The sequence below is a fragment of the Campylobacter gastrosuis genome (assembly GCF_030249845.1).
GTDB classification, from domain to species: Bacteria; Campylobacterota; Campylobacteria; order Campylobacterales; family Campylobacteraceae; genus Campylobacter_A; species Campylobacter_A gastrosuis.
On sequence record NZ_JANURM010000002.1, the window covers coordinates 171597 to 286939 of the forward strand.

Annotated in this window: 117 protein-coding genes, 2 tRNA genes and 7 pseudogenes (2 of these 126 cut by a window edge); 49 read left to right on the top strand and 77 right to left on the bottom strand. The window is 38.1% G+C overall.

Annotated elements, in window-relative coordinates; translation table 11 throughout:
- Positions 1–816, bottom strand: the beginning of a protein-coding gene (locus tag NYG85_RS02805; protein WP_284936960.1) for a flagellar assembly protein A. The gene continues 1092 nt to the left of window position 1, outside the view; 816 of the gene's 1908 nt are visible here — the first part of the coding sequence; the start codon lies at positions 814–816; its stop codon lies beyond the left edge, outside the window.
- A gap of 100 nt (positions 817–916) precedes the next feature.
- Between NYG85_RS02805 and murJ the strand changes: the two genes are divergently transcribed.
- The 12 genes and pseudogenes from murJ (at position 917) to NYG85_RS02860 (ending at position 12469) form a co-directional block, all read left to right on the top strand.
- Positions 917–2317, top strand: a complete 1401-nt coding sequence (gene murJ, locus NYG85_RS02810) for a murein biosynthesis integral membrane protein MurJ (RefSeq protein ID WP_284936961.1) — start codon at positions 917–919, stop codon at positions 2315–2317.
- Positions 2304–3680, top strand: a complete 1377-nt coding sequence (gene cysS, locus NYG85_RS02815; protein ID WP_284936962.1) for a cysteine--tRNA ligase — start codon at positions 2304–2306, stop codon at positions 3678–3680. The genes murJ and cysS overlap by 14 nt, the downstream gene beginning before the upstream one ends.
- A pseudogene (locus NYG85_RS12110) lies at positions 3677–4537 on the top strand (ABC transporter permease); the annotation flags it as partial. The gene cysS and the pseudogene NYG85_RS12110, both read left to right, overlap by 4 nt.
- A gap of 228 nt (positions 4538–4765) precedes the next feature.
- Positions 4766–5189: pseudogene (locus NYG85_RS12115) on the top strand (ATP-binding cassette domain-containing protein); the annotation flags it as partial.
- Between the two features lie 247 nt (positions 5190–5436).
- Complete coding sequence (locus tag NYG85_RS02825; RefSeq protein ID WP_284936964.1) at positions 5437–6528, top strand: quinone-dependent dihydroorotate dehydrogenase; 1092 nt, start codon at positions 5437–5439, stop codon at positions 6526–6528.
- Positions 6506–7753, top strand: a complete 1248-nt coding sequence (locus NYG85_RS02830) for a M16 family metallopeptidase (protein WP_284936965.1) — start codon at positions 6506–6508, stop codon at positions 7751–7753. The genes NYG85_RS02825 and NYG85_RS02830 overlap by 23 nt, the downstream gene beginning before the upstream one ends.
- Positions 7754–7773: 20 nt before the next feature.
- The gene (dapA, locus tag NYG85_RS02835) at positions 7774–8643 is read left to right on the top strand and encodes a 4-hydroxy-tetrahydrodipicolinate synthase (RefSeq protein WP_284937140.1); all 870 of its coding nucleotides are present in this window, start codon (positions 7774–7776) and stop codon (positions 8641–8643) included.
- Entirely contained in the window at positions 8643–9428 is a 786-nt protein-coding gene (locus NYG85_RS02840) for an enoyl-ACP reductase (protein ID WP_284936966.1), read from the top strand. The genes dapA and NYG85_RS02840 overlap by 1 nt, the downstream gene beginning before the upstream one ends.
- A 30-nt stretch (positions 9429–9458) precedes the next feature.
- Positions 9459–9998, top strand: a complete 540-nt coding sequence (gene pgsA, locus NYG85_RS02845) for a CDP-diacylglycerol--glycerol-3-phosphate 3-phosphatidyltransferase (RefSeq protein WP_284936967.1) — start codon at positions 9459–9461, stop codon at positions 9996–9998.
- A gap of 82 nt (positions 9999–10080) precedes the next feature.
- Entirely contained in the window at positions 10081–11040 is a 960-nt protein-coding gene (locus NYG85_RS02850; protein WP_284936968.1) for a methyl-accepting chemotaxis protein, read from the top strand.
- A gap of 282 nt (positions 11041–11322) precedes the next feature.
- Positions 11323–11820: pseudogene (locus NYG85_RS02855) on the top strand (methyl-accepting chemotaxis protein); the annotation flags it as partial.
- 133 nt (positions 11821–11953) lie between these two features.
- Positions 11954–12469: a tyrosine-type recombinase/integrase gene (locus NYG85_RS02860; protein ID WP_349252795.1), complete on the top strand. Its 516-nt coding sequence runs from the start codon at positions 11954–11956 to the stop codon at positions 12467–12469.
- 412 nt (positions 12470–12881) lie between these two features.
- Here the strand turns inward: NYG85_RS02860 and NYG85_RS02865 are convergent.
- The 3 genes from NYG85_RS02865 to NYG85_RS02875 all read right to left on the bottom strand — a co-directional run bounded on the left by NYG85_RS02865 (position 12882) and on the right by NYG85_RS02875 (position 14555).
- A tRNA-Met gene (locus NYG85_RS02865) sits at positions 12882–12956 on the bottom strand.
- Positions 12957–12983: 27 nt separating this feature from the next.
- Positions 12984–13058 (bottom strand) — tRNA-Gln (locus NYG85_RS02870).
- 84 nt (positions 13059–13142) lie between these two features.
- Positions 13143–14555, bottom strand: coding sequence for a Do family serine endopeptidase (locus tag NYG85_RS02875; protein ID WP_284936970.1), 1413 nt, complete (start codon positions 14553–14555; stop codon positions 13143–13145).
- A gap of 174 nt (positions 14556–14729) precedes the next feature.
- Between NYG85_RS02875 and NYG85_RS02880 the strand changes: the two genes are divergently transcribed.
- Genes NYG85_RS02880 through NYG85_RS02890 form a run of 3 tightly spaced genes read left to right on the top strand, consistent with a single transcriptional unit; the run spans position 14730 to position 17611 of the window.
- On the top strand, positions 14730–15602 hold the full coding sequence (locus NYG85_RS02880) for a DnaJ C-terminal domain-containing protein (RefSeq protein ID WP_284936971.1): 873 nt from the start codon (positions 14730–14732) through the stop codon (positions 15600–15602).
- A 3-nt stretch (positions 15603–15605) separates the two neighbouring features.
- A complete protein-coding gene (locus NYG85_RS02885) occupies positions 15606–15977 on the top strand; it encodes a heat shock protein transcriptional repressor HspR (RefSeq protein ID WP_284936972.1) in 372 nt (123 codons plus the stop codon).
- A complete protein-coding gene (locus NYG85_RS02890; protein WP_284936973.1) occupies positions 15977–17611 on the top strand; it encodes a cation:proton antiporter in 1635 nt (544 codons plus the stop codon). Before NYG85_RS02885 ends, NYG85_RS02890 begins: the two co-directional genes overlap by 1 nt.
- Positions 17612–17669: 58 nt before the next feature.
- Here NYG85_RS02890 and acpS read toward each other — a convergent pair whose 3' ends face one another.
- The 12 genes from acpS to NYG85_RS02950 are packed head-to-tail and all read right to left on the bottom strand — an operon-like array spanning position 17670 to position 25728.
- Positions 17670–18020 carry a holo-ACP synthase gene (acpS, locus tag NYG85_RS02895; RefSeq protein ID WP_284936974.1) on the bottom strand — a complete coding sequence of 117 codons (351 nt, stop codon included), beginning with the start codon at positions 18018–18020 and terminating at the stop codon, positions 17670–17672.
- Positions 18017–18553: a flagellar basal body-associated protein FliL gene (gene fliL, locus NYG85_RS02900; RefSeq protein WP_284936975.1), complete on the bottom strand. Its 537-nt coding sequence runs from the start codon at positions 18551–18553 to the stop codon at positions 18017–18019. The genes acpS and fliL overlap by 4 nt, the downstream gene beginning before the upstream one ends.
- Positions 18554–18589: 36 nt before the next feature.
- The gene (gene hemC / locus NYG85_RS02905) at positions 18590–19528 is read right to left on the bottom strand and encodes a hydroxymethylbilane synthase (RefSeq protein ID WP_284936976.1); all 939 of its coding nucleotides are present in this window, start codon (positions 19526–19528) and stop codon (positions 18590–18592) included.
- Positions 19503–19880 (bottom strand): hypothetical protein, encoded by a 378-nt coding sequence (locus NYG85_RS02910; protein ID WP_284936977.1) that lies wholly within the window; start codon positions 19878–19880, stop codon positions 19503–19505. The genes hemC and NYG85_RS02910 overlap by 26 nt, the downstream gene beginning before the upstream one ends.
- The gene (locus NYG85_RS02915) at positions 19843–20241 is read right to left on the bottom strand and encodes an FxsA family protein (protein WP_284936978.1); all 399 of its coding nucleotides are present in this window, start codon (positions 20239–20241) and stop codon (positions 19843–19845) included. The genes NYG85_RS02910 and NYG85_RS02915 overlap by 38 nt, the downstream gene beginning before the upstream one ends.
- Complete coding sequence (locus NYG85_RS02920) at positions 20235–21935, bottom strand: proline--tRNA ligase (RefSeq protein WP_284936979.1); 1701 nt, start codon at positions 21933–21935, stop codon at positions 20235–20237. Before NYG85_RS02920 ends, NYG85_RS02915 begins: the two co-directional genes overlap by 7 nt.
- On the bottom strand, positions 21922–23187 hold the full coding sequence (gene hemA / locus NYG85_RS02925) for a glutamyl-tRNA reductase (RefSeq protein WP_284936980.1): 1266 nt from the start codon (positions 23185–23187) through the stop codon (positions 21922–21924). Before hemA ends, NYG85_RS02920 begins: the two co-directional genes overlap by 14 nt.
- Positions 23187–24074, bottom strand: coding sequence for a polyprenyl synthetase family protein (locus tag NYG85_RS02930; RefSeq protein ID WP_284936981.1), 888 nt, complete (start codon positions 24072–24074; stop codon positions 23187–23189). The genes hemA and NYG85_RS02930 overlap by 1 nt, the downstream gene beginning before the upstream one ends.
- Positions 24075–24081: 7 nt before the next feature.
- A complete protein-coding gene (locus NYG85_RS02935) occupies positions 24082–24504 on the bottom strand; it encodes a hypothetical protein (RefSeq protein WP_284936982.1) in 423 nt (140 codons plus the stop codon).
- Entirely contained in the window at positions 24497–24748 is a 252-nt protein-coding gene (locus NYG85_RS02940; RefSeq protein ID WP_284936983.1) for a DUF2018 family protein, read from the bottom strand. The genes NYG85_RS02935 and NYG85_RS02940 overlap by 8 nt, the downstream gene beginning before the upstream one ends.
- 24 nt (positions 24749–24772) lie before the next feature.
- Positions 24773–25399: an HAD family hydrolase gene (locus NYG85_RS02945; RefSeq protein ID WP_284936984.1), complete on the bottom strand. Its 627-nt coding sequence runs from the start codon at positions 25397–25399 to the stop codon at positions 24773–24775.
- A complete protein-coding gene (locus tag NYG85_RS02950) occupies positions 25396–25728 on the bottom strand; it encodes a hypothetical protein (protein ID WP_284936985.1) in 333 nt (110 codons plus the stop codon). Before NYG85_RS02950 ends, NYG85_RS02945 begins: the two co-directional genes overlap by 4 nt.
- A 141-nt stretch (positions 25729–25869) precedes the next feature.
- On the opposite strand from NYG85_RS02950, the gene NYG85_RS02955 reads away from it, so the two are divergent.
- Together NYG85_RS02955 and NYG85_RS02960 are read left to right on the top strand one after the other, a co-directional pair.
- A complete protein-coding gene (locus tag NYG85_RS02955) occupies positions 25870–27144 on the top strand; it encodes an O-acetylhomoserine aminocarboxypropyltransferase/cysteine synthase family protein (RefSeq protein ID WP_284936986.1) in 1275 nt (424 codons plus the stop codon).
- 1 nt (position 27145) lies between these two features.
- Positions 27146–28663 carry an AbgT family transporter gene (locus tag NYG85_RS02960; RefSeq protein WP_284936987.1) on the top strand — a complete coding sequence of 506 codons (1518 nt, stop codon included), beginning with the start codon at positions 27146–27148 and terminating at the stop codon, positions 28661–28663.
- Here the strand turns inward: NYG85_RS02960 and NYG85_RS02965 are convergent.
- From NYG85_RS02965 to NYG85_RS02995, 7 genes are all read right to left on the bottom strand, one after another.
- Positions 28653–30095, bottom strand: coding sequence for a potassium/proton antiporter (locus tag NYG85_RS02965; protein ID WP_284936988.1), 1443 nt, complete (start codon positions 30093–30095; stop codon positions 28653–28655). The two genes, NYG85_RS02960 and NYG85_RS02965, sit on opposite strands and share 11 nt — an antisense overlap.
- A gap of 11 nt (positions 30096–30106) precedes the next feature.
- On the bottom strand, positions 30107–30541 hold the full coding sequence (locus NYG85_RS02970; RefSeq protein ID WP_284936989.1) for a pyridoxal-5'-phosphate-dependent protein: 435 nt from the start codon (positions 30539–30541) through the stop codon (positions 30107–30109).
- Between the two features lie 22 nt (positions 30542–30563).
- Positions 30564–31805, bottom strand: a complete 1242-nt coding sequence (locus NYG85_RS02975) for an ArsS family sensor histidine kinase (protein ID WP_284936990.1) — start codon at positions 31803–31805, stop codon at positions 30564–30566.
- Positions 31805–32479: a response regulator transcription factor gene (locus NYG85_RS02980; RefSeq protein ID WP_284936991.1), complete on the bottom strand. Its 675-nt coding sequence runs from the start codon at positions 32477–32479 to the stop codon at positions 31805–31807. The genes NYG85_RS02975 and NYG85_RS02980 overlap by 1 nt, the downstream gene beginning before the upstream one ends.
- 35 nt (positions 32480–32514) lie before the next feature.
- A complete protein-coding gene (locus tag NYG85_RS02985) occupies positions 32515–33696 on the bottom strand; it encodes a Cj0814 family flagellar-dependent secreted protein (RefSeq protein ID WP_284936992.1) in 1182 nt (393 codons plus the stop codon).
- Between the two features lie 52 nt (positions 33697–33748).
- Positions 33749–35695 (bottom strand): BCCT family transporter, encoded by a 1947-nt coding sequence (locus NYG85_RS02990; protein WP_284936993.1) that lies wholly within the window; start codon positions 35693–35695, stop codon positions 33749–33751.
- A gap of 66 nt (positions 35696–35761) precedes the next feature.
- The gene (locus NYG85_RS02995) at positions 35762–37735 is read right to left on the bottom strand and encodes a M15 family metallopeptidase (protein WP_284936994.1); all 1974 of its coding nucleotides are present in this window, start codon (positions 37733–37735) and stop codon (positions 35762–35764) included.
- An 82-nt stretch (positions 37736–37817) separates the two neighbouring features.
- Here NYG85_RS02995 and NYG85_RS03000 point away from each other — a divergent pair, with 82 nt between their 5' ends.
- Genes NYG85_RS03000 through NYG85_RS03020 form a run of 5 tightly spaced genes read left to right on the top strand, consistent with a single transcriptional unit; the run spans position 37818 to position 41351 of the window.
- Positions 37818–39137, top strand: a complete 1320-nt coding sequence (locus NYG85_RS03000; RefSeq protein WP_284936995.1) for an ATP-dependent DNA helicase — start codon at positions 37818–37820, stop codon at positions 39135–39137.
- On the top strand, positions 39137–39661 hold the full coding sequence (locus NYG85_RS03005; protein ID WP_284936996.1) for a hypothetical protein: 525 nt from the start codon (positions 39137–39139) through the stop codon (positions 39659–39661). The genes NYG85_RS03000 and NYG85_RS03005 overlap by 1 nt, the downstream gene beginning before the upstream one ends.
- 36 nt (positions 39662–39697) lie before the next feature.
- Entirely contained in the window at positions 39698–40360 is a 663-nt protein-coding gene (locus NYG85_RS03010; RefSeq protein WP_284936997.1) for a CsgG/HfaB family protein, read from the top strand.
- A complete protein-coding gene (locus tag NYG85_RS03015) occupies positions 40357–40698 on the top strand; it encodes a DUF4810 domain-containing protein (RefSeq protein ID WP_284936998.1) in 342 nt (113 codons plus the stop codon). The genes NYG85_RS03010 and NYG85_RS03015 overlap by 4 nt, the downstream gene beginning before the upstream one ends.
- Positions 40695–41351, top strand: coding sequence for a DUF799 domain-containing protein (locus NYG85_RS03020; RefSeq protein WP_284936999.1), 657 nt, complete (start codon positions 40695–40697; stop codon positions 41349–41351). Before NYG85_RS03015 ends, NYG85_RS03020 begins: the two co-directional genes overlap by 4 nt.
- A gap of 2 nt (positions 41352–41353) precedes the next feature.
- Here the strand turns inward: NYG85_RS03020 and lolA are convergent, their stop codons facing one another.
- Positions 41354–41866 carry a LolA-like outer membrane lipoprotein chaperone gene (lolA, locus tag NYG85_RS03025; protein ID WP_284937000.1) on the bottom strand — a complete coding sequence of 171 codons (513 nt, stop codon included), beginning with the start codon at positions 41864–41866 and terminating at the stop codon, positions 41354–41356.
- A 103-nt stretch (positions 41867–41969) separates the two neighbouring features.
- Here lolA and secA point away from each other — a divergent pair, with 103 nt between their 5' ends.
- From secA to NYG85_RS03045, 4 genes are read left to right on the top strand one after another with little or no spacing between them, the layout of a single operon-like run.
- Positions 41970–44546, top strand: coding sequence for a preprotein translocase subunit SecA (gene secA / locus NYG85_RS03030; protein WP_284937001.1), 2577 nt, complete (start codon positions 41970–41972; stop codon positions 44544–44546).
- Positions 44547–44559: 13 nt separating this feature from the next.
- Positions 44560–45756: an ABC transporter permease gene (locus NYG85_RS03035; protein WP_284937002.1), complete on the top strand. Its 1197-nt coding sequence runs from the start codon at positions 44560–44562 to the stop codon at positions 45754–45756.
- Entirely contained in the window at positions 45756–46874 is a 1119-nt protein-coding gene (gene tgt, locus NYG85_RS03040) for a tRNA guanosine(34) transglycosylase Tgt (protein WP_284937003.1), read from the top strand. The genes NYG85_RS03035 and tgt overlap by 1 nt, the downstream gene beginning before the upstream one ends.
- The gene (locus NYG85_RS03045) at positions 46834–47544 is read left to right on the top strand and encodes a metallophosphoesterase (protein WP_284937004.1); all 711 of its coding nucleotides are present in this window, start codon (positions 46834–46836) and stop codon (positions 47542–47544) included. The genes tgt and NYG85_RS03045 overlap by 41 nt, the downstream gene beginning before the upstream one ends.
- Here NYG85_RS03045 and NYG85_RS03050 read toward each other — a convergent pair.
- The 14 genes from NYG85_RS03050 to NYG85_RS03115 form a co-directional block, all read right to left on the bottom strand.
- Positions 47541–49595, bottom strand: a complete 2055-nt coding sequence (locus tag NYG85_RS03050) for a TRAP transporter permease (protein WP_284937005.1) — start codon at positions 49593–49595, stop codon at positions 47541–47543. The genes NYG85_RS03045 and NYG85_RS03050 overlap by 4 nt on opposite strands.
- A gap of 58 nt (positions 49596–49653) precedes the next feature.
- The gene (locus NYG85_RS03055; RefSeq protein WP_284937006.1) at positions 49654–50817 is read right to left on the bottom strand and encodes an NAD(P)/FAD-dependent oxidoreductase; all 1164 of its coding nucleotides are present in this window, start codon (positions 50815–50817) and stop codon (positions 49654–49656) included.
- Positions 50814–51854: a glycoside hydrolase family 3 N-terminal domain-containing protein gene (locus NYG85_RS03060; protein WP_284937007.1), complete on the bottom strand. Its 1041-nt coding sequence runs from the start codon at positions 51852–51854 to the stop codon at positions 50814–50816. The genes NYG85_RS03055 and NYG85_RS03060 overlap by 4 nt, the downstream gene beginning before the upstream one ends.
- Positions 51851–52741 (bottom strand): NAD(P)H-dependent glycerol-3-phosphate dehydrogenase, encoded by an 891-nt coding sequence (locus NYG85_RS03065; RefSeq protein WP_284937008.1) that lies wholly within the window; start codon positions 52739–52741, stop codon positions 51851–51853. The genes NYG85_RS03060 and NYG85_RS03065 overlap by 4 nt, the downstream gene beginning before the upstream one ends.
- A gap of 8 nt (positions 52742–52749) precedes the next feature.
- A complete protein-coding gene (gene gatB, locus NYG85_RS03070) occupies positions 52750–54171 on the bottom strand; it encodes an Asp-tRNA(Asn)/Glu-tRNA(Gln) amidotransferase subunit GatB (RefSeq protein ID WP_284937009.1) in 1422 nt (473 codons plus the stop codon).
- Between the two features lie 85 nt (positions 54172–54256).
- Complete coding sequence (locus NYG85_RS03075; protein WP_284937010.1) at positions 54257–54934, bottom strand: F0F1 ATP synthase subunit A; 678 nt, start codon at positions 54932–54934, stop codon at positions 54257–54259.
- 85 nt (positions 54935–55019) lie between these two features.
- Positions 55020–55775, bottom strand: coding sequence for a TSUP family transporter (locus NYG85_RS03080; protein ID WP_284937011.1), 756 nt, complete (start codon positions 55773–55775; stop codon positions 55020–55022).
- Between the two features lie 191 nt (positions 55776–55966).
- On the bottom strand, positions 55967–56488 hold the full coding sequence (locus tag NYG85_RS03085) for a superoxide dismutase family protein (protein WP_284937012.1): 522 nt from the start codon (positions 56486–56488) through the stop codon (positions 55967–55969).
- Positions 56489–56575: 87 nt separating this feature from the next.
- Positions 56576–57325, bottom strand: a complete 750-nt coding sequence (locus NYG85_RS03090; RefSeq protein ID WP_284937013.1) for a TIGR02757 family protein — start codon at positions 57323–57325, stop codon at positions 56576–56578.
- Positions 57322–59196: a flagellar hook-associated protein FlgK gene (gene flgK / locus NYG85_RS03095; RefSeq protein WP_284937014.1), complete on the bottom strand. Its 1875-nt coding sequence runs from the start codon at positions 59194–59196 to the stop codon at positions 57322–57324. Before flgK ends, NYG85_RS03090 begins: the two co-directional genes overlap by 4 nt.
- Before the next feature lie 3 nt (positions 59197–59199).
- Positions 59200–59619, bottom strand: coding sequence for a flagellar biosynthesis protein FlgN (locus NYG85_RS03100; protein ID WP_284937015.1), 420 nt, complete (start codon positions 59617–59619; stop codon positions 59200–59202).
- A 17-nt stretch (positions 59620–59636) separates the two neighbouring features.
- Complete coding sequence (locus tag NYG85_RS03105; protein ID WP_284937016.1) at positions 59637–59837, bottom strand: flagellar biosynthesis anti-sigma factor FlgM; 201 nt, start codon at positions 59835–59837, stop codon at positions 59637–59639.
- Between the two features lie 54 nt (positions 59838–59891).
- On the bottom strand, positions 59892–60182 hold the full coding sequence (locus NYG85_RS03110; RefSeq protein ID WP_284937017.1) for a rod-binding protein: 291 nt from the start codon (positions 60180–60182) through the stop codon (positions 59892–59894).
- Positions 60182–61231 carry a flagellar basal body P-ring protein FlgI gene (locus NYG85_RS03115; protein WP_284937018.1) on the bottom strand — a complete coding sequence of 350 codons (1050 nt, stop codon included), beginning with the start codon at positions 61229–61231 and terminating at the stop codon, positions 60182–60184. The genes NYG85_RS03110 and NYG85_RS03115 overlap by 1 nt, the downstream gene beginning before the upstream one ends.
- A gap of 133 nt (positions 61232–61364) precedes the next feature.
- On the opposite strand from NYG85_RS03115, the gene yedE reads away from it, so the two are divergent.
- Positions 61365–62579, top strand: a complete 1215-nt coding sequence (gene yedE, locus NYG85_RS03120) for a selenium metabolism membrane protein YedE/FdhT (RefSeq protein WP_284937019.1) — start codon at positions 61365–61367, stop codon at positions 62577–62579.
- A complete protein-coding gene (gene yedF, locus NYG85_RS03125) occupies positions 62572–62802 on the top strand; it encodes a sulfurtransferase-like selenium metabolism protein YedF (RefSeq protein WP_284937020.1) in 231 nt (76 codons plus the stop codon). The genes yedE and yedF overlap by 8 nt, the downstream gene beginning before the upstream one ends.
- 12 nt (positions 62803–62814) lie before the next feature.
- On the opposite strand, the gene rsmD is transcribed toward yedF, so the two are convergent.
- Both rsmD and NYG85_RS03135 read right to left on the bottom strand, forming a co-directional pair.
- Positions 62815–63375 carry a 16S rRNA (guanine(966)-N(2))-methyltransferase RsmD gene (gene rsmD / locus NYG85_RS03130; RefSeq protein ID WP_284937021.1) on the bottom strand — a complete coding sequence of 187 codons (561 nt, stop codon included), beginning with the start codon at positions 63373–63375 and terminating at the stop codon, positions 62815–62817.
- Positions 63372–63707, bottom strand: coding sequence for a hypothetical protein (locus NYG85_RS03135; RefSeq protein WP_284937022.1), 336 nt, complete (start codon positions 63705–63707; stop codon positions 63372–63374). The genes rsmD and NYG85_RS03135 overlap by 4 nt, the downstream gene beginning before the upstream one ends.
- A gap of 102 nt (positions 63708–63809) precedes the next feature.
- Here NYG85_RS03135 and flaG point away from each other — a divergent pair, with 102 nt between their 5' ends.
- Genes flaG through NYG85_RS03160 form a run of 5 tightly spaced genes read left to right on the top strand, consistent with a single transcriptional unit; the run spans position 63810 to position 67497 of the window.
- Positions 63810–64190, top strand: coding sequence for a flagella length regulator FlaG (flaG, locus tag NYG85_RS03140; RefSeq protein WP_284937023.1), 381 nt, complete (start codon positions 63810–63812; stop codon positions 64188–64190).
- Between the two features lie 2 nt (positions 64191–64192).
- Positions 64193–66025: a flagellar filament capping protein FliD gene (gene fliD, locus NYG85_RS03145; RefSeq protein ID WP_284937024.1), complete on the top strand. Its 1833-nt coding sequence runs from the start codon at positions 64193–64195 to the stop codon at positions 66023–66025.
- 8 nt (positions 66026–66033) lie between these two features.
- A complete protein-coding gene (fliS, locus tag NYG85_RS03150; protein ID WP_284937025.1) occupies positions 66034–66411 on the top strand; it encodes a flagellar export chaperone FliS in 378 nt (125 codons plus the stop codon).
- Entirely contained in the window at positions 66401–66628 is a 228-nt protein-coding gene (locus NYG85_RS03155) for a hypothetical protein (RefSeq protein WP_284937026.1), read from the top strand. Before fliS ends, NYG85_RS03155 begins: the two co-directional genes overlap by 11 nt.
- A 50-nt stretch (positions 66629–66678) precedes the next feature.
- Positions 66679–67497 carry an adenylosuccinate lyase gene (locus NYG85_RS03160; protein ID WP_284937027.1) on the top strand — a complete coding sequence of 273 codons (819 nt, stop codon included), beginning with the start codon at positions 66679–66681 and terminating at the stop codon, positions 67495–67497.
- A gap of 23 nt (positions 67498–67520) precedes the next feature.
- On the opposite strand, the gene NYG85_RS03165 is transcribed toward NYG85_RS03160, so the two are convergent.
- Complete coding sequence (locus NYG85_RS03165) at positions 67521–69065, bottom strand: inorganic phosphate transporter (RefSeq protein ID WP_284937028.1); 1545 nt, start codon at positions 69063–69065, stop codon at positions 67521–67523.
- A 91-nt stretch (positions 69066–69156) separates the two neighbouring features.
- Here NYG85_RS03165 and NYG85_RS03170 point away from each other — a divergent pair, with 91 nt between their 5' ends.
- The 5 genes from NYG85_RS03170 to NYG85_RS03190 all read left to right on the top strand — a co-directional run bounded on the left by NYG85_RS03170 (position 69157) and on the right by NYG85_RS03190 (position 73430).
- Positions 69157–70071, top strand: coding sequence for a Ppx/GppA phosphatase family protein (locus NYG85_RS03170; protein ID WP_284937029.1), 915 nt, complete (start codon positions 69157–69159; stop codon positions 70069–70071).
- A gap of 2 nt (positions 70072–70073) precedes the next feature.
- Complete coding sequence (locus tag NYG85_RS03175; protein WP_284937030.1) at positions 70074–70517, top strand: GatB/YqeY domain-containing protein; 444 nt, start codon at positions 70074–70076, stop codon at positions 70515–70517.
- Between the two features lie 3 nt (positions 70518–70520).
- Positions 70521–71135, top strand: coding sequence for a hypothetical protein (locus tag NYG85_RS03180; RefSeq protein WP_284937031.1), 615 nt, complete (start codon positions 70521–70523; stop codon positions 71133–71135).
- A 74-nt stretch (positions 71136–71209) separates the two neighbouring features.
- Positions 71210–72457 (top strand): HsdM family class I SAM-dependent methyltransferase, encoded by a 1248-nt coding sequence (locus NYG85_RS03185; protein WP_284937032.1) that lies wholly within the window; start codon positions 71210–71212, stop codon positions 72455–72457.
- Positions 72438–73430 carry an N-6 DNA methylase gene (locus NYG85_RS03190; RefSeq protein ID WP_284937033.1) on the top strand — a complete coding sequence of 331 codons (993 nt, stop codon included), beginning with the start codon at positions 72438–72440 and terminating at the stop codon, positions 73428–73430. The genes NYG85_RS03185 and NYG85_RS03190 overlap by 20 nt, the downstream gene beginning before the upstream one ends.
- Before the next feature lie 56 nt (positions 73431–73486).
- On the opposite strand, the pseudogene NYG85_RS12120 reads toward NYG85_RS03190, so the two are convergent.
- From NYG85_RS12120 to NYG85_RS12130, 18 genes and pseudogenes are all read right to left on the bottom strand, one after another.
- Positions 73487–74188 (bottom strand): annotated as a pseudogene (locus tag NYG85_RS12120) (methyl-accepting chemotaxis protein); the annotation flags it as partial.
- Between the two features lie 573 nt (positions 74189–74761).
- Positions 74762–75268 (bottom strand): PAS domain-containing protein, encoded by a 507-nt coding sequence (locus tag NYG85_RS03200; protein ID WP_284937035.1) that lies wholly within the window; start codon positions 75266–75268, stop codon positions 74762–74764.
- Positions 75269–75285: 17 nt separating this feature from the next.
- Complete coding sequence (locus NYG85_RS03205; protein WP_284937036.1) at positions 75286–76530, bottom strand: type II secretion system F family protein; 1245 nt, start codon at positions 76528–76530, stop codon at positions 75286–75288.
- Positions 76527–78260 carry a GspE/PulE family protein gene (locus tag NYG85_RS03210; RefSeq protein WP_284937037.1) on the bottom strand — a complete coding sequence of 578 codons (1734 nt, stop codon included), beginning with the start codon at positions 78258–78260 and terminating at the stop codon, positions 76527–76529. The genes NYG85_RS03205 and NYG85_RS03210 overlap by 4 nt, the downstream gene beginning before the upstream one ends.
- Entirely contained in the window at positions 78260–78799 is a 540-nt protein-coding gene (locus tag NYG85_RS03215) for a hypothetical protein (protein ID WP_284937038.1), read from the bottom strand. Before NYG85_RS03215 ends, NYG85_RS03210 begins: the two co-directional genes overlap by 1 nt.
- Entirely contained in the window at positions 78796–79656 is an 861-nt protein-coding gene (locus NYG85_RS03220; protein WP_284937039.1) for a CDC27 family protein, read from the bottom strand. The genes NYG85_RS03215 and NYG85_RS03220 overlap by 4 nt, the downstream gene beginning before the upstream one ends.
- Complete coding sequence (locus NYG85_RS03225) at positions 79649–80464, bottom strand: ATP-binding protein (RefSeq protein WP_284937040.1); 816 nt, start codon at positions 80462–80464, stop codon at positions 79649–79651. The genes NYG85_RS03220 and NYG85_RS03225 overlap by 8 nt, the downstream gene beginning before the upstream one ends.
- On the bottom strand, positions 80457–81938 hold the full coding sequence (gene mshL / locus NYG85_RS03230; RefSeq protein ID WP_284937041.1) for a pilus (MSHA type) biogenesis protein MshL: 1482 nt from the start codon (positions 81936–81938) through the stop codon (positions 80457–80459). Before mshL ends, NYG85_RS03225 begins: the two co-directional genes overlap by 8 nt.
- Positions 81919–82314: a hypothetical protein gene (locus NYG85_RS03235; protein WP_284937042.1), complete on the bottom strand. Its 396-nt coding sequence runs from the start codon at positions 82312–82314 to the stop codon at positions 81919–81921. Before NYG85_RS03235 ends, mshL begins: the two co-directional genes overlap by 20 nt.
- Entirely contained in the window at positions 82314–82967 is a 654-nt protein-coding gene (locus tag NYG85_RS03240) for a type 4a pilus biogenesis protein PilO (RefSeq protein ID WP_284937043.1), read from the bottom strand. The genes NYG85_RS03235 and NYG85_RS03240 overlap by 1 nt, the downstream gene beginning before the upstream one ends.
- On the bottom strand, positions 82967–84502 hold the full coding sequence (locus tag NYG85_RS03245) for a C4-dicarboxylate ABC transporter (RefSeq protein ID WP_284937044.1): 1536 nt from the start codon (positions 84500–84502) through the stop codon (positions 82967–82969). The genes NYG85_RS03240 and NYG85_RS03245 overlap by 1 nt, the downstream gene beginning before the upstream one ends.
- A 50-nt stretch (positions 84503–84552) precedes the next feature.
- Positions 84553–85428 carry a GTPase Era gene (era, locus tag NYG85_RS03250; RefSeq protein WP_284937045.1) on the bottom strand — a complete coding sequence of 292 codons (876 nt, stop codon included), beginning with the start codon at positions 85426–85428 and terminating at the stop codon, positions 84553–84555.
- 9 nt (positions 85429–85437) lie between these two features.
- Entirely contained in the window at positions 85438–86760 is a 1323-nt protein-coding gene (gene hslU, locus NYG85_RS03255) for an ATP-dependent protease ATPase subunit HslU (RefSeq protein ID WP_284937046.1), read from the bottom strand.
- Entirely contained in the window at positions 86760–87302 is a 543-nt protein-coding gene (hslV, locus tag NYG85_RS03260; protein ID WP_284937047.1) for an ATP-dependent protease subunit HslV, read from the bottom strand. The genes hslU and hslV overlap by 1 nt, the downstream gene beginning before the upstream one ends.
- Positions 87302–87751, bottom strand: a complete 450-nt coding sequence (rplI, locus tag NYG85_RS03265) for a 50S ribosomal protein L9 (protein WP_284937048.1) — start codon at positions 87749–87751, stop codon at positions 87302–87304. Before rplI ends, hslV begins: the two co-directional genes overlap by 1 nt.
- An 8-nt stretch (positions 87752–87759) precedes the next feature.
- Entirely contained in the window at positions 87760–88983 is a 1224-nt protein-coding gene (locus NYG85_RS03270) for an argininosuccinate synthase (protein WP_284937049.1), read from the bottom strand.
- Between the two features lie 65 nt (positions 88984–89048).
- Positions 89049–89453 (bottom strand): annotated as a pseudogene (locus NYG85_RS12125) (methyl-accepting chemotaxis protein); the annotation flags it as partial.
- A gap of 411 nt (positions 89454–89864) precedes the next feature.
- Positions 89865–91016: pseudogene (locus tag NYG85_RS12130) on the bottom strand (FIST signal transduction protein); the annotation flags it as partial.
- A 107-nt stretch (positions 91017–91123) separates the two neighbouring features.
- On the opposite strand from NYG85_RS12130, the gene NYG85_RS03280 reads away from it, so the two are divergent.
- The 4 genes from NYG85_RS03280 to NYG85_RS03295 are packed head-to-tail and all read left to right on the top strand — an operon-like array spanning position 91124 to position 93733.
- Complete coding sequence (locus NYG85_RS03280; RefSeq protein WP_034966886.1) at positions 91124–91369, top strand: RNA-binding S4 domain-containing protein; 246 nt, start codon at positions 91124–91126, stop codon at positions 91367–91369.
- On the top strand, positions 91366–91767 hold the full coding sequence (tsaE, locus tag NYG85_RS03285) for a tRNA (adenosine(37)-N6)-threonylcarbamoyltransferase complex ATPase subunit type 1 TsaE (protein ID WP_284937051.1): 402 nt from the start codon (positions 91366–91368) through the stop codon (positions 91765–91767). Before NYG85_RS03280 ends, tsaE begins: the two co-directional genes overlap by 4 nt.
- Positions 91760–92488 carry an LPS export ABC transporter ATP-binding protein gene (gene lptB, locus NYG85_RS03290; RefSeq protein WP_284937052.1) on the top strand — a complete coding sequence of 243 codons (729 nt, stop codon included), beginning with the start codon at positions 91760–91762 and terminating at the stop codon, positions 92486–92488. The genes tsaE and lptB overlap by 8 nt, the downstream gene beginning before the upstream one ends.
- A gap of 3 nt (positions 92489–92491) precedes the next feature.
- Positions 92492–93733, top strand: a complete 1242-nt coding sequence (locus tag NYG85_RS03295) for an RNA polymerase factor sigma-54 (RefSeq protein ID WP_284937053.1) — start codon at positions 92492–92494, stop codon at positions 93731–93733.
- 356 nt (positions 93734–94089) lie between these two features.
- Here the strand turns inward: NYG85_RS03295 and NYG85_RS03300 are convergent, their stop codons facing one another.
- From NYG85_RS03300 to NYG85_RS03315, 4 genes and pseudogenes are all read right to left on the bottom strand, one after another.
- On the bottom strand, positions 94090–95361 hold the full coding sequence (locus tag NYG85_RS03300) for a M20/M25/M40 family metallo-hydrolase (RefSeq protein WP_284937054.1): 1272 nt from the start codon (positions 95359–95361) through the stop codon (positions 94090–94092).
- Positions 95358–95621 carry a heavy-metal-associated domain-containing protein gene (locus NYG85_RS03305; RefSeq protein ID WP_284937055.1) on the bottom strand — a complete coding sequence of 88 codons (264 nt, stop codon included), beginning with the start codon at positions 95619–95621 and terminating at the stop codon, positions 95358–95360. Before NYG85_RS03305 ends, NYG85_RS03300 begins: the two co-directional genes overlap by 4 nt.
- Positions 95614–95934 (bottom strand): aryl sulfotransferase, encoded by a 321-nt coding sequence (locus NYG85_RS03310; protein WP_284937056.1) that lies wholly within the window; start codon positions 95932–95934, stop codon positions 95614–95616. Before NYG85_RS03310 ends, NYG85_RS03305 begins: the two co-directional genes overlap by 8 nt.
- Positions 95931–97005: pseudogene (locus tag NYG85_RS03315) on the bottom strand (transglutaminase family protein). The gene NYG85_RS03310 and the pseudogene NYG85_RS03315 overlap by 4 nt, the downstream one beginning before the upstream one ends.
- Before the next feature lie 102 nt (positions 97006–97107).
- Here NYG85_RS03315 and NYG85_RS03320 point away from each other — a divergent pair.
- From NYG85_RS03320 to NYG85_RS03330, 3 genes are read left to right on the top strand one after another with little or no spacing between them, the layout of a single operon-like run.
- On the top strand, positions 97108–97302 hold the full coding sequence (locus NYG85_RS03320; RefSeq protein WP_284937057.1) for a hypothetical protein: 195 nt from the start codon (positions 97108–97110) through the stop codon (positions 97300–97302).
- Positions 97283–98179 (top strand): tRNA 5-methoxyuridine(34)/uridine 5-oxyacetic acid(34) synthase CmoB, encoded by an 897-nt coding sequence (gene cmoB, locus NYG85_RS03325; RefSeq protein WP_284937058.1) that lies wholly within the window; start codon positions 97283–97285, stop codon positions 98177–98179. Before NYG85_RS03320 ends, cmoB begins: the two co-directional genes overlap by 20 nt.
- Entirely contained in the window at positions 98172–98687 is a 516-nt protein-coding gene (locus tag NYG85_RS03330) for a PaaI family thioesterase (RefSeq protein WP_284937059.1), read from the top strand. Before cmoB ends, NYG85_RS03330 begins: the two co-directional genes overlap by 8 nt.
- 347 nt (positions 98688–99034) lie before the next feature.
- Here the strand turns inward: NYG85_RS03330 and recO are convergent, their stop codons facing one another.
- Genes recO through NYG85_RS03370 form a run of 8 tightly spaced genes read right to left on the bottom strand, consistent with a single transcriptional unit; the run spans position 99035 to position 107212 of the window.
- Positions 99035–99649, bottom strand: a complete 615-nt coding sequence (gene recO, locus NYG85_RS03335; protein ID WP_284937060.1) for a recombination protein RecO — start codon at positions 99647–99649, stop codon at positions 99035–99037.
- Positions 99649–100566, bottom strand: a complete 918-nt coding sequence (locus NYG85_RS03340) for a tRNA dihydrouridine synthase (RefSeq protein WP_284937061.1) — start codon at positions 100564–100566, stop codon at positions 99649–99651. The genes recO and NYG85_RS03340 overlap by 1 nt, the downstream gene beginning before the upstream one ends.
- On the bottom strand, positions 100563–101564 hold the full coding sequence (locus NYG85_RS03345; protein ID WP_284937062.1) for a LapA family protein: 1002 nt from the start codon (positions 101562–101564) through the stop codon (positions 100563–100565). The genes NYG85_RS03340 and NYG85_RS03345 overlap by 4 nt, the downstream gene beginning before the upstream one ends.
- A gap of 9 nt (positions 101565–101573) precedes the next feature.
- Positions 101574–101930: an RNA polymerase-binding protein DksA gene (gene dksA, locus NYG85_RS03350; RefSeq protein WP_284937063.1), complete on the bottom strand. Its 357-nt coding sequence runs from the start codon at positions 101928–101930 to the stop codon at positions 101574–101576.
- 8 nt (positions 101931–101938) lie between these two features.
- Positions 101939–102394 carry a 23S rRNA (pseudouridine(1915)-N(3))-methyltransferase RlmH gene (locus NYG85_RS03355; RefSeq protein WP_284937064.1) on the bottom strand — a complete coding sequence of 152 codons (456 nt, stop codon included), beginning with the start codon at positions 102392–102394 and terminating at the stop codon, positions 101939–101941.
- A 1-nt stretch (position 102395) separates the two neighbouring features.
- Positions 102396–103247 (bottom strand): acetyl-CoA carboxylase, carboxyltransferase subunit beta, encoded by an 852-nt coding sequence (accD, locus tag NYG85_RS03360; RefSeq protein ID WP_284937065.1) that lies wholly within the window; start codon positions 103245–103247, stop codon positions 102396–102398.
- A 46-nt stretch (positions 103248–103293) separates the two neighbouring features.
- On the bottom strand, positions 103294–105150 hold the full coding sequence (locus NYG85_RS03365) for a dynamin family protein (RefSeq protein ID WP_284937066.1): 1857 nt from the start codon (positions 105148–105150) through the stop codon (positions 103294–103296).
- Positions 105143–107212, bottom strand: coding sequence for a dynamin family protein (locus NYG85_RS03370; RefSeq protein WP_284937067.1), 2070 nt, complete (start codon positions 107210–107212; stop codon positions 105143–105145). The genes NYG85_RS03365 and NYG85_RS03370 overlap by 8 nt, the downstream gene beginning before the upstream one ends.
- 88 nt (positions 107213–107300) lie before the next feature.
- Here NYG85_RS03370 and NYG85_RS03375 point away from each other — a divergent pair, with 88 nt between their 5' ends.
- Positions 107301–107510 carry an alkylphosphonate utilization protein gene (locus NYG85_RS03375; protein ID WP_284937068.1) on the top strand — a complete coding sequence of 70 codons (210 nt, stop codon included), beginning with the start codon at positions 107301–107303 and terminating at the stop codon, positions 107508–107510.
- Here NYG85_RS03375 and NYG85_RS03380 read toward each other — a convergent pair.
- From NYG85_RS03380 to NYG85_RS03405, 6 genes are all read right to left on the bottom strand, one after another.
- On the bottom strand, positions 107507–108250 hold the full coding sequence (locus tag NYG85_RS03380; protein ID WP_284937069.1) for an ABC transporter ATP-binding protein: 744 nt from the start codon (positions 108248–108250) through the stop codon (positions 107507–107509). The genes NYG85_RS03375 and NYG85_RS03380 overlap by 4 nt on opposite strands.
- Complete coding sequence (locus NYG85_RS03385) at positions 108247–108972, bottom strand: ABC transporter permease (protein WP_284937070.1); 726 nt, start codon at positions 108970–108972, stop codon at positions 108247–108249. Before NYG85_RS03385 ends, NYG85_RS03380 begins: the two co-directional genes overlap by 4 nt.
- Positions 108969–109919 carry an ABC transporter substrate-binding protein gene (locus tag NYG85_RS03390; protein ID WP_284937071.1) on the bottom strand — a complete coding sequence of 317 codons (951 nt, stop codon included), beginning with the start codon at positions 109917–109919 and terminating at the stop codon, positions 108969–108971. The genes NYG85_RS03385 and NYG85_RS03390 overlap by 4 nt, the downstream gene beginning before the upstream one ends.
- Complete coding sequence (locus NYG85_RS03395; protein ID WP_284937072.1) at positions 109873–110937, bottom strand: acyl-CoA dehydrogenase family protein; 1065 nt, start codon at positions 110935–110937, stop codon at positions 109873–109875. Before NYG85_RS03395 ends, NYG85_RS03390 begins: the two co-directional genes overlap by 47 nt.
- A gap of 10 nt (positions 110938–110947) precedes the next feature.
- Positions 110948–111478: an OsmC family protein gene (locus NYG85_RS03400; RefSeq protein ID WP_284937073.1), complete on the bottom strand. Its 531-nt coding sequence runs from the start codon at positions 111476–111478 to the stop codon at positions 110948–110950.
- A gap of 146 nt (positions 111479–111624) precedes the next feature.
- Complete coding sequence (locus NYG85_RS03405; protein WP_284937074.1) at positions 111625–112731, bottom strand: FtsW/RodA/SpoVE family cell cycle protein; 1107 nt, start codon at positions 112729–112731, stop codon at positions 111625–111627.
- Between the two features lie 53 nt (positions 112732–112784).
- Here NYG85_RS03405 and NYG85_RS03410 point away from each other — a divergent pair, with 53 nt between their 5' ends.
- The 3 genes in view from NYG85_RS03410 to trmB are tightly spaced (each overlapping or abutting the next) and all read left to right on the top strand, a layout consistent with a single transcriptional unit that may run on beyond the window.
- Entirely contained in the window at positions 112785–113759 is a 975-nt protein-coding gene (locus tag NYG85_RS03410) for an RluA family pseudouridine synthase (protein WP_432264839.1), read from the top strand.
- Positions 113689–114894: a fibronectin type III domain-containing protein gene (locus tag NYG85_RS03415; protein WP_284937076.1), complete on the top strand. Its 1206-nt coding sequence runs from the start codon at positions 113689–113691 to the stop codon at positions 114892–114894. The genes NYG85_RS03410 and NYG85_RS03415 overlap by 71 nt, the downstream gene beginning before the upstream one ends.
- Positions 114894–115343 carry the beginning of a tRNA (guanosine(46)-N7)-methyltransferase TrmB gene (gene trmB / locus NYG85_RS03420; RefSeq protein ID WP_284937077.1) on the top strand. Its footprint extends 738 nt past the window's final position, so 450 of the gene's 1188 nt are visible here — the first part of the coding sequence; it begins with the start codon at positions 114894–114896; its stop codon lies beyond the right edge, outside the window. Before NYG85_RS03415 ends, trmB begins: the two co-directional genes overlap by 1 nt.

Consider the following 115343-nt stretch of genomic DNA (forward strand, 5'->3'; position numbering starts at 1 on the left):
CTCTTCACGCTCAATATTTTCAGTGATATTTATCTCTTTTAACGCCTCTTCTTTTGGGTCATTTACCTTTATAAACTCGCCCCTTACGTTTCTACCATTTGAGCCTTGCTTTGATTTTATAAACTCAATAATAATCTCATCAGGCACGACACCGAGCAAAAATCCACGATTTGCGTGGTCAATTCGGTCGTGTTTATCTATATTTTCAAATTTATTTTTGTAGTGAAAAATCATCTTTGAATCAACAGCAGGGCGTGGCTCAATGCCAGTAGCAACGACAAAAGTATAGCTTTGATCAATAATCTCTTTAATCCTTAAAACAGAGGTGATACGCCCTAGCTCGCTCCTAATATCACGCTCTCTAATGCCGACTAAAATTCCAGCTCTAATTAGCTGTTTTGCAATAAATTCATACAAAAACAGCTCATATCCAGGCTCATAAGAAACCTCAGAACTAGGCGAAATGGTGGCTACGATTTTTGTTAAAAGCGAATTAGCACCGACGCTAATTGGCGGTAGTTTTGGCGGTGGCGAAACCCTAATGTCAAAAAACTCAACGCTATAAACCTGCTCAATTTTAAGGCTAGGGTCAAGGTAAAAATCTCTATTTTCAAAAATTTCAAGCTCATCTTTTGAGAGCGTGACTGGCTCGGCGTTTTGCTCGTTTGTGTAAATCGTAACGACATCATAAAGGCGAAAATCTATGAATTTTGCCTCAACGCCACTGCTTTTGCTAAGCTCTTTTATATCAGAAAATGGCGTTTTCGTGTCTGTTTTAATAGCCGAAAAATAGATAACCTCTTGCGTTTCGCTCAATTTTAAACCTTGTTTTTTGTAATAATTCTCGCATTATCTCTAAATTTTCATTAAATTTCGGTTATAATTGCAGTTGTTTTTAAAATTTCAAGGTAATTTAATGTTTATAAAGGGCTTTTTCTCAAACGCCAGTGGTATTTTAGTTTCTCGTGTTTTAGGGCTTTTACGTGATATTTTAACGGCACTCGTGCTTGGTGCTGGGATTTTTAGCGACCTGTTTTTTATCGCCTTTAAAATGCCAAATTTATTTAGGCGAATCTTTGGCGAGGGTGCATTTTCACAGGCTTTTTTACCAAATTTTACAAAAGCAGTCAAAAAATCGCTTTTTAGCGGTGAAATTTTCTTAAAATTTCTGCTATTTATCGGTATTTTAACGCTTCTAGTAAATCTTTTTACTGAGCAGTTTATCGCTATAATTGCAACTGGATTAAGCGAGGCTGACACCAAAAATGCCGTCCCGCTTGTAAGGATAAATTTTTACTACCTAGCCCTAATTTACGCCGTTACATTTTTAGGCACTTTGCTTCAATACAAAGGGCATTTTGCCACGACTGCGTTTTCAACGGCACTTTTAAATTTATCTATGATTTTTTCACTTTTTTTAGCAAATGGGCTAAGCCAAAAAGAGGTGGCGACATATCTTAGCTACGGCGTCGTAATCGGCGGTGTTTTACAGCTTTTAACGCACTTTGTGGCACTAAAAGCAAAAGGGCTAAATCCGCTATTTTTTGGTGGAATTTTTAGCTATTTAAAGGGTAAAAAAACTAGCACAAAGGGCTTTTTTGTAAATTTTTACCACGGGATTTTAGGCTCGTCAGCTATGCAAATTAGCGCGTTTTTAGACACGTGGCTAGCTAGCTTTTTAGCAAGTGGTAGCATTAGTTATATGTTTTATGCAAACCGAATTTTTCAGCTCCCACTCGCCATTTTTGCAATCGCCCTAAGCCAAGCTTTGTTTCCAAAAATCACACGCCTTTTAAAAAACGGCGATGAAAAAAACGCCCTACTTCAAACCAAAAACGCCTTTATGATTTTGTTTTTTGCGCTTTTAGCTTCAAGCGTTGGTGGCGTGATTTTATCTGAGCCTATCATTTGGTTACTTTTTGAGCGTGGCAATTTTACTCACGCTGATACCATAGAGTGTGCTAAGGTGCTATGCGCCTATCTTGTGGGGCTTACCCCTTTTGGACTTGCTAAGCTCTTTTCGCTTTGGATTTATGCAAGATTAAAGCAGAAGTTAGCAGCTAAAATTTCAGCCATTTGCCTTGTTTTTAATTTAGTCTTAGCACTCATTTTTATGCAGTTTTGGGGTGCTGTGGGACTTGCTTTGGCTAGTTCATTTGGCGGATTTTTACAGCTTTTTTTATACGTTAAAGAGTTTGGATATGCGAAATTTTTAGCTATAATCCAGATAAAATTTATACTTTTAACTGCCATTTTGATAACGGCAGAGATTTTTTTACTTACATTTTTAAAGGGAATTTTTTATGCAAATTTATGATAGCGTTAAGAAACAAAAGGTTGATTTTAAGCCACAAAATGAGGTGGTTAGAATTTATCTTTGTGGGCCAACGGTTTATGATGACGCGCACCTTGGACACGCAAAAAGCGCCGTGAGTTTTGATATGTTAAGGCGAGTTTTAATCGCACTCGGACATAAGGTAAAATTTGTAAGAAACTACACCGACATTGATGATAAAATTTTAAAGAAAATGAGCGAGAGTAGCAAGAGTTTAGAGGAGATTACAAATTTTTACATTGATAGCTTTGAGGCCGATATGAAGGCTTTAAACGTGCTTGACCCTGATGTAAAGCCAAGAGCGACAGAGTGCGTGGGGCAGATGATAGATTACATAAATGAGCTTATTAAAAAAGACTACGCTTACAGGCTTGATGATGGCATATATTTTAACACCAAAAAAGACACAAAATACCTAAGCATAAGTGGCAGAGAGTGCGATGACACAATGGCTAGGGTTGATAGCAACGAGAGCAAAAAAGATCAAAAAGACTTCGTGCTTTGGAAATTTGATGAAAATTTCTACGACGCACCTTTTGGTAAGGGCAGACCCGGCTGGCACACTGAGTGCGTTGCGATGATAAAAGAACATTTATCAAACGACACGGAATTTGAGATAGATATCCACGCTGGTGGGTCTGACCTGCTCTTCCCGCACCACGAAAACGAAGCAGCGCAGTGTCGCTGCCACTCTGGCAAGGAGCTAAGCAAATACTGGCTACACAACGGCTTTATACAGATAAATAACGAAAAGATGAGCAAGAGCTTAAACAACAGCTTTTTTGTTAAAGACGCACTTAAAGATTATCAAGGCGAGGTGCTTAGATTTTATCTATTAAGTAGCCATTACAGGGCGAATTTTAACTACTCAATTGATGATTTAAACGCCTCAAAAAAACGCCTTGATAAAATTTACCGCCTTAAAAAGCGCGTTTATGACACAAAACTTGGCGAAGTTAGCGCTGATTTTAAAAGTGAAATTTTAGATGCTCTAAGCGATGATTTAAACACATCAAAGGCACTTGCTGTGGTTGATGAGTTTGTAAATTTAGCAAACGAAGGACTTGATAAAAATCCAAAAGATAAAGCCCTAAAAACCACGATAGTTGCAAATTTAGCCTTTTTAGAGCAAATTTTTGGTATCGCCACGCTTGATAGCTTTGAGTATTTTCAGTTTGGCGTAAGCGATGAGTTAAAAGCAAAAATAAACGAGCTAATCTTAAAGCGAAACGAGGCAAAAAAAGAGCGAAATTTCGCCCTAGCAGATGAGATTAGAGAGCAGATAAATGCCCTAAATATCAACATAATGGACACACCAAGTGGCACACTTTGGGAGAAAGTATGAAGTTAAAAGACGTTTTAAAGCGATTTACACCCTATTTTAAGGATTATATACCCCAGTTTGTTCTAGCCTTTATCGGTATGATTTTAGCCAGTGGTGGCTCGGCAGTTTCAGCGTGGCTTGTTGAGCCAGTGCTAAATAAAATTTTCGTTGAAAAAAACGAAACCCTGCTTTACATTCTGCCTTACGCCATAATCGCTGTCTATTTTTTTAAAAATTTAGGCACATTTATGCAGGCTTATTTTACCGCTTTTATCGGTCAGGACACGATTAGGCGGTTTCGTGATAAGATGCTAAGAAATATGCTAAGCCTTGATATTAGCTTTTTTAACACCTACCGAACGGGCGAGCTTTTAAGCAGGACAATAAACGACATTGAGCGAATTAGAGCCATTGTTTCAAGTATGATACCTGAATTTTTGCGTGAGCTTATCACGATTTTTGCCCTGCTTTTTGTGGTGATTTATCAAAGTCCAACCCTTGCCTTTTTTGCACTTTTTGTCCTGCCACTAGCACTCTATCCTATCTCTCGCCTTGCAAAAAAGATGAAAAAAATCTCAAAAAAATCGCAAGAGAAAATTTCAGATATCAGCTCGGCATTAAATGAAATTTTTACAAATATTGAGATTATAAAGGCAAACAACGCCCAAAACTACGAGCAAAGCAAGTTTGAAAGCGAAAATGAAAAATTTCTAAATATAAACCTAAAATCAACAAAAATTGAACAGCTAGTCAGCCCAATGATGGAGCTAATTGGCTCAATTGGCGTGGCTGTCGTTATCATCATCGGCGGTCAGGACGTGATTGACGGCAAACTTAGCATAGGTGCCTTCTTTTCGTTCTTAACGGCACTTTTTATGCTTTACACGCCGATTAAAAGGATTGTGGGAATTTATAACAAAATGCAAGATGCAATCGCTGCTAGCGAGCGGACTTTTGAGCTACTTGATAAGAGAGCCAGTGTTAAAAACGGCGAAATTTTAATGCCAAAACACATAAATGAGATTGAGTTTAAAAATGTCCGTTTAAGCTACGATGGCACAAACGAGGTCTTAAAAGGCGTAAATTTAAAGGCAAAAACATCAGAAATGATAGCACTTGTCGGTTCAAGTGGCGGCGGTAAAACCTCGCTAATTAATCTTTTAATGCGGTTTTATGACGTTACTAGCGGTAAAATTTCAATAAATGGTATCAATTTAAAGGATATTGAGATTAGCTCACTTCGCGATAAAATCGGACTTGTTACACAGCGCGTTTATATCTTTAACGACACGATAGCAAACAACGTAGCTTACGGGCGAGAATTTGATGAAAACGAGGTCATAAACGCCCTAAAAATGGCAAATGCTTACAAATTTGTAAGCAAATTAGAACACGGCATTTACTCCACGCTTGATGAGTTTGGCACAAATTTATCTGGCGGTCAAAGGCAAAGAGTGGCAATCGCAAGGGCAATGTATAAAAATCCAGAAATTTTAATCTTTGATGAGGCAACTTCTGCACTTGATAACGAGAGCGAAAGAGAGATAACAAACGCCATAAATAAACTCCGCCACACAAAGATAATCTTTGTCATCGCTCACCGCCTAAGCACCGTGCAAAACGCCGATAAAATCGCAGTTATCGCTGGTGGAGAAGTGGTTGGATTTGATAGCGATGAGGTTTTAAGCAAGAGTTGTGAAATTTATGCAAAACTCAAAGGCAAAGCTTTAATTTAAGGCGAATTTTGATAAAATCAGCCCCATTTTAAGGATTATTTATGAGTTATGAAAATTTAAAGAAGCTGTTTTTTAAACTTGACCCAGAGAACGCTCACAAAATCGCCGAGTATTCGCTAAGGTTTGCAAACGCCATTTATCCGGGAATTTTTAGCTTTGTAGCAAATAAATTCGTGGTTGATGATTTGAGCTTAAAACAGAATATTTTTAATAAAACTTATCATAATCCAATCGGCATTGGTGGCGGATTTGATAAAAACGCAACGATGATGGCTGGACTTAGTGCTCTTGGCTTTGGCTACCTTGAATACGGCACCTTTACTCCAAAACCACAAAGTGGCAACGCAAAACCGCGACTATTTCGGCTAATTGATGAAAAAAGCATACAAAATGCAATGGGTTTTAACAACGAAGGCGCTGTAAAAATCAAAGACAGAGTTAGCAAAATTTATCCAAACGCCCTGCCACTTTGGGCAAATATCGGCAAAAACAAGCTCACGCCAAACGAAAACGCCCTAAGCGATTATGAAATTTTAGTGCGTGAGTTTGACGGACTTTGCGACGCCTTTGTGATAAATTTAAGCTCGCCAAACACCCCAAATTTAAGGGCTTTGCAAGAAGTTAGCTTCATAAATGAGCTGTTTTTAAGCCTAAAAAATCTAACAAAAACGCCAATTATCCTAAAAATTTCGCCAGATTTAGCACACGAAAAGGCGATAGAAATTTGCCAAAGTGCCGTTAAAAGCGGAGCTAGTGGCATAATCATCTCAAACACGAGCATTGATTATTCGCTATCAAAATCAAGCAATTTGCAAAATTTTGGCGGACTTAGTGGCGAAGTTATAAAGCAAAAATCGCGTGAAATTTTTAAAGCCGTAGCCGATGAGCTTTTTGGTAAAACGATACTCATCGCTTGTGGCGGTATCAGCGATGCAAAAGAGGCTTATGAGCGGATAAAAATGGGGGCAAATTTGGTGCAAATTTTTACCGCCTTTATCTATGAAGGCTATGGGATTTGCAAAAATTTAAACGATGAGATTATAAAACTTTTAAAGGCTGACGGATTTAGCCACATAAGCGAAGCTGTCGGCGTAAATGTAGGGGCAAAAATTGATAAAACCAAACAAAACTAAACTAAAAAACGGACTTGAAATTTACCACATACCGCTAAATCGTGGCTCAAAGGTCATTAGCGTTGATATCTTTTACAAAGTCGGCTCACGCAACGAACAAATGGGCAAAAGCGGTATCGCTCATATGCTTGAACACCTAAATTTTAAATCCACAAAAAACCTAAAAGCTGGGGAGTTTGATGAGATAGTAAAGGGCTTTGGAGGCGTAAATAACGCCTCAACTGGCTTTGATTACACGCACTATTTTATCAAGTGTTCAAGCGAAAATTTAGCCAAAAGCTTGGAGCTTTTTGCCGAATTAATGGCAAATTTAAACCTAAAAGACAAGGAATTTCAGCCAGAACGAGATGTCGTAGCAGAAGAGCGAAGGTGGCGGACGGATAATAATCCGCTTGGATACCTTTACTACCGACTTTACAACCACGCATTTATCTACCACCCATACCACTGGACACCAATCGGATTTACAAACGACATAAAAAACTGGACGATTGATGATATCAGGGAATTTCACGCCACTTACTATCAGCCAAAAAATGCGATTTTGTTAATCAGTGGCGATATTGATAAAAAAAGTGCGTTTGAACTCTCTAAAAGTGCCTTTGAAAACATAAAAAACAGCCGTGAAATTCCAAAGGTTCATTGTATTGAGCCAAAGCAAGACGGCGAGAAAAGAGCGGTTTTATACAGAGATAGCGAGGTTGAGATGTTAGCTATCGCATTTAAAATTCCAAGCTTTAACCACGCTGAGCAGATCGGATTAAACGCCATTAGCGAGTATCTTTCAAGTGGCAAAAGCTCGGTTTTGCAAAAAATTTTGGTTGAAGAAAAACAGCTTGTAAATCAAATTTATGCCTATGCTATGAGTAGCATTGATGAGAATTTATTTATCTTTTTAGCCGTTTGCAATCCAGGCGTAAAAGCCGAAGTAATTGAAGCTGAAATTTTAAAAATTATAGATGATTTAAAGCAAAAAACGATAGATAATGATGAAATTTTACGCACAAAAAACATAATAAAAAGCGACTTCATTTACTCATTTGACAGCGCTTCAAAGGTTGCAAATTTATATGGTAGCTACCTTGCTCGTGGCGATATTTTGCCACTTTACGAGCTAGAAAATAGAATTGAAAATATAGATGAAAATATGATTAAAGAGATTGCAAATAAATATTTTATAAACAAAACAAAAACAACAATAATTCTACGAAAGGATGAGCAGTGAAAAAAGAGATTATCGGTGCGATGACAGCACTAATTACTCCGTTTAAAAACGGCAAAATAGACCAAGAGAGCTACGCAAAGCTGATAAAAAGGCAGATAAAAAACGGCATTGACGCTGTTGTGCCAGTAGGCACGACTGGCGAGAGTGCGACGCTAACGCACGAAGAACATAAAATTTGCATACAAATCGCCGTAGATACGTGTAAAGGCACGGCTACAAAGGTTCTAGCTGGTGCTGGCTCAAACGCCACTCACGAAGCCATTGAATTTGCACAATTCGCCCAAAATCAGGGTGCTGACGGCATTTTATCAATCACGCCGTATTATAACAAACCAATGCAAGAAGGGCTTTATGAACATTACAAAGCCATTGCAAATAGCGTTGATCTGCCTGTAATGCTTTATAATGTCCCGGGCAGAACGGGCTGTGATATGCTCCCAGCCACGATTTTTAGGCTATTTAACGACTGCCCTAATATTTATGGCGTAAAAGAGGCGACTGGTAGCATTGATAGGTGCGTTGATTTACTCGCTCACGAGCCAAATTTAGTCGTGGTTAGCGGAGAGGACGCTATAAACTACCCTATCCTTTCAAATGGTGGCAAGGGCGTAATTTCGGTAACTTCAAATATCCTGCCAGATAAAATTTCAGAGCTAACCCACCTAGCACTTGATGAGAGATACATTGAAGCAAAAGCGATAAACGACAAACTTTATAGCATTAATAAAATAATGTTTTGCGAAAGCAACCCAATACCGATAAAAGCGGCAATGTTTATTGCTGGGCTAACCCCAGTGCTTGAATACAGACTGCCTTTAACACCGCCAAGTAGCGAGAATTTAAAGAAAATTGAAGCAGTGATGAAAACTTACGATATAAAAGGATTTTAATGGATTTTACAAACGAATTTAAAGGCAAAACGCTAGTTATCAGCGGTGGCACACGTGGAATTGGTCGTGCCATCGTTTTAGAATTTGCTAAGCTTGGCGTTAATATAGCATTTACTTTTAACTCAAACGAGGAGTTAGCACTAAGTCAAGCCAAAGAGCTTGAAGCAAAATACGGCATAAAAGCCCGTGCCTACGCCCTAAATATACTTGAACCTGAAACTTACAAAGAGCTATTTTTAAAGATTGATGAGGATTTTGACAGGGTTGATTTTTTCATCTCAAACGCCATTATTTCAGGTCGTGCCGTGGCTGGTGGCTACACAAAATTTATGAAGCTAAAACCACGTGGCATTAACAATATATTTACCGCAACCGTTAATGCCTTCGTCGTTGGCTCACAAGAAGCAGCCAAACGTATGCAAAAGGTCGGCGGTGGCTCAATCATCTCGCTTAGCTCAACTGGCAACTTGGTCTATATTGAAAACTACTCAGGTCACGGCACGGCAAAAGCGGCTGTTGAAGCTATGGCAAGATACGCTGCCACCGAGCTTGGAGAGCATAATATCAGGGTAAATGTCGTAAGCGGTGGTCCAATTGAAACCGACGCTTTAAGGGCATTTACAAATTACGAAGAGGTCAAAGCCGTAACATCAAAGCTAAGTCCGCTAAATCGTATGGGAGAGCCGACTGATTTAAGTGGTGCTTGTGTATTTTTATGCTCATCAAAGGCAAGTTGGGTAACCGGACACACGTTTATAATTGACGGCGGCACGACATTTAAGTAAAATTTTACATATTATTTAAAAGAGAAAACGATGAATTTACCAAACGCCCTAGCCTGTTTTAGGATTTTACTAGCACCGCTTATGTTTTATCTGCTCTTAAATGCGCACGAAAATTTCGCACAAATCCACATAAGCTGGATAAATTACTTCGCTGGACTTGTCTTTGTTATCGCTAGTGTTACTGATTTTTTTGACGGCTACATCGCTAGGCTTTGGGATCAAAAGACCAAGCTTGGCGCCGTGCTTGACCCACTAGCTGATAAAATGCTAACACTCGGGGCGTTTTTGGGGCTTATGATGATAGGCAGGGCAAATCCTTGGGCTATTTACCTTATATTAATACGTGAATTTTTCATAACTGGATTTCGCGTTGTTATCGCTAGCGAAGGGTTAAACGTCGCTGCCTCAATGGCTGGTAAGGTAAAAACAGTCTTTCAAATGATAGCCATTGGCTTTCTTACAATGCAGTGGTGGGGAGCTGAAATTTTACTCTGGATTGCCGTATTTCTCACACTTTACTCAGGATTTGAGTATATTTTTGCATACATTAAGTCAATTAAGAAAAAATAATCTACCCTTTTAATTTTTTTTAATAAAATATAATATAAAATTAATACATCTAAAATTTTTATAAAATCAAAAGGGGGAGATTATGAAAATTTTTAAATCCAAAAATTTTCAACATTTCTTAATTGGGCTTTGTATGGCGCTTTTGCCAGCACTTGGCTTTGTATTTTTTAAAATTCAAAGCACATCAAACGAGCTAGTCATAGCAGGAGATAAGCAACTAGCCTCGTATAAACTAGCAGATGAGCTTAGGCAAAGCTCTGATGACTTAACTAGGCTTGTCCGCACCTTTGTTGCGACATTAGGGAGCGATAAAAGCTACGAGAAGCAATACAACGCCGTTTTAGCCATACGAAATGGCAAGCTAGCAAGACCTGAGAACTATGAGCGTGTTTATTGGGACTTTGTTGCAGGTGGGAATTTAAAGCCACGCCCAGATACAAGCGAGAAAATTTCGCTAAAAGAGCTGATGAAAAAAGAGGGTTTTACAGATGATGAGTTTAAAAAACTCTCAGAAGCCGAAGGTCGCTCAAATACTCTTGTGGGGCTTGAAGTTAAGGCATTTGAGATAATAAAAAGCCTAAATGAAAACCCATATATCAACAAAGATGACACGCTAAAAAAGGCATTAGAGCTTGTAAATGGCAAGGAGTATCACACCCAAAAGGCGATGATTATGCAGCCACTTGATGAGTTTTTTGTGCTGGTTGAGGAGCGGACAAAACTGGACGTTAAGAGCCTAAAATCAAAGCTTGATAGCCTTGAAAATTTATTCATTGTCCTGCTTGTCGCTACGATTTTTGCTATCGGACTTTTATATTATGTAAATGCAAATGTCCTAAAAGCGGTGCTTGGCGGCAAGGCTAGCGAGCTTGAAGGCACCATAAAAGAACTATCAAACGGCAACCTAGCCGTGCAAATAAACGCAGAAAAACAGAGTGCTTTGGGGCTTTTAAACGTGGTCGCTAGCAATTTAAAAACGCTAATTAGCGAGATAAAACAGCTTTCAAGCGAAAACTCATCAACCGCTTACGAGCTAAGCTAAACATCGCTAAACACCGGCAAAAACGTGGAATTTTCATCACAAATCGCAAACGAAACGACACACAAGGCAAACGCCATAAAATCGCAAATTGAGTTATCTATCGCACAGGCAAAGGACGGCAAGGACGATATGCAAGCCGCAAGAAGTGGCATAGATGACGCAAATCACGCAATCACCGAGCTAAGTAGCAAGATAGAAAAGAGCGTGCAAACAGAATTGGAGCTTTCAGATAAAATTTCAAACCTAAGCAAGGACGCCGAGCAGGTAAAATCAGTCCTAGTCGTAATACACGACATAGCCGACCAAACAAATCTACTAGCCCTAAATGCCGCCATTGAAGCAGCCCGTGCTGGTGAGCACGGCAGGGGATTTGCGGTCGTAGCTGATGAAGTTAGACAGTTAGCCGAGCGGACACAAAAGAGCCTAACCGAGATAAACGCCACAATAAACGTAATAGTCGCTGCCATAAATCAGTCAAGTGAGCAAATGAGCGTAAATTCCGAGCAGATAAAAGAGCTAACAATCGTAGCACAAAATGTCAAAGACAAGATCACAACGCTTGGCGAAAGTATGCAAAAAGCGATACTTTTATCAGATCAAAACGTAAATGACTACATAAAAACCAGCCAAAGCGTAGGCGAAATTTTAGACGCAATGGGGCAAATTGATAAAATTTCATCGCAAAATACAAAGGGCGTTGAAGAGATAGCTGCCGCTGCTGAGCACCTAAGCAAAATGACTGAAATGCTAAATGAAAAACTAGGCAAATTTAAGGTCTAAATCCACAAATGGCTTAATCCTACAAATATGGATTAAGCCAAAAATTTTTATTTATACTACAAATTTTAATGCTACTTAAATAAACCAAAAGACAGCATAAGCACGAAGTGACTTCACAAACAAGACAATAACTATCAGCAGGGCTTTAAAAACTCACGCCTCTATAAAGCACGTAGGCAGCACAAAAAACGGAGTGAGTAGGACTTTGCCTATTGACGGCATCGCTCTTAACACACTTGCAAGAATGGTTAAGCGTATCACAACAGCAAAAGAAACTGGCTTACAAGAGAGCTACAAGCTTTACACAAGGGAAACCGATAGTGAGCTAAAAGGGATTTATGGCTTTATTATGAAAGGTTATTACGAGTGGTTAAGGTTTAAGGATTTAAGAGATTGTCCGCTCACTAGACTTGATTTAAGCACAGCAAACGCAAGGTGGCGTAGGGTAAAAAAGGAGCTTAATCTAAACAAAGATTACACGCTTTACACGCTAAGGCACACATTAGCGACACGGCTGGTTACACTTCGTAAATTTTCAGCCCATAAGCTAATGAGCTATCTAGGACACACAAGTATCCAAACGAGCCTAAAATACGTGCATCTTAATGTTGATGACATTAGAGATGGCTATGGGGTTGGCATTAACTAGGTTGTTTTAGAAAGGTTATTTAAAGGCTAAAAGGCGACAGATAGACTATTAGTAGTTTGTTGTTTTTTTGTGGTGTAAAATGTGGGTTAGGTGATTAATAGATAATAGAGCCACTTAGCAGAGCCTACAATCAACGAAGCCATTAAGGCAATAAAGATAGCCTTAACAAGCTATCATTTATATATGAGCCTATTAGGTGGCTTTATGAGCCTCTTTGTTTGCTAGGTTGTTGTTGTGGATTATTAGCGACAGACAGAGTTGGCAGTGAAGTTAGAGCCACTAAGCTTTACTGGTGTTTAAGACTGGATTGGGCGACAGACAGCGTGTTAGTTGCTTGGGATTTGAGTATGGTTATTAGCAATAAGAGTTGGCTAAGTGTGGTTAATGTGTTGGTTGAATTTTAATCAAAACTTGGTTGCGGGAGATAGATTTGAACTACCGACCTTCGGGTTATGAGCCCGACGAGCTACCACTGCTCTATCCCGCGATACGAAAGTGAATTTTAAAAAAGAAGTGGATGGGGTAAGAGGATTCGAACCTCTGAATGTCAGGACCAAAACCTGATGCCTTACCGCTTGGCGATACCCCAGCCTTAAAAATGAGTTGTAATTATATTATTTTTTTTATGTTTTGTCAATAGTTTTTTAAAAATTTTGGGCAAAACGCCCAAAATTTATCTAATAACAAGTCCGTGCATAACGCCACCACGATTTACCCACGCCAAAGTCTTTTTGCCATTAAGCCTTTTAAGCACCGCTACAAAGCTATTTACATCTTTAATAACATCATCTCCGATTTGCATTACGATATCGCCACGCTCAAAGCCAAATTCAGCTGCCTTTGAGCCCTGCTTAACATCGCTTACCATTACGCCAGAGATATCCGGATTTATCTTGTATTTTCGCCTAATCTCATCGTTTAAATTTGTAATACTAAGCCCGTCAATACCAGCGTCATCTTTTAAATTTTTACTATCAACACTCATATTTGTAAGCTTGATTTTTACACTACTAACCTTACCACCACGCTCAAAAGTTACATTTATTTGGCTATTTGGCGAGAGTGAGCCGATGAAATTTTTAAGGTCGTTTGCATTTTTTATCGGCTTATCATCAACAGCAATAACCAAATCCCCGCGCTTTAATCCAGCTTTATCAGCAGGGAAATCCTTCTCCACGCTGCTTATTAAAGCACCTTCTTTATTTTGATATAGCTCTTTTTGCTGTTCGTTTAAATTTGCAATCATCACGCCGATATAACCACGCTCTATTTTGCCATCGCTTATTAGTTTTTTAGCGATATCTTTTACCATACTTGCAGGTATTGCAAAGCCAATCCCACTGCTATCGCCACCACGTGAGAGTATGGCTGAGTTAATGCCGACTAACGCACCTCTGCTATCTACCAAAGCACCGCCTGAGTTGCCCGGATTTATTGAGGCGTCAGTTTGTATAAAATTTTCATATTGATTTAGTCCGATGTTGTTTTTATTTAACGCCGAAACTATCCCACGAGTGATACTGCTACCAACGCCAAAAGGGTTGCCAATGGCAAAGACCACGTCGCCTTCAAGTAGCTTTGATGAGTCTGCTATCGCTATGGCACTTAGCCCTTGTGCTTCTATTTTAATTACGGCTAAATCGGTCTTTGGGTCAGCTCCGATTAGCTTTGCTTTATACTCTTTTTCGCTATTTGGCAGGGTTACGATGATTTGTTCGCTATCTTCAATGACGTGGTTGTTTGTTACGATATAGCCATTTTGCGAGATTATCACGCCAGACCCAAGCGATGTGCTTTTTTGTCTCTCTTGTGGCACGCCAAAGTTAAAACCAAAAAATTCCTTAAAAAACGGGTCGTTAAACATCTGCTCAATGCCGTTTGTTACGCCACTTGTCTGCTTTGTCGTTGAGATATTTACCACTGATTGCTTTGCTTTTGCGATTGAGTTGTGATATGAAAGCACCACGTTGTCTTTATTTTCAAACGGCGAAACACGCACGATATCTTGCGGTGCGTCATTGAAATTTATGCTATCTGCCAATAAAAACGTAGCACTTATGATTGAAATAAGCGTCAATTTTTTCATTCTCTATCCTTAAAAAGTAAAATTTTTGAAATTATAAAGCCTAGTTTATAATGAAAATTTAATAATTTTATTTTGTATGGTAAATTTCTAAGAAATTCTTGCCAAACTTGACTTGCTAAGACTAAACTTTTATGATACAATAACGCCTAATTATAAAAAATAAAAGGATAGAAATTGAGTGAGAGTTTATACGAAACGCTGGGCGTTTCAAAGAGTGCTTCGGCTGATGAGATAAAAAAAGCTTACAGGAGATTAGCTAGAAAATACCATCCAGACATAAATAAAGAACCCGGTGCTGAGGAGAAATTTAAAGAGATAAATGCCGCTTATGAAATTTTAAACGATGAGAACAAGCGAAAGCAATACGACACTTACGGCGATTCAATGTTTGGCGGACAAAATTTTCAGGATTTTGCGCGAAGCTCAGCAAATATGGGCGACTTAAACGAAATTTTAAGAAACATTTTTTCTGGCGGTTTTAGTGGCAGTGGCTTTGGCGGTGCGAAATTTTCAAGCGGTTTTGGCTTTAATGGCGAGGATTTTGGCTTTGGCGGAGTTAGCAATGACACGACAGCAAAGATAAAAATCCCATTTGAAGTAGCCGTAACTGGTGGCGAACACCGCATAAATTACGGCGGCGATACGCTAAAAATCAAAATTCCAGCAGGCATTAACGAAGGTGAGCGACTTCGCATTAAGGGCAAAGGCAAAAGCCCAAACGGCGACCTTATTTTGCAAGTTAGCATTGATGAAAGCAGTGAGTATGAAAGGGACGGCGACGACCTTATAAAAGAGGTGCAAATCCCGCTAAAAACTATGCTTTTTGGCGGTAAATTTGAGGTTAGGACGCTTAAAAAGGACGTTACGATAAAGATAGCACAAAACACAAAAACAGGTGCAAAAATCCGCCTAAAAGGCTATGGGGTGCAAAACAGAAAGAGTGGAATTTTTGGCGATTTATATCTAAATGTGCGTGTAAAACTGCCAGATATAAATGAACTTGACGACGATGTCGTTAAAATTTTAAAAGAAAAACTACCGGAGTAAAAAATGCAAAACTACGATGAGCCACTATATCTAATCAGCGTCGTTGCAAAGGTGCTTAGCATACATCCGCAAACCCTGCGTCAATACGAGCGAGAGGGGCTTTTAGAGCCATCTCGCACAGAGGGCAAAATGCGACTTTATTCACAACGTGATGTTGATAGAGTTAAGATGATTTTAAGGCTAACAAGGGATTTAGGCGTAAATTTAGCCGGCGTTGATGTGATTTTAAAGCTAAAAACGCAGATTGATGAGTTTGAAAGCACGATAAATGAGCTAAAAACCCAGCTAAACAAACAAGGCACAATCCCCTCAAAAAAGGCACTTGTAAAGCACAAAAGCAAATTTGACATAATCTTTTACGAGGATAAGAAATAATGGATCATTTTTTGATTGCATTTTTATTAACAATCTTTTTAAGTATCATTTTAAATGTATTATTTAAAAGATTTGGCATACCAACAATAATCGGCTACATCGTAACTGGCGTGGTCATCACCTACGCTTTTGACTTTAAAAGTAGCGAGCATTTAGCCGAAGTAGCGGAGTTTGGCATCGTTTTTTTAATGTTTACTATTGGGCTTGAATTTAGCTTTAAGCACCTGATGAGTATGAAAAAAGAGGTCTTTTTAAACGGCAGTTTGCAGGTTTTTGTCAGCGGACTTTTACTTGCTGTTTTTGTGTTTTATCTCTTAAATTTAACCGAGCAAGACGCCATAATCGTGGGCCTAGCCCTCTCGCTCTCATCAACAGCAATTGTGCTTAAAATCCTAAACGACACGAAAGAGATATCGCAAATTTACGGCAGAAAAGCACTTGGAATTTTGCTATTTCAAGATATCGCCGTAATCCCAATCCTAATTATGATTGATATTTTTAGCTCAAAGCAAAGCTCACTGACTGAGCTTTTAACTCACACATTTTTAGGTGCGGTAGGACTCATCGTGCTTATGTATTTTTTAGGTAAATACATAATTAACTGGCTATTTTACAAGGTCGCTAAGACAAATTCACAAGAAATTTTCATTGCTACGATTTTATTTTTAGTCGTTGGCTCAGGCACGTTAGCTCACGAGTTTGGCTTTTCGTTCTCGCTTGGGGCGTTTTTAGCCGGTATGATGATGGCTGAAACTGAATACAAACACCAAATAGAATCCGACCTAATACCTTTTAGAGATCTGCTTTTAGGGCTGTTTTTTATCAGTATCGGTATGCAAATAAACCTAAACCTAATCGCTCAAAATTTCTTGATGATTTTAGCCATTGTGGCTGGTTCTATGGCTGTTAAAATCGTTGTGATTTTTGCGATTTTAAAGTCGTATTTAAGCATTAGAGTTTCGTTTAAGACGGCTGTAACGATATGTCAAGTCGGCGAGTTTGCCCTAGCGGTCTTTGGACTTATGGTCGCTCGTGGTATGTTAGAGGCTAGTATCGCTCAAATTTTAATCGCTTCAAGCGTGATTTCAATGTTTCTAACGCCATTTATCCTTAAAAATTTAAATCAAATCGCTGATTTATTTGAAAAAGAGGTGGATATTGAGCCAGAAGAGAGCATAAAACCGCAAAAACTACGCGATCATATCGTGGTTTTTGGCTACGGCGCGCTAGGTCAAGAGGTGGTTTTACGCCTAAAAGAGAGCGGACTTGTTTATATCGCACTTGAAAGCGATATAAATTTAGTAGAGCTAGGCAGGAGTCGTGCTGAAAATGTCTTTTTAGGCAGCGTCTTTCAAAAAACGACCTTTGATAACGCCTGCATAAGCGACGCAGCCGCCGTAATCGTAACGATCTCAAACGAGCAAAAACTTGAAATCATCGTAAAAAACATAAAAAGCTACGCAAATAATATTCAAACAATCATCAAAGTAAGTGGCGATGAGCGGTGGTCGCTATTTGATGAGCTGGGCGAGAATTTTCACTTCGTAAAAGAAGAGGCAGCACTAGCAAAGCTACTGGTGCACGAGTCGCTTCAATGCAAGATTGATAAAAATCTAGGTAAAATTTATAGGTAGTTTGGTTTTAGGGATTTACCCTAAAACCTGCTTTTATTTTTAGCTTATATTTTTTAGATTAAAAATACTCCAAAAACACAATAGCAGCGGCAAATCCAGCGTCGTGAGATATACTTAGGTTTGCGTTTTTTATCTTGAAATTTTGCATAATTTTACCTGAAAAGCTTAAAATTGGAGCGTTTTTTGCATTTTTTGAAATTTTAATATCCAAAAACCCACACTCAACGCCAATGCCAACGCCAAGTGCCTTGCTAGCTGCCTCTTTTGCAGCCCAAAACCCAGCCAAGCTCTCATCGCTTTTAGCCAAAATAATCTCATCATCACTTAAAAAGCGTTTTAAAAAATTCTCTCCAAAACGCTCTTTAAGCCTAGAAATTCGTGAGATTGCGACAATATCAATGCCTATCATTGCACCACAAAATCGGTAAAATAAATATTTTTGATATATCCGTCGCTTAAAACTTCATTTATCGTGCCTACAATCTCATCTTTTAACTTATCCTTGCCCTTTGCCGTGCTAACCTCTTCAAAGGTTTTTGACGAGAGTGTGCGGATAATAATATCCCTTAAAAGTGCCTTTTTCTTATCAAGCTCAGGTGTTAGCGTTTCGGCGCTTTGCTCTAAATCTATCTTTGTTTTTAAGAAGCGTGAGCCGTTTTCGCTTAGCAAATTTACGATAAACTGATCAAGTGGATAAATTGGACCCATATTCATAAAGTCGCTACTTCGTTTGCCCGGTTGCCTATTTTGTGGTGCTGGGGCTTGTGTGGTTTGCTGTTGTTGCGTATTTGCAGCCATTTGAGCATTTTCATCATCGCCAGAAAGTAAGAACACAATAAGCCCACCAACAACCAGTAAAAGCACGAAAACAACGCCAATTACTGCGATAATCAGCCCCTTACCGCCCTTTTTTTCTTTGATCTCTTTTACTTCATCTGCCATTTTTTCTCCTTAAATTTTCATAATTATACACAAATTTCAAATCTTAGCCGCCATAGCCTCAGCCCTAGCTAAAAGCTCTTTTGCACCACGAGCGATAAATTCATTAGCAAAATCCCTGCCAGCACTCTTAAATTCAGCCTTTTTAACGACTTTTTTATCCTTTAAATACTCGCTACCATCTGGCATACCAATGATAGCCATTATCGTAATGCTATCGTTTTCTAGCCTTGCATTTACACCAATTGGTGCTTGACAACCGCCATTTAGTGTGGCTACAAAATCACGCTCAATTGTCGTTTCAACCACGGATTTTTCATCATTTAAAAACTCAACTTTTTCTAAAATTTCTGCCCTTTTTACCGCCTCAATGCCAAGCGCACCCTGCCCCATCGCAGGGATCATCTCATCAAGCTCAAATGGGACAATAAATTTTACTTCGTTTTCTAAATTTAGGCGATTTACACCGGCTTTTGCTAGGATTATGGCGTCAAATTCGCCCTCTTTTAGCTTTCTTAGCCTTGTTTGGACATTGCCACGAAGCGAGATAATCTCTAAATCAGGGCGTTTAATAAGTAGTTGCATACGACGTCTAAGGCTTGTCGTGCCGACCCTTGCACCACTTGGCAGGTCGCTAAAAGTGGCGTATTTCTCGCTTAAAAAGCTATCTCTGACATCCTCTCTTGAACAAACCGCAACAAGCGCAAGTCCATCTGGGAATTCCACCGGCACATCTTTTAAGCTATGCACGGCTATGTCGCTCTCGTTTTTTAGCATACTCTCTTCAAGCTCTTTTGTAAAAAGTCCCTTGCCACCGATCTTTGCAAGTGGTGTGTCAAGTATAACATCGCCCTTTGTTTTCATACCTATTAACTCTACGTTTAAATTTTCGTGCTTTTTGGTTAATAAATCCTTAATATGTTCGCTCTGCCACATAGCAAGGACGCTTTTTCTAGTTGCAATTTTTATCGTTTTCATCTGAAAAATCCTTTTTAAAATTCTTTAAACTAACTCCGACGTTTTCGCCTAAAAGCTCGTTTCTAACGCTCTTTTGGCTCTTTAAGTCAATCATATCGCTTACAATCAAATCGCCATTTACAAAAAACAGCTCGTTTTTGCTTATCATTTTATTTAGCCCTAAAATTTTTAGCTCCAAATTGACAAAATAGGCTGAAAATTCGCTGTTTATCTTTAAAATTTTCGTGATTTTTATATTATTTACTTTTATATTTTCGTTTTTTTCGTAGCTTTTTGCCAAAAAGCCGTGAAAATTTACATTTGCAAATAAAAAATTAACGAATATTAGGCTTATCGTCAATAATCTCAACATCAATAACCTCATCATCATATCTAAAATTTTGATTTCTAGTATCATCTTTTGGCTTAATTAAAATTGAAGCAAGAGCGATTATTAAGCCAAAAATGTCGCTTAAAATTCCAGGCATTAAAATCAAAAAACCGCCAAAACCAACGCCAAAAGAGCTAAAAATAGAGCCTAAACTGCTTGAAACTAGGCTATTTTTTAAATTTTCAAAGCCGATTTTAAAAATCAGAAAAAAGCCAAGCACACCGCTTAAAATCGCCTCAATAAAATACGAAAAAAAGCCGTAACTATCAATGTAAAAGTAAATAACGATAATTTCGGCTATCAAATAAAATGGTAAAATTGAGCCAGAAAATCTAACTAGCATAATCTCTCTTTAAGCACTTTTAGGGCATCGCTAGCTTTTATTAACTCTTTGTTTAATCCAGCCCTTGTAATTAGCTCAACATTGCCCTCATTTAGGCTTTTGCCAACCACAATGGCGTAAGGGTAGCCAAGCAACTCATAGTCGTTTATCTTTACGCCAAAGCGTTCGTTCCTATCATCAATCATCACGTTTAGCCCTGAATTTATGGCGTTTTGATAAAGTTCGTTTGCAAATTTCACACCCTCTTCATCTTTTAAATTTGAGATGATTATCATAGCGTCAAACGGCGCACACTGCTTTTGCCACACACAGCCCTTTTCATCGTGACTAGCCTCAATCATAACGGCAATCAAACGGCTAACACCAATGCCATAACACCCCATCATAAACGGCTTTGCCTTGCCGTTTTCATCTAAAAATGTGGCATTCATCGCACTTGAATACTTATCGCCAAGCTGAAAAATATGCCCTACTTCAATGCCCTTAGAAAGCTCTAAATTCCCACCGCAATTTGGGCATTTATCCCCACTTTTAACAGCCACTAAATCCTTAAATCTATCATCTTTAAAACTGCTAACGCTAACTCCGATAAAGTGATAATCTATCTCATTTGCACCGCAAATCATCTGTGTGTTATCTTTTAGCTCTTTATCAATGAAAAATTTCGCATTTAATCCCACTGGACCGCAAAATCCAGCCACAATCCCAGCATTTTTAATCTCATCCTCACTAGCATCAACAAGCTCTAATGCCCCGCACGCATTTTGTGCCTTTGTATCTTCAAGCTCATCATCGCCACGCACAAAAAATACGATGATTTCGCTGTTATCAGCATAAATTGCCTTTTTAATAACTGCCTTTATCGTATAAAATTCACTCACTCTAAACAGCTCTGAAACTGCCTTAATCGTCTTTGTGTTTGGAGTGTGAAATTTAAACGGCTCAGCCTCTGGGACATCGCCATAAGGGGCTTTTGGTTGACGCCTTGCAGCCTCAACGTTTGCGGCATATTTACAGCTATCACAGCATAAAATATCGTCCTCGCCGTTTTTTGTAAGCACCATAAATTCCTTGCTCCCACTGCCGCCAATCGCACCGCTATCAGCCTCAACCGCACGAAAATTTAGCCCAAGTCTAGTGAAAATTTTTGAGTAAGTCGCCTCCATTAAATCAAACTCACGCCTTAAATCATCGGCATTTGCGTGAAAGCTGTATCCGTCCTTCATAACAAACTCACGCCCACGCAAAATCCCAAATCTAGGTCGTGCCTCATCTCTAAATTTTGTGTTGATTTGATAAAGATGAAGTGGGAGCTGTTTGTAGCTATTTACCTTGTTTTTTACCATTGCCACGGCACTCTCTTCGTTTGTTGGGCTGATTACAAAGTCATTTTCTTTTCTATCTTTAAAACGCAAAAGCTCCTTGCCAAAAACGCTAAAACGACCGCTATCACGCCATAAATCAGCGTTTGTAACCACGCTAAAACTAACCTCTAACGCACCAGCTTTATTCATCTCATCACGCACTACGTTTGAAATTTTATCAAGCATAATCTTGCCAAGCGGTAAAAAGCTGTAAAGTCCAGCGCCGTTTTGTTCTACAAAACCGCCACGCACCAAAAATATATGGCTTGGCAAAGTGGCGTCTTTTGGGGCTTCTTTTGTTGTGGGTGCATAAAATTTAGAAAATCTCATCTTTATCTCCATTAATGTCAAATACGTATCTCATCGCTTCTGCGATTTCTAGGGCGTTTTGCTTGTCTGAAAGTGCCTTTAAATTCATAGTCATCGGGTGTAAAAACGCCTTAAAAACTTGGTGGATAAGGCGGTAAGCTTCATCTTTGTCGGAATTTTTAAGATAGCCCTTTTTTATCGCCTTTTCTAGCTCATTTTGGGCGCAAATTTTTGCCTGTTCTCTAACGGCTTTAATGAGCGGTGTGCTGATATTTTGCTTTATAAATTTTAAAAACTCGCTCGTGTAAGCACTAACTAACGAGTAGGCAACGTGGGCTTGTTCTTCTCTTAATGCTAAATTTGTCTTTACAATCTGGTCTAAATCATCAACACTAAAAACGCTAATCATCTCGTTTGGCGTCACGCTAATATCACGAGGGACGGCGATATCAAAAAAATATCGCTTGAAATTTACTGGTTTAATCATCGCGTCTGTGATGATTGCGTGTGGGGCTGAGGTGCCTGAAAATATCAATTCGTGGCTGTTTATAAACTCTTTTAGCTTTAAAATGCTCTCAAAACCAGCATTTTCTCCAAGACTATCAACCAAAGCCAAGGCGCGATCCGTGCTTCTGTTTAAAATCACAACCTTTGCTTTGTGGGCGATTAGGTGCTTTGCAGCTAGCTCAGCCATCTCCCCAGCTCCTACAATCACGGCAGTTTTGCCTTCAAGAGTGCCAAAAATTTCTTCTGCTTTTGCCACTGCTACGCTTGAAACTGATACTGGATTTTTTGAAATTTGCGTTTCGTTTCTTACCTTAGCAGCACACTTTGTGGCAAACTCAATGGCTTTGCTTAAATACTCGGTGCAAAATCCGCTTTGTGCAGCAAATTTAAAGGCTGATTTTAGCTGTCCGACAATCTGCGTTTCGCCAATAACAAGGCTATCAAGCGAACTAGCCACAGAAAAAAGATGATGAATGGCACCGCTATTTTCAAAAATATCAGCCCGCTCAAAAAGCTCATCCTCAAAAACGCCAGAGCTAATGGATAAACAACGCATAATGTGCGATGAGCTGGGGGCTAGGTCGCTTACGTAAGCTAAAACTTCAACCCTATTACAGGTGCTTAAAACCATAGCTTCAATGATATTTTCGTTTGATTTTATGAGCTTTAAAATTTGCGTTTTTTTATCATCAGTGTCAAGGGCGAGTTTTTCACGCACACAAATATCGGTGTTTTTATGCGTAAAACTGATATTTAAATAGTGCATTAAAACTCCCTATCTATCATACTTGTTACGATTTTGCTTAGCTCAGCATTGCCATTTACGGCATTTAGCGAGATTTGGGCTAAATTTTTAGCTTCTAGGATTGTTTTTTCTATGATTTTATGTCGCCCTAAATGCTCTTTAATCCATAAAATTTCATCATTATTTAGGCTTTTTGCGTGAAAGCTTTTTAAAATTTCACGCTCGTTTTTGTCTAAAATTTCATATAAATAAATGTAAGGCAGAGTAGTTTTGCCCTCTTTAAAGTCGTTTAAATTTGGCTTACCTAGTGTTTTTGCATCCTGCGTGATATCTAAAATATCATCAACTATCTGAAAGGCTAGACCTAAATTTTTACCATAAATGCCAAAGCTCTCATCATCAAACCCAGCCAAAATCGCCCCGCACCTAGCACTAGCTTCAATTAAAACAGCGGTTTTGTAATAAATCATCTGCATATATTTTGTGGCGTCATCGTTAAAATTCTCGCTTAATTTAACATCCATTAACTCCCCAACGCTTAAAAGCGAAACGGCATTTGCGATGATTTTAGCGATTTTTGGGCTAAAATTAGTAAGCTCATAAAAGCCCTTTGAGTATAAAATATCGCCAAGCATTATTGAGTTTTTAACGCCAAAAATGGCATTTATACTAGGCTGTCCTCGCCTTGTGTTTGCCTCATCAATCACATCATCGTGAAGCAAGCTAGCAAGATGAATAAGCTCAATAATCGCACAAAGTCTTAGGCTTGTTTCATTTTCGTTAGCTATTTTTAAAATGAGCTTTGAACGCAATTTTTTGCCAGAGCTAATGTGTTTAAACATTTTTGTTGCTTCATCATAATTTAGCTCGTTTATAAACTCAAACATAATCTTATCAATACTATCCATTTTAATCCTATCTTTTGCGTTTTGGCTCTAAAAATTCCACGTCAATACGCTTACTTTCATCTAAAATATCAACTCTAAAACTTGCCATTTTATTTTTAAATCCGACAAATGTCAAATAAAGCTTTACAATGTCGTTTGGTGGCATATTAAAATCAGGGATAATGCCCTGTTTATAGCGATTTTGCCCGTGTCTAAGCGACATCGTAAAGTGCCTTGGATACCTTCTAAAAAAGCTCTGGACAATGATATTTGTGCTATCAAAAAGTGTCCAGCGAAAGTCAAAGCTATCACGCTTTAAGGTCGCTTTTTCGGTAATTATCACCCTAGCCCACTCATCTTTAAACAGCTCAAATGTAAAGCTTGGCTCGTAATTTGGCACAGCTGAAAAAAGGCTAGTAAAAAGGGCAAAAACGGCTAAAATTTTACTCATTTTTGCTTAAAATTCCAGCACAAACTTGCATAAAAATGTCATCTTTACAGCTTTTAATCTCATCTAAATTGCTAAACTCAAAATTTACCAAATCGCTATCAAGTCCGTGTTTTTGGGCTAAAATCTCTAAAACAGCAAGGCGATTTACTAAATTCATAAGCTCATCTTTTACCAGATTACGATTTGCATTAAAAATCACATCAAAAAATTTATCGCTTAATAAACCATCAAAAATTTCACTCATAAAAGCCCTTTTTTGCGATTATAGCTAAATGTGGCTTACAAGAATGTCGTAAATTTCGCTTGGCTTATTTGCCACAAAGCTATTTTTATCAGCACTCGTGCCAAAGCCCCAATTTACGTGGATATATGGCATTTTTGCGTTTATTGCAGCACCTTCATCTTTTAGGCTATCGCCTACAAAAACAGCCCTATTTACGCCTAGTTTTTCTTTTACTACCAAAAGCATTGTTGGGTCTGGCTTTTGAGGTATATTTTCATCTACGCCGACGACCAAATCAAAAAGCTCAAAAATTTCGTTTCGTTTTAAAATTTGCTCTAATGTTTTAGCTGGGGCATTTGAAGCAAGTGCGATTTTATCGCCATTTGCTCTAATTTTTTCTAAAAGCTCTTTTATACCATTATAAGTGGTGGCATAAAGGTCGTAATTTATCTTAAAATCAGCTTCAAAACCAGCCTTTAACGAACCGCTTGGCGAGCTCATACCATAAAATTCAAGGGCTAAATTTCTGCCCGGCTCATTTATGGCTTTTACGATAAAATCGGTGCTTAATGGCTCTAAATTTAGCCTAGCCCTAATGCCATTAATCGTCTTTTCTATCGCCGTAGCACTATCAATAATCGTGCCGTCCATATCAAAAATAACTACTCTCATTGCTCATCCTTAAATTTATTTTTGTGTTTATCTTTTTTGTAATTTTTAGAATTTTTAAGCTTATCAAGCTGGTTTGCCTCTTTTAAAAGCTCATCTTTTGACTTGTCATTTATGAGCGAATTTATAAAATTTTCAAGCGATTTTGTATAAGGGCTATCAAGAAAAACTGGCTCAACTTTATCTAAAATTTTTGCGTTTTTTGCCACTCTTAGCCTAAATTCATCGGCATTAAAATCATCTCGTTTAAGCGTGAAAATCGCCGATTTTGCAAAACGCTCTAACGCACGAATATACTTAACTCGCTTTGCCTTTTCATCAATTAAACTCATAAACCACCTTTAATTTAAAATCTAGATAATACCTAAAAATTTATAAAATTTTTGAAAATTTTTAAAAAATTTATATTTTTTACGAAACATTTACAAATTTTTAGGATAAAATAACGAAATTTTTTCAAAAAAGGGGCAAAAATGAAGCAAGATACCATTTTAACACATTTTGGTTACGACACGAAGAGCGGAGTTGGTGCTATGGCAGTGCCGATTTATGGCACGACTGCGTTTGATTTTGGCAGTGCGACAACAGCAGCAAACCGCTTTGCCTTAGCCGAGCTTGGGCCAATCTACTCACGACTTACAAACCCAACTCTTGACGTGCTAGAAGCTAGATTTGCCGAGCTTGAAGGCGGAGCGGCAGCCATTACTACTGCAAGCGGACAGGCTGCGATTTTCTTTGCGGTGGCAAATTTAGCAGAAGCTGGGGATAATATCATTGTCGCAAAGAAAATTTACGGCGGTGCGACCACGCTTTTAACACACACGATAAAGCGTTTTGGCATTAAAGCAAAGCTTTTTGACTCAGATAACGCCGATGAGCTTGAAAATTTAATAGATGAAAAAACAAAGGCGATATTTTTTGAGAGCCTTTCAAATCCGCAAATAGCAATACCAAACATTGAAAAAATCGTGCAAGTGGCTAAAAAACACAGAGTTGCTACGATTGTTGATAACACGGTTGCTACGCCGATTTTATTTAGCCCATTTAAGCACGGCATTGATATTAGCGTATATTCAGCGACAAAATATATCGGCGGTCAGGGCAACACAATGGGTGGCATCATCGTAAGCTCAAAGGGGCTAAATACCCTGCTTAAAAACAACCCACGCTACGCACATTTTAACGAGCCTGATGAGAGCTATCACGGCTTAGTTTATGCGTCTTTGCCAGAATTTTTTGACATAAATACGTTAAGAATTCGCCTAGCACTAATGAGAGATATCGGTGCCACGCTCTCGCCAAACAGTGCATTTTTGCTAATTCAAGGGCTTGAAACTCTAAGTCTAAGGGTGCAAAAACACTGCCAAAACGCACAAAAAATCGCTGAATTTTTAAGCACACACAAAAGGGTAAAATCGGTAAATTATCCCGGATTAAAGGGCGATAAATTTTATCAAAACGCACAAAAATACCTAAAAGACGGACTTTCAAGTGGTTTAATTAGCTTTGATGTGGGTGATAAAGAGCTAGCAACAAATATCATAAACAAGACAAAACTCTTTAAAATCGTCGTAAATATCGGCGACAGCAAGTCGCTAATCACGCACCCAGCTAGCACCACTCACTCACAGCTAAGTGAAGCCGAGCTAAATACAATCGGTATCGGCGGCGGCGTGATAAGACTAAGCGTTGGCATTGAAGATGTTAGCGATTTAATTGATGATTTAGCACAAGCATTAGAGGCGTAAAATGCGTGGCAACTGGCTTGATAAGATAGAATTTCTAGGCAACAAACTGCCAAATCCAACAATGCTTTTTATCTATCTTTCGCTAGTTGTTATCTTTGCTTCGTTTGTGCTTTCAAAGCTTGGCGTGAGCGTGGATTATGAGTTTATCAAAGATCAAAAAATCACGACACAAACGGCAAGCGTGGTAAATCTGCTCTTAGCTAGTGAGATTAGAAATTTCACTAGCTCAGTGCTTAAAAATTTTACAAATTTCTATCCGCTTGGCGTAGTTTTTGTAATCATATTAGGCATTGGCATTGCCGATAAATCAGGGCTTTTAAGCGTTTTAGTAAGAAAAATCGCACTAAGCACGAAGGCTAAATTTATAACGCCGATCATCGTATTTTTAGGCATTAGCTCAAATATCGCATCATCTGTTGGCTATGTCGTGCTAATACCGCTTGGTGCTATACTTTTTATGGGTTTTAATAGACACCCAGTGGCTGGGTTAGCAGCGGCATTTGCTGGTGTGAGCGGTGGCTGGTCGGCAAACTTGCTAATTGGCACAAACGACCCTATGTTTGCGGCATTTTCAATGCAAGCCGCATCTATGATTGACCCAAATTATGTCGTTTTACCAACGGCAAACTGGTATTTTATGATAGCTTCAACCTTTTTAATCATCATCGTTGGCACATACGTTACTGAAAAAATCGTTGAGCCTAGACTTGGGGCGTTTAAAAAAGATGAGATAATTTATGAAAAAATCAGCGATGATGATAATCGTGGGCTAAAATTTGCAAGCATTAGTGCTGTGATTTTTATCGCTCTAATCTTAGCGCTTGTAATCCCTAAAAATTCGCTATTTGGCGACACTGGGGCTGGATTTATGAAGTCGGCTTTTATGAGTAACATCATCGTTTTTATGATGCTATTTTTTATGGTTATTGGCGTGGCTTTTGGGGTGGGTAATAAAAGCATAAAATCAAGCACGGACGCTGTGAATTTTATGCAAACAGCAATCGCTGAACTATCTGGATTTTTGGTGCTTATATTTTTTGCGGCTCAATTTACCTATCTTTTTAACACCTCAAATATCGGACTTATATTATCCGTTAAAGGCTCAAATTTCTTAAAAGATATAGGACTTACTGGACTGCCACTTATCGTGGTTTTTGTCGTTTTAACGGCGTTTATTAATCTTTTTATCGCTGTTGATTCTGCAAAATGGGCAATGATGGCACCGATTTTTGTGCCGATGTTTATGAATTTAGGACTATCGCCAGAGCTTACACAAGCGGCATTTAGGATAGGCGATAGCACGACAAATATCATCACGCCACTAATGCCATTTTTTGTGCTAATTGTCGCTTTTATGCAAAAATACGATAGAAATTTAAAAATCGGCTCGGTAATTTTAATAATGTTGCCCTACACAATAGCCTTTTTAATCTCGTGGATAGGCTTAATCTGCCTTTGGTATGCCTTTGATTTACCGCTTGGCGTTGATGCTTACATACACTACACACCTAGCCGATGATTTTTTTAACCACCTCTTTATAAAGCGTGTCATCATCGCATTGGATTAGCAAAATATCGTTTTGAGCAAATACAAATGAGCCAGTTGGTTTTATGTATTCTTTTTCTCGCTGGATTAAAAGGATTAAAAATTCAGGTGGCAAATCAAGCTGGACTATCGTTTTGCCGATTAATTTTGAGCCAAAAAATAGCGTGGCTTGATGAAGTGTGGTCTTAAAAAGTGGCGAGCTTACTGGCTGTGCTGGCTCATCTATTAATGCCTCTTTTACGCGAAATTTATCCGCTGCAAAGCCGATACTCATACCTTGAATGAAAATTGAGAGCAAGACCATAACAAAAATTATGTTAAAGATTAAATTTGCGTGCGCGATATCTGCACCATAGACATAAGTTGCAAGGACTATTGGCACGACGCCCCTAAGTCCGACCCACGAAACAAAGAGCTTTTCATTAACGCTAAATTTTGAAAACAAAAGCGAGATAAAAACCCCAACTGGACGCGCTACAAGCATAAGCCAAACGCCAATAACAAAGGCTGAGAGCGCTACTTGTGGCAATTCTGATGGAAAGACTAAAAGTCCTAGGATTAAAAATATAACAATCTGCATTGCCCAAGCGATACCATCGTGAAAGCCGATTAGATTTTTTTTATGGACAAACTCTTTTTTATTGATGAAAATTCCAGCGATATAAACGGCAAGGTAGCCGTTGCCACCGATTTTGTAGCAGGTGGTGTATAAAAGCAAGACCCAAGCGATAGAAAAAACTGGATAAAGCCCTGAAATTTCAAGCCTAAGCCTGTTAAAAATCCCCGGCAACCCAACACCAAAAACATAACCAAACAAAATCCCCACGCCAAACTGCATAAACAGCGTTTGTGCCCAGTCATAAACCGAGCCAGAGCCACCAAGCGAGAACATCTGAATAATCGTAAGCGTTAGAAAAATCGCCATTGGGTCGTTTGAGCCTGATTCAAGCTCAATGAGTGGCGAGAGGTTGTTTTTAAGCGAAATTTTCTTTGCTTTTAGGATAGCAAAAACAGCGGCGGCATCGGTTGATGAGATGATAGCACCAAGCAAAAACGCCTCTAAAAAGCTAAAATCAAGCAAAATCATCGCAATCGGGATAATCGCAAGTGCCGTTAAAACAACGCCAAGCGTGGCTAGGATGATCCCACGCCCAAAAACTGGCTTAATAGCACTAAAATCCGTATCAAGCCCACTAGCATAAAGTATAAAAATAAGGGCTATCATACCGATATTTTGAGCTACTTCGTGGTCGCTAAAATGCACACCCAAAACGCCATCAGACCCCGCTAACATACCAATACCAAGAAAGATAAAAAGCGAAGGGACGCCGAATTTATCGGAGATTTTGCTTAAAAAAATACAACATAAAAATAAAACGGCAAAAAATAGAAGCAAACTCTCCACAAAATTCCCTTTTAAAACTCATAAATATCAATCGGCTCATCAATCCTTAGGCAGTCAAGCAAAACGCCATAATTATCTTTTATATCGTCTTGAAATTTTGTAATTAGCGTTTTTGCGTCTTTTGCGTCTTTTGGATATGAGGCGATTATGTCAAGTGGTTTTTCGTTTAAAAACTCTTGAATGCCTGAAAGTAGCTTACTTGCACCTGTTTTATTTGTCGCATAAAGCAGAGCCACGACGTGCTCACCCTCTTCAAAAACGGCATCGGTATTGCGTAAAATTCTCTCTAAAATCTCCTCATAACCCTCATTTTCACGTGGGAGTTTAAAGTAAATTAGCGACAAAGCAATCGCATCTTTTGTGTGGTTGTAATACCTTTTCATCACTGAAATTTCAAGCTCCACAAGCGAGATCAGGTCGGTTGGATTAAACTTCTTTGCTGACATATCTATCCTTTTTGTGATTTTGTTACGCTTTTATTATAGCTTTTAAATTCTCAAAAATAAATATATTGTAGCCATTTTTGTATTCATAGGCTAATTTTAGCTCGCAACTTGCTAAAATATTACTCACTATATAAAGCCCAAGTCCGAAGCTCTTTTGCGAATTTTCGCCCTTAATAAATGGCTGAATGTAGTAGATTAAATCTTGTTTTAACGCCTCGCCCTTGCTTAAAAATTTTATACTCTCATCGCTAATTTCAATCAAAATTCGCCTGTCATCTGAGTATTTTATGCCGTTATCTATCATATTTTTTACAGCGATACAGAAATTTTTAAACTCCACATTTAGCTTGTAATTCTCACTTTTTTTGACAAAAACCTGCTCATTTTCAACCATAGCAATATCCTTTGCCTCATCAATAATATCATCAATAAAGCAGATTGTTTTATTTTGTGGGGCGATTTTTGAAGTGATTTGCTCAACGGCAGCTAGCTCATTTATCAGGCTTTCAAGCTTATTAAAAATGGAGATAAATCGCTCCTTGCTCTTGCCTTGACTCATCATCTCAGCCACCAGCCTACCCTTTGTGATTGGTGTTTTTAGCTCGTGCATAATGTTTCGCAAAAATAGATGTCGTGAGTTATTTAGCATTTTAATCTGCAAAACAGCATCATAAAATGCCTCGCTAACCTCTGAAATTTCATCATTGCCACTGCTTACATTTTTAACATTTTCTAAATCGCCGTCAGCAAATTTCTTAATCTGACGCTTTAATCGCCTAAGCGGTTTTAGCTTGTAAAGCACGAAAACATAGGCTAAAAACAGAGTCAAAGCGACAAAGGCAAAGATGATTTTTATAATCTCATAGCGATATGGCTGAAATTCCTTATCTCTTAAAATTTTCACCTCATCAAGATGAACGATTTTTAAATAGTGGTTTTTCTCATAAAGCAAAATCGCAATCGTGCCTATCTCATCTGAAAGCTCCTCAATAACGATACTATCGGCTAAAATTTTATCTCTTAGGCTCTGATTTGTTACCTCTGGCATATCAAAATTTTTAGTATTTGCTCTAAAATCACTCTCGCTAATTAAGCCACTCATATAAAATAAATTCGCCTGTGCCACGTTTGAATATTTTGCGTTTAGCTCCCTTGCGTAGTTTTGTTTATCGTAGTCAATAAGCCACATAAACGCCATAAAAATGCTGATAAAAGCAAGGGCAAAAATCGTAGTAATCGTGATAAAAATTGACGAGCGTTTCATTAAAGTGTGATCTTATAGCCAATACCACGAATGGCGTGAATGTAGCGTGGCTCTTTTGGATTTTCGCCGATTTTAGCACGAATTCTACCGATAATAACGTCAATGCTCTTATTTGACGTATCCTCATTTATGCTCTCGCAGTTATAAATTATCTCCTCCCTGCTAACTGCCCCACCCTGCTTTGAAATGAGATATTTTAAGATATCATACTCGGCGGTTGTTAGATTAAGCGCCTCGCCCTTAAAACAGATCTGATGTCCATAATCATCAACGACAAAGTCCTTTTTTATGTCGTCCTCTTTTTCTTGCTTTAAGCTCTCTCGCCTTAAATGACTTCTTATTCTAGCTAGTAGTTCTTGTGGGTCGTAAGGCTTTGGCAGATAGTCATCAGCGCCGTTGTCAAGGGCATTTACTTTATCGGTAATATCGTGCCTTGCACTTGAAATGATAATGGGGATTTCGTGTTCTTTTCGTATCTGCTTACAAAGCTCTAAGCCATCAAGTCCGGGCAAGGTAAGGTCAAGTATCACAAGGTCAAAATGCTTGGTATTTAGCGTAGAAAGCCCAAGATAAGGCTCATCAACCACGCTTACCTTGTGTCCGTTGTCTGATAGATATTCGCTTAAAATTTCAGCTAGCTCTAAATCATCTTCAATCATCAAAATTTCAGCCATTTTTACTCCTAAATTTTAGGCTGATTATATTAAATTTACGCCCTAATGTCTAGGTTTGGGGTGAAATTTTGCATATCTAAAACCCCTAAAAATAGATTTCTTGTGTGTTTAATGTCAATCTCTATTTTTAGTTCGTTTGATATTTTATTTAAAAATTGCATCATCTCATTTATCGGCTCTTTTTTTATTCTTGCTTGTTCTGCCTTTTTAGCAAGTCTTTTAAGCATCTCTTTTGCGTCTTTATTCATCTGCTCAAATAAAAGCTCCAATGGGCTTTTCATCTCTTGCTCGTTTTTGTTTGAAGTATCACTTGGGGCTGTATTTACAAATTTTAAACTTCTAGCAAAATCTACATAGTCTTTTAGCTCTGGCGAAAGGGCGTTATACTGGCTATCCGTTAGGTCGTTCGGGTCGTTGTTTAGCTCCCATAGATTTAGCATATCTTGATAGTCTTTTGAGTTGATATTTTTATCAAAGCCACCAACCTTGCCCCTATAAGTTGTCTCGCCTTCAAATATATGATGATTTTGATTTAGTAAGCCCACGAGCAAACCGCCCTTTGTAGTGCTGCCGTCTTGGTTTATGTATTTCTCTCTTGTGGTGTTAAACGTATAACCCATCATCTTATCTTCTTTACCGCCATACATATTATTAAAAATATCATATACACTGCTATTTTTTAGCTTGTTTTTATTTGTGTAAAAATTTATTGTTGATGGATTGTAAAAGGTCGTAGTTCTATTAGTTTCTTCTCGCTTTGTCGGTCTAAAACTAGCGTCAGCTGACATATACTCCTCTATGCTTTGGTGTTTTTTTAGCACTTTTAAGCTAATTTTATCGTATTCATACCCTTGTGGCATTTTGGCTATATCATCATCGTTAAAGCTATCTTTTGAATTTAAGGTGTTTTCATCTACGAGTTGAGTTAGGACTTTATAGGCGTTGCTTATGGTTTTTGCCACGTCAATCGTCTTAAATGTTTTAGTCATAATATGAGTATCTGTTACAGACTTAACCAGCGATTTTATGGTATCTGAATGGATTTTATAATCGCTTGGTATCCCAGCCTTTTTATTTAGCTCATCAGTAAAGTAACCCTCGCTATCAACTGGATAGCCTAAGACCATATTGTTTGGCGTTTCTTTTAAGATATTTACTTTATTTGTAGCCTTAAAAGTTTGGTTAAACGATAAATTTGAGATATTTAAACTAATCATAAAAGCACCTTTAAAATGATTAGTCAAAATATCGTCAAATTTTTAAAAATTTTTATATCTGCCTTACTTTATATAAAAAATGCACGTGTTTTGCGTATTGTTCTACCATATCATTTATCAGTGCCTCCTTGCTCCAACCAATAACATCATAGTCCTGTCCGCCCTCGCTTAAATACACCTCGCCCCTGTAATACATAGCCCCAGAGACATAATCAGGTGCTTCTGCCCTAACCAAACGCACACCATAGATAAACTCACGCTCATCGCCAAGTCTTACATTTAGCTCTATTTTGTTTTTTTCTGGCTCAAAATTTAGCTTTGCGGTTAAGCCGTTTTTTAAAAATTCATCGCAAACTTCGCTAAATGCAAAAAATGCAATCTCGTTTAAAAATTCCCTAGCGTCATCTTTGTTTGGATGCTCAATAATCCCCCTTAAACGCCCACGCCAATCCTTGCTCCCACCACGCGCAAAACTTGCGACAATGATATTTTGACTATCTTTTTTATGCAGATCAATATTTAATGCCTTAAATAGCCCATAAATTGACCCAAGCAGGGCAAGAGTAAGTGGCAAAGCCGTAATCATCGTCATACTTTGAAGTGCTGCCATACCGCCAAGCCAAAGCAAAATCGCCGAAATCACGCCGATTAAAACAGCCCAAAACACACGCTGCCACTTTATCTTTTTATCGCTCCCCCTAAGGCAAAGCATATCCATAACAATCGCCGCCGAATCAGCAGAAGTGATAAAAAACAAAACAATCATAATCGTAGCAACGAGCGATAAAACCGAGCTTAGCTGGAATTTTTCTAAAAATATAAAAAGTGCTAGCGAGACGTCAGAATTTACCATTAAGGCTAGTTTTTCATAGCCGTTTAGCACGAAATTTATGGCACTATTGCCAAAAAAGCTCATCCACATAAAAGTAAATCCAGCAGGGACAAAAAGCACCCCCACAACAAACTCCCTAATCGTCCTGCCACGTGAAATTTTAGCAATAAACAGCCCAACAAAAGGCGACCACGAAAGCCACCACGTCCAGTAAAGTATCGTCCAGCCACCAAGCCAAGCGTCATTTTGCTTTTTATAAGCATAAAGCTTAAACGTATCGCCAACAAAATGCGAAATATAATTGCCAGTATTTTCAACCAGAGCCTTTAAAAGCTCGGTCGTATCGCCTAAAATCAAAATAAAAGCCAAAAATAGCAGGGCAAAAGCCATATTTGTGTTGCTTAAAATTTTAACACCCTTATCAAGCCCAGAGATAACAGATAGCATAACAAACATAGTAATAACAGCGATAAAAATAATCTGTGTAGTTAGCGAAATCGGCAGGTTAAAAAGATGATTAAACCCAGCATTTACCTGCAAAACCCCATAACCAAGCGAAGTCGTAACGCCAAAGAGTGTTGAGACAACAGCAAAAATGTCAATAATATCGCCAAACCTACCATAAATTCTATCCCCAAGTATCGGATAAAACGCCGATCTAAGCGTAAGTGGCAAGTCGTGGCGATAGGCAAAAAAGGCTAAAATAATCGCTACAATCCCATAAATCGCCCAAGCACTAAATCCCCAGTGAAAAAATGTAATTCTCATCGCCTCTTTTGCCGCTTCTACGCTTTGTGGCGTGGCATTTGGCGGAGTTAAAAAATGCATAAGTGGCTCACCAACGCCAAAAAACATAATGCCAATGCCCATACCAGCAGAAAAAAGCATAGCAAACCACGAGATATTTGAGTATTGTGGCGTGGTGTGGTCTTGTCCTAGCTTTATCTCTCCAAAGCGTGAAAGGCACAAAAACAGCACACTAAAAAAGATAATCGTAACACTTAACGTAAAAAACCAGCTAAGTTTGACGCTTAGAAAATTTTGGATAGCTTTTAAGTATTTTAATGTCATCTCTGGCATAGCAATGGATAGTATTAAAATGCTTAAAGATAGCAATACAGAGCCATTAAAGACAATGTAGCTGTGAGAAATTTTGCTTTGTTTCATAACTCTCCTTTGATTTAAAATGCTCTTTTAGGGTAGTTAAAATTTTAAAACCAAAGGTAAATTAAATTAAAACAGCTCTGGTCTATACTCAAAGTGCATCGTGTCAAAATGCGTCCAACGCCCACCCCAAATAAAGCCGTGCTTCTCAAAGGCTAAAACTATTTTTAAAGGGATTAAATTCTCATAATTTTTATGCCACTGCCAGTAATGGCTATGTGCTACATTAATATCAACTGCTATGCCGTAGCTGTGCGGACTTAGGCGGTTTGTGTTTGCAATTTTTCTCCACTTAAAAGTCCCGCCCGGCTTTGATAGAAATTTAAGCAAATCATTATCATTTTTAACCATCTCATTTAGCTCATCGCTTAAAGCCATAAACGCCTTTGCTGCGTTATTTTTGGCATTAAATTTTAGCTTTATGTTATCAAAATCTTTAAGCCACACGACATCAACTAAATTTTCATTCACCTCTTTTTCGTTTTTACCATAAATTTCGCCCAAAAGCTCATAATTTCTACACCTGCCAATATCGCTAAGTGGCGTATTTAAGGGCTTAAACGCACTATAAACGCCAATCATATCCTCAATATCAGCCCCACTTTCACACTCGCTATTTTTTACCTTTTTATCATCAAAAAGCACCTTTTTGCCACCATTAAACACCACAAAATCGCCTAAAATTTCAACCCCATAAGCACGTTTTATCCGCTCTTTTTTGCTATCTTTTGGCATTAAAATATTCATTGATTTTATCTTTGAGATTAAAAGGCTTTTTTCATCAATTTGAGCCAAATCACTGCCAATATCAAGCGAAGTAAGTGCGACCTGACCGATTAATGCCCTGCCATTTTGACGTGTTTTTATCCCCCAAGCGTCGTGATAAATTAAAATTTTATCCCCAACAAATCCAGCATAAATCATAATGTGTCCGGGCGAGTGAAAAAGAGTAAGATAAGGCACGGCTTTTTCTTTAATGAGTGCGATTTTTTGGGCGTTTGTGAGATTTTCAAGGCTGATTTTATTGCCGACTAACGCCTGTTTTGATGAATTTCTAGGCAGCCAAATGCCAAAACTTGCAAAAAAATCCTTTGTTAAAAGCGAACAATCCCTAAGCAGATTAAATCCGCCCCAACCATAAGGCTCATTTAGCATTGAACTAGCGATTTTTCGGACATTTTCATCGCTAAATTTTAACGGATAGACACTTGCAAACTCGCTTGAAATTTTATATTGTTTAGCCCCATTTTTTGTTTCAATCACGCCAAAAAATTCCCCATTTTGGCTCTTATTAAACGGCAAAATCGCCCCAACCCTTGCGTTAAACAAAAACTCGCCATTAACGCTATAAACTGGGGTTTTGTCCTTTAAAATAGTTAAAAATTCCGATTTTTTAAAGGCATTTGCTTCGTTTTTATCAATAAATTTTATATCACTAACCTTAACCCAGCCCCAAACAACGTCATCTTTAACCAACGCCCAAGCCCCGTCAAGCGACAAATGCGAAACAAAAAGCGGATAGCCAATGCTTATACTTGAAGCTTGAAGGTAGTCAAAAGGATAGCCCTCGCCGGCGTTTTGTGGGTTGTAAAATATCGGCTCATCGGTTGGGTAGTTTCTTAATTGCGTGTTTGCTATACTTATGGCTAGGCGTGAGAGTTTGCCAAAATCGGCTTTGTTTGCATTTAAATTTTGCGCTTCATACCACTCTTTACTTAGTGGGCGAAAATTTGAGCCAAAGTATTTTCGTTTTGCATCTGCTTTGTAAATTTCAAACGCCCAAAACGCCTCCTTTTCATCGCCACTTTTTATCTCGTAGCCAAAAGGTAAAAAGCGATTTTTTAAGAGTGCTTCGCCATTAAAATTCTCACTAATTTCGCTTTTTGGCAAAATATCAATGTCTTGTTTGCCTAAATCTAGCAAGATTATCCTATCAGCACCAGTTGCGTTTTCATCTAAAATTTGAGCGATTTTTACGATATTTTTGTTTGAACAAGAAGTCAAAAAGAGCAAAGTAAATGCAAAAAATGCAAATTTTTTCATAAATCCCCTTTAAATTAAAAATCACAATATTACCTTAAAATGGATTAATTTGCTATAATTAGCCAAAAAATTAGGCGAGATTTTGTTAGAAGAAGTTTTAAATTTATTAAAAAATGATAATGTTTTTTTAACCGGTGGAGCTGGTGTAGGCAAAAGCTACCTTACACAAAATATCATCAAAGAGTATAAAAACAACGGCAAAAACGTCATCACGCTTGGCTCAACAGGCATAAGCGCGATAAATATCGGCGGCGTTAGCATTCATAGCTTTTTTAAATTTGGAATTTGCTCTGATTTTAACGAGCTAAACGCTTACGATAGACGCCAAAAAGAGAGCCTAAAAAAGGTCTATGAAATTTTAAAAATCGCCGATTTAATCGTGATTGATGAAATTTCAATGGTAAGTGCCTCGCTTTTAGAGATGATTAGACTTAGGCTAATGGTTTCAAAATTTAAGGGCAAACTGCTAGTTGTTGGCGATTTTTATCAACTCCCACCCATTAAAAAAGATGAGAGCAAAAACGCACTTTTTAGCTTTAAATACGCATTTGACGCACACGCTTGGAGCGATTTTAAGTTTAAAAACGTTGAGCTTAGAGTTTCAAAACGCACAAATGATTTAGAATTTTATGAAATTTTAAAGCAAATTCGTATCGGCAACACCGATAAATCCGTGATTAGCTACATTAATAATTTAAGGGTTAATGACTACTTATTAGATGAAAATACGACGATTTTATTTGGCAGAAACGATGATGCAAACAGGATAAATCAAACTATGCTTGATAGGCTAGAAACGCCCCTAGAAACGAGCCTTGCTCAAATTTCTGTGCTTGATGAGAGCGTAAATGAAGATGCGGTTTTAAAATGGGTAAATCAGCTAAACGCCCCAGCAAAGCTTGATTTTAAAATCGGCGCAAAGGTGATTTTTGTGCAAAACTATCCGCTAATGGGCTATCACAACGGCGAAAGAGGCAGGGTTATTCAGATAGATAAATTTGCTGGCGATATTGAAAGAGTAATCATTCAAAAAGATAACGGCGTGGTCTTAGATGTCAAAAAACAGCTATTTTCATACACAAAATTTCAAGTAAATGGCGATGAGCTTGACCAGAGCGTTTTAGCGACCTTTTCGCAGTTTCCATTTAAACTAGCCTACGCCCTAACAATCCACAAATCGCAAGGCATGAGCATAAATGGGCTAATTTGTCAGCTAAATCATATCTTTGCAAACGGACAGCTTTACGTGGCACTCTCACGCGCTACAAGCCCTGAAAATTTACGCCTAATTTATAGCAAAAATAGCGATTTTGAAGGCTATTTAAGGCGCGTGATTAAGATTGATGATGATGTTAGAAAATTTTATGAGCAAACTCAATTTATAAATGTAAAGGAATTTTAATGAAAAAGTTAATTTTAATAGCATTTTTTTGCGTTTTTGCCCTTTCAGACGCACTAAAAATCAGCGATTTTAACGCCGATATTTTCTCAAAATCCGGACAAAATCAAACCAAAAAAATCGCCATAAATTTAGAGTTAATTGGCACTGATTTAGCAGAAAATGAAGCATACGTTTTAGACGCTCTAAATGTCATTGTAGGCAGTTTTTATGCCGAGGATTTACTTACTTCGCTTGGTAAAGAAAAATTTAAAGATGCCTTTAAAAAATACACACTAAAAAAGCACTCGGTTGAGATTGACAATGTGCTGATTTTGGGCTTAAAGGTGGTTGATGATTTGGATATTGAGCGTATAATTGAAGCGATAAAAACTAAAAATTTATGCCAAACAACCGCTCAAAATGAAACACAAAATTCACAAAAAAAGCAAAATAAAATAATCGTCTCGCCAAAGCTTGATGCGATAAATCAAAGTCCGATTGACTTAAACTCAATCGCCGATTTTGGCAAGGACTTTGGCGAATAATATGCTATAATTACAAAATTTTTATAAAGGAGAAACATGAAAAAATCACTAAATTTTGCCCTAATCGGCGCTTTAATGCTTGGTCTTGCTGGTTGTGCCACTGAGAGCCATAAAAGCATTCAAACACCAGCTCCAGAGGTCGCACTAAGCCCATTTCACGGACAAAAAGTGCTAGTTTCAGTCGGTAGATTTTCAAATCAATCATCATATCAAAACGGAATTTTTAGCGACGGCGAAGATAGACTTGGCAATCAAGCAGCTACGATTTTAGTTACAAATTTAAATCAAAGTGGTAGATTTTCGGTCTTAGAGCGAACTAATATGAGTGCCTTAAAACAAGAGAGCGAATACTCAAAAACAGCCCAAAATATCAAAGGTGCAAAATACGTAATCACTGGCGACGTGACAGAATTTGGTAGAAAAACGACTGGCGATAAACAGCTGTTTGGAATTTTAGGCAGTGGCAAAACCCAAACCGCTTATGCAAAAGTAAGCCTAAATGTCGTTGAAGTAGCCACTTCATCGGTTGTATTTTCAGCTCAGGGTGCTGGCGAATACGCACTAAGCGAGCGTGAAATCATCGGCTTTGGTAGCACGGCAGGATACGATAGCACGCTAAATGGCAAGGTGCTAAATTTAGCCATCACAGAAGCGGTAAATAAACTTGCAAACGGCGTTGATAGCGGTAGTTTAAAATGAAAATTTTACTTACAGCAATTTTAACGCTATTTTTTGTAGGTTGTGCCTCAACAAATGAAAGGTCGCTTTACTGCTGGCAAGGCGAGTATCCAAGCTCGGTTTATAGTTATTTACTTGATGATTACGATTTAACCGAGCAAATCTCAAAGCTTGAAAACTTAGCAAACGAAGCAACCCAGCAAAGCCGTAAAGTCCCGCCGGGGCTTTACGCTCACATCGGACTTTTATACTCAAACAAGGGCGATTTAGCAGTGGCAAAAGCGTATTTTGAAAAAGAGATGAGCGAGTTTGGCGAGTCAAAAGAGTTTTTAGAATTTCTATTAAAGGCTAAAAAATGAGAAATTTACTTTTTTTATCACTAATCGCCCTACTTTTTAGCGCTTGTGCAAAGCCAAAAGTCTATGATTATTCGGAATTTTTACAGGCTAAGCCAAAGTCAATTTTGGTATTACCACCGACAAATCAAACGACCGAGATAAAAGCCCCAGCCTCAATCCTAGCAAACTCGCTAATCCCGCTAAGCGAAGCTGGATATTACGTCTATCCAATGGCTTTGGTTTATGATACGTTTAAAAATAACGGCTTGACTGAGGCAGAAGAGATAGCTAAAATCCCGTTGCCAAAATTAAGAGAAATTTTTAACGCCGATAGTGCTTTATACCTTCACATAACAGATTACGGCACAAAATACGCCCTGCTTCAAAGCTACACTATCGTTGGCGTCACGGCAAAGCTCTTTGACCTACGCTCACAAAAGCTACTTTGGCAAAAACAAGCCTACGCACAAACCGACTCTGGCGGCAGCAACGGCGGACTTGTAGGTATGCTAATCTCAGCTGTCGTAACGCAAATAGCAAACTCAGTTAGTGACGCAGGTTATGACCTTGCAAATCAAGCAATGTGGCAGCTTTACGCGCCAGACTGCTCTAACTGCTTACTTCGTGGTTATAGAGCCAAGCATTTTGGCGAAGATAAACAGCTAAAAAATTAGCTTTACTGCGTGATTATGTCATAGCCTTTTGGGATTTTTACTAAGAATTTCTCATCGGCTATGACCTGATTTGTCTTTACATTTTTTAGCGTGATTTTTATCTTATTTTCTAGCTTGTCCTTGTAGTCAATCACGGCAGGGACGGCATTTTTAAGCGTGATTAGATATTCAACATCATCATAATCTGCCTTGTATAAATTCTCGCTAATTCTCTTTGCGTTTGCTAAAATTTTAGCCAAATTTGGGGCATTTTCTAGCTTTGAAACGATAGCCTGTTCAAGCGCGTCCTCAACTGAAACCACGTGACTATCGGTAAAATAAATTCTCTTTTTTGTAGGCTCATCATAGACCCAAAGTGCCTTATTATCGGCTCTAACGTAAAATTCTCCGCTATAAACCACACTTGCTTCATTGCTCTTTACTACCTGTGTAAATTCGCTTTGAATGCTCTTAAATTCAAGCGGATTTGCAAACACGCTAAACGCCAAAACTGCCAAAAAAGTTAAAATTTTCATCATCTACTCCCTTAAAAAATGGCTAATTCTAACGAAGTTTAATTAAACAAATAGTTAAAGTGTGCTAAAATCTCACGTTTAAAATTTAAGAAAGGCAAAATTTATGATAGGTTCTGTTTTTAAGGCGATTTTTGGGACAAAAAATGACCGAGAGATAAAAAAATATCTAAAACGAGTAAGAAAAATAAACGAGCTTGAAGCCGTTTATGAGCCACTTAGCGATGATGAGTTAAAGGCGAAATTTAACGCGCTAAAAGATGAAGTAAAAAATGGCAAAGAGCTAAATGAGGTGCTTTATGACGTCTTTGCTATCGTTAGAGAAGCGTCAAAAAGGGTGCTAAAAATGCGACACTTTGACGTCCAGCTAATCGGCGGTATGGTGCTAAATGATGGCAACATTGCCGAGATGAAAACTGGCGAGGGCAAAACCCTAGTCGCCACCCTGCCAGTCGTGCTAAATGCGATGAGTGGCAAGGGCGTGCACGTTGTAACGGTCAATGACTACCTAGCAAAACGTGACGCCACGCAAATGGGCGAACTTTATAATTTTCTAGGGCTTAGCGTTGGTGTGATTTTAAGCGGACAGCACGATGATAACGCACGAAAAGATGCTTACAACGCCGATATAACTTACGGCACAAACTCAGAATTTGGCTTTGACTATCTTCGTGATAATATGAAGTTTGATCTAAACGACAAAGTCCAAAGAGAGCATAATTTTGTCATCGTTGATGAGGTTGATAGCATTTTAATTGATGAAGCAAGGACGCCTTTAATCATATCAGGCCCAACCAACCGCACACTTGATGGATACATAAAGGCAAACGAAGTGGCAAAACAGCTCACTCGTGGCGAGCCAGCAGACCCAGCCGTGCCAAACTCAAAGCCAACTGGCGACTTTGTCGTTGATGAGAAAAATCGCACGATTTTAATCACCGAAAGCGGTATTAGCAAGGCTGAAAAGCTATTTGGAGTTGAGAATTTATACAATCTTGAAAATGCAATTTTAAGTCATCATCTTGACCAAGCTCTAAAAGCACACAATCTTTTTGAAAAAGATGTTCATTATGTCGTGCGTGAAAATGAGGTCGTAATTGTTGATGAATTTACGGGCAGATTAAGCGAAGGACGCCGTTTTAGCGAAGGACTTCATCAGGCACTTGAAGCAAAAGAAGGGGTCAAAATTCAAGAAGAAAGCCAAACTTTGGCTGATACCACTTATCAAAATTATTTTAGAATGTATGCAAAACTAGCAGGTATGACTGGCACAGCCCAGACCGAAGCAACTGAATTTTCTCAAATTTACAAGCTTGATGTTATCTCAATACCTACAAATTTACCGATAAAAAGACTAGATCAAAACGATCTTATTTACAAAACGCAAAATGAGAAATTTAAAGCTGTGATTGACGAGATAAAAAAGGCAAACGCAGTCGGACAGCCCGTGCTTGTAGGCACAGCTAGCATTGAGCGAAGCGAGCTACTTCATCAAATGCTAGTTAAAGCAAAAATCGCCCACTCTGTGCTAAATGCCAAAAATCACGAAAAAGAAGCAGAAATCATCGCGCAAGCTGGCGTAAAAGGTGCTGTAACGATCGCTACTAATATGGCTGGGCGTGGCGTTGATATCATGATTGATGATGAGGTTAGAGCACTTGGCGGACTTTATATCATCGGCACAGAACGCCACGAAAGTCGCCGTATAGATAATCAATTAAGAGGTCGTGCTGGCAGACAAGGCGACCCCGGCAAGAGCCGTTTTTATCTCTCGCTTGAAGATAATCTTTTAAGAATTTTCGGTGCTGACCGCATAAAAACGATAATGGATAGACTTGGCATTGATGAGGGCGAGAGCATTGAGAGTAAAATGGTAACACGTGCGGTTGAAAACGCTCAAAAAAAGGTTGAAAACCTGCATTTTGAAGCTAGAAAACACCTGCTTGAATACGACGATGTGGCAAACGAACAGCGAAAAACGATATACAAATACCGAAACGAACTGCTTGATAAAAACTACGATATGAGCCAAAAAATAGAGCAAAACAGAGCCGAATACGTGGCAAATCTGCTTGAAAATGCCGAAATTTTTAGCAGCGGATTAAAAGATGATTTTGACATTAAAAATTTATGCGTTTTAATCCAAAATGATTGTGGCGAAATTTTTGATGAGAGCGAGTTAAAAGGGCTTGAATACAACGAGCTTCTTGAAAAAATCACGCAAAAATTAAGCCAAAGTTACGACGCAAAAATGAGTATTTTAAACGAAGCACAAAAGCGTGAAATTCAAAAGGTGCTTTACCTGCAAGTGCTTGATTCTGCGTGGCGAGAGCACCTTTATCAAATGGATATTTTAAAAACTGGCATCGGACTTCGTGGATACAACCAAAAAGACCCGCTCACAGAATACAAAAAAGAGAGCTACAATCTCTTTATGGAGCTTGTAACTAGGCTAAAAACCGAAAGTATTAAAATGCTATCTTTGCTACGTTTAAGAAGCCAAGATGAAAACGAAGCCGAGCAGGTGCTTGAAAATATGCAAAAAGCACAAGATGAGGGCATAAATGAAGCGATAACCAACGAGAAAAAAATCCCACGAAATGCACCCTGCCCTTGCGGTAGCGGTAAAAAGTACAAAGAGTGCCACGGCAAAAGTGGCCCAAAAAAGGGAATTTTTGCGTAAATTAGGCATTTAGATGAGTTTGGCAAAGTATCTTTTATTTAAATATCTTAGGTTTGATAAGTCCCAGCCATTTATCACGCTTAGTGCGGTTTTGGCGTTTTTAGGCGTTAGTGTGGGGCTTATGGTGCTAATTGTTGCAATGGCAATTATGAATGGATTTGATAAGGAATTTGAGCGAAAACTCTTTACAATGAACTACCCAATCACAATTTTAAGCCCATTTCGTGGCAACATTGATGATAAAATTTTAGCCGATTTAAGGCAGAAATTTACACACCTAAAATTTAGCCCATTTATCAGCACACAAGTCATCACAAAGGGTGCAAACTCCCTTGAAGGTGGCGTGATTTTTGGCATAAACTCAGCCGATGAAAAGCACATAAACAGCGTAATACTAGACGCTCTAAAACAAAACGAGCTAAGCGGATATGAAATTTTAGTCGGCAATGGACTAAAAAACGAGCTAGGCTTAAATATTGATGAAAAAGTAACACTCATTTTTACCAAAGCCGATCCAAGCGGATTTAGCTTAATCCCCAAAATGAAGCGTTTTGAAGTCAAAGGCACGTTTAGCTCTGGGCTTATTGCATACGATAAAGCCTACTCATACACGAGCATTGAAGCACTGGCAAAAATTTTAGACTACCCAGAGGGCGTTTATGATGGCATTCACGTATTTTCAAACAAGCCATTTGATGATATTAAAACACTACAAAACGCCCTGCCAAACGGACTAAAAGCCATTGGCTGGTGGCAACAAAATGGCAACTTCTTCTCAGCCTTAGAGCTTGAAAAAAGGGCATTGTTTATCGTTTTAATGCTAATTATCTTAGTGGCTTCACTAAATATCGTAAGCTCACTTTTAATGACCGTGATGAATCGCCGCCAAGAAATAGCCCTACTTTTGGCACTAGGAGCCAGCAAGGGCGAGATTAAAAAGAGCTTTTTTATCCAAGGTATAGCTATCGGTGGCGGTGGCATTATCTTTGGAATTTTACTTGGACTTTTTGGCGTTTATCTGCTTGGCAACTTTGATATCATAAGCCTACCAGCCGATGTTTATGGCAGCTCAAAGCTACCTATGGAGCTTTCAGTTATTGACTTTGCATTTATCGTAATCGGAGCGATTTTTATCGTGGCTATCTCATCGTATTATCCAGCCAAAAAGGCAAGTGAAGTTGATATTTTAAAGACATTAAGGAATGAATAATGCAGTTTAAAATTTTAAAATATGACGGCAACGCAAGGACTGGGATTTTAAAAACGGCTCATAGCGAGATTGCTACGCCAGTTTTTATGCCTGTTGGCACGGTTGGTGCGGTTAAGAGTCTTGACGCAGTTGATATGGCTGAAATTTTAGACGCCAAAATCATCTTAGCAAACACCTATCATATGTATTTGCGTCCAGGCTCAAAGGTCGTTAAGGAGTTTGGCGGACTGCACGGATTTAGTAAATTTAACCGCTCGTTTTTAACAGATAGCGGTGGATTTCAGGCATTTTCGCTTAGGGCAAATACAAAAAACGATGATGGCGGGATAAAATTTAAAAGCCACATTGACGGCTCAATGCACTATTTTACGCCACGCTCGGTGCTTGATACGCAGTATGATTTAGGCTCTGATATTATGATGATTTTAGATGATTTAATCGCCCTGCCGGCTGAGAAAAAGCGAGTTGAGCTAAGCCTAAAACGCACGATAAAATGGGCGGACGAGGCGATAAAGTATCACAAGCTTAAACAATCCCAGGGCGTGGGGCTAAATCAAAATATCTTTGGCATTATTCAGGGTGGGACTGATTATGAGGCGCGTAAAATTTGTGCCGAAGCACTTGCGGCTATGCCATTTGACGGACTTGCCATTGGCGGATTAAGCGTTGGCGAGAGCAACGAGCAGATGTATGACACCGTGCAGGGCGTTATGCCATTTACTGACCCAAAGCGCCCTCGCTACCTAATGGGCGTTGGCACACCGCAGGATTTGGTTGAAAACGTGGAGCGTGGGGTTGATATGTTTGACTGCGTTATGCCCACACGAAACGCAAGAAACGGCACGCTTTTTACAAGCTTTGGCAAGATAAATGTAAAATCGGCTCGTTTTATAAACGACCACGCACCAATTGACCCAGAATGCGACTGCTACACCTGTCAGCGCTACTCTCGTGGCTATCTAAATCACCTTTTTAAGGCTAGGGAGCTTACATTTTTTCGCCTTGCTAGCATTCATAATCTTCACTATTATTTAAATTTGATGAAGCAGATTAGAGAGGCGATAAATAGGGGCGAGTTTGCCAAATTTAAGCGAAATTTTTATGCAAAAATCGGATAAAATTTACGTCATCGGCGACGTTCATGGATGTTATAAAACGCTAAAATCGCTTTTAAAAAAACTGCCTAAAAACGCTAAAATTTGCTTTGTCGGCGACCTTATTGACAGGGGCGAAAATAGTGCTGATGTCGTTGAGCTAGTCATAAACGAGGGTTATTTTTGCACGCTTGGCAACCACGAATACCGCCTTTTAAAATCAGAATGCGATTTTTTAAAGAACAAAATTCCAAGCGACCTTTCGTGGTTTTATCAAAACGGAGGCGAAGCGACCTTTAAATCCTATATCGGACGCGATGATTTAAGGCTAAAACACGTTGAGTTTTTTAAAAATTTACCTATTTTTTTAGAATTTAACGAGCTAAAAGATAGCCAAAATCGCCACCTAGTCGTATCTCACTCGGCTGTGGGCAAAATGTGGGGTTTTAGAAATAATCCGAATTTAAAAGATGATTTCAGACGCCACGTTATCTCTGGTAGAGGCGACACGCACGAAAACAAGGGCATTTTTAACATTTTCGGACACACTCCGCTAAATGAGCCGATGATTACAGGGTATTTTGCAAACATTGACTTAGGTGCAGTGTATCGTTTCAAGGCGAAAAATCCGCGACTTTGTGCGATTAGCTATCCGGATTTAGAAATTTTCACCCAAGAAAACGTTGATTTTTAAGCCACCTTTTTTAGCTTAGCGTTATAAATCCACTGCGTAAAAAACACAAAACCATAAAGCAAAGCCCCAATGGCATAACCGACATACTCATTTGGTATTATTGAGTATTTTGCACAGATATTTGGCACAAGGGCAAGTGGCACGACTGGCACGAGCAAAATCCGCTCCCAAATTCTCATCTTATTTACAAAATACCCCTGCAAAATGGAGCTAAACGCAAACATACCAATAACAGCCATAGCAAAAACCAGCGCCATTTCAAGCGGATTACTCATCCACACGATACCATCGGCGTTGTAAGGGTCAAGTGGGTCTAGGCTACTTATTAAAAGCAGTTTTGGATTAAAGAAAAAGGCAAACGGCAAAATCGTTGTCCTTAAATCATAGATAAATCCCTGAACGCCAACGGTTACTGGATTTGCCTTTGCAATGCCTGCTGCTGCGTAAGCGGCAATGCCAACAGGTGGCGTATCATCGGCTAAAATTCCAAAATAAAATACAAAAAGATGAACCGCAATGGCTGGGATTAAAAAGCCATTTTTAGCAGCAAGTATCAAAATCACAGGTGCAACAAGGCTTGAAACCACGATGTAATTTGCCGTTGTCGGCAGTCCCATACCCAAGATCAACGACATTACAGCGGTTAAAAATAGTATCAAAAGTATATTGTTACCAGCAATTTGCTCAACCAAATCAGACAGAACCTGCCCAAGTCCAGTAAGCGAAATTGACCCCACGATAATACCTGCTAATGCCGTTGCTGCCGCTATTGTTGTCATATTTTTTGCGGCTGCTACCATAGCCCAAAATATATCAGCAAAGCCGACAAGAACGTCATTAATGCCGACCTTTTCGCCATAAGCTAGTTTTTTAGTCGGTTCTTGAAAAATCATTATTAAAAACAGCGAACAAATCGCATTAAACGCCGCTGAGATAGGAGACTCTTTTGCGATTAAAAGCGTGTATAAAAGCACGAAAATCGGCACTAAGTAGTGAAGTCCGCTTAGAAAAATTTTAAATTTTGACTGATATTCGCTCTCAGTAATGCCAGTAAGCCCTAGCTTACAGCTCTCTAAATGCACGATAAAAAATAGCGACAAATAGCAAGCAAACGCCGGTATCACCGCCGCCATCATCACATTTGTGTAGCTCATACCTAAAAATTCAGCGATGATAAACGCAGCCGCCCCCATAATAGGTGGCATTAGCTGACCATTCACACCAGCTGCCACTTCAATCGCCCCAGCCTTGACCCTGCTAAGTCCAGCCTTTTTCATAAGCGGTATCGTAAAAGTGCCCACGGTTACGACATTTGCCGTTGAGCTACCACTTACCATACCGGTTAAACCACTTGCAATTACCGACGCCTTTGCCGGGCCGCCTCTAAATTTACCAAGCAAAGCAAAGGCTAAATTTATAAAATACTGCCCTGCCCCAGCCCTTTCAAGCAGTGAGCCAAAAAGGACAAAAAGATAGATAAAACTCACGCTAACGCCAATAGGCACACCAAAAATTCCCTCTGTGGTTAAAAACATATGCCCTGCTAATTTTTGCAAACTCGCACCCTGATGAGCGATGACATCAGGCATATATCTGCCAAAATAATCATACGCTAAAAACACAGCACAAATTATCCCAAGTGCTGGCCCAAGCACACGCCTACCAGCCTCAATGATAACAAAAATCGCCACAAAAGCCACGATGATATCAATCTGCAAATAATCGCCCGGACGCTGTGCTAGTGAGTAAAACTCAACCGCCGGATAAAGCACCACGCCAACGCCAAGCACAAGCAAAAAGATATCGTAAAATGGCACTTTGTGCTGGGCTTGTTTGTGAAATTTCACTGGGTAGAGCAAAAATATAAGTCCTACACCAAAGGCTAAATGCACCGAGCGTGAGATAGTCGTATTTACCGCATCAACCGCCAAATAAAGCTGAAAAACCGACCAAGCAAAGCACAATCCAACGACTAAATAATTATAAAATTTGCCGTCAATCTCTCGTGTTTTTACCTCTACAAATTCCTCTTTTTCTTGTTGCGGTTTCATCTTTATCCTTATTTTTGTTTGTAAAATAGGCGATTATGCCAAAAAAATTATTTTATTTTTATAAAAACGCACCTTTTAGCCCTAAAAGTTTGACATTCCACTTTTTCTCAACCATTGTTTTTAAAATTGAAGGTAAAAATCCAGCCATTTCAAAACCCAAAATTTGTGCTGTGGCGTAGGTGTGTCCGATAGAGCAAATCACGCCGTTGCTTTTAAATTTAAACGGCTCGTCAAACGCAGAATTTGTCAAAATCGCCTTAAACTCACGTGCCAAATACGCCCCTTGCTCGCAAGCAATCTGTGCTGTTGGCGGATAAAAACCGCCCTTGCCGTCGCTAACTGCACTCACATCGCCAATATAAAAGCGATCTGTGCTATCTGGTGCGTGAAGTTTAGGATCAACCTTAACCCTGCCACGCTCATTCTCAACATCGCTATCGCTTACGATACTAGCACCCTTAACCCCAGCAGTCCAAACAATCAAATCAGCGTCAAGTCCGCCTTCGTTAAAATTTACCCTGCCCTTTTCAAGCGAGCTAATTCTAGTATTGTGCATTATTTTTACGCCTAAATTTTCAAGCTTATCGGCTGTCTTTTTTGATAATTTTTCGCTAAAAAATGTAAGCAATCTTGGCGTTGAGCTGATTAAATGCACGTTAAATTTTGCCGCTAAATCCGAAGATAAGCGGTGAAATTCACACTTATTTTTTAGCATATTTGCACAGCTTGCTGCAAACTCAATGCCAGTAAGCCCACCACCACAAACGGCGATATTTAGCCCAGCACCACTCTCTACTGCCTTATCAAATTTACGCTTAATCACCTCAGCAATCCGCCCAGACTGAATGTAAGAGTCAATAAACATCGCATTTTCAATGCCTTTAAGGTTAAAGCTCTCCTTTTCAAAACCAGCTGCCACGACTAGATAATCATAATTAAACGTGCCAAATTCTGTCGTTACGATATGATTTTTCTCATCAATGTCCGTTACTGACTGCTGAATAATCTTAATTTCTGGGTGTAAAAATTCCCTTAAATCAAACATAATTTTGCCACTTTTTTCGGCGGTTGCGACCTTGTGAAGCATTGTTGAGTGGTAGTGGTAGGAATTTTTATTAATTATCGTAAAATCCCCAAGCCGAAAGCACTCCTCATCAAGACTCTTTAAAAATGCGATACCAGCGTAACCAGCACCGATGACTATTATTTTTTTTCGTTTCATTTTAGCTCCTCTTTAAGCTTTAAAACCCTTTTGTAAGATTGATTTATCCGCTCTTTGCTTATTTTTTTCTCGTTTATTGCTTCATTTATGGCTTCATAAACCACGTCAGCCGTGCGTTTTTCGCCGATTTTAAACTCGCTAAATAGCAAAATATCGCCACCAGCGTTTATAAATTTTATAATCTGCTCCTTTAAAGGCAGATCGCCAACGCCACGCATTAGCATATCATCGCTAATTACGACGCCATTAAAGCCAAGCTTTTGACGTAAAAGGCGATTTATCACGATCTCTGAAAGCGTGGCTGGGTTTTTCTCATCTAAATTTTGCACAAAAATGTGTCCGACCATTACCATTTTTGCCCTATTTATGAGCTTTGAAAATGGCAAAAGCCCCTCTTTTGTAAGGTTTGCGTAGGTCTTATCTTTATGAGAGTCTTGCTTAGCTTCGCCTTGACCCGGGAAGTGCTTTAACACGCTAAAAACGCCCTGCTTTTCTAGCTCGTTCATAAAAATTTCAGCATAAAGTGCGACTTTTTGGGGATTTTGGCTGTAAGCTCGTTTTTTAGCTCCGATTATCGGCGAGGCTTTAAAGTGTAAATCAACCACTGGCGCGAAATTTACATTTATGCCACACTCTTTTAAATTTTTAGCCATTTTTGCGTATAAATTTGTAGCCATATTTATATCAAAACTCACGCCCACATCGTAGGCACTTGCATAATTTGCCTGAAAACTGGCATCTTTTAGTCTGCTAACATAACCGCCCTCTTCATCAATGGCAATTAGGACATTTTTTTGGCGTTTTTTTATCTCGTTTGTTAAATTTATGAGCGATTTTTTGTTTGTGATATTTCTGCCAAGTAGCATAACTCCACCAAAGCGAGAGTAACCTAAATCGCTAAGCATAGCCCTAACGCCAACATCATTTGTGCTTAAACCATTAAAACCGACCATTATCATCTGTCCGATTTGCTCTCTTAAATTTGGCTCTTTTGCGCTCAAATTTAGGCAGATTAAAAGAAAAAATAAAAATCTCATCTACGCCCTAAAAGTGCCTTGACACTAAGATAAACATCGCCACCACTTAGCATTTTTGCCACTTCATTAGCGATTGGGGTGTAAATGCCGTTTTGCTTTGAAATTTCACAAATGGCAAAGGCTGTCGCTACGCCCTCAGCGACCTCGCCAAGCTCGTTTAAAATTTTATCCAAGCTCTCATTACGTGCAAGTCCGTTGCCAACCCTATAATTTCGTGAAAGCACGCTTGAAGCCGTCAAAAACAGATCCCCAGCCCCGCTAAGCCCCATAAACGTATCATCTTTCGCGCCAAAAAATTTGCCAAATCTAGCCATCTCAACAAGCCCACGAGAGATTAGACTTGCCCTTGCGTTATTGCCTAGCCCAAGTCCGTCGCAAACCCCACCAGCAATGGCGATTACGTTTTTATAAGCGCCGCAAATCTCAGCACCCACAACATCATCTGAAACGTAAGCTTTCATATAATCAGGGAAAAAATCGGCGTAAATTTTAGCCAGTTCCAAATTAGTTGAGCTTACGACCAAAGCACAAGGCAGTTTTTTCTCAACCTCTTTTGCAAACGTGGGGCCAGATAAAAAGCATAAATTTTCGCTTGGCACGAAGCGTTCATAAATTTCATTTAAAAACTTACCGCTTTTTGTCTCAATCCCCTTACTTGCGACTAAAATTTTTTGATTTTTAAAGATGAAATTCTCACTTAACCACTCGCTAACGCTTTGCGTCGGTATGGTAAAGACTAAATACTCGCAATTTAGAGCCGTTTTTAAATCCACAAAATTTGGCAAATCTCGCTTGGTGCGTGAGCTAATAACGCACTCGCAATTTTGCTTAAATGCGTGAAATAACGCACTGCCCCATTTACCAGCGCCGATAACTGCGAGTTTCATTTTAATCCTTAGCTAAGTTTTGATTTTAAAATTTCATTTACCTTTGCAGGGTTAAACGCGCCCTTGCCCTCTTTCATCGCTTGACCTACAAAAAAGCCAAACATCTTATCTTTGCCGGCTTTGTATTCAGCGACCTTATCGGCGTTTGCGTTTAAAATTTGATCTATTATCGCTTCAATAGCGCCGTCATCGCTAACTTGCTTTAAGCCAAGCTTTTCAATCACGCTATCAACGCTTTCATCGTTATCCATTAGATAATCAAGCACCTCTTTTGCGGCTTTTGCACTTATCGTGCCGTCTTCAATCCGCTTTAAAAGCTGGGTCATTTTAGCCACATTTACAGGGCTATTTTCAATCGTAACGCCGTTTTTAAGTCGTCCAAGAAGCTCAACCAAAACCCAAGTAACGCAAAGCTTTGGCGAAATTTTAGCCCCGACAAGCTCCTCAAAATACCTTGCCATTTCAATAGTCGCTACCAAATTTAACGCATCATCCTCTTTTATGCCAAACTCTTTTTGGTATCTTACGACCTTCTCATCGGCTAGTTCTGGAATTTTTATCGCTTCGTTATACATCTGCTCATCAACTTCAACAGGCAACAAATCAGGGTCTGGGAAGTAGCGATACTCAGCGCTATCTTCTTTACCACGCATTGAGCGAGTTACGAGATTTGTCGTATCAAAAAGGCGCGTTTCTTGATAGACTTCATCATCATATTTGCCGTCCTCCCAAGCGATCGTCTGTCGCTCTACTTCGTATTCAATAGCCTTTTGGATAAATTTAAACGAGTTTAAATTTTTAATCTCAACCCTTGTGTAAAGCTTCGTATCTCCCTTTGGGCGAATGCTTACGTTTGCGTCGCAGCGAAACGAGCCCTCTTGCATATTTGCGTCTGAGATGTTTAAAAATCGCAAGATTGAGTGTAATTTTTTAAGATACGCCACCGCCTCGTCCGAGCTTCTTAAATCTGGCTCTGAAACGATTTCAAGCAAAGGCGTGCCAGCGCGGTTTAAATCAACCAAACTTCTAGCACCCTCGTGGATATTTTTACCAGCGTCCTCTTCAAGGTGAGCCCTTGTTATGCCGATACGTTTTTTCTCACCATTTACCTCTATGAAAAGCTCGCCATTTTCAACGATTGGCACTTCAAACTGCGAAATTTGATACGCCTTTGGCAGGTCTGGATAGAAGTAGTTTTTGCGGTTAAAGATTGATTTTTTATTAATTGTCGCATTTACAGCGGTTCCAAAGCTAATCGCCTTTTTAACAGCCTCCTTGTTTAAAACTGGCAAAGCACCCGGCAAAGCAAGGCAGGTCGGGCAAACGTGCGTGTTTGCGTCATCGCCAAAGCTAGTCGAGCAAGAGCAGAAAATTTTTGTATTTGTATTTAATTGAGTATGGACTTCAAGTCCGATAACGACTTCAAACATAAAATGCCTTTTATTAAAATTTTAAGGGATTTTATCCAAAAGTAGCTAAATTTTAAGATAAACGGGCGTAAAAACGCCCAAAATTTTAATGCTCGTCTATGCTAACAGCACCAGCAAGATAAACAAGCGTAAGCATCATAAAGATAAACGCCTGTAAAACAGCCATTAACGTAAGCAAAGCATAGGCTGGTAGCGGTGCAAAAAATGGCGCAAGTGTAAGCATAACAAGCAAAAATAGGTCATCGCCCTTGATATTACCAAAAAGACGAAACGATAGCGAAATAATGCGTGAAAGGTGCGAAATTATCTCAATTGGAAACATTAGTGGGGCTAGAATTTTGCTCGGTCCCATAAAGTGTTTGAAGTATTTTATCACGCCATTTGCCTTTATGCCCTCAAAATGGTAGTAAAAAAATACGATTAAAGCTAGTGTGAGTGTTAAATTTAGACTTGAAGTTGGAGATTCAAAGCCCGGGATTATGCCGATTGCATTGCCAAAAAACACGACAAAGCCGATTGTAGCAACAAGTGGCAGGTATTTTCGTGCGAGTTTTTCACTGCCTAGCGTGTCCTTACTCATTGATAAAACACCCTCAATGTAAGCCTCAACGATATTTTGAAGTCCGCTTGGCACAAGTTGCATTTTATTAACTGCAAATTTTGCGACAAAAACAACAATGAGTGAAACTAGTAAAAAGTGAAAAACATAGACAAACGAGTGGCTATGATAGATTAAATCCGAGAATAAAAATAGGTCTTTCATCAGCTGTCCTTAGGATATTTTTGCGAGATTTTAGCCAAAATTTGATTAATTCAATTTGAAATTTTAAAAACTATTTAGAATAAATTTAAAAAAAATCCCATATCAGTTTAACAATCGTGGCAAAAACTACACATAAAAACATAGTTCGTATAAATTTCACCTCTTTTTTTACGACCAAATTTGACCCAGCAAACGCCCCTAAAATCTGCCCAAACGCCATTAAAAAGCCAACAAACCACAAAATCTCTCCGCCAAGCACAAAAACAGCTAGACTAACGGCGTTGCTGGTTAAATTTAATGCCTTTGTGTGAGCGACTGCTTTTTTCATATTTAATCCGATGAGTGCGACCATAGAAAATGTCCAAAAGCTGCCAGCTCCCGGTCCAAAAAAGCCGTCATAAAAGCCTAAAATCAGCCCAAAAAGCGAGTAGAAAATTTTTGGCTTTAATCGCGAGTGGCGGTCGCTTTCGCCAACTTTTGGCAAAAAAAGCGTGTAGATAAAGATAAAAATCAGCAAAAATGGGATTATTAGCCTTAAAAAATCGGCATTTAAAAGCAAAATAAGATAGGTCCCAATACAAGTGCCAATAAATGTAAATACAATGCCGATTAAAATTTCGTTAAAATTTATCATACCTTTTTTGGCAAAATTTATCGTAGCCGTGAGTGTGCCAAACGAGCCTTGAAGCTTGTTTGTCGCAAGTGCCACGTGAGGCGGCACACCCATAGCCATAAGTGCAGGCAGTGTAATAAGTCCGCCACCGCCAACAATGGCATCAATAAATCCACCAAAAAAAGCAGCGAAAAAGAAGACAAAATAGGCGTAAATTTCAAACTCCATAAACGCTCCGCTATCTAAAATTTTAAGGCATTTGCCATAATTTTAAAAAGCGTTTATACACTTTTTTGGCTTAAAATCAGTAAAATTTTGTTTAAATGGTGTTTAAAATGTAAAAAATAAGAGTAAATTTAGCAGATAGGCAAATTTATTGCGATGAAAATTAAAAAGCCCCTAAATTTAGGGGCTAAAAATTATTTTATAACGCCACAAACCATTCTAGCGCCGCCACCGCCAAGTGGTTTTGGATGGTCGCTGTGATTATCGCCGCCAACGTGAATCATCAAAGCGTGTCCCTTTAACTCGCTAACATCTTTGATTTTTGGGGCTAAAACTGGATACACGGCATTACCCTCGCTATCAACAAAAAGTGCTGGTAAGTCGCCCTTGTGTCCGTTATCATCCCAAGCAAATGAGTGTTTGCCAGCGTTTGTCGGGTCCCAGTGGCCACCAGCCTTCATACCTAGCCCCTTTTCAGTCGCGCCACAATCAGCATTCATATGCACGTGAAAGCCGTGAGCACCAGCGGTTAAGCCCTTTAAATTTGGCAAAAATGCCACGCCGTAAGCCGTGTTTATAGCTGTAACTTCGCCGACATTTACATTGCCTTTTTCGCCAAGTTGCTCCATTTGAATAACTAAGCAGTCGTTTGGCTTGCACTCGTTTGCAAATAAAGCTGCACAAAGTGCGACACTTGCTAATAATACTTTTTTCATAAGTTCTCCTTTTAAATAAAGTTTAAATGAAATATTACCAAAGCAATGTAAAAATAAGATTAAAATTTGTAAAATAATAAAAATTATTTAGAAATTTTCTAGCTCTTTGCCCTGCCCTATCCTGTAAAGCGCGAAGTCGTATTTTATCGGATCAAGTGGGTCAAAATTTTTAAGATTATTTGTAAGGTCTAAAACGGCGTTAAAGTCGTAGCTTTTTCTTGCACAAAGCCCTAAATTTAGCGAAACTCTGTGCGTATGAACATCAAGTGGCATTAAAAGCTCGGACTTTGGCAGGCTCCTAAAAAGCCCCAAATCAATATCCGTATCCCTAACCATCCAGCGTAAAAACATATTATATCGCTTGTAAGGCGAGGTCGGCTTTTTATCAAAAACACGCCCAAAAAAGAACTCATAGCCATCTGATTTGTAGCTATTTAGGCTGTAAATTTTGGCAATTAAAGCATTTATAGCTTCAATCATCAGTCCGTTTTTATCAAATCCCTGCTTTAAAATTTGCTCCATATCAAAATCTTTTTTCAAACGGCTTAAAGTGATGAAAATTTCAGCCACATCGGTTGGATTTTCAAAGCGATATTTGTGCGTTTTATAAAATTTTCTAATCTCATTTTCGCTCTCATCTAAAAGGCTAAAATCAAGTGAATTTAGAAATTTCACGATTAATTTTGCGTTGCCATAGGCAAATAAGGCACAAATTAAAGCGATGATTGGGTCGTTAAATTTTGACGCTACTTGCAGTGGGTCAGCGTGAGAAAACAGCCCAACGTCCGTGTTTTTATCAAGGACGTGGGCGTCAAGCTTGGCTTTTAAATCCGTCATTGTTTTAGGGTTAGAAGCGTTTCAAGCATTTGATTAACGGTGGTTACAATCTTTGCAGCTGCGCCGTAGCTACTTTGAAAGCGGATTAGGTTTGTTAGCTCCTCGTTTGTATCAACGCCACTAATTGATTGAAATTCCTGTTCGGCAGTCTTATAAAGCGAGGTGTTTGTGGAGTGGATATTGTTATTTGACTCTGTGTCGCTTGCGATGTCGGTTGTCAAAAATCTATAATAGCCCTCAATCGTGTCATCTCGGTTTTGTGCTATGCCGTTTGAGAAAAATTTTAGCTCATCGTATTGAAGCTGAACCATCTTATTTGCCACTTCGTTGTTACCTAAAACTGGCTTTGCATAACCCCTAAGCTTGGTGTGATCAAGCATAAAATCGCCATTTACAGCCATATTTGTGGCTTTGTCCCCACTAAAAAATTTATGCACGCCAAAGACGCCGGGGAAATTTGTGCCGTTATCTTTTATGGCTATGCTGTATTGACCTTGCATTTGCTTTGGGATTATGGCAAATGAGCCTTTATTTGAGAGCTTGTCATAGTGAAACGACGCCTCAAAGTAGTCGCTGACATCATTTAGCATATTGTTATCATCGTTGTCATCTGAATTTGAGTTAAAATCTGCCACAATTGAGTTGCCATATTTCGTGTCATTCATCGTGGTCGTGCCGTTTATATTTATCGTTTTTCGTGCTATTTCAACGCCTTGATTATTATAAACTATCGCTTCAAACGAGCCTTGCTGGATCTCTTTGCTAAAATTCATAAGCGTTTTATCATCGTTTAAAAACGAGAATTCATCGGTGTTTGATATCTCCATAGCTGACTCAGCATAAATATTATTTGTGCTGTGAATTATCGTTTTTGCCAAGGTGTCCATATTATCAATATATTTTTGTATCGTGCCGTCTGTGAATTTTTGGCTATTTTCATCATAAAACCTGCCACGAAGATCAAGCTGGGCGCCGATTTTGCCGTTATGGATCTTATCCTCCATACTAATTAATCTGCCGTCCTCCATTTCGTAGTAAATTTTTGTTAAATTTCTAGCATCGCCGGTCGTCTCCATTCTTAATGGATGAAAATTCACGCCATCAACAATGCTAACTCCGCCGATATTTAGCGTATAAAACCTGCCCTCATCGGTAATCCCGCTATCAACTGGGGTGTTACTTTTAATATCTGATTTAAATGAGTTTAAATTTACAAGTTTTGACATTGCAAGTTCTAGCTCATCACGTTTATCTCTTAAATCGTTTGCGTTTGTTTTAATGCCAGAATCAGCTCCTGACTCAACACGCCTAATCTCCTTATTTATCGTAGCTATCTGCTCTCCAAGGCGATTTATCTCTTCAACATTTATTCTCATCATTCTATCAACTTCGGTTTGAAGGTTGTCAAGTTTAGTCGCCGTTCGTGAAATACTACCGCTAAAAAGGGTTGCCATATTTATTAAATTTAGCTTTTGAGCGGACTCATCTGGATTTGAAGCAAAGTTATTCCACGCATTAAAGTAGTTTGCCATATCTCTACCGATACCTGAGTCTTGCAGGTCGGGGAAATTTTCGGCTAGTTCTTGTAAAATTCTCTGCTTGTAGCTTGTGTTTTCTAAATTTGATGATGCGGTTTTTAATCTGCCGTAGGTAAATTCATCGTGAATTCTCACGGTCGTTTCAACCTGAGTGCCCATACCAACGCCACCTTTTACTAAATACAAAGACGGAGCGGCAGTTTGGACTACCCTTTGGCGAGTGTAATACTGAGAATCGGCATTTGTGATATTATGACCGGTCGTTGCTATTTGTGCTTGTGCGGCATTTAGCCCTGAAACGCCGGTGTTTAAAGACATAAAAATATTTGCCATTTTTTAAACCTTTGCCTTGTAAAAATTGCTCTGACTTACGCTTTGAGTGTAGGCATTTTGGTCAAGATTAAACATCTGTTTTGTCAGCGAGTCAAAAAATTCCTTAACAAGCACCACGTGTCTTGCGTATTCTTTATTTACTTTATGCAAAATTTCAAGCTTTTCACGCATTAAAACGAGATTTGCCTTAACCTCATCATCTAATGCCTCTTGCAAATTTTCAGACGTTTTTGAGAGATTTACTAGCTCTTTATCTAAACTTCGCTTTGTATCTTCAAAATTTTTAACCAAGACGCCCTTTTTTCTCACACTCTCATCAACAGCCGAATGTTTAGCCTCTTTTATGTTTTCTATATCTTGAAGTGTCGTGTCAATAAGCTCATCTAAAATAGATATAGCCGTATTTAAATATCTCTTTAACATCTTTTATCCTTGAAATTTTAAACAAGTGTATCTACAATCGCCTTAGCCGTTTTTTTCATATCAAGCTCGTAAGTGCCTTCACTTATCGCTTTTGAGATACTTGCTAGTTTGCTATCTTGTTTTTGCGTTATCTCGCTTGTTTGCTCCCTTTTTGGAGCGGCTGTTTTGTTTAATAAATTCTGTGATACGCCATAACTTGGCTTTAAACCACTAATCATATTACACCCCTTAATTTGATTTACATTCATCAAATCGGCATAAATGAAAATTTATTAACCCCTTTCTTTTAAAAAATTGTATAAAAGCTCACTAAATCCTAAACCACCGCTTAGTGCCTTACTCATCGTGTCGTTATACATTGATTTGTAAATATCAGCACCAGCTGTTTTTGGCAAAAGCTTAGCACTCTCATCTTCTTTTAGCGAAATGTCAAGAATTTCTTTAACCAAAAACGCCTCAAAAGCGTCCGTTTGCTCTCTTAAAAGCTTGTCGTTTTTTGCTTGTGTTATGGTGTCCGTTTGGGTTTTATTAAAGGCATTTATTGCTAGTGAATTATCTATCATTAAATTATCTCCACATCTACGTGTATAGCGCCTACACGTTTTAAATTTTGCACGATTGCAATTATATCGCTAGGGCTTGCACCAAGCTTATTTAACGCCCTTGTTAGGGTCGCTAGTGTCGTTTTATTTTCGCTGATTTTTAGCATATTTAAAGCTGGTGTCACCGACGCTTTGTCTGCTAAATCAAGCTCGTTTTGAGCATTAGCTTCGTAAGAATTTGGCTCAATTTTTATCGTGATTGAGCCGTGGGTTAAAACGACTGGATCAACGCTTACATTTATGCCACTTACAATAACGCCAGTTCGCTCATCAATAACGACCTTATCATCAGGGACATAATCAATCTCTAAATTTAACACTCTGCTTATTATGTTTATTAAATTTGCCTCATCTGGGCGATTTACGACTATCGTTCGTGGGTCAATTGCTGTTGCTATCTCAACGCCTAAATTCTCATTTATTGCGTTTTGAGCATCAATTGCGGTCTTAAAATTTGAGTTTTTAAGGCTTAAAGTAAAGCTTGGTTGATTATAAATATCATAAAGCACCTCTTTTTCAACCAAAGCCCCATTTAAAATAGTCCCAGCCGTTACGTGCTTATCGCCGCCTCTGCCTGCACTTTTGCCACCGATACTTAACGAGCCTTGTGCAAGTGCGTAAATATCGCCATCAACGCCCTTTAAAGGCGTCATCAAAAGCGTCCCGCCCTGCAAACTCTTAGCGTCGCCAATTGATGAGATTGTGATATCAAGCTTATCGCCGTGCCTTGCAAATGGCGGTAAAATCGCTGTTACCATTACAGCAGCGGTATTTTTTGACTTTATATCATCTGGATTTATCTTAACATTGACGGTTTGAAGCATATTTGAGAGCGACTGGATTGTAAATTCAGAGCTGCCTCCATCGCCAGTGCCGTTTAATCCAACAACCAAACCATATCCGATAAGCTGATTTTCACGCACTCCAACGATGTTTGCGATATCTTTTATTTGAGTTGCAAAGGCAAAATTACAAAGCAAAAAAAGCGTAAAAGCTAGAAATTTTCTCATCATTTATCCTTGAAATTTTGCGTTTGATAGCAAAAAGCGTTCCATTTTTAAATTAAGCTAAGCGTAAATTTTAAATTGTATAATTTCGCCTTTTAAGTGCTAAGTTTTAGCAAGAAAAATACTGGAATTTTAAATGTTTAACCATTTTAGACAAACCTATCTTGTCAATTTTTGGGACGTCGGCAAGGCAATGATTGCACTTGCTATCATAAGTGCCGTGTATTTTGGCATTTTTGGCGGAGTTTGGGCTGTTACTGGCGAGATGACACGCTGGGGCGGCGAGTTTTTGGAGCTTTTTGGTATGGATTTATCGGGCTATTCATATTACAAAATGCAAAATTTAAACGGCACACCACTAACTAGGACTGATGGCGTAATGCTAATTGGTATGTTCTTAGGTGCTACAATTGCTGCTTTTATGGCAAATAAAGTCAAATTTCGCCTACCAGCAAGCGGTATTCGTGTATTTCAAGCCATAGTCGGTGGCATTTTATCTGGCTTTGGCGCACGCCTTGCTTTTGGGTGCAATTTAGCTGACTTTTTTACTGGACTGCCTTATTTTTCGCTTCACACGTGGCTTTTTGCCGTGTTTATGGTGCTTGGAATTTATGTAGCTGTAAAGGTCGGCAAACTTAAAATTTTTCGCCCAAAGGTCGTTTTAGAAAAGTGTGGCGTAAATGGCAAAGGTATCGTAAAAGATAAAGGCAGAGCCGATAGGCACTTCTTTTATGGCATTTTGGTGCTTGTCTTTTCTATCGCTTGGCTTATCTATCTTTTTATCAATGCTCCGAGTTTTGATCTAAAAATCAAGGCTAGTTTATTGCCACTTGCGCTTATTTTTGGCGTTGCTTTTGGATTTATCATCTCAAAAGGGCAGGTTTGCTTTACTTCGTGTTTTAGGGATCTGTTTTTATTTGGGCGTGATACAGCGACAAAGGGTGCGTTTTATGGGATGATAATTGCTACTTTTATTGTCTTTGTGCTTATGCTAAATGGCTATCAAGCAAAGGTTGTAAATTTTAGCCCAGCCGTTGCTGTTGGTGCGTTTTTGTTTGGCTTTGGCATTGTTTTTGCAGGGGGTTGTGAGTGTGGCTGGACTTACAGGGCTACCGAAGGGCAGATGCATTTTATGATTGTTGGTGTGGCAAATTTTGTAGGCACGGCAATACTAGCGTTAAATTATGACCTTATGCCAGCTTGGTTTAAAGATGGTGCTAAGATAAATTTATTAAGCGAATTTGGCTTACTTGGCGGTTTGGCTGTAAATTTATGCCTTTTTGGCTTGGCACTTTTGCTTGTGTTTTTTTATAAACAAGGATTTTTTAAAAGAGGTGGATACAATGTATGAGATAACTTACACGCTTGATATTCAGGGCGAGGCTTGCCCTATGCCAGCGGTTGCGACACTTGAAATTTTACCGCAAATGAAAAGTGGCGAGGTGCTTGAAGTGCTTTGTGATTGCCCTCAGGCGATAAACTCAATCCCAGTTGATGCAAGAAATCGTGGCTTTGAGGTCTTAAAGATAGAACAAGACGGCCCAACGCTTCGCTTTATCATCAAAAAACCATAAAATTTTCTAGCCTTATGCGTAATAGCTAAGGCTAGTCGCTCCAAATTTTCGTGTCTTTAAAAGGCAAAAACTACCTAAATTTTCAGCCATTTTAAACGTGCTTGAATGCTCAAAAACGACCATTTTTACATTATCTTTGCTAAAATTTTTAACCAAATCCATAAGCCTGTCATAAATCCCACTAAATCCATCTCTAAAATCAAACGGCGGATCAAGGTAGATGATGAAATTTTCACTTTTATCTGCGATGATTTTTGGCAAAATCTCAAAGCTATCGCCATTTATCGCTTCTAAATTTTTAGCATTTAGGCTGTTTAGATTTTTTTTAGTTAGCTTAAATGCCTCCTTATCAATCTCAATGGCAATGCCAAATTTAGCCCCATTACTAACCGCCTCACAAGTCATCACACCACTACCGCCAAAGCCCTCAACAAAAAACGCCCCCCTTAGCTCATCTCTAATCGTGTCAAAAAACGAGCCTTTTACCAAGCTCTTTGTGCTTCGTGTCGTGTTTAAGCTAGGCAGGTCTAGCTTTTTGCCTTTGTAAATTCCGCTTGAAATTTGCGTCTTCAAGAGTGCCTCTTAAAAAGCTCAACTAAATCAGCTTTAAAATTAGCCAAAATCAAATCAAGCTCGGCGTTAAAATCGCCTTTTTTGCTCTCTTTAACGCCCTTAACCTGAATGGCTGAATAAAATTCCTTTAAATTTTCAACCAAAGCCTTTTTTGTAAATGGCAGGGCTAAGTGTGAGCCACTTTCGCCGATTAAAAATAGCGGTTTTTGCGTGTTTAACCGCCTATCAGATACGATAAAATCGCACTCGCTGTTATAGGCTATGAATTCTTGGCAAAATAGCAAAAGTGTCTTTTGGAGCAAAATGCAATCGCACTCAAATGAAATTTTCATACAATCCCTTTAAAAATTTTTGATATTTTAACAAAAATAGTATAAAGAAAAAATGTTTTTGTCCGATTTAATCATAAAGAAAAATTTTTTAAAGGAGTGAAAATGGAGATTTTTAAAGCAGCGGCACAGCCACTTGATGCTAGTTTATCAGTTTCAAACACTAGGGGTTCAGATGTTAGAGATGTAGAAAAATCAGAAATTCAGGCAAATTTAGTAGAAAAAGAGAATGAAGATCTCTCAAAACTATCGCCAGATGAGCTTACAAAAAAGATGAAAGAAGCAACTGATGAGCTAAACTACCAAATGCAGCAGCTAAACACAAACGTCCGCTTTGCCTACAACAGCCAAGAAAGCACAATGGTCGTTCAAGTAAGAGAGGCAAGCACTGGCGATTTAATAAGAGAGCTACCGACAAAAGAGGCTTTAAGAATAGCACGATATTTTAGAGAAAGCATAGGTTTGCTTTTTGACAAGGAGAGTTAAAAATGGCTGATTCAACAGTTTCAAGCACGACAAGTGCTAGCAAAGGTATTATGGGGCTTGGCAAAGGCAACAGCACCCAGCTAAACGATGAGCTAATTTCAAAACTAAAAGCAGCTGATGAGAGCGCTCAAATAAATCCAATCACAAAAAATATAGATAAAAACAAAGAGCGTCAAGAGGACTTAAAGGCACTAAAAACCCTTGCAAACAACGTCCAAAGTGCATTTAGCGCGCTTGATAACGAAACGCTTTATGTTAAAAGAAAGGTAAATTCTACCGGCACAAGTGCTAGTGTGAGTGCTGTTTCTGGTGTTAGCCTTCAAGATTTGGATTTAGATGTTAAGCAATTAGCCCAAAGAGATAGCTATCAAAGTGCTAAATTTAAAGACCAGCTAGGCATTATTGGCGTTGATAATAGTGGTAGCTTTAAGATAAATATACGTGGAGTTAGCTACCAAATAGATGTAAATCAATCATCATCGCTTCAAGATATAGCTGACCAAATCAACGAAAGAGCAAGTGGAGATTTACAAGCTAGAATAGTAAATGTCGGTGGCAACAACCCATATCAAATGATAATCCAGTCAAAAAATACCGGCAAAGAACAGCAGATCACATTTTCAGATGATACAAGCGGAGTGCTTAAAAAACTTGGACTTGATAGCGACCCTATCGCTGTTTTAGATGATAAAGGACAGCCTGTTTATAACGATGACGGCACAGCAAAAACGACATCAAATTTTGAAAAAAATCGTATCACACAAGCACAAGATGCAGAATTTACCTATAACGGACTTTCTGTAACACGCTCATCAAACACAATTGAAGACCTTCGCTCTGGCGTAACGATAAATTTAAAAGAGACTGGCAAGTCAAGCTTTCAAATCGTCCAAGATACAGAAGATATCGTAAAAGCCGTTGAAGATATGGTCCAACAATACAACACGCTAGTAAAAAACCTAAATATCTCAACATCTTACGATGATAAAACAAAGCAATCTGGCAACTTTCAAGGCGTTAGCGAAATCACAGCCCTAAGGTCAAACCTAAATAGAATTTTCACTCAACAAAACGAAAAAGGGCTAAGCCTTAGCGACTTTGGATTATCATTTTCTGAAAGTGGCGAGTTGGAGTTTAGCTGGGTGGATACAAGCACAAACCTAACTAAAAAAGATAACGCTAAATTTTTATCAAAACTAGCAAACGACCCTGACGGCTTAAAGGCGTTTTTTATGGGCACGACTGATATTAAATCAGCCTCGTATTACGCACCAAGTAGCGTAAAAAGCGGTGCTTTAAAGCTAGAAGCTGGGGATTTAACCATAAATGGTATCTCAATCAAACTAGATGAAACGCAAAGCACAAACTCAGCCAAAGACAACGCCCTAGCCCTAGCAAATGCGATAAATAACGCAGGCATTGCTGGAATTTACGCTAGTTTAAACAACGACCAAACTGGCATTATCCTAAAAAGCCTTGATGATACCGACATTGAGATAAAAGCAAAGGATAACGCTACAAATAACTTCGGACTTAGCACAAGCACGACAAATTCGGTTACCACACGCACAAGTGGGCTATTTACTCAGCTAAATACGACCCTAAAAGCTATCACACAAGATAAGACCGGCATCCTTGATGTCTATGGCACGAAGTTATCAGATGAGCAAAAGGCACTAGACACAGAAAAAGAGAAAATTCAAAAATCACTAGATACAAAGTATAGCACGATGAGAGAGCGTTTTGTGCTTTATTCACAGCAGATTACCGAGCTTGAAAATCAGTTTGCTTCACTAAAATCTATGATTGATTTTGAACTAAACGGCAATAAATAAGGTAAAAAATGGCAGCAAATAACCTAGCACACCAAGCTTACGCACAATCAAGTATAGGGGGCATTGAGTCCCCTACAAAACTAATCGGAATGCTTTATGACGGCATTTTACGCTTTATCTTTCGCACCAAAAAGGCGATTGAGAGTGGCGATTTTGAAAAAAAGGTCTATTACATAAACCGAACAAACGCCATTTTTGTGGAGCTCTTAAACTCGCTTGACTACACGCAAGGCGAAGTAGCACACTATTTAAGCGGACTTTACACACGCCAAATCCAGCTTTTAGCAATGGTAAATATCAAAAATGATATTGAAATTTTAAACGAAGTTACAAACGTCGTAAAACAGCTAAACGAAGCTTGGAAAGAGGTAACAAATGGCGAGTGAGTGGCTTAAAAGCCTTAAAATTTCGGTTATAAACGAGGATATTGATACGATTATTAAACTAACTCAAAATTTCAAACAAAATGAGTTTGAAAATTTAGACCAGCTAAACGAAGCGGCTAGCCTAACAAGTCTAGCCATTGAGCTTTTTAAGTCAAAAAAGGTGCATTTAGAAGGCGAAATGCAAAAACTTCTAAATGCAAAAAAATACGCAAACTAATTTTTGGAACATTTATTGCTTTAATCCGTAAAATTTTTTTGGAGAATTTTATGGATATTACGCACACATTAGAGAGCATTAGCATAAAAACATCCGATGACAGGCTGTTTTGTGAGCTAAGTGAGTTGATAAATAAAAATTTTAAAAAAACAATTTCAAGCAAAGGCAAAATCATCTCGTTTTATGAAGAAACCGAGTTGCCACAGCGAAAATATTTCTTTAAATTTTTAGCCAAAATTTTTGAGAAAAAGAGTGGCAAACCGCTAAATTTAGCCTTTGTGGAGTATAAAACCATAAAGCTAAACTACGTCCAAGAAAACACCCTAGCCAAGGTGCTATCTGTGAATGTCTATTTTGTAAAGGATGAGGTTGTCTTTCGGTTAAATCAAAACGACAAGGCGTTTTTTGGCTACATTTTGCAGACCTTTAAAGATAACAGCCATAAAATCAGCCAAACAAGACTAAATTTAAAAATCAAAAACGAGAGCGATTTTAATACCTTAAAAACGCTATTTTCAAAAAAAGAGCATTTAAAATTCATCGTGGATTTTAACTATGATTTTGATGAATTTGCCAAATTTGAGCGAAATTTCAAAGTGCAAAACTCATCAAAATTCATAAACCGCTTTGTAGCACTTGCTAATTTGCTTGAAGATAATTTTAAAGTTCTAAACTGCGACACCACAAGCACATCTGATGAGGTCAGAGAGAGCTATTTAGGGCTTGTAAAGCTCTATCACCCAGACCGCCACGCCGATAAATCACAAAATATCCAAAGTGCTTACAGACAAAAATTTGAAGAGATTAGAAGGGCTTATGAGGGCTTAAAGCCGTTTTTTAAAAGCCAAGAACAATTCATCAGTGCCTAAAATTTGGGGTTAAACCCCCAAATTTAGCCAAGCAAAAAGTTATTAAGAACGATATAGAAAATTCCAGATGAGATAGCTGCCGTTGGCAGTGTGATGACCCAAGCTAGAAGTATCGGTCTTACCATTGCCCAGTTTGCGTTTTTGTTAATTATGCCAATGCCAAGCACGGCACCGATTAAAATATGCGTTGAGCTAACTGGAATTCCAAGCTTTGTAGCTAAAAGTATAACGATACTTGAAGCAAGCTCAGCGCTAAATCCAGTCGTAGGCAAAATTTCAGCCAGTTTTGACCCAATGGTCATAATCACCTCTTTACCCAAAAACCAAAGTCCGACAACTAGCGAAACGCCAAATGTAACCATAACAATGGCTGGTATCAGGCTCGTATCGCTCACCTCGCCAGTCCTTAAAACGTCCAAAATCGCCGCAAATGGACCAATGGCATTTGCTATGTCATTTGCGCCGTGAGAGAATGCAAACGCCGAAGCGGTAAAAATTTGAAACCACGAAAAAATGCGGTTTATGCTCTTTTCGCTATCGTTTTTACTCATTACATTAATGATAGCAAAACTAGCCAAATACGCCACCACGCCGATGACAAACAAAATCCAAAGGCTCTCAATAATGCTAAAATTTAGATTTAGGTGTTTTAGCCCCTTAAAAAGCATCATTGATGAGATGATAATGGCTGCAAACCCAGCGATAAATGGCACGTGCTTTTTAACAGAAGCAAAGGTGTCAAGCTGTTTTTCGTGCTCTTTCATTATCTTAATTTTTGAGCGATACTCGCTGTATTCGCCGTCTTTAATGTCGTCCTCATCAATCATCGCCATACGTGAAAGCGTTTGAATTTGCTCATCAACAGGGCGAGTTTTTAGGCTCTCAATAAATTCTTGTTTATATTTTTTACGCTCTTTTTTTAGATTTTTTAGCGAAATTTTAAGCTGTCTAGTCGGATTTATGATATTTCTTTTTATGTAGCCATAAACAATGTAAGATAAAATTCCACCCATTAACGGCGAAATTACCCAGCTAACGGCGATTTTACCAATCTCGCTCCACGAGACCATTTTAAACGCCTCGCTAGCCCCATAAGAGCTATACCCCATAACCACGCCAGCACCCACGATACCGCCTACAATTGAGTGCGTGGTAGATACTGGTAAGCCCTTTTTTGAAGCCACAAAGAGCCAAATTCCAGAACTTAAAAGCGCTGCCATCATAATAGCAACAAACTGCATAGGCTCAACCTTATGCCCAGAGAAGCTAATAATGCCGTTTCGTATCGTGTTTGTAACCTCTCCACCGGCAAAAACAGCGCCACTTAGCTCAAAAATCGCTGCAATCACAAGGGCTTGTTTTAAAGTGAGCGTCTTAGCTCCCACGCTCGTGCCAAAGCTATTTGCAACATCGTTACCGCCGATGTTAAACGCCATAAAAATTCCAAAGGCACTTGCCACAAAAAACAACAGATAATAGTGCGATGAAATGTAACCCACACCCCAACTAAAAAACCAAGCCAAACACAGCACAAAGGCAATCGTTGCAAAGAGATTATCGCGCGTCAAAGTTTTTCCTTTACATTTTATTTGCAATTATACAATTAAATTTGTCAAATTTTGCTAAAATAAACAAAAATAAAATATAAAGGTAACAAAAATGTTAATCTGCATTGATTTAGGCTCAAACACCCTTAGAATAGCACAAATTTACGAAGAAAACGGCATTTGCCACGTTCAAAACAGCTTTGAAAGGATTGTAGGCAGTGCTAGGGGACTTAGAGAAAATGGCGAGATTACAAAAGAGGCAAAAGAGCGAATTTTTGGGGCTTTAAGCGAGGCTTTAAGGCAGTTTGACTTTAAAAATTTAAAGCACTTAGCTGTGGCTACGGCTGCGTTTAGAATTGCTACAAATTCAGATGAGATTTTTAAACAAATAAGAGAAAATTACGGCATAAATTTTAACCTAATAAGTGGCGAAAGCGAGGCAAATTTTATAAATTTAGGCGTCCTAAATGCCCTAGATAGACTTAAAATTTCAAGCCAAAATCTCGCTTTCATTGACCTTGGCGGTGCTAGCAGTGAGATTAGTGGCAATGAAAAATTTAGGAGCTTTGATTTTGGTATCATCACATTTTTTGAAAGCTACAAAACACCAGATTTACTAGAAAAAAACGCCAAAAACGTGGTAAAAGAAGCAAAGGAATTTCTAAATCAGCTAAAAGTAGCCAAAATAGTGCTAACCTCTGGCGTAGCAACCACAATGGCGTCGCTAAAACTAGGGCTAAAATACGATGAATATGACGCTAATAAAATCAACGGCACAAAGCTAGAAATGGCTGATTTTAGCACACTTAGGGCGTGGCTTTTAGCCTTAGATGAGAGCTTGGCAGTTGAGTTTGTCGGCATAAATCGCCAAATGCTAGTCGTAGCTGGTATGAGCCTTTTAAAAGAGCTTTTAAGCGATTTTAACGGCGAAATTTTAGCCATTGATGACGGACTTAGAGAGGGGCTTGGAGTTGCTTATTTTAAGGGCATTTTTGATAAGATTTTGAAATTTCATAAAAAGGGGTAAAAATGAGTATCAAAGATAAAATCGCAGATGACATAAAGTCAGCAATGAGAGAAAAACGCGACTTTGAGCGAGATGCGTTAAGGACGTTAAGTGCGGCAATTAAGCAGGTTGAGATTGACACGAGAGAAAAGCTAGATGATGAGGCGATTTTGGCGATTTTGCAAAAGGAGATAAAAAAGCGAAATGACGCAAGGGCGATTTATCTAAATGGCGGACGGCTTGATTTGGCACAAAAAGAGCAAGATGAAGCAAAGCTAATCGCAAGATACCTCCCAGCACAACTAAGCGATGATGAGCTAAAAAACGAGCTTTTAAAGATAAAAAACGAGCTAAATCTTAACTCAATAAAAGAGCTTGGAGCGTTGGTAAAAACGGCAAAAGAGCGACTTAAAGCCAGTGCTGATGCAAAGCGAATCAGCGAAATTGCAAAGCAAATTTTAGGATAGATTATGAGAGCATTAAAATTTTGTTTAGTCTTTGCTATCTGCCTTTTTGCAAGCGATTTAGATATAAAACCGCTAAGTGGCAGCAAATTTAGGAGCGTTTTTAAAGAGTATCTCTCAAAAGATAGTGGCGATTTTGATAATTATGAGTTTGAAAAGGACTTTAAAATGCACGAAAGTTATTGCCAAAAGGGGCTTGTTGATGCGTGCGAAGTGCTTGGTGTGTCGTATGTTTTAGGGCTTGGCACACAGCAAGATATCAAAAAGGGCATTAATTTGATAGACTTTGCCCTAAAAAACACTAGCGATGAAATTTTTAAAGAACAATACGCCTACACGCTTAATTTAGCTAAGCAGATTCAAAGTAGCGGTGATGACGCTATACGAAAGGTTATTAGCACATTTAGTAAAAACTCATCGGAGTGCCAGAGCCGAAGTGGCGATAAGGACGCTTGTTTTAAGGCGACTATTTTAACTGGGCTTTTGCCAAATGATATGCTTGGCATTAGCGACCAAAGCGGATTTTTTGAAATGCTTTTTGACAACGATATCGCAATAAACGGAGCAAAAAACTCAAAAATTTCAAAAATGTTAAAAGCGTATGAGGATATTTTAAAATAAAATAATAAATTTTTCATTTTCTTATACAAAAAAATATTTTATTTTTAAAATATTAATAAAACAAAGGAGTAGAAATGGCAAAAAATGAGTTTAATATTGTAGATGAATTTTCTGCAAAATTGGGACTAAAAAATCAAACAGATGGCTCTTTATTTATTTACAAAAAAGATAAAAAAGATACAAAACAATCTACAAAACCTGATGGATACTATTATTATGAAGGTATTACTTTTATACTTGATGCCAAAGCTGAAAATAAAAAATTAACAGGGCAATTAAACGATTATATGGAGCTTGAAAGTAATGTAAATTTTGTAGGTTTTGCTTATAATGGTGTAGATTTTAAATGTTATATAAATGGTAAATTTAAAGATAATGAAAAAGAATTACAAGATAAAGATTATTACAAAAGAAAATACTTTCCGCAAAAAATCAACAATGAAATAATTGTAAATATTAGTGCTAAAAAACTAGCAAATTTATTTAGAGATTCAGGCATTGATAAACAGATGAACGTCCCATTTATAGGTGCTGTGATTTTATGTATGAAATATGGTAAAGAAATAGATTTATCAGGTAATACGGCTACAATTTTAAAAAGTGTGGCAATAGGAATACAAGAGATAATAAGCGATAATCCAGTAAATCGTAGATCTAAAAAAGAGTTTATAACAAAGAAAGTTTTAGATGATGCCACATTAAAAAAAGCTAAATTTGAAGACCTTTATAGCATAATAGCTGAAATTTCTAAAATCTATAATTTTATTAATATTTCGGCAGATGATTATAAAGGACACGATATTATGAATAACTTTTTAAAGGTTTTTCGTAGATGGAATTCTGCCAATGCAAATGAAAAAGGCGAAGTTTTTACACCCGACCACATAGCACAATTAATGTATAAATTAGGTGATTGTAGTAAAGATGATTTTATTTTAGACCCAACTTGTGGAAGTGGGACTTTTTTAACAAATGCAATGGCTAATATGTTTAATGAAGCGTCAAGTTTAAAGTTAAACGATGATGAATTTCAAAAAATGCAAATTGATATAAAAAGCAATAGATTATTTGGTATAGAACTTAATGAATTTAACGCAACTCTTGCTGGTATAAATATGCTTTTACACGGCGATGGTGCTTCAAATATATATAATGAAAATTGTTTTACTAAATTAAAAGGTTTAGAATATTTATATACAAAGGTTTTAATGAACCCACCTTTTTCACAAAAAGATATTGAATTAAAATTTGTTTACGAAACATTACAGTATATGGCAATGGGGGGGGGTTCTAGTATCAATATTGCCAAAGCCAAGCGTTAAAGGCACAATATCTGCAAATGTAGATTATTTAAAAGAGATTTTTAAAATTTCAAAATTAAAAGCTGTAATTTCATTGCCAAGAGATTTATTTTATACGGTTGGTGCAGATACTTGCATTATTGTATTACACAAAAATGGCTCAAATACAAACAATGAAACACTATTAATAAACTGCCTAGATGATGGTTTTGAAGTATCAAATGAAGCAAGAGTAGATAATTTCGATAAATGGTCAGATATAGAAAAAGAAATTTTAAATGCTTATCGTGGCAAATATAATGAATTTAGAGCTATTAAGAAAAAACTAAATGCAAATGATGAATTGTTGTTTGAAGCTTACAGCTCACACAGACCAGTTGATATTGAGAAATCTACATTTCAAAAATATATCAGAGAGTATGTGAGTGCAAAAATTTTATGCGGAAAATCTTTGGAAGCTTCTAATATTAATACAACAAAAATCATACAAGAGCCTTTTGCTTTTGAGCGTTTTTTAATAAGCAATTTGATTTATAAAGTCAAAAAAGGAAGAGAAAAATCAATAGATAGAAAGATAGAAAATAAATATGAAGATGGCGGAATTCCACTTGTTGTAGCTAAAAAAGACAATAATGGAATTGGCGGACTTAGACAAAATCCTATTGAAATTTACAATGACAAAATATGTATAATTTGTGGTGGCGATGGCGGTGGTGGCAAAACATATTATTTAGAATATGATTTTTGTGCTACAAATTTTGCATTAATATGCTCTTTTTCTAAACATCTATCAGATATTAGCAAATACGCCAAATTTTATATTAGTGTTTTAATTTCTGAAAGACTATTTAAAACAATAGGACACGGACAAACTATTTCTGATGTGCCAAAAGAAACTACAATAAAACTACCAGTAAAAAATAACAAAAACGAACTTGATTTTGAGTATATGGAGAATTTTATAAAGCAATTTGAAATTTCAAAATATATGTAGTTTTTAAGTTTTTGCAATCACGTTTAAGCCAATTTAGGGGCAAAAGCCCCTAAATTTTAGTGTTTAACCTCTTCAACCATTAGGTTGTAAAGTTTAAAGATATTTGAGCTGATAGCTTCAACACGTGCGAATTTATCGGCGATTAGGTTTATATTTGACTTATCGTAGCCGTTCTTGTTGATTTTTACTATCTCCTCAACAACGCCATTAAACTCGCTAACAAGCGGTCTTAAAGCATTATAAGATGGAGTTTGCTTAAACTTCTCAGCACACTCATTCTCATACCACTGGCTAAAATTATGAGCCATCTCTTGCATTACTTCAATGCTAGTTCGCTCATTTATCACATCAGCATAAGCCTTGGTTTTATAGATGATTTGTGAAATTTTAGCGATTATGCTAAATGTTTTATTTTCAACATATTTTGAAGTTAGAGCCGTAGTTTTGGCGTCCTCGTTAAATTTAATAAGCGTGTTTTTAAACATCTCAACGCTTACGTTTGCCGCCTGTGCTATGCGGTTTATTTCATCCGAGTTGTGGCTTATCTCTTTTGTTTCTTGCTGTAAAGTCTGAATGCTAATACTTATCTCACTCGTAGCTTTTTGCGTATTTTCAGCTAGTTTTCGCACTTCATCAGCCACGACAGCAAAGCCCCTGCCGTGCTCGCCAGCACGTGCCGCCTCAATGGCAGCATTAAGTGCTAGCAGATTTGTCTGCTCAGCAATATCCTTAATAAGCCCAACAACCGATGAAATTTCATCAGTCCTTGAAGTTAGCGTGTGAATTGCGTGAGCTGAATTGTTTATTAAATTTTCAAGCGATGACATATTTTGGCTTAAATCCTGCATATTTTTTAGCGTTTCATTTGCAGTATTTGAGGTTTCTTCTGCGATATTTGCCATATTTGTCAGGTTTAAAATGCTTGCGTTTAGGTCGTTTTGCACCTCTTCAATGCCGTTACTACCATTGCCAAGAGAGCCAAATTTCTCAGATAAAATACCCCTAGTTTTGCCCTTTTGTCCAGCCTTTATCCCCTCAACACCATCGCTCATAAACACAGCATTTGTCTTAAAAAGCCCCCTAAATCCCTCAACAAAGATATTTCTATATCCCACACCCTCTTCTGCTTTGCTAACACAAGTCGCCATTTCACGCTGTAATGCTTCAATCTGATCAAGCAAATCATTAATCCCAAGTGCAATCTCGCCCATTGGGTCTTTTGGGTCTGGATTGATGATACGTGGCTCTAAAATTCCATTTCTAGCCGCCTTAATAACGTTTAAAATCTCTTCGTAATTTACCTTTTTTTTACTACCAAACATAAAGACCCCTTACATTCTTTGTAAGCTATTTACAAACTCATCATAGCTTATATTTTTCTCTTTTAAAATTTCATCTAAAAGCCTAGATGATGCCTCAACACCGCCACTTCTCTCGGCTGATAATAGCCTTTCATAAAGTGGTTTTATCACTTCAAGCGCCTTTGGATTTGGCTTACGGCGGACTGAATAGTAGCCAACGATAGCGCCATTTTCATTAAGCGAGGCGGTGATATTTGCAAAAACCCAGTAAAATGAGCCGTCAAAGCTACGATTTTTCACATAGGCAAAAATTTCTTGTTTGTTTTTAATTCGCTCCCAAAGTAGCTTAAAGATAAGTCTAGGCATATCTGGGTGGCGGACAATGTTGTGAGGTTTGCCAATTAGCTCATCGCCCCTAGCCCCCACAATCTCAATAAATGGTATGTTACAATAGGTTATCTTGCCTGTTGTGTCGGTCTTTGAAACCAAAAAGGCACTCTCGCTAACCTGTCGTTCAACGTTTGTAGCATTTGACATTTTCTACCCTTTAAATTTTAGTTTTTAACGGCTTGTGCCATATCCCACATAGGCATAAATATGCCAAGTGCCAAAAATGTAACCATAACCGCTAAAACGGCTAATAAAATCGGCTCAATATATGTTGAGATATTGTCTATTATATCATTAAATTTCATTTTATAATAGTCCGTAACCTTTTCAAGCATCGCATCAAGGCTACCACTTTGCTCGCCAGCATTTATCATCTGTAAAAGCATACTCTCATAAAGCTCGGTATCTTTAAAGCTCTCTGTCAAACTCACGCCACGACCGACTAGAATTTTAACACTTGAAAGCTTCTTTTTAAGCTCCTCATTTGTAACGGTTAAAACCGCTGTATCAAGGGCTTCTGCTATCGGGATACCAGCACGGACAAGCTCGGCAAAGACTAGGTTAAAACGGCTAAGGCTTGAAAAGAATAAGATATTGCCGATTAGATAGACTTTTAGCATATATTTATCAAATTTCTTTTTAAATTCCAAACTTTTATTGTAGGTCTTTTTAACAAAAAATATAGTGCCGACAAAAATCGCTAAGATGATTATGCCGTAATTACTTAACGCACTCTCAATGCCAAGAAGCATTTGCGTTGGTAGCGGCAAATTCGCCCCTAACTGCTCAAAAATCTCCCTAAATTTTGGCACAACAGAGAGCATCATAATCGCAAACGCAATCACAATAGCGATAATAACGGTGATAGGATAGCGAATGGCTTTTTTAAATTTCTGCTGATTATCCCACACCTCTTGCATAATTTCAGCTAGTTTTGCAAGGGATTCAGCCATATTACCGGTATTTTCGCCAAGTCTAATCATCGCAATCGTAACATCGCCAAACTCATCTTTAAACGCCATAATGGAGTCTGTTAAACTCGCACCCTGATTTAAATCCTCGTTAATTGTGTTAAAAATTTCTTGCAAACGCTTATCATCTGATGATTTTGCTATCTCTTTAACGCTGTCGTGGATAGAAATTCCCGCATTTGTCATAACGCTAAGTTGGCGGATTGTAGCCACTAGCGTTGGCGTTTTTAGCTTTGGCTTAATAACCATTCTCATCATCGTGTCGCCAAATTCGTTGATTCTATCGGCTAGTGGGATATTTGTCGTTTCGCCGATTTTTACTATCATACCGTAGTTTCTAGCAGCGGCGATGTTTTTTACATCGCTTTTGCTGTTTGCTTTTAGCGTTATCTTTTGGCGTCTGCCATTCTCAATATACTCAACATCAAAAAATTTCATACCTTAGCCACCCTATAAACTTCTTCAATGGTCGTTACGCCACGTGCTGCACGTAAAATTCCATCTTTAAACATATCAATAAAGCCCTCTTCATAGGCTACCTTTTTTATCTCCTCTTTTGAGGCGCCATTTGCGACTAAATTTTGGATATGGTCGCTAACTGGCAAAATTTCGCTAATCATCTCACGCCCCATATATCCAGTCCTAGCACACATTTCACACCCAACGTGCGTGTAAAACTGATAGCCCTCAGGCAAGAAATGCTCAAAATCCACCATAGCACTCTTTGGCGGAGTGATTTTTTGCTTGCAGTGTGGGCAGAGCTTTCTTACTAGCCTTTGAGCCTCAATGCCAACTAAGGCACCGCTAACCAAATACGGCTCAATACCCATATCAATGATACGTGGCAGTGCCGAAATGGCGTCATTTGTGTGAAGTGTAGAAAAGACAAGGTGTCCGGTAAGTGCGGCTTGAATAGCAATCCTAAGCGTCTCTTGATCCCTGATCTCGCCTATCATTATGATATCTGGATCTTGACGAAGGATTGACCTAAGTGCGGTTGCAAAGCTAAGTCCGGCTTTTTCATTTACATGGACTTGCTGGATTAAATTTAGCTGATACTCCACTGGGTCTTCAACGGTGATGATTTTTGTATCAATGCTTTTTATATCATTTAGTGCCGCATAAAGTGTGGTCGTTTTACCGCTACCAGTTGGTCCAGTAACTAAGATAATGCCATAAGGTGCTTTCATTGCCTTTTTAAATTTATTAAAATTTTCTGGGTGCATACCTAAATTTTCAAGACTAATAACGACCTTTGACTTATCAAGAATACGCAAAACTATGCTCTCGCCATTTAAAATTGGCAAGGTTGAGATACGAAAATCATACTCTCTGTCTAAAATTTGTGCTGAAAATCTGCCGTCTTGTGGTTTTCTACGCTCGGCGATATCCATATTTGATAGTAGCTTCATACGGCTAACCATTGGCGGATAGATATCTTTATCAAAGATGAATGTTTCGCTTAAAAGCCCATCAATACGGCTTCTTACGATACAATTTGTCTCTGTTGGCTCAATGTGAATATCGCTTGCCCTGCTTTGAATACTTGTCTTTAAAATCACCTCAATTAGCTTTAAAATTCCAGAGCTATCGCCACCGCCAGCTGCTGTTGCCGAGCTTGAAAGCTCTTTTCTAATCTCGGCGACTAAGTCCTTAATGCTCTCATTTAGCTCTAATTTATTTGCGTATTTATCAATCTGTGCTGGGTCGGCGACTGCGATTTTAACAAGCTTTCGGTTAAATAAATTTTGAACTTTATCCTGTGTGATAACATCAAATGGATTTTTAAACACAATGTGAATACTAATCTCATCTTCTTTAACAGGCAAAATTTCAAACTTTCTAATGTTTGCCATACCCGTTTTTTCGGCGATCCTATAATCAATGCTAATCTCATCAAGGTCAAAAAATTCAAGCTTAAAAGCAGCGGCTATGTGCTGTAAAAATTCCTTAGCATTTAGCCCAAGCTCTTTTACAATGCCATTTATATCAACCCTGCTTCGCCTGTATAAATCAGCCACAATTTGCGTAATCTCATCATCGCCTAAAAGTGGCGTGATAAGCTCTAAAAGCGGTCTATCTGACGCGCTAAACTCATCTTTTTGTGCTTGTGTAATTTTTTGCTGTTCTAGCAAATTTTTAAGTAAAATCTCTTCGCTTGTATTCATCACCAATACTCAATTTCTGAAACTATGTCATCGTTTTTGTAAATTCTTAAAATCAGCCTTTGCACTTCATCGTCGCTTTTGGCTAACTCATAATAAGTATCTGAATTTGGCTCTTTAAAAACATATACATCGCCGTCCTTTTCATACTCTTTTTTTACAAATTTATCAAAAATCATTGACAAAATATAATCACTTCTAGGCAGTCTAATGTAGCTAATATCAACATCATCAATCACTGCGTGATAAAGCAACTTTTTCTTAAATAAAATATCGGCAAAATATGCGGCATTTTCTCTTGCACTTTTTGTCCTAACTAGCTTAAAAATCGGCGTTGAAAGGCGATTTATCTCGTGAATTTTAAGACAAGAGCTAGCATACATATTTATCACTGCCTCATCGTTGTTCTCTTTAAAAAATTTCTCAACAGCATTTGAACAAACTTGTCTATATTGACCGCTATCATAAAGGCTTAAAATTTCGCTCGTGCTAAGCGCAAAAGCGTTTATAAAAAATGCAAAAAGCAGTAAAAATTTTCTCATAAAGTGCCGTCCTGTATCTGTTTAATAAGGTTTGAGATGACCTTTGAATTTTTGCTTTTGTTATATGCTTTTAGGACACGTAAAGCGTCATTTTTTTGATTTAGCTTATACTTTGCCTTTGCAAAAATTACCCAGCTTTCTTCATTGTCGCTGTTTATCTCATTGGCACTCAAAGCCCATTTTATCGTGTTTTCATAATCGCCGTTATCAAAAAACAGCCTAGCTAATTCAAGTGCATACGAAATATTTTTTGACTTTTCAAATTTAGCGATAAGCTCATCTGTGTGGCTTACTTCGCCTTGTGTTACCTCTATTTGCACCTTTGGTTTTTGCTTTGGTGTTTGGCTTATTTTTTCTGGCTCAAAATTTATCATCTCATCTTGTGGTGGTGTGATGATTTGGCGTTGCTCTTTTGTTTTTATCTCGCTACTTACATAGTCGGTTTGTGGCTCTATCTCGTTTAGTCTAAGCCAACCTTGTGGGATTGTAGCTTTTTTTTCGCTTGGTTTGTCATTTAAAATTTCGCTTACGTTTGCTTCAACGGCTATTTTTTCTTCTATCTTTTTTACGATTTTATTTGCTAGTTCATTTTGTTCTTGCTCGTTTTCGTATTTTTGTTTTGCCACTTCGCTTCTGCTCTCTTGCTTTATCTCTATTTTTTGCTCTTTTTGCTCCTCTTTTGGTGCTAGTTTAGAAAAGATTAGGGTTAAAATAATCACTAAAAAGCCAAATGTAACAACTGCGTATTTTAGCCATTTTGGGTTAAATTTTAGCTCTAATTTTGGCTTTTTTTGAGTGCGTAAAATGTAGTCGTTGTAGCGTTCTTCAAGTGCCTTTACCTCTTTAAAATCAAGCATCTAAGGCCTCCGTAGCTATGGCTGACATATAAATTATCTTTTTGTTTTTATCGGCTGTGGTTAGTGCTGAGGGCTGGTTTGCTTCGTAGCTCTCGCAAATTTCAAAGAATTTATACATTAATTTATTTAGGGTTCTTAAATTGCCATTAGAGAATTTTTGGATTAGCTCGTAGTCATCGTCGCTGAAATTTATATCCTTTAAAAACTCATTTAGCTTTTTTTGTAGATATAGTCTTGTTTCGCTTAAATCGGCACTTTTAAGCTCAATGCTCTCCCAAATTCTAGTTTGAAAATAGTCCTTTGCTAAGACGTCTTCGTTTTCGGTTTTGTGAATTGTAAATAAAAATTTAAAAAACCTGCTATCAGCCATAAGGCGAATTTTCTCAATTAGCTCTGGCGGATAGAGTTGTGCTTCATCAAGTATCACGATTCGCTGGACTTTTAGAATTTCATCGCTGTTTTTCTGTCTTAGTGAGTAGTTTTCTAAAAAGCTCTCAAAATTTGCAATCTCATCGTTTATATCGCCAAAAATTTTTTTATAAACGGCGTTTATGAAGTCCTTTTCGCTAAAAAATGGATGTGTGAAAAATATAATGTCGTTTCTGTCTTTTAAATCTCTTGCGATTTTATTTAGTAAAAAAGTCTTACCGCTGCCCGGTTTGCCGTAAAAGAGAATTAGTTTTAACGGCTTTTCTAGGGCAGAAAGAATTTTTTTATAGCAACTAACAGACTGGTCTAGGTTGATAAACCAGTCCGTGTTATCGTCCTCAATAAAGATGTCTTTTATTTTTGTGTAAATATTACTCATATATTGACTTTGAAAATCCAAGCTCTTTAAGTGTGTTTTGCGTGTCTGTATTATCTATATCAACAACCCTTGGAGTGATGACAAAGATAATCTCTTCTGTTTTTATGCGGTCAGTCGTGCTTTTAAAGGCATTGCCAATTAATGGTAGATCACCTAGAAGTGGGACTTTTGTATTGTCTTTGCCTTTTGTTTGACCGATAAGTCCGCCAAGTATAATGGTGTCGCCACTATTTACATGAACGACGGTTGATAGTTTCTTTTGAAGCGTATCAGGCGCTATCTCACGTGGCGTGCTCTGCTTTGCATCATCTTCTCTATATTTAAATGAGCTTAAAGATGGGTTGATACGAAGCATAATTTTATTATCATCTGAAACCTCTGGCAGTAGATTTAATAAAATTCCTATAAACATTGAGTAGTTTGTATAGGTCGTGCTAACGGTATCAGATGTAGTCGTGCTTGTGCCCTCTTCTGCTATTCTATAATTTATCGTATCGCCGACCGAGATTATGGCTTGTTGGTTATTTAAAGTAGTAACCTTTGGACTTGAAACTACCTTTGCTTTGCCATTTGTTTCAAGAAAATTTAGGACACCGTCAATGTTTAAATTTAAACTAGCATTTGCTGTTAGCACTCTTTCAAAGCCGTCTTGTAAGCGGTTATTTTTATTTGTCCAGTTTTTGCCTATGCTAGAACCAAAACTTAGCTGAAACTGCGACCAATCAACACCCTTGCTATATTCGTTGTTTAGGGTTACAGAGATGATTGAAACATCAATGATGACCTGCTTTTTAAGGCGTTTTTGCATATCTTCAATGTATTTTTCTACCCTTTTTAGCTGTGAAGGCATAGCTGTAACGGTGATAAGTCCAGCGTTTGGATTTATAATCGGATCTGGTGCTATAAGCTCCTCGCTAGAATTGTTTACAATAGCCTTTAACTCAGCATCAATCTTCGCCCAAAAGTCAAATTTCTCGGTGCTTGTGATGATATTGTCTGAGTTTGTGCTATCGCTACTCTCTGTGTCGCTTGATGAGCTATCACCGCTGACCTCTTTTGGATTTGAATCCACATTTGCCTTAACGACAGCCTTACCCTCTCTAATTGAAGTGATATAATCAATCTTAAAGGTCTTTGTTTTTAGGGCTGAAATTTTAAGGACATTGTTTGCAAACTCGTAATTTAGGTTTTTCTCGCTTAAAAGTATATCAAAGATACCGCTTAATGGCATATTTTTGATATTTATGCCAATGGCTTGCTCGCCAAGCGACTTCTTACTAAATGCGTCCTTTGCTATCACGCTAAAATTACACATATCAGATAGCTGATTGATAACCTCGCCAAGACTTGCCTCTTCGGCAACTTTAATACTAAAATTTTTACTTAGACAACCGCTTTGGGCTGCGTTTAGAGAACCTACCGAAAGAATGAGTGATAGGATAAAAATTTTCATTTTATTTGCTGAAAGTAACATTAGCGTTTTTCCTTGTTATTGATTTTTCTTCTATTTTGCCTTCGCTGTTTTTAACCTCAATGCTATTTGGTGAAATTTTTGTGATAGTAAGACCGCTTACTTCATCATCAACTTTATACCATTTCTCATTGATTTTAACTCTGCTTGAAACTATGGCTTTTATGAGAATATCGCCACTTGTTGCGACATCGCCACCTTCTTGGGTCAAATTACTATCTGATTTTACTTGTATAAATGGGTTTTTTATCGCCTTTAACTTCTCATCGCTTAAACCGACTCTTTGCTGTGAAATTTTATCAAACAGCTCATCGCTGCTCTTTTGAGCGTTTAGCGAGATAAAGCAAAGGGCTAAGAGTGCAAATTTACCTAGTTTCATTAGTATTTCATCCCCCAAACCGATATGCCAAATTTTGCATCAAGTGCCGAACTTGTCGTTGTTGTGTTGATGTCTAGTTTATTAATATCCACAACCAACTTTGACTCCTCAATTTTATTTATGTAGCTTACTAAATCTTTAAAATTCCCGCTTATCGTTAAGCCGATATTTAAAAACTGCTCAACTTTTTGATAACCCGGATTTTTAAATTCATTTGTAATTCTTGAAATTTTAATGTTATTTGCCTTGGCTAAAAAGACTATGTTATCTAAAAAATCAGCCCAATTTTGCTCATTAAATAGCAAAAACGACAGCTCACTTAACTTGCCATCAAAGTATAAATTTGACTTTTGCAAATCAGCAAGTGTGGCTTTTAGCAAGTTTAGCTTTGTCGCTTCTTGGTTGATTTTAAAATTCGTATCAAGTCCGTCTGGCGAGCTGTAAAGCTTGATATTTGACTTTGTGTTGGCTAGTTTTGTATCAATGTCATTAAACCTTGTTTCTGACTCCTCAAAGTAGTCCATTGACGGAGTAAAAAGCAGTAAAAAAATGACAGCAAAAATCACAGCAGCCGCACCAAAATTTAGCACCATACCCTCATTTTGGCTCTTTTGATCAAAATAATTATCTATTTTTAGTAACAAATTCTCCATTATTTTAACTCCACGCTGATATTGCTCTCAAAGCTTTTTTTAATGCCCGGTATTTGGCGAATCTCTTTTGTAGAAACCGAGAATTTGCCCTGCTCGTCGCTTATGTCTTTGATTAGTTCGGTGATTTTTTTATCGTTGTCCGATTTAACGGTTAGGACGATTTTTTCATTACCACCTGAAATTTCTTTAAGTTTGACATCGTTTTTATCAAGCAAGGCACTTAAATCTGAAAGTATTATACTTTTCATTTTATAATTATTTTTCTTGTCGTAAATTTCTTGGAGTAGTTTCTTTCTAAACGATAGTCGCTCCTCTTCGCTCTTTACGGCAGCCCTTGTGCTTTCTTGTTCTTTTGCTATGGCTGCAAGTTTGTTTTTAATATCACGCTCTAAGGCACTTAAAACGTCATACTCTTCTTGCTTAATATCGGCATTATGCTGTAAAAAATAGCCGTAGCCGTAGTTAAAAATTGGATATGCAAGGCTTAAAATTAAAGCACCAGCGATTGTCATTATAAATTTACCGCTGTGGCGTTGCATAAATGGTGCTGGGCGTTTAAAGACAGAGAAGTTAAACTCATCGTTTAGGTTTTCTTGATAGTCTTTTGCTTCAATTGCCATTAAATTGTGCTGTTGTGAGATATTAAACTCACGTGAATTTATAGCTAAATTTATGGCTAAATCTTTGGTATTTATCTCTAATTTTTTACCGACATAATCAGCAAGTCCCTTAACCTGTCCAGTTTCAACATCTAAATAGACATTTGCAATGGTTAAGCCATAAATTCTACTAACGCTGTTTATGATATCTGAAACATAAGAGAAGCAGTCGTCAATAACGTAACTTAGCATTTTTGAGAATGTTGAGTTCTCATCTTCGCCGTTTAAGCCGTGCTGTTTTAGGGCGGTGATGAATCCTTGCTCACTTAGTCTTTCGCCAGTTTGCTCGCAAAATTTATCTTTAATGTAGCTAAGGCTGTAACGTAGCGGTCTAGTTACAAAATACTCGCCAGCCTGATAAATGGTTAAAAAGGCGTCATCTTTTGAGATATTGATAAAACAATCAACTTCGTTGTTTGCTAGCAGATTTTTCTTATAAGCAGCACCATAAAGAAGTGGGGCTAAAACAACGTAGTCAATGTATTTTACGCTATTTACGACTGGTTGAAAAATCTTAGCAATGCTCTCTGAATCAATGGCAAACACGCTAAATGATCTTGTCTCGCCAGATGAGTTTGGCACTTCAATGTATGAAATTTTGTAATCAACAGCAGCGTCAAGCGATAGCTCTTCGTAAATTTTAATTGAGATTACGTTAGCTAAATCGTCCTCGCCGATACTTCGTGGGACTTCAACGATAGAAGTCGTCAGGTGTTTGAGTTTAAGATAAGAAACGTAAAAGTTGGTTTTGTGATTTTTATCCTTTGTGGGGTCTAAAATCTCAACTTCATTTCCCGAGAATTTAAATGCGGTTTCCAAGTAAGGGTCAATGGTAACTATCGCATTTTCAGTAGATTTTTTCCTTTTGCCTAGCATAGCAAACCTTATTTTTAATAAAATTTTCACTAATTTTACAAAATTTTAAATTAAATATCAATAAGAGATAACTTTTTTATTAACTTTTCATCTTTAACCCAGCCTTTTTTAACCAAAACGTTTAGTTTTAGAAAAATTTTCTTTTGGGTTAAATTTGAGATAAGTTTTCGTGCGTTTATGCCGATACGCTTTAACGTTTGGGCGTTTTTGCCAATAATTATGCCCTTGTGGCTGTTTGTGTCAGTGATGATTGTGGCGTAAATTTCGGTTATGCCCGCTTTTTCTATGACTTTATCAATCAAAACATCGCTACCATAAGGGATTTCATCACTTAAATTTTCATAAATGGCTTCAAGGATAAACTCCCTAAAAATCTCTTTTTCGTTTGTGTTTGTGATAAACTCAGGGTCAAAAAAGTATGGGTGCTCTGGCAGAATTTTAGCGATCTCATCAAGGAGCGGTTTTTGATAGCTCTTTGATTTTACGCTAAATGGCACGAGAGCGGTAAAAATATCCTGAAATTTTAGATACTGCGAAATTTTGGCTAAAACCTTGTCATTTTTGACCTCATCAACCTTAGTTAAAACTAAAATATGCGGTTTTTGAGGATTTAGGCTTAAAAATTTCTCATAGTCGCTAATGTCATCGTGGATAGTGGATAAAAACAAGATAGCGTCGCAGTCGCCCATTGATTTTATGGCGTCTTCAACCATAAGTTTATTTAAAATTTTATCGCTCTGATGAAGTCCGGGCGTGTCAATGAAGATGATTTGATCCTCTTCGTGCATAACTATGCCGTTTATCTTTCGCCTCGTTGCGTTTTGTTTGTGCGAAACTATGGCGATTTTTTCGTTTAAAAGCGCGTTTAAAAGCGAACTTTTACCAGCGTTGGTGCGGCCAATTATGCTAACAAAGCCAGACTTCAAATTTTACCCTTATAAAATGTATCTTGCTAAATCTTGGTCTTTTACGACATCATTTAGTCGCTCTCTTACCAAGTCGGCGGTTACTACGATACTTTCGCCACTTTTTTCACTAGCTTCAAAGCTAATATCCTCAATCACACGCTCAATCACGGTGTGAAGCCGTCTAGCGCCGATATCCTCCATACTTTCGTTTGCGTTTTGAGCGATTTTGGCTATCTCTTTGATCGCTTCATCGTCAAATTTCAGCTCAACGTTTTCGGTCTTTAAAAGCGCCGTGTATTGCTTTAAGAGTGAATTTTTTGGCTGGGTTAAAATCGCATAAAGTGCCTTTTCATCAAGACTGCTTAACTCCACGCGAAGTGGGAAGCGTCCTTGAAGCTCTGGGATTAGATCGCTTGGCTTTGAGATGTGAAAGGCGCCAGCGGCGATAAATAAAATATGATCGGTTTTAATGTTGCCAAATTTGGTATTAACAAGTGAACCCTCAACGATAGGGAGCAAATCACGCTGGACACCCTCTTTGCTTGGGTCTTGGCGACCAGAATTGCCACTACTAACAGCTACTTTATCAATCTCATCAATGAAAATTATGCCCTCATTTTCAGCGCGTCTTAACGCCTCGGCTTTAATGTCCTCAATGTTTAAAATTTTCTCGTTCGCTTCGGCTTGAAGGGCTTTTTTAGCGTCCTTAACCTTCATCTCTTTTTTGACGCTTTTATTCGTAATGCCGATGATTTTGATAAAACTCTCTTGCATTTGAGCCATATCGGGCGGCATATTTGAGTTGGTATCAAGGGCGTTTTGCTGGATTTCAATCTCAATGTTTAAATCATCTAAATCGCCGTTTTTAAATTTCGCCACCATTTTTTCATAGCTTCGCTCATAATCAGCCATTTTCTCATCGCTTGCGCCCTTTGGTAGCGGTGGGAGCAGTTTTTTGATGATTTTATCTTCAATGTAGGCGTTGATTTTGTCCTGATTTTTCTCGCTTTGTTCGCTTTTTACGAGATTAAAAGACGCCATTACAAGATCTCTTACCATACTCTCAACATCGCGTCCTACAAAGCCAACTTCGGTGTATTTACTAGCTTCAACCTTTACAAATGGCAGTCCCATCATCTTTGAGAGCCGTCTTGCAATTTCGGTTTTGCCAACGCCAGTTGAGCCGATCATTAGGATATTTTTTGGCATTATGTCATCTTGAATTTCTTTTTCAAGCTTCATTCTTCGGTAACGATTTCTCAGTGCGATTGCGATTATTTTTTTAGCATCCTTTTGTCCGATGACGTAATCATCTAAAAAATCAACAATCTGCCTTGGTGTCATATTCATTATTTTTCATCCTCAATCACGTAAGTTTTTATGTTTGTGTTTGTATAAATGCAAATCTCTCCGGCTATCATTAGGCTTTCTTTGACTAAAATTTCAGCGTCAATGTCGGCTAGCTTATCAAGAGCCCTAGCTGCTGAAAGTGCGTAGTTACCGCCACTGCCAATCGCCGCTATCTTGCCGTCTTCTGGCTCAATAACGTCGCCAGTCCCGCTTAATAGAAAAATTTTCTCTCTGTTTAAAACGAGCATCATCGCTTCAAGTTTGCGTAAATACTTATCCTTTCGCCACTCTTTGCTAAACTCAATAACCGCCTTTAAAAGGTCGCCTTTTGTGCTTTCAAGGTGCTTTTCAAACATATCAAAAAGATTAAACGCATCAGCGGTGCTACCTGCAAAACCAGCAAGGACTTTGCCGTCTTTGATTTTACGAATTTTAACGGCGTTGCCCTTTAAAATGGTGTTGCCAAAGCTTACTTGCCCATCTCCGCCGATTACGGATTTATCCTTGCCTTTGTAGGCTAAAATGGTCGTTGCGTGAAACACTACTCGCCCTCAACTTCTACTTTTAAACTAGCGTGAATTCCCTGTCCTAAACGCACGTCAAGCGTGTAAATTCCAACCGCTTTTAGGTGCCCGCTCTCTATCTCAATGCTCTTTTTATCCACGACTAAGTGGTGCGTTTTTTCAAGCTCGGCTGAAATTTCATCTTTTGAAACCGAGCCAAATAACGCTCCATTTGCACCAAGTGGTTTTTTAATGACGACTTTTATCTTTTCAAGCTCGGCTTTTAGCTTTTCAATGTTTGCTAACTCGTATTTTTGCTCCTCAGCCTTGCGTTTTTGCGCGGCTTCGTATTGCCTTAAAACATCTGGCGTAGCGGCTTTTGCTAGACCTTTGCCTATTAAAAAGTTGTTTGCGTAGCCATCTTTTACATCTTTTATCTCGCCAGCCTTGCCAAGCGATTTTACATCTTTTATTAATAAAACTTTCATTTTTATCCTTATTTAAATTTTCTACCAGCTTTTTTGCCGATTATAAAGCGAAGTGCGTTTAATTTTATAAAGCCGTTCGCATCTTTTTGGTCAAAAACATTATCCTCTTCAAAGGTGCTAAACGCCTCGTTAAATAGGTTATCGGTTTTGCTATCTCTGCCTAGGATTATTACGTTGCCTTTATAAAGCTCAACCCTAACCCAGCCATTTACGTTCTCTTGGCTCTTGTCAATTAAAGCTTGAAGCATTAAACGCTCTGGCGACCACCAGTAGCCGTTATAGATTAGCTCGGCGTATTTTGGCATAAGCTCATCTTTTAGGTGAGCAGCACCCCGATCAAGCGTAATGCTCTCAATGGCTCTGTGTGCTTTTAGCATTATTGTGCCGCCCGGCGTTTCATAGCAACCTCTGCTTTTCATACCGACAGAGCGGTTTTCAGCCAAATCAAGTCTGCCTATGCCGTGCTTTGCGCCTAGGCGGTTTAGCTCGGTTAAAATTTCAGCCGGACTTAGCCTTTTGCCATTAATGCTAACTGGGTCGCCCTTTTCATAGCCAATTTCTATTATTTCGCTCTCATTTGGCGCGTCTTTTGGGTCAGTCGTCCATCGCCACATATCTTTTTCAGGGGCGTTTGCTGGATTTTCAAGCACTAAGCCCTCATAAGATATGTGAAGTAAATTTGCGTCCATTGAGTATGGGCTTTTGCCCGGTTTTTTCTCTATTTTTATGCCGTTTTTCTCAGCATAAGCTAATAATTTTTCGCGTGAGTTTAGCTCCCACTCTCTCCAAGGAGCGATGATTGTAAGGTTATCGCCAAGTGCGTAATATCCAAGCTCAAAGCGGACTTGGTCGTTGCCTTTGCCGGTAGCTCCGTGGCTAACGCCGTCAGCTCCTACTAAAGAGGCGATCTCAGCCTGACGTTTAGCTATTAGCGGACGCGCAATTGATGTGCCAAGTAGATACTCGCCCTCATAAACGGCATTTGCTCTAAACATAGGAAATACAAAATCACGCACAAATTCCTCTTTTAAATCCTCAATAAAGATATTTTCAGGCTTTATGCCAAGCTCTAAGGCTTTGATTCTAGCTGGTTCAAGCTCTTCGCCTTGACCGATGTCGGCGGTAAATGTTACGACTTCGCACTTATACTCATCTTGAAGCCACTTTAAAATAATACTCGTATCAAGTCCGCCAGAGTAGGCTAGAACGACCTTTTTAACATCTTTTTTCATATTTTTAACTCCTTTTGGTTTAAATCAGACGATTTTATACAAAAAATTTTTAAATTTATGTAAAATTAGAGTTTTTCTAACAAGTTCTCATAAACTTTTATCTTGCCTAACTCGCTATCAAGCTCATCGCCAACGCTTGTTTTGCTCTCAATTTGGGTTGAAATTTTATCCGTATTTTTAACAAGCTCAGAGATTGTCGCTGAAATCACAGATGATTTTTCTTGGATATCAAGCATATCTTTACTCGTATTTTTGGTGTTTTCGCTAATTGACTCAACCCTTTCAACGACTGATTTTATTGAAACACTGGTCTCTCCAAGCGATTTTTGTGTCCGCTCGGCTAGTTTTCTAACCTCATCGGCAACCACGGCAAAACCCCTGCCGTGCTCGCCAGCCCTAGCTGCCTCAATAGCAGCGTTAAGCGCAAGTAAATTCGTTTGGTCGGCAATTTCAGAGATAATCTCAAAAACCCTGTTTAGATCGCTAATGTTGTTTAAAAGCTGGGTTACGTCATCTTGGAGATTGATTTTTTCGGAATTTTGCACCAAGCTCTCGTTTAGGTAGTTTGAAAACTCGCCAAATTTCGCATTGACATCAGCTAAACTGCCCTTTACATTGCCAAATCCGCCTGAAATTTCTTTTAAAGCGTCAGAAACGCCTGAAATTATCGGCACACTTGATTTTAGCTGAGTTAGCATCGTTTCGTTGATTTTGTTAATTAAAGTTAAACGAGCTATCTTTCTTTCTAAGAAATACGCCTTAAATTCACTAAGTCTTCTAGCGAAAGTATTTACGTATTCATCGTTAAATTCGCCCTCTTGCTTGTAGAAAAACACGGCTGTTAAAGTTTCGTTCATATTTACGCCAAGCAACTCGCCAAAGGTTGAAAATCCAACGACTGGGAATTCTTTAAACATCTTTAAATTTTCAAGTCCGCTCGTGTTTTGCAAACGCCTTAAAACGCAGTCGTTAAAAATCGCACCAAGCGGCTTTGGCTTATTCGCCTGAAATTTAGCGTAATCAGCCCTTGTGGCTTCGGCAAAATCAATGCGTTTTAGCACCGAAAGCTCCTCGGCGCTGTCAATGTCACAATACACTCTCATCGCCTTGTTTTGCTGGTCAAAATCAAGCAGAGAGCGGACGTAAATTTCGTTATTTATCTTAACTCCAAATGCATACTCAGCCATCATTTTATTAAGGCTGTTTATATCGCATTTAAAATGCTCGCAAAGTGCGTCTGTAACGCTAACGGCTTCATATTTTGAAGTGTCTAAAAACTCATAAATCGTTCGGTTTCTTAAATCGGCTGAGAGAATGCTAAATTTCTTGCCGGTGTCTTGAAAATTTTGCGTTTTAAATACGCCAAAGTGGTAATTTGGATTAAATTTAATGTAAGTAATTACGGCTTTGCCCTGAACGACGCTTTGGTTGTTGTAGATAAAAGTACCTGAAAAATCAAGCTTACCGCCAGCGCTACCGCCGATATAAAAGCAAGGCAAATGCCCGGTGTTATAGACCGCCTCCATAAAAAAGCTCTCGCTGCCGCTAAGTCCGTCAATTAGCGTGTAGGCTAAGGTGTCCTCGCTTTTTACCCTAAAACCGGTGCTGACGTTTGAAAATTCACGCTCAATGTATTTAATCTGGTCATTTACGCTAAAATTTCTACCAAGCCCCAAATCAATCGTAGCCACGTGTAAATTCGCAATCATCTTCTCATCAAAAAGCATTAACGTAACGCCATTTGAGTCCGCATCGCCGCCGTAAAATTTATCCCTGATTTTATCATTATCATAGCTACACAAAAGCCCAGATGAGCTAGCCATAATGAGCGTAGCGCCGCTTGGCAGGGCTGATTTTATGCGTGAAGCCACGCTTGAAAGCTCAACATTTGGCATAGTGTAGCCAATGGCTAATTTTACCTTCATATTTACGTTTTTTAGCTTAGTTTCTATGTCGTTACCGCTTAGATACAAGCTTACTATATCTTTTGAGAAATTTTGGGGATTTTGCTCTTTTTTGCCAAAACCAAACATTTACTAACTCCTTGCTGTGATTTTTATACAATAATTTTAGCAAAAAAATTTTATGTAAAAATAAAAAAATAAATATTTATTAAATATTTTTTGATAAAATCGGCGTTATGAGAGTTGATAAATTTTTAAATGTCGTAAATATCACAAAACGGCGAGCGGTTTCAGAGGATATGTGTAAAAGTGGTGTCGTTAGCATTAACGGCGTAGTTGCAAAAGCTAGTAAGGACGTCAAAATCGGCGATAAAATCACGATAAAATTTATAACAAATGAGATAAGTTATCAAGTCCTAGCAATACCAACGACAAAATCAATCCCAAAATCAGCACAAAGCGAGTATGTAAAACAGCTATGATTTTAAAAGAAAATGAGCTAGAAAAGCTAATTGAAATTTTACCAAAACAGGGCATTATCTTGCTTGTTGGCACGCTTGCAAGTGGCAAAACTACGCTTGTTAAACAGATAGCTAAATTTCACGGCGTAGATGATGATGTAAGCTCTCCGACATTTTCGGTAATGCAAAGTTACAGCGGTAAATTTGGAGTGATTTATCACTACGATATTTATCAAAACGGCACGGACGGACTTATAAAAAATGGCTTGGTTGAGAATTTTTTTGAAGACGGACTTCATTTGGTTGAGTGGGGCGATGAAAATTTAGAGAAAATTTTAGACAAATACGCCCTAAAATACATAAAAATAACGATAAATTTAGAACAAAACGCAAGAAAATACGAGGTTAGCGGTGCATAAATTACAGGTAAAAGAGCTTAAAAAAACGATAAAAAAGACGCAGATTATAAAAGGCATAAGCTTAGAGATAAAAAGTGGCGAAGTCGTGGGGCTTCTTGGGCCAAATGGGGCTGGTAAAACGACCACGTTTTATATGATTTGTGGGCTAATTAGCCCAAGTAGTGGCGGTGTGTTTTTAGATGATAAAGATGTAACTGCCGTGCCACTTCATAAACGAGCCGAGATGGGCATTGGCTACCTGCCACAAGAGTCTTCAATATTTAAGGATTTAAGCGTTGAGGAGAATTTGCTTTTGGGCGCTGAGCTGATTTATAAAGATAAAAAAGAGTGCGAACAAAAGGTAAATGAGATGCTTGAACTGCTTAACATTGAGCCTATTCGCCTAAGAAAGGGCGTGAGTTTAAGCGGTGGAGAAAGAAGGCGTTGTGAGATCGCTAGAAGCCTGATGATAACGCCAAAATTTCTGCTTCTTGATGAGCCTTTTGCAGGTGTTGATCCGATAGCTGTTAGCGATATTCAAAGCATTGTAAGAGATCTTAAAAATTTAGGTATCGGCGTGCTAATAACCGATCACAACGTGCGTGAAACCCTAGCCATTTGCGACAGAGCCTACGTGATAAAAGACGGCTCACTTCTAGCTAGCGGCAGTGCAAACGAAGTCGCTCACGACAAAAATGTCCGCACACACTACCTTGGCGAAGAGTTTAAACTCTTAGAGTAAAAAATGCTTCGTGTAAAACAGGCAAACACCCAAAAATCAAAGCTAAACACCACGCTAAGGTCGTGGCTTGGGCTTTTAAGCGTAAATCTTGATGAGCTAAAAGAGAATTTAGAAAATTTTTGCGAAAAAAATCCCTTTGTAACGATTGAAAATCGCATAAAAGTGCCTAAAAAAAACTTCTTTAAAGAGCTGTCTAAAAACTCGGTTTCGGACACGCTTGAAGCTGTTGTCGTGCAAAAAGATAGCCTTTGGCAGACGCTATTAAACCAAATAAATCCGCCACTTTTCCCCACACAAAAATCGCAAGAGATAGCCAAAAAAATCATTGAGTGCATAAACGATGAGGGCTATTTTGAGTATGATGATGAAATTTTAGCTAATTTTAACGCCGATGAAGTTGAGAAAATTCGCAAAAGATTTGCCTATTTAGAGCCTGTTGGCGTTGGCGCAAAGGACTTAAAAGAGAGCTTTTTGTTTCAGCTTGATGAGCTTTATATTGATGATAAAAATTATGAATTTGCTAAAATTTTAATAGAAAATTTTGATGATTTAGCCAAATTTACAAAGCAAAAAGAGTATGAAAACGCCATAAATTTAGTAAAAAAGCTAAAAAATCCACCAGCTATTGAGTTTATAAATGATTCAGCACAAGTAACGCCAGATATCATCGTAAATAGCGATGAGAACGGCATTAGCGTAAGTTTAAATGATGATTTTTACCCTGAGGTGGTTTTAGAAACAGATGAGCTAAATAGGGGCGATGAATTTATCGCTAAGCACGTAAAGCAGGCAAAAGAGCTAGTTGATGCATTGGAGATGAGAAAGGCTACACTTTATAAAATCGGCTTAATGATAGTTGAGTATCAATATGAGTTCTTTTTAGGTGGCGAAGTTAAGCCAATGAGGCTCAAAGATATTGCGTCTGATATTGACAGAAATCCTTCTACAATTAGTCGCGCAATCGCAAACAAATACCTGCTTTGCTCACGTGGGACGATACCGCTTAAAAATTTCTTTGCGACAGCACTTGATGATGATGTCTCAAACGAAGCGATAAAGAGCTACATTTTACAAATCATCAAAAATGAGAGCAAAACAAAGCCATTAAGTGATTTAAAAATCGTTGAAATGGTGCAAGAAAAATTTCAAATCACAATGGTAAGGCGAACTATCACAAAATACCGAAAAGCCCTAAATATCGCTAGTTCAAGCGAGAGAAAACGCATTTATGCCGTGCAGGGATAATGGCTTTTATCCGTGTTTTATAAATTTTAAGCACCCTTAATCGCAATATTTAGTCCCTTAAAAGTAAATGTTAGCGTTTTTAAGCCATACAAATTTATTTCATCATTGCCTTATAAAAAGCGTGTGTATGCAAACCACAGCTTACCTTAAATTTAGCCTTAAAATACCAAAAGTTTCATTTTAAAATTTACAACACAGCTAAAAACTAGCCCACTTTACATAAAATTTTACATATTCGCACTGCCATTTGGGCTTATTAGCAGATATTTTTTGGGCGAAATTTTTGCCTGTTTTTAAGCATTTTTGCCTATTTTTAGCCGATTTTAGTGCGATTTTTGCCCTAAAAACGGCTAATTTCACTGATATTTTTGCAAAATTTTATCCACGACCTGCGAAATTATCTTAATTGAAGCCAACTCAACTCGCTCGTTTTTTGAGTGTGGCGAGTGTATATTTGGCCCGATTGAACAAGCCACAAGCCCGTGCTGTTTATCGGCTAAAACACCGCATTCAAGCCCAGCGTGAATTGCCGTAATAAAGGCGTTTGGGCGAAAATTTCTAAGCTCATTTAGCACATCTTTTGCAAATTCACTCTGGCTAGGTCGCCACGCCACCGAGCGATCTTTGTAGCTTAGCTCAAAGCCAAGTGCGGCTGCTAGCTCACTCGTTTCAAATCTCAAATCACAAATCCCACTATCATCCATAGCACGAGCAAAAAACTCAATCTCAACAGAGCCATTTTTTTGGCTTAAAGTTGATAAATTTATGCTATTTATCGGCGTTGTAAGCTCTTTATCATAGTTTCTTACACCCTGAGCAAAGGCGTTAATGAGCGTTAAAATTTTATCGCTATTTGATAGCACTTTATCAAAAAGACCGAGTTTTTTTACCCTTATATTTTGATTTTTCTGTACTTTAAAATCACTTGCTACCACGATAGCTTTGGCGTTTGTTGGGATTGAGTTGCTTCGCTCTCCGCCACTAATGCTGACGATTTTTGCGTTGTTTTGCCTTAAAATTTTGGCTAGAATTTTTATCGCATTTGGGATATTTTTATGTATCTCAACCCCAGAATGCCCACCACTAAGCCCAAAAACCTCTACCTCATAGCCCTGCTCTGGCGTGATTTTTTTCATTCTTGCACTGATTTTTGCAAAGATATTTAGCCCACCAGCACAGCCGATGATGACCTCGTTATCATCCTCGCTGTCTAAATTTAGCAGATATTTTGAGACAATTTTGCCGTTAAAATTATTTGCACCAATTAGCCCAACCTCTTCATCATTTGTAAAAAGGCACTCAACGTTTTTAAAACGCTCCAAGGCACTCATCATTATTGCCACGCCGATGCCGTTATCAGCACCAAGCGATGAGTTTTTCGCCTTTAAAAAACCCTGCTCTTCATAAAGCTCTAAATTTGATGCTTCGCCGATACAAACCATATCGTAGTGGCTTTGCAAACAAATTTTTGGCTCGCCCTTAATGGCGTGGATATTGCCCCACTCATCAACTCTGACTTTTGCGCCGTTTTTAAGAGAAAATTCAAGCAAAAATTCACTAAGTTTTTGCGTATCAAAACTACAATGTGGCACAGCACAAATGCTCTTAAAATGCTCTAAAATTCTCATTTTAACCCCTTTATTACGCCCGGATATCCGACATTTTTTATCGCTTCAAGCAAATCTTTCTCATCAAGAAAATCATCAGCAATAACAAATGCCGTTTGGGTTTTTAGCTCAACTCGTGCTGATTTTACACCATTAACCTTTAAAAGCGACTTTCTAACCACGCTCGTGCAAAGCGGACAATGAATGCCCTGCACGAAAATTTCAATATCTTTGCCAAAAGAAAATGCCAAAAACAGGGCTAAAATGAGAATTTTACGCATAAAAATATCCTAAAATTTCAGGGTATAAAAGCAAAAAAACTAGCAAAACTAGATAAAAAATGGCTAGAAATTTTCTCCTTTTTCTAGCTTTTAAATCGCAATTTTTAGTGCCTTTAAATATCAAAATACCCCACAAAATGAAAAACAAAACGGCAACAATGCTAAATTCTAGCCTAAAATCAACCAGTGGATTTAGAAACGAAAGTAGCGAAAATGTCGCACCAAAAAGCAAAAATAGCAGTGCTGGCAAACAGCAAAGTGTCGCCATAACCGCACTGCCAAGCCACACGGCAAAAAGCCACGTCTGCTTCAAAGCTTAATCTCACTTGAAGTGTAGTCATAGCTAAAATCCTTTGGCGAGTAGTAATCTGCCACATTTTCATCAAATTCAGCGTAAGGATAGCCAAAATTATTTATCGGTCTTTGTGCTGGTAGTGGCTTTAAGTCAAAGTCCCTGCCGTAGTTAAATCCGACCCAGCACATCTCCCAGTTGCCAAAGAGAAAGTCGCGAATTTTAGCTAGTTTTGCATCATCGTTGCTTAAATTTTCGCCCAAACGAACCTTTGCTACATCAGCTGGATCAACCGGCACCCAGCCGTAGCCTTTTAAGATAAAACTCAGCCCTACAATGCTGTCCGCCAGAAATTTTAGCCACGCCGTTAGCGTCAGCCTTGCCCATTTCGTTTGAAAATCTGCTCTGCCCTACTCTAATGCCAAAAAACTCACGAGCAGGTATATTAACAGCCCTGCAAAGCCCCACAAAAACGCTATTTATGTCGGTGCATTTGCCCACTAATTTACCGCTTTGTAAAATCGCCCTAACATCGCCACGCCCACAGCCAATCACGCTGTTATCACGTTGCATTGTATTTGCTACCCACGTATAAATCGCCCTAGCCTTCTCTAAATCGCCCTTAGTTTTGCCTACGATTTTATCGGCAAACTCCTTAACAATGCCGTCATTTGGGATTAAAGCGGTAGGTTTTAGGTAAAACTCTATCTCTGGGATTAATTTTTCATTTTCGTTAAAATTTACCTTGCTAAAATCCGTGTTTCGCTCAGTCGTTTTAACCTTGAAATTTAGCTCTAAGCTTGGATTTTCATCGCTAAAACTCGCATAAAGCGTTGGATTTTTAAGATCAGAGATAAAATGCTCGTTGGCATTTGTGATGACCTCGTAGTTGCTTATTGTTTGCTGGTAGTCGTTGTTTGTTACAAGTGGCACCCAAAGGCGGTTAATTTTGCCTTTTTCAAGCAGTTTGTGCTTAAAAGATAGGCTAAAAACACGCTCTTTTTGTGCTTTAATCTCATCAGCTGTTGCCACGCTTAAAACGCTACTTGCACCTAAAAATCCGCTAAATTTGAAAAAATCTCGTCTTTTCATAATAAATCCTTAAAATTTCTAGCTAAAACTTAGCCCTAAAAATGAGCGTGATTTTATATAAAAATTTATAAAATTTAGCTTTGTTATGATAAAATCACGGCTATGAAAAATTTACTAAATTATGCGTTTTTAACACTTTTTTTGGGGCTTTTTAGCGGTTGTGTTTTTGTAAATGATCGTGGAATTTCAACGCAGTATTACAACGACTGCAAAGAGTATTACGATGCGACTGGGAGCTATCAAAAAGAGTGTCCGCACAACATTATAGACTGGAACAATGACACTAAACGAGATTAGAAATTTAAAACAAAAAGAGCTAAGCACCCCTAAATTTGCTAAAATTTTAGATTGTTTAGATACGCTAAACCTTGACTGCACGGCTAGTTTTGATGATGTAGTGTGCCTAAATTTTAAGGATTTAAGCGATGAAAATGCCAAAATTTTAGAGCAAATCGCCCTTAGCTTAAAGCCGTGGCGAAAGGGTCCGTTTAGGCTAAATGAGCTTTTTATTGACACCGAGTGGCAGAGTTTTATAAAGTTTAATATCCTAAAACCACACCTAAATTTAAAGGATAAAGTCGTAGCTGATATTGGCTGTAACAACGGCTATTATATGTTTAAAATGCTGCCATTTGCCCCAAAAAAGCTAGTTGGGTTTGACCCGGGCATAAATACGGCAATGCAGTTTAAGTTTATCAACCACTTTTTAAAAACAAATATCATTTACGAGCTACTTGGAGTTGAGCATTTGCCGCTTTATGAGCATAAATTTGACACGATTTTTTGCCTTGGAGTGATATATCACAGAAGCGACCCAGTCAAAATGCTAAAAGAGCTAAAAAGTGCCTTAAATCCGCACGGAGAAGTGTTTTTAGACACTATGTATATTGACATTAATGGCGACTTTGCCCTAACGCCAAAAAACACCTACTCAAAAATTCCAAACATCTACTTTATCCCAACGATAAACGCCCTAAAAAACTGGTGCGAACGGGCAAAATTTAAGGATTTTGAGATTTTAGCCACAAAAGATACCGATTTAACAGAACAGCGAAAAACGGCGTGGATAGACGGGCAGAGCTTGGGCGATTTTTTAGACCCAAATGACAAGAATAAGACCATTGAGGGCTACCCTGCCCCAAAGAGAGTTTATATAAGGATAAAAAATGGCTGAAAATATTTTTGATGAAAATTCAGATGGCATAATCCTACCAGAAGATGAAAATCCATTTCGTAACGAGCTAAAAACTTCAACAGCAATTAAACTAAATCTAAACGGCGTTGTGACAGAGCTTAAAAAGAGCTTTGCTAAAACTAGGCTTTTTACCATTGAAGATATGGTGAGCGATGATGAGGGGCTTATTCACAGCGGATTTGTATTTTCAGCCGCAAATTACGCAGCCTTAGCTTCAATCAACGAAGAAAACGTAATCGCAATCAGTGCTAGGACAAATTTTTTAGCGCCAGTTAAGCTTGGCGATGTGGTGGAATTTGAAGCACAAGCCTACTTTGATGAGGCTAGAAAAAGGGACGTCAGAGTATCTGGCAAAGTGCGTGATATCAAGGTCTTTGAAGCGACTTTTCAAATGGTCGTGCTTGATGAGCATATCTTTATGGCACAGCAAAAAAATATCCAAAAAGAAGCCGCCCTAAGACGTGCTAGAGAGAGAGAAAACGGCTAGTTAAGCCGTTTTGTTTTTTAAAATTTTATTTTAAAGTGGCATAACCAGCAGATTAAACCATTTTGTTTTTTAAAATTTTAGTTTTAAGTGATAAAAATAGCTATTAAAGCCATTTAAACACGATTTTAAAAAAACTGCATAGCAACAACGTTATTTTTTGTTTAGCATTAGGAGCAAAATCTGTCAATTTGGCTATTTTGTTTTAAAGACTATTTTTTAAGTGGCAAAATAGCTATTTAAACACGACTTTAACCTAGCGTATCAACTAGTTAAACCGCTCATAAATTCCCTTAACAAACGCTTGTAGTTAATGACAAAATCACATTTTATTTTAAAAATTTAGCCAATTAAAGCCCTTCAAGCAAGGTAGAAAACAGCTCATCACACTCGCTATCTTCAAGCATTATCGTGCTTTTTGTGTCAAAAAGCTCCTTTATTTTTTTCAAATTTAGCGTCGTTTTTGGCAAACAATGAGCGTGAGCTGGTAAAAACGCCCTTGCCAAAACAAGCTCATCTAAAATCGGCTCATCACACACAAAGCACTCAAACTCGCTGTGAAGCCTACCCTCATACTCTAAAATTCTAACATAACTTTCAATTATCAGCCGTTTTAGGCTCTGTTTGTCGCAGTTTTGAGCGCAGTTTTCAACTTCGTTAAAATAGATCTCATCAAGCTCATCAATATCCTTTAAATGCGAGTAAAGCAATCTCATAAACTGCTGCCAAATGATGAGCTTGTCCCTATCAAGCAGCCACATAAAACCAAGATGAAGCACCGAGCGAAGGTGTGGTAAAAACAGCTCATTATGATTTAGCTCAAAGTCAATCTTATATCCGCTCATCACACTTGCGTGTCTAGCACCATAAAATCGGTAGCTTTTTACTAAATTTTTAGGAGTTAAAACATAAACGAGCAAGTCCTCATCTTTTACCTTTTGGGTGCGTAAAATGTAGCCTTGCATTAAAAGAAATTCTCAATTTTTAACCGCATTAAATCCAAATCATCAATGCGGTTTATCTCATCCCTAAAACTAGCCGCCTCGCTTAAACCCTTGCTGTATTGGTGCAAATGCTTTCTAAAAATGCTAACGCCCTGAATGCCATAATATCTAATCATAGCGTCAAAATGAGCCAAAATTATCTGCTTTTTTAGAGCGCCAGATACGCTTTTAGCGTCCTTAATCTGCGCGAAAATCCAAGGATTGCCAATGCTAGCACGCCCTATCATCAAGGCATCTGCATTTGTGGTTTTTAGCACAAAATCGGCGTTTTGTGCGTTTATGTCGCCATTTGCGATGACTGGAATTTTTACCGCCTCTTTTGCTATTTTTATCGCCTCATAATCAACCTTAGCCGTGTAGCCACCAGCTCTTGTCCTGCCGTGAATAGCGATATAATCAGCCCCAGCGTCCTGGCAAGCACGGGCGATTAGCTCTGGGATTTTCTCATCAAATCCAAGTCTTATTTTTGCACTTGTTGTTGGTTTTTTTGAAGTGGTTTTAATCGTTTCAATCACTCTTTTTAAATGGTCTAAATTCTTTAAAAGTGCCGAGCCGCTCTCTTGTTTTACGACCTTTGGCACTGGACAGCCACAATTTAAATCAATGCCGTCAATGCCGTCAATGCCGTTTAAAATTTCAACCGCTTTTTTAATATTATTTAAATCAACACCAGCGATTTGAACAATATATGGAGTTTCGTTTGGCGATTTTTGCACCATTTTTAGCGATTTTTTGCCCTCATAAACCAAGGCGTTTGCACTTATCATCTCGCTAATGGTAACATCACAGCCAAAATTCTTAACAACCTCACGAAGTGGCAGGTCAGAAAAACCTGCCAAAGGGGCTAAAAACAGCGGTTTTTTTGCAAAATCTATCATTTAAAAAATAGCCAAATAGGCACGATTTTTGAGTTATCACGCAAAAATAGCATAGTCTTAATCTTAATATGCTCATCAGCATCGCTATTTGCTAAAATTTCACGAAGCTCATCTAAAAGCCCTAAGTCATAAAGGACAAATAAATACGCCTCTTCTGCGTCCTGATGAGTGGCTCTTAGCCGTTCAAAAATGCTCTTAAAGCTCTCTGGTTTTAGCTTGTCTTTTAGCATAACGGCTGATTTTGTGTATTGAGCAGCACTGATTTTATCATCATCTAAAATTTCAAAAATCTCATCGGCACTCACGCTTAAATCATCATTTACAAAACGCTCAATTACAGCCATAACATCATCTGAGCTTCTTTCGTTTATGCTAAATTTTTTAATATCAGCAAAACCGCCAACGGCGATTAATTTTTTATACGCTGCTTGTTTTAAGCTCTCGTTTGTTTCGCCATTTTTTAAAATTTCAAGGTAGTAATCTTTTAAATTTTCAATCTTATTTAGCTCGTTTTTGATAAAAAGTGGATTATCCTTTAAAAGTTTAAAGCGTTTTAGCTCCACGACCTCGCCATTTTGCGCCGATTTTACAGCCGAGATTACCGCGCTTAGCTCATCATTATCAAGCCCCACATCTCTATAAAGTCCCCACGGCGAAAGTATGCGAGTGATTGCAGATGATGTCTTAAAAATTTCGGTTTTAAACTCTTTGTTGCTTGGCAGTGCTAAGAAAATTTCTTTTGCAAAATCAGCATAAAGCTCGGTGTCTTTTTTGATATTTCGCTTGTAGGCATAAAAACTAATGCTGTGATAAATCATATGCAAAAGTGCAAGCAGGGCAAAAACTGCCACCGGCAAGGCAAACCAAAGCGCTACTGGCAAGCTAAGCTCGTATCCTAAGAGCTTTAAGGTGTAATCGCCGCCGTCAAGCACATAAACGAGTGCCGTAATTAGGATCAAATAGATCAAAGAATAGACCATAAATCGCCTAGTTTTCATAAATCCTCCTTATTGTTTAGCCGTTTTTTCAACTATCTCTCTACAAACTATGCAGTATCTTGCGTGTGGCTTGGCTTTTAGCCTAGCTGTGGCAATCTCTTCTTCGCACATTTCGCAAACGCCGTAAGTTTGGTTAAAAATTTTGCTTAACGCCCTATCTATCTCATCAAGCTCTGCTTTTTGCTGGGCTGAAATTGATTGTTCTATCAGCTCATCGGTGTTAATTAAAGCTATATCCATCTCATCGCTAGCACCGCTACTACGCATACTATCCACCTCTTTTGAGGCGTCAGCGATATTTTTTTTAATCTGAATTTTTCTATCTTCAAGAAGTTTTTTAAAATAATCTAAATCGTTTTGTGTCATCTTTGTCCTTACTTATGATATGGGTGGTTTGCATTTATGCAAAGCCCTCTGAAAATTTGCTCAAAAAGCACGAGTTTAGCGACCTTGTGAGCCATTGTTAAAGAGCTTAGTTTTACCATTAAATCAGCCCTTTGTTTAAAATTCTCACTAAGCCCATAAGCTCCGCCGATAAAAAATGAAATTTGCGAATTATTCGCAAAAATTTTAGCAAATTCAAAGCTATCTAAATCCCTGCCACGCTCATCAAGCGCCACGCAAAAACCGCTCATCTTTGGCAAAAAGCTCTCATCATAAGCTCTGTAAGCCTCGTCCCTGCCCTTTGCCTGTGCTTTGGCGATTTTGTCATTAAAAATCACGTAATCGCCGATTTTTGCGTATTTTGATGACATTTTTAGATAATTTTTTATCTCATCATCAAAGGCGTCAGATTTTGATTTTTGAATACTAAACACTGAAATATCCAAGCTAAAATCTCTCGTTGTTATTAAGAATTTTTATCATATCAGCAATAAATTTCTTATGCTCATTTCGTGGCACGATAGCGTCAATTAGCCCGTGTTCTAGCAAAAATTCAGCCCTTTGAAAACCCTCTGGCAAGTCAGAGCCTATGGTCTGCTTTATCACGCGCTGTCCGGCAAAGCCGATTAATGCGCCCGGTTCAGCGATGATTATATCGCCAAGCCACGCAAAAGAGGCGCTCACTCCGCCCATTGTCGGGTCTGTTAGCACCGAAATAAACGGCACTTTTGCCTCATCAAGCAGTTTTAGAGCAGCCGATGTTTTTGACATTTGCATTAGCGAAAATGTGCTCTCTTGCATTCTAGCACCGCCACTTGCACTTACTATTATTAATGGCTCTTTTTTATCAATGGCTCGTTTTATGGCTCGCACGATTTTTTCACCCTCAACCGAGGCTAAACTACCGCCCATAAAGGCAAAATCAAATACAACAAGCTGGATATTTTGCCCATCGCATTTGCCCTCGCCAGAGATTACAGCGCTGCTTCTGCCGGTCTTTTCTTCACTCTCGCTGATACGCTTTTTATATGATTTTTTATCCACAAATTTTAGCGGATCAACCGGTCTTAACTTAGCGTCAAGCTCAACAAAACTACCCTCATCACAGATTAAATTTATGCGGTCTTTTGGGCTTAATCTCATATGATAGCCACATTTTGGGCAGACATTAGCACAAGTTTGTATCTCTTTATAATACATCAAAGCGTTGCAACTATCGCACTTTATCCAGTGGCTAGGTGCCTCATCAGGGTTTGGCTGGGTCTTTCTAACCTTTGAAAAAATATCAAGAAAACTCATATTTACAACCTATTTAAAAAAATTAGCCGATTATATCTTTTTTTGCTTAAAGATACGCCAAATTTTGGGCTTTTAAATCGCTAGAAATTTTTAAAATCTCGCTTTTTAACGCTTCGTTTTGGCTTAAAAACCAAGCGATTTTTTCTGTTTTTTGCGATTTTAAATCCTTAAAACTAGCGTCTAATTCGCCTAAAATTTTGTTTAAAAACGAGCTATTTGCAAGCATTTCGTTCTCAAACTCATACAAATTTAGCGATATTAAAACCCGAGAGAAAATTTCATCGCCACTTGGGATAAAAAGCGAAAAGTAATTTGGGTCTTTTTCGTAGCTAATTTGGGCGTTTTTTATCTTGTCTTTTAAGAAATAAACTGCGATTTTTACGGCGTTTTCGTAATTTGTAACGACCTTTAAATTTAGCTTTTCAAAAAATAGTGAAATTTTTTGCTTTTTTTGTGATTTTACACTCTCAAAATCACGCAAAAACAGCTCATAAACGCCACTTGCATAAGCTCTAAGATTTGCAAAATTCACGCTTGAACCGACGGCATTTTCTTTTCTGATATTTTCAAACTCGCTTTTATAAATCATAAAATCACGCTCTAAAACGGCGTAAATTTCATCAAAGGCGTTTAAAATTTCATCTTCTAAGAGCTTTAAATTTCGCCTGTAAATCCTAAAAATTTTGCTTAATCTCGTGTCGTTGTAGATGAGTTTTGAAAGAATTTCATCAACATCAAAATCCATCATCTCATACTCGTTTTTAATGAAAATTTCGCCACCAAAAAGCTGTTTTTTAGGCACAAAACGCACCTTTTTAACCGGCTTTAAACTGCCTGAAATTTCAGTGCTAATAAACCTAGCAACCTCTTTAATTTCATTAAATGAAAGCTCAATTTTTAAGGCAAACTCGCTCTTAATTTGAGCGATTTTTTCATTTAAAATTTGTGCATTTTTATCTAAAATTTCATCAGCCTTGCTAAAAATTTCGGCAAAAAATTCATACTCATTTTGCAAAATTTTAGCGATTTTTTCACAGCGATTTAACACAAACTTGTGCTTTTTATCATCACTTTTAAACTCATCTAAAATTTCAAAAATCGCACCAAAATTTGAAGCTCTAAACAGCTCATCATCGCCGTTATTTAGGGCAGTTAGAGCATTTTTTGCAGAGATTGCTACGATATGATTAAAAAACTTGTCGTAAGTGTTTTTTGCGTGATTTAGGGCGTTTTCTAGCTCATCTTTATTTAGCTTATCCATTTGATTTAGCACACAAACTGCAAATTTTAAATCATCGTTTAAAAACTCATTTAAGCTTTTTAGCTCGCTAGCCCTAGCAGCGTTATCAATAAGGCTTAACCAAATCACACCACAAACGCTATTTAGGGCGTTTTTCGTGATATTTGTATCAGAAGCCGAGAGTGAGTTTAGCCCCGGTGTATCAACGAAATTTACGCTTTTTAAAATCTCATTTGGTGCATAAAGTGTAAGCGTCTTTACATCATCGCCAAAAATCCGCTGATCAACAAAATTTGCAATCTCTTTAATGTCAAGACTTAACTCCCTGCCGTTTTCATAATCCACTCTAAGCGAGTAATTTGGGGCGTATTTTATGTAGGTAAGGCGAGATGTGACTGGCACGACGCCTGTTGGCAGGATATTTTTGCCTAAAATCGTGTTTAAAAACGTGGATTTACCGCTTGAAAACTGCCCGACAATGGCGACTAAAATCGGCTCTTTTATGACTAAATCCAGCCATTTTAGCTCATTTTCTAGCTCCACGCTTGGGTGAAATTTCGGCTCTAAAAGTGCGTTTTCATACGCCTTAAATCGCCCGTAAAAATCATCGCTAAAAATTTTAAAATACCGCATTTTATAGGCGTTTATGAACTCATTAAGCATTGTTTAACTCCAAAATTATCGCCTCTAAATCGGCTTTTGTTTGTGATAAATCTTTGATTTTTTGCGTAATCTCAAAATCGCTTTTATCTAGAAATTTCAGCTCATCATTTAGCCGTTTTTGCTCAATCTCATTTGCCGTTTTTTGAGCCAAAACCAGCTCTTTTAGCTCCGCTTCAAAGCTGTTTTTTTCAAAATTTACTAAATTAAAAACTAATTTATCTATCTTTTCATCTTTTAAAAACTCATCAATTAATGGCTGTGTGTTGTTAAAATTTTGAGCGACACTGGCTGAAATTTCATCGTAGTTTAGCTTTAAACCGCTATTTAAAAGATACTCGCCGACATTAAAAATTTTATCGTTTTTACTAAAATTAAGACCGCTAAATTTAAGCGACAAATTCTCTTTTACGAGCAAAATTTGCTTTAAAATTTCATTTCTATTTTGGCGGATTAAAGATAAAATTGCGTCATTTAAACCGCTCGAAACGATAAAGCTAAGCCTAGATTTACTAGGCGTTTGCCCTCTGTCTTTTGCGTAATTTATCTCGCTTAAAATTCTATCATTTATCCCAGAAGTAATGGTTTTTAGCGATGATTTATAGCTTAAATTTAAAGAATTAATATCAATTTTACTAAACTCCTCATCTGCTGTTTTAAGCAAATTTTCAAGGCGATTTAAGAGTAAATTTTCACTATTTTTTAGCTCATTTAGGCGGTTTTCAAGCCCAAAACTCTCGCCTTTTAGGTTTAAAATGCTATCTTTTACCTGCTCTAAAAACTGGCTAGAAATTAGCATTAACTCCTTTAAATAAGCCTGTGTGCTTAGCGTGGCTTTGGCTGAGTTTTTACCAAAAAGCGTTTCGTATAAATGTGCTTTAAAGCCCTTTATACCGCCGTCTTTGCCTTCAAAATAATCCTTTGAGCTAATTACAAAAATTTCAGCTTCTAGCTCATCTTTTAATGATTTTTTAGTGTAGTTTAAGACCTCATTTAGCTCATCATTTGATAATAAATCAGCGTGAGTTAGGACGATTAAAAGCCTTGAAATGTGCGAATTTGTAAGGGTTTTTTTAATAAACTCAAAGTCCTTAAAAGTAGCACTTTGGCTGACATTCATAAGATGAATTAGCAAATCAGCCTCGCTCATAAATCTATCCACAAGCTCCTCTCTAAGCGTGATAGCATCATCAATGCCGGGCGTATCAACGATACAAATTCCATCTTTTAACAGCTCTAAATTCTCATAAATTTCAACGCTTTTTACGATTTTTGCGACATCTGAACTAGCCGATGTGTAGTTTTTTAGCTCGTTTTTTTGGATTTTTATGCTCTTTGAGATGAGTGATGATAAAATTTTATCTGGCTTGATTTTTAGAGCTTCAAGCTCATCTTTATCCCAAAAATTCACTCTTACAAAGGGGTTTTTATCATATTTTAGCATTGTTAGGCTAATCGTTTCAGGCACGTTTGATGAGCCTAAAATTTTCTCGCCCAAAAGTGCGTTTAAAAGCGTGGATTTACCGGCATTTATCACGCCAGTAACGGCTATGTTAAAGGTTAGATTATCTATTTTTTGCCTAGCCAAAATCGCTCTTTTTGCAAAATTTTCAGGTATGTTTAACGATAAAATTTTCTCATTTATGTAGTTTAATCTATCTAGTTTTTGATGAAAAAAGTCGCTTAAATTTGCGTGATTTTGGGCGTCTTGCTCGTTTGATGATAAGAAGCTAAGAAAATCATTTATATTTTTAAACTCATCAATGGATAAAATTTGCTCATTTTTTAGCAAATTTAAGGCATTTACTAGCCTTTGTTTTGAAATTTTAGCTTGTAAAATAGCATTGATTATGCCAATTTGTGCCGTTTGGACGCTAAAAATATTTGCCTTTAAATTTAGGCTTTTTAAAATCGCCCTAAATTCGCTTAAAGCGATGAATCTATCGTAGTTTTTGGCGTTTGTAGCTAGGATTACGCTTAGGGCGTTTTCATCGCCAGTGATTATGGTTTTTTCATCTAAAACCGCCTTTTGATTACCCCAAAAATCATCTAAAAATTTATCCATAAATTACACTTTTATCTAAAATTTAGTCTAAATTTTAATATATTTTTACTTCTTTTATGATAAATTTAGCCCTTTTAAAGGGGTAAAAATGGCAAAAGATTCAAACGGCAACGAGCTAAACAACGGCGATAACGTAACCTTAATCAAAGATTTAAAGGTAAAAGGTGCTGGTGCTACACTAAAACGTGGCACTTTGGTAAAAAACATAAAGCTAACTAGCAAAGATAGCGAGATAGAGGGCAGGATTGATAAAATGGGCGTTATCGTTTTAAAAACCGAGTTTTTAAAGAAAGCCTAAATATTATACTCAACCTCATCATCTACGCCGCTTAAAAGTCTAAAAATTTTGGCTTTTAGCTCAAAATAGCTTGGGTCTTTTGGGCTTAAATTTGGATTTTTAAGCGTCTGTATCACCACTCCATCATACAAAATCACGATTTTATCGGCTAAAATAAGTGCCTCATCAATGTCGTGGGTAACAAAAATCGTAGTCGTGTTTTTAAGCAAAATTTTTAGCATTTTTTGCAAATTCGCCCTTGTTATGGGATCAAGCGCGCTAAATGGCTCATCAAGGAGCAAAATTTCTGGATTTAACGACAACGCCCTAGCTATTGCCACACGCTGTTTTTGACCGCCTGAGAGCGAGTGAATGAAGCTATCTTTTTTATCCAAAAGTCCGACCATATCTAAAAATTTCAAGGCTATCTCTTCACGCTCATTTTTATCTTTTACGCCGTAACACTTTAATGCTAATTTAATATTTTCAACCGCATTTAGCCACGGCATTAGCGAGTAGGTTTGCGTGATTATCTGCCTTGTTTTATCTAGTTTTAGCCTTTTTTTATAGGATTTTTTATCAACTAAAATCTCGCCACTTTCAAATTCAAGCGTAGCACTTAAAATATTTAAAAGCGTGCTTTTACCGCAACCAGAAGCACCAAGCAACACGCAAAATTCGCCGTTTTTAACAAAAAGATTTATATCTTTTAAAACCTCAGTGTTTAAAAATTTCTTTCTTAAATTTCTAATCTCAATCACAGCCCAAACCTTTTACTAACCGATTTTTCAAACAGCTCAAAGACAAAATTTATGATAACGCCTATCGCTCCGATAACCAAAATAACGCCTAAAACCATATCAAGTCTTAGCTGATTTCTAGCATCAATTATCAAATAGCCAAGTCCGCTTTGAGAGCCTAGCATTTCGCCGATGACTAGATTTATCCACGCAAGTGAGGCTGCGATTTTTATGCCACTAATTATGCTAAAAATGCTGTTTGGCACTATCACATAAGCGATGATTTGGGCTTTTGAGGCACCAAAACCCTTTGCGATATTTATTAGCTCGGTTGGAGTTTTTAAAATCGCACTCACGCTAAGCTGTAAGAGCGGGAAGAAAATGGCGTAGGCGATGATAAAAATAGTCGGCTTTGAGCCAATGCCAAATAAAATGATAATAAGCGGAGTGTAAGCAATGGGCGAAATGGGCTTTAAAAAGCCAAAAAGTGGAGCAAAAGCGGATAAAATTTTAGGACAAAGCCCAAAAAATATCCCCAAACTAATGGCAAAAAATAGCCCGATAAAAAGCCCTAAAAAGTAGTTATAAAGTGAGCTTAAAATGTCGTTTAAAAGTCCGCCATTTTCATAAAGCTCACTTAGTGCTAAAAGGCTATCTTTGGGGCTTGGCACAAGCTCACCACTAGATATTTGCCACAAAAAAATCGCCAAAATTAGCACTAAAATTTGAGATAAAATTTTCATAAAGCCAAATACTCGCTGATATTTAGGTTTTTTAGCTTTTGGCTGCCTAAATTTTTGCTAATTAGAAATTCTCTTAAATTCTCTAAATCCTGCAATTTCAGGCTTAAATCGCTATATGAAACGATATTTTTGCTCACAACATCGCTTAAAACGCTACTTTTTTGACCTATGATTTTTGAGGCTAAATTTACAGCTTCGCTTGGATTTGTCGTTAAAAAATTTGCTGCATTTTTAAATGCATTTAGTAAATCATCATAAAACGGCTCGTTTAAAATTTGTGAATTAAAATTTAACAAACAGCAAATATGATTTGGCAAAACATCCTTTGAAAAGAGTAAATTTTTGGCTCGTTTTGTATTTACAGCGATCTGTCCAAACGGCTCAGCCACGCAAAATGCGTCTATTGCACCACTTAAAAGAGCTGACGGCATTTCTGGTGGTGGTAGCTCAACGATTTTGGCTTTTATTTTATTTTCATTTATTATTTTATCAACCAAATAAAAATGTATGCTAAATTTTGAAGGCACGGCGATGATTTTATCATTAAGCTCATTTACGCCCCCTATTTGGCTTCTTGCCACAAGTGCCGAGCCATTTTTGTGAGAGCTTAAAACGGCTTTGATATCAACGCCGTTTGCCCTTAACATAAGCCCAAGCGGGGCTAGTAAAAACGCCCCGTCTATCGCCCCAGCCCTTAGTGCTTCTGAAATTTCGCTCCAACTTGAAAATTTCAAAGGCACGATATTTACGCTTTTGCTAAACTCTTTTGCGATGATTAAAAGGTGGTCGCTAATGCTAAGATAGCCCACTTTTACGCCCTGTTTTAGGGTGTTTGCACTTAATAGGCTAGGAGATGAACAAAGCGCTAAAAATGAGCTAAAAATTTCAAGTGCCTTTCGCCTATGCATTTGACACCGCCAATCTACGCCAACGACTAATGCAACCATTGCCGTTTTTAACCGCCTCAATCTCCTTATTTAGGTGCTTTATGCTTGGCGTTACGATTAGCACGAAGTTGCCCTCTCGCTGTAATCTTTGCACCTTTGCGTCCTTAAAATAGCCCTTTGTGCCAGAAAATAGCACGGCAGCTGATGTGATTTTTTGCGTCAAAAGTGAGCCATTTAGGCGAATTTCAAGCACATCTTTTGGATTTGCGTTTTGGATATTTTTTGCTATATCTAAAATTTGCCCAAGTGCGCTCTCATACTCGGATTTTAGGCTCTCATAGCTATATGGCAGATACTTATTAATGTGTCCGTGGCTCTGATTTGAGCGGTTTATCTCATCAAGTGCCGAGCTAATGATCCCAGCCGCTATGCCTGTTTGAAGCAGGATAAATCCGGGCGTGATTTTACAAAGATAATCATAAATATCAGTGGCTAAAATATCGCTATCTGGCACGAAATAATCCCTTAAATTCACGCTCTTTGTCGCTGAGCCGTCAAGGGTTGCGTATTTTATGTGCTCGCTTAATTTCACACGCTCATCACAGCGGATTAATGCCATTATCGGATGCTCATCGCTTAAAGCAATAGCTCCAAAATAATGTCCGCTTTGTATATTTGAAACCCACGGCAAAGTGCCATTTATCAGGTATCCGCCATTAGTTTTTGTCGCTTTAAGATGATTTTTTTCAATATCAACAAAGGCTTTCATTGGATTGCTTAGTGCCGTGCCACCTAAAATTTCGCCACTTTGAAGCTTGGCTAAAATTTCAGCCTTTAAAGGCTCATTATCGCTATTTAAAACATACCAAATCAGTGCAAACTGGCACCAAACACAAAAGCCCGTAGTCCCGCACATATAAGACACCTTTGCTATGTTTTCTATCGCCTTTGATATGTCGTTTTTATCATTTAAGACCTTAAAAAAGCCCTGCTTTGCAAGGTCAGTGATGATATCTTTTGCGTATAAGCCCTGTGTGTCTATCTTTGCTGCTAACTTCTCTAACTTTTGTAGTGCCATTTTTTGCTCCTTAATTTACTTTAACATTTACATTTCTTAGTAATGTATTTACTACTGGCGAGTATTTTATGGCTTTATCAATAATCGCCCTATTTACGCTCTCATCTTTGTCCGTTTCAAATACGACATTTATGCGAATATCAGTCATACCAAGCGGTTTTTCGCTCAAATCGCCAGTGCCCCAAACAGCAGTGATATTTATATCGCCCTCAACGAAAATTTCAAGCTTTTTTACGATTACGTTTTGATCAACTGCGTTTGCGTGAATGCCAACAGAAATACAGCTACCAAGTGCCGCTAAAACCGCTTCACTCGGATTTGGTGCTGTGTCATCGCCTAGCAAAACTGGCGGCTCATCAACGATATAAGGCGGTAAATTTCTAATGTAGTTTTCGTGCCTAAATTTACCAGCTGCGATTGTGTGGCATTTTAGGGTTTTAATCACATCAGGGTTTTGCACGCCTGCTTTTTTTAGGGCTTCAAGCCCAGCCTTGTCAATTGGGTCAAGTCTAGAACAAGATGTTACGACTGGTTTTGACATTTTCTCTCCTTTGTAAAGATATGGTAAATAAAAAGTGTAATAATATCAACTTTTTTATAAAATAAAAATAAAATTTATTTACGATAAATTAGCTTTAATTTACAAACAGAGAAATTTTGTGTGAAATTTTGGGTTGAAATTTAAAATTATCGCTGAATTTTTAGGAATTTACCAGCAAAATCGTATCTAAATGTAAGCAGATTTTGCAGCATACCAAAAAGCACCATAAATGTAACAAAACTACTGCCACCATAGCTAAAAAATGGCAGCGGCACGCCAACAACTGGGGCAAAACCGATAGTCATTGAGATATTTACACCAACATAGATAAAAATCATTGTCGCAATCCCAGTAGTCATCACCTGTGCAAAATAGTCGTTTTTTAAGATGTAATTTAGGCTTAAAAGATGAATTATTAACGCCCCATAAAAGCAAAGAAGCCCCACAGCGCCGTAAAATCCAAACCTTTCACTTGTGTAAGCAAAGATAAAATCGCTCGTTGCAATCGGTAAAAATTTAAAATGCGTCTGTGTCGCCTCATCTCGTGATTTGCCCTTTAATCCGCCGTTGCCAATGGCAATTATGCTCTGTCTTACGTGATAGCTTGGCTTTTCGCTTAAAAAGTCGTGAATTCGCTTTTTTTGATAATCGTGCAAATTTTCATACAAAATCGGCGCACAAATCCCAATGGCTAGGGCTATGCTAATCCAAATTTTCTTATTTACGCCGATGACAAAAAGCACGGCATAGCCGACTAATAAAAGTATCAAAGCAGTGCCTAAATCAGGCTCTTTGGCAATTAGAAAAAATGGTAAAAGAATGTAAAAACTAAGGTGCAAAAACTGCTTTAAGCTATATCCGTCCTCGCCGGGCGGATTTTTTTTAATTAAATATGCAAGCATTAAAAGAAAGGCTGGCTTCATAATCTCGCTTGGTTGGAGCGTAAAATGCACAAATGGTATATCAAGCCAACGCTTTGCACCAAGCTTACTAATGCCAAAAAACTCAACGCTTAAAAGCAAAACGATATTTATCCAGTAAAGTGCTGGTATAAACCATAAAATTCGCCTTATCGGCAGTAAAAAAAATAGACAAAAACAGGCAAATCCGATGCCAAAATAGACGCTTTGCTTTGAGGCTAAAATTTCATTTGCCTCCGAGATTAAAATGTATGAAAATGCGATAATTGGCACGATTAAAAATATCTGAAAAAAGTCAAAATGTGTTAAAATACGCCTATCAAGCCTAATCAAAAATCAAACCTTAAAAAAATTTTGGCTTGATGATAACAAAAAAAGGTATAAATTTGGTTGAATTTAGAGCGGATAAAAGACAAAGATTAGATATTTTAGTCGCAAATGAGCTTAAAATTTCACGAAATCAGGCACTAAATCTGATAAAAGACAATCTTGTAAGCGTAAATAACAAAGAAATTTCAAAGGCTTCATTTAAAATTTCAGATAATGATTTAATAAGTGTTAAGTTTGGCGAAAAAAAAGAGGTTAAAAATGAATATGAAGTAAATTTTAACGTGCCTATAATTTACGAAGATGATGATATTTTAGTGCTAAATAAACCCCCACATATCGTAACACACGGCGCTTTAAGCCTAAAAGAGGCGACACTTGTTGAGTGGCTAAATCAAAATAATTTTATGCTCTCAAATTTAAACGGCGACACAAGGGCTGGTATCGTTCATCGCCTTGATAGAGGCACGAGCGGAGCGATAGTCGTGGCTAAAAATAACACCGCTCACAACGCACTCTCAGCCCAGCTAAGCGATAAAAGTATGGGGCGAATTTACCTTGCATTAACCGATTTGCCGATAAAAGAGCCTTGCGTGATTAACAGACCAATTGGCAGAAATCCGCAAAATCGCCTAAAAAACGCCGTAATCCCAAACGGACGAAGTGCAAAATCGGCATTTATAAATTTAATCTCACAAAACGGAATAAACCTAATCGCCGCAAAGCTTTTTACTGGCAGGACGCACCAGATTAGAGTTCATCTTTTAAGCATAAATCGCCATATTTTAGGCGATGATTTATACGGATTTAAGAGCGAAAAAGGTAAAATTGCACGCGTTATGCTTCACGCTTATATGCTTTATTTTACGCATCCAGTAACGAAAAAACGAGTGGTTTTTACCGCTCCTATTTACGATGATTTTAAAAATTTAGCACTAAGCAAGTTTAGTAAGGAGATATTTGATGAAAAAATTGATACGAAATTTCTTGATACCGCTTTTAGTGGCGTTTCTAGCTGGTTGTGCCTCAACTAGCGTCCCAACCCAGCAAAGTGCCTCCTTGCCGGTGGTTACGAGCCTTAAAACCATTAGCGATATGACGCAAATTGGCTTTGAGTGGCTTAGCGTAAATGATGAAAAAGTCATCGGCTATGAGCTTTACAGACTTGATACAAAGAGCCAGAAATTTAAATCCATAGCCGTTATAAACGATAGATTTGCCACTCATTACGTTGATACGGATTTAAAACCTGAAACGACCTACACATACCAGCTTCGCACATTTTCAGAGAGTGCTATATCAAATCCGGGCGAGAGCGTAAGTGCGACTACAAAACCGCTTTTAAATTCAGTCCCATTTGCACAAGCTATCGCTGGACTGCCAAATAGAGTAAAACTAATCTGGCGACCGCACCCTGACGCTAGCGTCGTTAGCTACGTGATAAAACGTGCTAATGCAAATGATGAGAAATTTAGCCACGTTGCCACGATTGATGGCAGGTTAAATGCTGAATTTATAGACACAAATGTAAAACCGGGCAAAAATTACAAATATATAATCTACGTAAAAACCGGCTCTGGCGTGCTTTCAAACCCAAGCGAAGTGATACAAGCCACGACTAAAAAGCTACCAAATCCAGTAACAAAAATAAACGCCACACAAAACGAACCAAAAAAGATAGTCCTAACGTGGCAAGCTCCACAAATTGATGACTTTTCGCATTATAATGTTTATAGGGCAATTAGCAAATTTCTGCCTTACACTTACGTTGCAAAGACCAGTGACACAAGCTTTGAGGATTTAATCAACTCAAACGGCGCAACAAGATACTACAAAATCACAGCTGTTGATATTGACGGACTTGAAAGCTTAAAACAAAACGAGCCAGTGCTTGGTGCTACCCTAGCCCAGCCAGATGCACCACAAATTAGTGCAAATTTTGACGGCAGTGGCATAAATGTAAGCTGGGAGCGTGTAAATAGAGCCTCTTATTACAGCGTTTTTAGAAGTGGCGGCGGCGACGATAAGAGCTTTTCAAATATCACAGAAACTAGCTTTTATGACAGCGATATAACGCAAAATTCTACCTATAAATACAGAGTCGTTGCCGTTGATGAGTTTGGACTAAGCTCTGATAAGTCAAACAGCGTTGAAATAGCGGTAAAATAATGCCAAATTTCATAGCTAAAAACCTAAAAAATAGAGCCTATCCGTTTGGCAAAGATGATGTTGAGTTTTTATGGGAGGCAAGCGATAAAAGCCACAGCCTAATCTACACAAAAAGTGGCGATGAGAGCTTTTTTATCGTTAAGAAACAAGACCAAAAGAGCCAAAATTTCATCATCAAAGGCGAAAAGCTAACAAAACCAGCCAAAATCGGACTTTTACAAAAGGCACTTTTAATTTACAAAGATGAAAACACAAGCCAAATCATAAGCGAAGCTATGGCTTACAAACCAGCAAAACTGCCAAAAAATGGCGAATTTATCCTAAATATCAATACTTTTATAGATGATTTTAACGAGCTAAAAAGCAGATTTAGCAAAATTTTTATTGAGATTGGCTTTGGCTCTGGCAGACACCTTTTATTTCAGGCTAAAAATCACGAAAACGCCCTA

Bases quoted from the DNA above. Each gene is read 5' to 3' on its own strand.
- murJ (WP_284936961.1), top strand. From the start codon at position 917: ATGTTTATAAAGGGCTTTTTCTCAAACGCCAGTGGTATTTTAGTTTCT.
- cysS (WP_284936962.1), top strand. From the start codon at position 2,304: ATGCAAATTTATGATAGCGTTAAGAAACAAAAGGTTGATTTTAAGCCA.
- NYG85_RS02825 (WP_284936964.1), top strand. From the start codon at position 5,437: ATGAGTTATGAAAATTTAAAGAAGCTGTTTTTTAAACTTGACCCAGAG.
- dapA (WP_284937140.1), top strand. From the start codon at position 7,774: ATGACAGCACTAATTACTCCGTTTAAAAACGGCAAAATAGACCAAGAG.
- NYG85_RS02840 (WP_284936966.1), top strand. From the start codon at position 8,643: ATGGATTTTACAAACGAATTTAAAGGCAAAACGCTAGTTATCAGCGGT.
- pgsA (WP_284936967.1), top strand. From the start codon at position 9,459: ATGAATTTACCAAACGCCCTAGCCTGTTTTAGGATTTTACTAGCACCG.
- NYG85_RS02850 (WP_284936968.1), top strand. From the start codon at position 10,081: ATGAAAATTTTTAAATCCAAAAATTTTCAACATTTCTTAATTGGGCTT.
- NYG85_RS02875 (WP_284936970.1), bottom strand. From the start codon at position 14,555: ATGAAAAAATTGACGCTTATTTCAATCATAAGTGCTACGTTTTTATTG.
- NYG85_RS02885 (WP_284936972.1), top strand. From the start codon at position 15,606: ATGCAAAACTACGATGAGCCACTATATCTAATCAGCGTCGTTGCAAAG.
- NYG85_RS02890 (WP_284936973.1), top strand. From the start codon at position 15,977: ATGGATCATTTTTTGATTGCATTTTTATTAACAATCTTTTTAAGTATC.
- acpS (WP_284936974.1), bottom strand. From the start codon at position 18,020: ATGATAGGCATTGATATTGTCGCAATCTCACGAATTTCTAGGCTTAAA.
- fliL (WP_284936975.1), bottom strand. From the start codon at position 18,553: ATGGCAGATGAAGTAAAAGAGATCAAAGAAAAAAAGGGCGGTAAGGGG.
- hemC (WP_284936976.1), bottom strand. From the start codon at position 19,528: ATGAAAACGATAAAAATTGCAACTAGAAAAAGCGTCCTTGCTATGTGG.
- NYG85_RS02910 (WP_284936977.1), bottom strand. From the start codon at position 19,880: ATGTTGAGATTATTGACGATAAGCCTAATATTCGTTAATTTTTTATTT.
- NYG85_RS02915 (WP_284936978.1), bottom strand. From the start codon at position 20,241: ATGCTAGTTAGATTTTCTGGCTCAATTTTACCATTTTATTTGATAGCC.
- NYG85_RS02920 (WP_284936979.1), bottom strand. From the start codon at position 21,935: ATGAGATTTTCTAAATTTTATGCACCCACAACAAAAGAAGCCCCAAAA.
- hemA (WP_284936980.1), bottom strand. From the start codon at position 23,187: ATGCACTATTTAAATATCAGTTTTACGCATAAAAACACCGATATTTGT.
- NYG85_RS02930 (WP_284936981.1), bottom strand. From the start codon at position 24,074: ATGGATAGTATTGATAAGATTATGTTTGAGTTTATAAACGAGCTAAAT.
- NYG85_RS02935 (WP_284936982.1), bottom strand. From the start codon at position 24,504: ATGAGTAAAATTTTAGCCGTTTTTGCCCTTTTTACTAGCCTTTTTTCA.
- NYG85_RS02940 (WP_284936983.1), bottom strand. From the start codon at position 24,748: ATGAGTGAAATTTTTGATGGTTTATTAAGCGATAAATTTTTTGATGTG.
- NYG85_RS02945 (WP_284936984.1), bottom strand. From the start codon at position 25,399: ATGAGAGTAGTTATTTTTGATATGGACGGCACGATTATTGATAGTGCT.
- NYG85_RS02950 (WP_284936985.1), bottom strand. From the start codon at position 25,728: ATGAGTTTAATTGATGAAAAGGCAAAGCGAGTTAAGTATATTCGTGCG.
- NYG85_RS02955 (WP_284936986.1), top strand. From the start codon at position 25,870: ATGAAGCAAGATACCATTTTAACACATTTTGGTTACGACACGAAGAGC.
- NYG85_RS02960 (WP_284936987.1), top strand. From the start codon at position 27,146: ATGCGTGGCAACTGGCTTGATAAGATAGAATTTCTAGGCAACAAACTG.
- NYG85_RS02970 (WP_284936989.1), bottom strand. From the start codon at position 30,541: ATGTCAGCAAAGAAGTTTAATCCAACCGACCTGATCTCGCTTGTGGAG.
- NYG85_RS02975 (WP_284936990.1), bottom strand. From the start codon at position 31,805: ATGAAACGCTCGTCAATTTTTATCACGATTACTACGATTTTTGCCCTT.
- NYG85_RS02980 (WP_284936991.1), bottom strand. From the start codon at position 32,479: ATGGCTGAAATTTTGATGATTGAAGATGATTTAGAGCTAGCTGAAATT.
- NYG85_RS02985 (WP_284936992.1), bottom strand. From the start codon at position 33,696: ATGATTAGTTTAAATATCTCAAATTTATCGTTTAACCAAACTTTTAAG.
- NYG85_RS02990 (WP_284936993.1), bottom strand. From the start codon at position 35,695: ATGAAACAAAGCAAAATTTCTCACAGCTACATTGTCTTTAATGGCTCT.
- NYG85_RS02995 (WP_284936994.1), bottom strand. From the start codon at position 37,735: ATGAAAAAATTTGCATTTTTTGCATTTACTTTGCTCTTTTTGACTTCT.
- NYG85_RS03005 (WP_284936996.1), top strand. From the start codon at position 39,137: ATGAAAAAGTTAATTTTAATAGCATTTTTTTGCGTTTTTGCCCTTTCA.
- NYG85_RS03010 (WP_284936997.1), top strand. From the start codon at position 39,698: ATGAAAAAATCACTAAATTTTGCCCTAATCGGCGCTTTAATGCTTGGT.
- NYG85_RS03015 (WP_284936998.1), top strand. From the start codon at position 40,357: ATGAAAATTTTACTTACAGCAATTTTAACGCTATTTTTTGTAGGTTGT.
- NYG85_RS03020 (WP_284936999.1), top strand. From the start codon at position 40,695: ATGAGAAATTTACTTTTTTTATCACTAATCGCCCTACTTTTTAGCGCT.
- lolA (WP_284937000.1), bottom strand. From the start codon at position 41,866: ATGAAAATTTTAACTTTTTTGGCAGTTTTGGCGTTTAGCGTGTTTGCA.
- secA (WP_284937001.1), top strand. From the start codon at position 41,970: ATGATAGGTTCTGTTTTTAAGGCGATTTTTGGGACAAAAAATGACCGA.
- NYG85_RS03035 (WP_284937002.1), top strand. From the start codon at position 44,560: ATGAGTTTGGCAAAGTATCTTTTATTTAAATATCTTAGGTTTGATAAG.
- tgt (WP_284937003.1), top strand. From the start codon at position 45,756: ATGCAGTTTAAAATTTTAAAATATGACGGCAACGCAAGGACTGGGATT.
- NYG85_RS03050 (WP_284937005.1), bottom strand. From the start codon at position 49,595: ATGAAACCGCAACAAGAAAAAGAGGAATTTGTAGAGGTAAAAACACGA.
- NYG85_RS03055 (WP_284937006.1), bottom strand. From the start codon at position 50,817: ATGAAACGAAAAAAAATAATAGTCATCGGTGCTGGTTACGCTGGTATC.
- NYG85_RS03060 (WP_284937007.1), bottom strand. From the start codon at position 51,854: ATGAGATTTTTATTTTTTCTTTTAATCTGCCTAAATTTGAGCGCAAAA.
- NYG85_RS03065 (WP_284937008.1), bottom strand. From the start codon at position 52,741: ATGAAACTCGCAGTTATCGGCGCTGGTAAATGGGGCAGTGCGTTATTT.
- gatB (WP_284937009.1), bottom strand. From the start codon at position 54,171: ATGTTTGAAGTCGTTATCGGACTTGAAGTCCATACTCAATTAAATACA.
- NYG85_RS03075 (WP_284937010.1), bottom strand. From the start codon at position 54,934: ATGAAAGACCTATTTTTATTCTCGGATTTAATCTATCATAGCCACTCG.
- NYG85_RS03080 (WP_284937011.1), bottom strand. From the start codon at position 55,775: ATGGAGTTTGAAATTTACGCCTATTTTGTCTTCTTTTTCGCTGCTTTT.
- NYG85_RS03085 (WP_284937012.1), bottom strand. From the start codon at position 56,488: ATGAAAAAAGTATTATTAGCAAGTGTCGCACTTTGTGCAGCTTTATTT.
- NYG85_RS03090 (WP_284937013.1), bottom strand. From the start codon at position 57,325: ATGACGGATTTAAAAGCCAAGCTTGACGCCCACGTCCTTGATAAAAAC.
- flgK (WP_284937014.1), bottom strand. From the start codon at position 59,196: ATGGCAAATATTTTTATGTCTTTAAACACCGGCGTTTCAGGGCTAAAT.
- NYG85_RS03100 (WP_284937015.1), bottom strand. From the start codon at position 59,619: ATGTTAAAGAGATATTTAAATACGGCTATATCTATTTTAGATGAGCTT.
- NYG85_RS03105 (WP_284937016.1), bottom strand. From the start codon at position 59,837: ATGATTAGTGGTTTAAAGCCAAGTTATGGCGTATCACAGAATTTATTA.
- NYG85_RS03110 (WP_284937017.1), bottom strand. From the start codon at position 60,182: ATGATAGATAATTCACTAGCAATAAATGCCTTTAATAAAACCCAAACG.
- NYG85_RS03115 (WP_284937018.1), bottom strand. From the start codon at position 61,231: ATGAGAAAATTTCTAGCTTTTACGCTTTTTTTGCTTTGTAATTTTGCC.
- yedE (WP_284937019.1), top strand. From the start codon at position 61,365: ATGTTTAACCATTTTAGACAAACCTATCTTGTCAATTTTTGGGACGTC.
- yedF (WP_284937020.1), top strand. From the start codon at position 62,572: ATGTATGAGATAACTTACACGCTTGATATTCAGGGCGAGGCTTGCCCT.
- NYG85_RS03135 (WP_284937022.1), bottom strand. From the start codon at position 63,707: ATGAAAATTTCATTTGAGTGCGATTGCATTTTGCTCCAAAAGACACTT.
- flaG (WP_284937023.1), top strand. From the start codon at position 63,810: ATGGAGATTTTTAAAGCAGCGGCACAGCCACTTGATGCTAGTTTATCA.
- fliD (WP_284937024.1), top strand. From the start codon at position 64,193: ATGGCTGATTCAACAGTTTCAAGCACGACAAGTGCTAGCAAAGGTATT.
- fliS (WP_284937025.1), top strand. From the start codon at position 66,034: ATGGCAGCAAATAACCTAGCACACCAAGCTTACGCACAATCAAGTATA.
- NYG85_RS03155 (WP_284937026.1), top strand. From the start codon at position 66,401: ATGGCGAGTGAGTGGCTTAAAAGCCTTAAAATTTCGGTTATAAACGAG.
- NYG85_RS03160 (WP_284937027.1), top strand. From the start codon at position 66,679: ATGGATATTACGCACACATTAGAGAGCATTAGCATAAAAACATCCGAT.
- NYG85_RS03170 (WP_284937029.1), top strand. From the start codon at position 69,157: ATGTTAATCTGCATTGATTTAGGCTCAAACACCCTTAGAATAGCACAA.
- NYG85_RS03175 (WP_284937030.1), top strand. From the start codon at position 70,074: ATGAGTATCAAAGATAAAATCGCAGATGACATAAAGTCAGCAATGAGA.
- NYG85_RS03180 (WP_284937031.1), top strand. From the start codon at position 70,521: ATGAGAGCATTAAAATTTTGTTTAGTCTTTGCTATCTGCCTTTTTGCA.
- NYG85_RS03185 (WP_284937032.1), top strand. From the start codon at position 71,210: ATGGCAAAAAATGAGTTTAATATTGTAGATGAATTTTCTGCAAAATTG.
- NYG85_RS03200 (WP_284937035.1), bottom strand. From the start codon at position 75,268: ATGTCAAATGCTACAAACGTTGAACGACAGGTTAGCGAGAGTGCCTTT.
- NYG85_RS03205 (WP_284937036.1), bottom strand. From the start codon at position 76,530: ATGAAATTTTTTGATGTTGAGTATATTGAGAATGGCAGACGCCAAAAG.
- NYG85_RS03210 (WP_284937037.1), bottom strand. From the start codon at position 78,260: ATGAATACAAGCGAAGAGATTTTACTTAAAAATTTGCTAGAACAGCAA.
- NYG85_RS03215 (WP_284937038.1), bottom strand. From the start codon at position 78,799: ATGAGAAAATTTTTACTGCTTTTTGCATTTTTTATAAACGCTTTTGCG.
- NYG85_RS03220 (WP_284937039.1), bottom strand. From the start codon at position 79,656: ATGCTTGATTTTAAAGAGGTAAAGGCACTTGAAGAACGCTACAACGAC.
- NYG85_RS03225 (WP_284937040.1), bottom strand. From the start codon at position 80,464: ATGAGTAATATTTACACAAAAATAAAAGACATCTTTATTGAGGACGAT.
- mshL (WP_284937041.1), bottom strand. From the start codon at position 81,938: ATGTTACTTTCAGCAAATAAAATGAAAATTTTTATCCTATCACTCATT.
- NYG85_RS03235 (WP_284937042.1), bottom strand. From the start codon at position 82,314: ATGAAACTAGGTAAATTTGCACTCTTAGCCCTTTGCTTTATCTCGCTA.
- NYG85_RS03240 (WP_284937043.1), bottom strand. From the start codon at position 82,967: ATGGAGAATTTGTTACTAAAAATAGATAATTATTTTGATCAAAAGAGC.
- NYG85_RS03245 (WP_284937044.1), bottom strand. From the start codon at position 84,502: ATGCTAGGCAAAAGGAAAAAATCTACTGAAAATGCGATAGTTACCATT.
- hslU (WP_284937046.1), bottom strand. From the start codon at position 86,760: ATGAATATGACACCAAGGCAGATTGTTGATTTTTTAGATGATTACGTC.
- rplI (WP_284937048.1), bottom strand. From the start codon at position 87,751: ATGAAAGTTTTATTAATAAAAGATGTAAAATCGCTTGGCAAGGCTGGC.
- NYG85_RS03270 (WP_284937049.1), bottom strand. From the start codon at position 88,983: ATGAAAAAAGATGTTAAAAAGGTCGTTCTAGCCTACTCTGGCGGACTT.
- NYG85_RS03280 (WP_034966886.1), top strand. From the start codon at position 91,124: ATGAGAGTTGATAAATTTTTAAATGTCGTAAATATCACAAAACGGCGA.
- tsaE (WP_284937051.1), top strand. From the start codon at position 91,366: ATGATTTTAAAAGAAAATGAGCTAGAAAAGCTAATTGAAATTTTACCA.
- NYG85_RS03295 (WP_284937053.1), top strand. From the start codon at position 92,492: ATGCTTCGTGTAAAACAGGCAAACACCCAAAAATCAAAGCTAAACACC.
- NYG85_RS03300 (WP_284937054.1), bottom strand. From the start codon at position 95,361: ATGAGAATTTTAGAGCATTTTAAGAGCATTTGTGCTGTGCCACATTGT.
- NYG85_RS03305 (WP_284937055.1), bottom strand. From the start codon at position 95,621: ATGCGTAAAATTCTCATTTTAGCCCTGTTTTTGGCATTTTCTTTTGGC.
- NYG85_RS03320 (WP_284937057.1), top strand. From the start codon at position 97,108: ATGAAAAATTTACTAAATTATGCGTTTTTAACACTTTTTTTGGGGCTT.
- cmoB (WP_284937058.1), top strand. From the start codon at position 97,283: ATGACACTAAACGAGATTAGAAATTTAAAACAAAAAGAGCTAAGCACC.
- NYG85_RS03330 (WP_284937059.1), top strand. From the start codon at position 98,172: ATGGCTGAAAATATTTTTGATGAAAATTCAGATGGCATAATCCTACCA.
- recO (WP_284937060.1), bottom strand. From the start codon at position 99,649: ATGCAAGGCTACATTTTACGCACCCAAAAGGTAAAAGATGAGGACTTG.
- NYG85_RS03340 (WP_284937061.1), bottom strand. From the start codon at position 100,566: ATGATAGATTTTGCAAAAAAACCGCTGTTTTTAGCCCCTTTGGCAGGT.
- NYG85_RS03345 (WP_284937062.1), bottom strand. From the start codon at position 101,564: ATGAAAACTAGGCGATTTATGGTCTATTCTTTGATCTATTTGATCCTA.
- dksA (WP_284937063.1), bottom strand. From the start codon at position 101,930: ATGACACAAAACGATTTAGATTATTTTAAAAAACTTCTTGAAGATAGA.
- accD (WP_284937065.1), bottom strand. From the start codon at position 103,247: ATGAGTTTTCTTGATATTTTTTCAAAGGTTAGAAAGACCCAGCCAAAC.
- NYG85_RS03365 (WP_284937066.1), bottom strand. From the start codon at position 105,150: ATGCTTAATGAGTTCATAAACGCCTATAAAATGCGGTATTTTAAAATT.
- NYG85_RS03370 (WP_284937067.1), bottom strand. From the start codon at position 107,212: ATGGATAAATTTTTAGATGATTTTTGGGGTAATCAAAAGGCGGTTTTA.
- NYG85_RS03375 (WP_284937068.1), top strand. From the start codon at position 107,301: ATGGCAAAAGATTCAAACGGCAACGAGCTAAACAACGGCGATAACGTA.
- NYG85_RS03385 (WP_284937070.1), bottom strand. From the start codon at position 108,972: ATGAAAATTTTATCTCAAATTTTAGTGCTAATTTTGGCGATTTTTTTG.
- NYG85_RS03390 (WP_284937071.1), bottom strand. From the start codon at position 109,919: ATGGTTGCATTAGTCGTTGGCGTAGATTGGCGGTGTCAAATGCATAGG.
- NYG85_RS03395 (WP_284937072.1), bottom strand. From the start codon at position 110,937: ATGGCACTACAAAAGTTAGAGAAGTTAGCAGCAAAGATAGACACACAG.
- NYG85_RS03400 (WP_284937073.1), bottom strand. From the start codon at position 111,478: ATGTCAAAACCAGTCGTAACATCTTGTTCTAGACTTGACCCAATTGAC.
- NYG85_RS03415 (WP_284937076.1), top strand. From the start codon at position 113,689: ATGAAAAAATTGATACGAAATTTCTTGATACCGCTTTTAGTGGCGTTT.